The sequence below is a fragment of the Methylobacterium phyllosphaerae genome (genome assembly GCF_001936175.1).
GTDB lineage: Bacteria > Pseudomonadota > Alphaproteobacteria > Rhizobiales > Beijerinckiaceae > Methylobacterium > Methylobacterium fujisawaense.
The window spans coordinates 4,434,361-4,549,703 of record NZ_CP015367.1; the positions used below are offsets into that span (position 1 = coordinate 4,434,361).

The 115,343-nt window shown below is 65.9% G+C and carries 93 protein-coding genes, 1 tRNA gene and 10 pseudogenes (1 of these 104 running past the window's edge); 58 read left to right on the forward strand and 46 right to left on the reverse strand.

Annotation, left to right across the window (positions count from 1 at the left end):
- Window positions 1-514: 514 nt before the first annotated feature.
- Window positions 515-985, reverse strand: coding sequence for a tRNA (cytidine(34)-2'-O)-methyltransferase (locus MCBMB27_RS20160; RefSeq protein WP_043355337.1), 471 nt, complete (start codon window positions 983-985; stop codon window positions 515-517).
- Between the two features lie 178 nt (window positions 986-1,163).
- Here MCBMB27_RS20160 and MCBMB27_RS20165 point away from each other — a divergent pair, with 178 nt between their 5' ends.
- Window positions 1,164-1,667, forward strand: a complete 504-nt coding sequence (locus MCBMB27_RS20165) for a PRC-barrel domain-containing protein (RefSeq protein ID WP_043355339.1) — start codon at window positions 1,164-1,166, stop codon at window positions 1,665-1,667.
- Window positions 1,668-1,772: 105 nt separating this feature from the next.
- Window positions 1,773-2,354 carry an SCO family protein gene (locus tag MCBMB27_RS20170; RefSeq protein WP_043355341.1) on the forward strand — a complete coding sequence of 194 codons (582 nt, stop codon included), beginning with the start codon at window positions 1,773-1,775 and terminating at the stop codon, window positions 2,352-2,354.
- Window positions 2,355-2,381: 27 nt separating this feature from the next.
- On the opposite strand, the gene MCBMB27_RS20175 is transcribed toward MCBMB27_RS20170, so the two are convergent.
- The gene (locus tag MCBMB27_RS20175) at window positions 2,382-3,023 is read right to left on the reverse strand and encodes a PilZ domain-containing protein (RefSeq protein WP_043355343.1); all 642 of its coding nucleotides are present in this window, start codon (window positions 3,021-3,023) and stop codon (window positions 2,382-2,384) included.
- Between the two features lie 230 nt (window positions 3,024-3,253).
- Complete coding sequence (locus MCBMB27_RS20180; protein WP_043379090.1) at window positions 3,254-3,853, reverse strand: PAS domain-containing protein; 600 nt, start codon at window positions 3,851-3,853, stop codon at window positions 3,254-3,256.
- A 350-nt stretch (window positions 3,854-4,203) separates the two neighbouring features.
- Here MCBMB27_RS20180 and MCBMB27_RS20185 point away from each other — a divergent pair, with 350 nt between their 5' ends.
- Window positions 4,204-5,025 (forward strand): rhomboid family intramembrane serine protease, encoded by an 822-nt coding sequence (locus MCBMB27_RS20185; RefSeq protein WP_043355351.1) that lies wholly within the window; start codon window positions 4,204-4,206, stop codon window positions 5,023-5,025.
- A gap of 131 nt (window positions 5,026-5,156) precedes the next feature.
- Window positions 5,157-5,588 carry a CBS domain-containing protein gene (locus tag MCBMB27_RS20190; protein WP_043355353.1) on the forward strand — a complete coding sequence of 144 codons (432 nt, stop codon included), beginning with the start codon at window positions 5,157-5,159 and terminating at the stop codon, window positions 5,586-5,588.
- Between the two features lie 179 nt (window positions 5,589-5,767).
- Here the strand turns inward: MCBMB27_RS20190 and MCBMB27_RS20195 are convergent, their stop codons facing one another.
- The 4 genes from MCBMB27_RS20195 to folE all read right to left on the reverse strand — a co-directional run bounded on the left by MCBMB27_RS20195 (window position 5,768) and on the right by folE (window position 9,678).
- Window positions 5,768-7,339 (reverse strand): alkaline phosphatase D family protein, encoded by a 1,572-nt coding sequence (locus MCBMB27_RS20195; protein WP_075381139.1) that lies wholly within the window; start codon window positions 7,337-7,339, stop codon window positions 5,768-5,770.
- Window positions 7,340-7,436: 97 nt separating this feature from the next.
- Window positions 7,437-8,420, reverse strand: coding sequence for a patatin-like phospholipase family protein (locus MCBMB27_RS20200; protein ID WP_043379096.1), 984 nt, complete (start codon window positions 8,418-8,420; stop codon window positions 7,437-7,439).
- Window positions 8,417-8,839 carry a phosphoribosyl-AMP cyclohydrolase gene (hisI, locus tag MCBMB27_RS20205; protein ID WP_075381140.1) on the reverse strand — a complete coding sequence of 141 codons (423 nt, stop codon included), beginning with the start codon at window positions 8,837-8,839 and terminating at the stop codon, window positions 8,417-8,419. Before hisI ends, MCBMB27_RS20200 begins: the two co-directional genes overlap by 4 nt.
- A 20-nt stretch (window positions 8,840-8,859) precedes the next feature.
- The gene (folE, locus tag MCBMB27_RS20210; protein ID WP_043379097.1) at window positions 8,860-9,678 is read right to left on the reverse strand and encodes a GTP cyclohydrolase I FolE; all 819 of its coding nucleotides are present in this window, start codon (window positions 9,676-9,678) and stop codon (window positions 8,860-8,862) included.
- A 239-nt stretch (window positions 9,679-9,917) separates the two neighbouring features.
- Here folE and MCBMB27_RS20215 point away from each other — a divergent pair, with 239 nt between their 5' ends.
- From MCBMB27_RS20215 to uraD, 5 genes are all read left to right on the forward strand, one after another.
- Window positions 9,918-10,361 carry an iron-sulfur cluster assembly scaffold protein gene (locus MCBMB27_RS20215; protein WP_043355362.1) on the forward strand — a complete coding sequence of 148 codons (444 nt, stop codon included), beginning with the start codon at window positions 9,918-9,920 and terminating at the stop codon, window positions 10,359-10,361.
- 4 nt (window positions 10,362-10,365) lie between these two features.
- Window positions 10,366-10,704 carry a membrane protein insertion efficiency factor YidD gene (yidD, locus tag MCBMB27_RS20220; protein ID WP_075381141.1) on the forward strand — a complete coding sequence of 113 codons (339 nt, stop codon included), beginning with the start codon at window positions 10,366-10,368 and terminating at the stop codon, window positions 10,702-10,704.
- A gap of 253 nt (window positions 10,705-10,957) precedes the next feature.
- On the forward strand, window positions 10,958-11,128 hold the full coding sequence (locus MCBMB27_RS20225) for a DUF3606 domain-containing protein (RefSeq protein ID WP_075381142.1): 171 nt from the start codon (window positions 10,958-10,960) through the stop codon (window positions 11,126-11,128).
- Between the two features lie 13 nt (window positions 11,129-11,141).
- Window positions 11,142-11,447 (forward strand): DUF2934 domain-containing protein, encoded by a 306-nt coding sequence (locus tag MCBMB27_RS30930; protein WP_043379099.1) that lies wholly within the window; start codon window positions 11,142-11,144, stop codon window positions 11,445-11,447.
- A gap of 352 nt (window positions 11,448-11,799) precedes the next feature.
- Window positions 11,800-12,309 (forward strand): 2-oxo-4-hydroxy-4-carboxy-5-ureidoimidazoline decarboxylase, encoded by a 510-nt coding sequence (gene uraD / locus MCBMB27_RS20235; RefSeq protein ID WP_210187508.1) that lies wholly within the window; start codon window positions 11,800-11,802, stop codon window positions 12,307-12,309.
- Window positions 12,310-12,349: 40 nt separating this feature from the next.
- On the opposite strand, the gene MCBMB27_RS20240 is transcribed toward uraD, so the two are convergent.
- From MCBMB27_RS20240 to MCBMB27_RS20270, 7 genes are all read right to left on the reverse strand, one after another.
- The gene (locus MCBMB27_RS20240; RefSeq protein WP_236952758.1) at window positions 12,350-13,498 is read right to left on the reverse strand and encodes a methyl-accepting chemotaxis protein; all 1,149 of its coding nucleotides are present in this window, start codon (window positions 13,496-13,498) and stop codon (window positions 12,350-12,352) included.
- A 267-nt stretch (window positions 13,499-13,765) separates the two neighbouring features.
- Complete coding sequence (locus MCBMB27_RS20245; RefSeq protein ID WP_075381143.1) at window positions 13,766-16,828, reverse strand: Rne/Rng family ribonuclease; 3,063 nt, start codon at window positions 16,826-16,828, stop codon at window positions 13,766-13,768.
- A 670-nt stretch (window positions 16,829-17,498) separates the two neighbouring features.
- Window positions 17,499-18,827 carry a glycolate oxidase subunit GlcF gene (glcF, locus tag MCBMB27_RS20250; protein ID WP_043379110.1) on the reverse strand — a complete coding sequence of 443 codons (1,329 nt, stop codon included), beginning with the start codon at window positions 18,825-18,827 and terminating at the stop codon, window positions 17,499-17,501.
- Window positions 18,828-18,973: 146 nt separating this feature from the next.
- Window positions 18,974-20,161 (reverse strand): FAD-binding protein, encoded by a 1,188-nt coding sequence (locus MCBMB27_RS20255; protein WP_053609306.1) that lies wholly within the window; start codon window positions 20,159-20,161, stop codon window positions 18,974-18,976.
- Between the two features lie 90 nt (window positions 20,162-20,251).
- Entirely contained in the window at window positions 20,252-21,754 is a 1,503-nt protein-coding gene (locus MCBMB27_RS20260) for a lipopolysaccharide biosynthesis protein (protein WP_051045044.1), read from the reverse strand.
- 124 nt (window positions 21,755-21,878) lie between these two features.
- Window positions 21,879-23,978: a methyl-accepting chemotaxis protein gene (locus tag MCBMB27_RS20265; RefSeq protein WP_075381144.1), complete on the reverse strand. Its 2,100-nt coding sequence runs from the start codon at window positions 23,976-23,978 to the stop codon at window positions 21,879-21,881.
- Between the two features lie 516 nt (window positions 23,979-24,494).
- Window positions 24,495-25,001: a GNAT family N-acetyltransferase gene (locus MCBMB27_RS20270; protein ID WP_043355384.1), complete on the reverse strand. Its 507-nt coding sequence runs from the start codon at window positions 24,999-25,001 to the stop codon at window positions 24,495-24,497.
- A gap of 719 nt (window positions 25,002-25,720) precedes the next feature.
- Here MCBMB27_RS20270 and MCBMB27_RS20275 point away from each other — a divergent pair.
- The 5 genes from MCBMB27_RS20275 to MCBMB27_RS20295 all read left to right on the forward strand — a co-directional run bounded on the left by MCBMB27_RS20275 (window position 25,721) and on the right by MCBMB27_RS20295 (window position 31,119).
- Window positions 25,721-26,887, forward strand: coding sequence for a type III PLP-dependent enzyme (locus MCBMB27_RS20275; protein ID WP_043355385.1), 1,167 nt, complete (start codon window positions 25,721-25,723; stop codon window positions 26,885-26,887).
- Between the two features lie 131 nt (window positions 26,888-27,018).
- Complete coding sequence (locus MCBMB27_RS20280) at window positions 27,019-27,570, forward strand: GNAT family N-acetyltransferase (protein WP_075381145.1); 552 nt, start codon at window positions 27,019-27,021, stop codon at window positions 27,568-27,570.
- Between the two features lie 318 nt (window positions 27,571-27,888).
- On the forward strand, window positions 27,889-28,902 hold the full coding sequence (gene dgcN / locus MCBMB27_RS20285) for an N-acetyltransferase DgcN (RefSeq protein ID WP_043355388.1): 1,014 nt from the start codon (window positions 27,889-27,891) through the stop codon (window positions 28,900-28,902).
- 1 nt (window position 28,903) lies between these two features.
- Complete coding sequence (dgcA, locus tag MCBMB27_RS20290; RefSeq protein ID WP_075381146.1) at window positions 28,904-29,887, forward strand: N-acetyl-D-Glu racemase DgcA; 984 nt, start codon at window positions 28,904-28,906, stop codon at window positions 29,885-29,887.
- 182 nt (window positions 29,888-30,069) lie between these two features.
- Window positions 30,070-31,119: a ketopantoate reductase family protein gene (locus tag MCBMB27_RS20295; protein WP_043355391.1), complete on the forward strand. Its 1,050-nt coding sequence runs from the start codon at window positions 30,070-30,072 to the stop codon at window positions 31,117-31,119.
- Window positions 31,120-31,482: 363 nt separating this feature from the next.
- Here the strand turns inward: MCBMB27_RS20295 and MCBMB27_RS20300 are convergent, their stop codons facing one another.
- Window positions 31,483-31,821 (reverse strand): DUF1491 family protein, encoded by a 339-nt coding sequence (locus tag MCBMB27_RS20300; protein ID WP_043355392.1) that lies wholly within the window; start codon window positions 31,819-31,821, stop codon window positions 31,483-31,485.
- Window positions 31,822-32,139: 318 nt separating this feature from the next.
- On the opposite strand from MCBMB27_RS20300, the gene MCBMB27_RS20305 reads away from it, so the two are divergent.
- Window positions 32,140-32,430: a hypothetical protein gene (locus MCBMB27_RS20305; RefSeq protein WP_075381147.1), complete on the forward strand. Its 291-nt coding sequence runs from the start codon at window positions 32,140-32,142 to the stop codon at window positions 32,428-32,430.
- Between the two features lie 72 nt (window positions 32,431-32,502).
- On the opposite strand, the gene MCBMB27_RS20310 is transcribed toward MCBMB27_RS20305, so the two are convergent.
- Window positions 32,503-33,219 carry a peptidoglycan-binding domain-containing protein gene (locus tag MCBMB27_RS20310; protein ID WP_043355396.1) on the reverse strand — a complete coding sequence of 239 codons (717 nt, stop codon included), beginning with the start codon at window positions 33,217-33,219 and terminating at the stop codon, window positions 32,503-32,505.
- Between the two features lie 27 nt (window positions 33,220-33,246).
- Entirely contained in the window at window positions 33,247-35,139 is a 1,893-nt protein-coding gene (locus tag MCBMB27_RS20315; RefSeq protein ID WP_043379122.1) for a sensor histidine kinase, read from the reverse strand.
- Between the two features lie 253 nt (window positions 35,140-35,392).
- On the opposite strand from MCBMB27_RS20315, the gene MCBMB27_RS20320 reads away from it, so the two are divergent.
- A complete protein-coding gene (locus tag MCBMB27_RS20320; protein ID WP_075382045.1) occupies window positions 35,393-35,722 on the forward strand; it encodes a hypothetical protein in 330 nt (109 codons plus the stop codon).
- 11 nt (window positions 35,723-35,733) lie between these two features.
- Here MCBMB27_RS20320 and MCBMB27_RS20325 read toward each other — a convergent pair whose 3' ends face one another.
- The 3 genes from MCBMB27_RS20325 to MCBMB27_RS20335 all read right to left on the reverse strand — a co-directional run bounded on the left by MCBMB27_RS20325 (window position 35,734) and on the right by MCBMB27_RS20335 (window position 38,063).
- The gene (locus MCBMB27_RS20325; RefSeq protein ID WP_075381148.1) at window positions 35,734-36,864 is read right to left on the reverse strand and encodes a DUF2336 domain-containing protein; all 1,131 of its coding nucleotides are present in this window, start codon (window positions 36,862-36,864) and stop codon (window positions 35,734-35,736) included.
- A 130-nt stretch (window positions 36,865-36,994) separates the two neighbouring features.
- Window positions 36,995-37,351, reverse strand: a complete 357-nt coding sequence (locus tag MCBMB27_RS20330) for a hypothetical protein (RefSeq protein ID WP_043355404.1) — start codon at window positions 37,349-37,351, stop codon at window positions 36,995-36,997.
- Between the two features lie 70 nt (window positions 37,352-37,421).
- Window positions 37,422-38,063, reverse strand: a complete 642-nt coding sequence (locus MCBMB27_RS20335; protein WP_418287717.1) for a GNAT family N-acetyltransferase — start codon at window positions 38,061-38,063, stop codon at window positions 37,422-37,424.
- Between the two features lie 88 nt (window positions 38,064-38,151).
- Here MCBMB27_RS20335 and MCBMB27_RS20340 point away from each other — a divergent pair, with 88 nt between their 5' ends.
- Entirely contained in the window at window positions 38,152-38,331 is a 180-nt protein-coding gene (locus MCBMB27_RS20340; protein WP_075381149.1) for a hypothetical protein, read from the forward strand.
- 61 nt (window positions 38,332-38,392) lie between these two features.
- Here the strand turns inward: MCBMB27_RS20340 and MCBMB27_RS20345 are convergent, their stop codons facing one another.
- Window positions 38,393-38,914: a Ros/MucR family transcriptional regulator gene (locus MCBMB27_RS20345; protein ID WP_075381150.1), complete on the reverse strand. Its 522-nt coding sequence runs from the start codon at window positions 38,912-38,914 to the stop codon at window positions 38,393-38,395.
- A 437-nt stretch (window positions 38,915-39,351) separates the two neighbouring features.
- Here MCBMB27_RS20345 and MCBMB27_RS20350 point away from each other — a divergent pair, with 437 nt between their 5' ends.
- The 5 genes from MCBMB27_RS20350 (at window position 39,352) to MCBMB27_RS20370 (ending at window position 43,446) form a co-directional block, all read left to right on the forward strand.
- Window positions 39,352-39,765 (forward strand): PaaI family thioesterase, encoded by a 414-nt coding sequence (locus MCBMB27_RS20350; RefSeq protein WP_043379135.1) that lies wholly within the window; start codon window positions 39,352-39,354, stop codon window positions 39,763-39,765.
- Window positions 39,766-39,868: 103 nt separating this feature from the next.
- A complete protein-coding gene (hemF, locus tag MCBMB27_RS20355; protein WP_075381151.1) occupies window positions 39,869-40,801 on the forward strand; it encodes an oxygen-dependent coproporphyrinogen oxidase in 933 nt (310 codons plus the stop codon).
- Window positions 40,798-41,916 (forward strand): ATP-dependent DNA helicase, encoded by a 1,119-nt coding sequence (locus MCBMB27_RS20360; protein ID WP_043379141.1) that lies wholly within the window; start codon window positions 40,798-40,800, stop codon window positions 41,914-41,916. Before hemF ends, MCBMB27_RS20360 begins: the two co-directional genes overlap by 4 nt.
- A gap of 81 nt (window positions 41,917-41,997) precedes the next feature.
- A tRNA-Ser gene (locus MCBMB27_RS20365) sits at window positions 41,998-42,087 on the forward strand.
- A gap of 279 nt (window positions 42,088-42,366) precedes the next feature.
- A complete protein-coding gene (locus tag MCBMB27_RS20370; RefSeq protein ID WP_075381152.1) occupies window positions 42,367-43,446 on the forward strand; it encodes an alpha/beta fold hydrolase in 1,080 nt (359 codons plus the stop codon).
- Between the two features lie 445 nt (window positions 43,447-43,891).
- Here MCBMB27_RS20370 and MCBMB27_RS29715 read toward each other — a convergent pair whose 3' ends face one another.
- A complete protein-coding gene (locus MCBMB27_RS29715) occupies window positions 43,892-45,250 on the reverse strand; it encodes a hypothetical protein (RefSeq protein ID WP_139231563.1) in 1,359 nt (452 codons plus the stop codon).
- Complete coding sequence (locus MCBMB27_RS29720) at window positions 45,247-46,035, reverse strand: hypothetical protein (protein WP_139231564.1); 789 nt, start codon at window positions 46,033-46,035, stop codon at window positions 45,247-45,249. Before MCBMB27_RS29720 ends, MCBMB27_RS29715 begins: the two co-directional genes overlap by 4 nt.
- A gap of 379 nt (window positions 46,036-46,414) precedes the next feature.
- On the opposite strand from MCBMB27_RS29720, the gene MCBMB27_RS20375 reads away from it, so the two are divergent.
- Window positions 46,415-47,284, forward strand: a complete 870-nt coding sequence (locus MCBMB27_RS20375; RefSeq protein ID WP_139231565.1) for a hypothetical protein — start codon at window positions 46,415-46,417, stop codon at window positions 47,282-47,284.
- A gap of 264 nt (window positions 47,285-47,548) precedes the next feature.
- Here MCBMB27_RS20375 and MCBMB27_RS29725 read toward each other — a convergent pair whose 3' ends face one another.
- Together MCBMB27_RS29725 and MCBMB27_RS29730 are read right to left on the reverse strand one after the other, a co-directional pair.
- Window positions 47,549-48,235, reverse strand: coding sequence for a hypothetical protein (locus MCBMB27_RS29725; protein WP_139231566.1), 687 nt, complete (start codon window positions 48,233-48,235; stop codon window positions 47,549-47,551).
- Window positions 48,236-48,352: 117 nt separating this feature from the next.
- Window positions 48,353-48,547 carry a hypothetical protein gene (locus MCBMB27_RS29730; RefSeq protein WP_139231567.1) on the reverse strand — a complete coding sequence of 65 codons (195 nt, stop codon included), beginning with the start codon at window positions 48,545-48,547 and terminating at the stop codon, window positions 48,353-48,355.
- A gap of 456 nt (window positions 48,548-49,003) precedes the next feature.
- Here MCBMB27_RS29730 and MCBMB27_RS29735 point away from each other — a divergent pair, with 456 nt between their 5' ends.
- On the forward strand, window positions 49,004-50,995 hold the full coding sequence (locus MCBMB27_RS29735) for a hypothetical protein (protein ID WP_139231568.1): 1,992 nt from the start codon (window positions 49,004-49,006) through the stop codon (window positions 50,993-50,995).
- Between the two features lie 721 nt (window positions 50,996-51,716).
- On the opposite strand, the pseudogene MCBMB27_RS20390 reads toward MCBMB27_RS29735, so the two are convergent.
- A pseudogene (locus MCBMB27_RS20390) lies at window positions 51,717-52,076 on the reverse strand (transposase); the annotation flags it as partial.
- On the opposite strand from MCBMB27_RS20390, the pseudogene MCBMB27_RS29240 reads away from it, so the two are divergent.
- The 4 genes and pseudogenes from MCBMB27_RS29240 to MCBMB27_RS20405 form a co-directional block, all read left to right on the forward strand.
- Window positions 52,070-52,345 (forward strand): annotated as a pseudogene (locus MCBMB27_RS29240) (IS66 family transposase); the annotation flags it as partial. The pseudogenes MCBMB27_RS20390 and MCBMB27_RS29240 overlap by 7 nt on opposite strands.
- 241 nt (window positions 52,346-52,586) lie before the next feature.
- Entirely contained in the window at window positions 52,587-54,392 is a 1,806-nt protein-coding gene (locus tag MCBMB27_RS20395) for an AIPR family protein (RefSeq protein WP_075382047.1), read from the forward strand.
- Complete coding sequence (locus MCBMB27_RS20400; protein WP_075381155.1) at window positions 54,389-56,014, forward strand: site-specific DNA-methyltransferase; 1,626 nt, start codon at window positions 54,389-54,391, stop codon at window positions 56,012-56,014. The genes MCBMB27_RS20395 and MCBMB27_RS20400 overlap by 4 nt, the downstream gene beginning before the upstream one ends.
- Window positions 56,011-58,680 carry a DEAD/DEAH box helicase gene (locus MCBMB27_RS20405; RefSeq protein ID WP_075381156.1) on the forward strand — a complete coding sequence of 890 codons (2,670 nt, stop codon included), beginning with the start codon at window positions 56,011-56,013 and terminating at the stop codon, window positions 58,678-58,680. Before MCBMB27_RS20400 ends, MCBMB27_RS20405 begins: the two co-directional genes overlap by 4 nt.
- Window positions 58,681-58,855: 175 nt before the next feature.
- On the opposite strand, the gene MCBMB27_RS20410 is transcribed toward MCBMB27_RS20405, so the two are convergent.
- The 5 genes and pseudogenes from MCBMB27_RS20410 to MCBMB27_RS30620 form a co-directional block, all read right to left on the reverse strand.
- The gene (locus MCBMB27_RS20410; RefSeq protein ID WP_075381157.1) at window positions 58,856-59,917 is read right to left on the reverse strand and encodes a DUF4268 domain-containing protein; all 1,062 of its coding nucleotides are present in this window, start codon (window positions 59,915-59,917) and stop codon (window positions 58,856-58,858) included.
- A 215-nt stretch (window positions 59,918-60,132) separates the two neighbouring features.
- Window positions 60,133-61,134, reverse strand: coding sequence for a metallophosphoesterase family protein (locus MCBMB27_RS20415; protein ID WP_075381158.1), 1,002 nt, complete (start codon window positions 61,132-61,134; stop codon window positions 60,133-60,135).
- A gap of 274 nt (window positions 61,135-61,408) precedes the next feature.
- On the reverse strand, window positions 61,409-62,068 hold the full coding sequence (locus MCBMB27_RS20420; protein ID WP_139231569.1) for an 8-oxoguanine DNA glycosylase OGG fold protein: 660 nt from the start codon (window positions 62,066-62,068) through the stop codon (window positions 61,409-61,411).
- A gap of 185 nt (window positions 62,069-62,253) precedes the next feature.
- Complete coding sequence (locus MCBMB27_RS20425) at window positions 62,254-63,243, reverse strand: IS3 family transposase (RefSeq protein ID WP_335633094.1); 990 nt, start codon at window positions 63,241-63,243, stop codon at window positions 62,254-62,256.
- Window positions 63,201-63,353 (reverse strand): annotated as a pseudogene (locus MCBMB27_RS30620) (transposase); the annotation flags it as partial. The pseudogene MCBMB27_RS30620 and the gene MCBMB27_RS20425, both read right to left, overlap by 43 nt.
- 109 nt (window positions 63,354-63,462) lie before the next feature.
- On the opposite strand from MCBMB27_RS30620, the gene MCBMB27_RS20440 reads away from it, so the two are divergent.
- From MCBMB27_RS20440 to MCBMB27_RS28910, 3 genes are all read left to right on the forward strand, one after another.
- Window positions 63,463-64,565 (forward strand): IS3 family transposase gene (locus MCBMB27_RS20440; protein WP_091955416.1). Its coding sequence is split into 2 segments (ribosomal slippage): window positions 63,463-63,718 and window positions 63,718-64,565, totalling 1,104 coding nucleotides; the frame shifts between segments, so codons are not numbered across the junction.
- Window positions 64,566-64,840: 275 nt separating this feature from the next.
- Window positions 64,841-65,656, forward strand: coding sequence for a S1 family peptidase (locus tag MCBMB27_RS28905; protein WP_159020358.1), 816 nt, complete (start codon window positions 64,841-64,843; stop codon window positions 65,654-65,656).
- Window positions 65,628-67,814 (forward strand): S8 family peptidase, encoded by a 2,187-nt coding sequence (locus MCBMB27_RS28910; RefSeq protein WP_159020360.1) that lies wholly within the window; start codon window positions 65,628-65,630, stop codon window positions 67,812-67,814. Before MCBMB27_RS28905 ends, MCBMB27_RS28910 begins: the two co-directional genes overlap by 29 nt.
- 152 nt (window positions 67,815-67,966) lie before the next feature.
- Here the strand turns inward: MCBMB27_RS28910 and MCBMB27_RS20455 are convergent.
- Together MCBMB27_RS20455 and MCBMB27_RS20460 are read right to left on the reverse strand one after the other, a co-directional pair.
- A pseudogene (locus MCBMB27_RS20455) lies at window positions 67,967-68,251 on the reverse strand (helix-turn-helix domain-containing protein); the annotation flags it as partial.
- A gap of 1,787 nt (window positions 68,252-70,038) precedes the next feature.
- Window positions 70,039-70,790: pseudogene (locus MCBMB27_RS20460) on the reverse strand (IS5 family transposase).
- Window positions 70,791-71,683: 893 nt separating this feature from the next.
- On the opposite strand from MCBMB27_RS20460, the gene MCBMB27_RS20470 reads away from it, so the two are divergent.
- Genes MCBMB27_RS20470 through MCBMB27_RS20475 form a run of 3 tightly spaced genes read left to right on the forward strand, consistent with a single transcriptional unit; the run spans window position 71,684 to window position 74,849 of the window.
- Window positions 71,684-72,538 (forward strand): leishmanolysin-related zinc metalloendopeptidase, encoded by an 855-nt coding sequence (locus MCBMB27_RS20470; protein ID WP_075381162.1) that lies wholly within the window; start codon window positions 71,684-71,686, stop codon window positions 72,536-72,538.
- Between the two features lie 32 nt (window positions 72,539-72,570).
- Entirely contained in the window at window positions 72,571-72,858 is a 288-nt protein-coding gene (locus tag MCBMB27_RS29740; RefSeq protein WP_139231671.1) for a hypothetical protein, read from the forward strand.
- 17 nt (window positions 72,859-72,875) lie between these two features.
- Window positions 72,876-74,849: a S41 family peptidase gene (locus MCBMB27_RS20475; RefSeq protein WP_083683637.1), complete on the forward strand. Its 1,974-nt coding sequence runs from the start codon at window positions 72,876-72,878 to the stop codon at window positions 74,847-74,849.
- A 189-nt stretch (window positions 74,850-75,038) separates the two neighbouring features.
- On the opposite strand, the gene MCBMB27_RS20480 is transcribed toward MCBMB27_RS20475, so the two are convergent.
- Window positions 75,039-75,638, reverse strand: coding sequence for a hypothetical protein (locus MCBMB27_RS20480; protein WP_236952759.1), 600 nt, complete (start codon window positions 75,636-75,638; stop codon window positions 75,039-75,041).
- A 630-nt stretch (window positions 75,639-76,268) separates the two neighbouring features.
- On the reverse strand, window positions 76,269-76,913 hold the full coding sequence (locus MCBMB27_RS20485) for a hypothetical protein (RefSeq protein WP_083683641.1): 645 nt from the start codon (window positions 76,911-76,913) through the stop codon (window positions 76,269-76,271).
- A 772-nt stretch (window positions 76,914-77,685) separates the two neighbouring features.
- Here MCBMB27_RS20485 and MCBMB27_RS20490 point away from each other — a divergent pair.
- Window positions 77,686-78,261, forward strand: a complete 576-nt coding sequence (locus MCBMB27_RS20490) for a hypothetical protein (RefSeq protein ID WP_075381163.1) — start codon at window positions 77,686-77,688, stop codon at window positions 78,259-78,261.
- A 245-nt stretch (window positions 78,262-78,506) separates the two neighbouring features.
- On the opposite strand, the gene MCBMB27_RS29745 is transcribed toward MCBMB27_RS20490, so the two are convergent.
- The 5 genes and pseudogenes from MCBMB27_RS29745 to MCBMB27_RS20520 form a co-directional block, all read right to left on the reverse strand.
- Entirely contained in the window at window positions 78,507-79,358 is an 852-nt protein-coding gene (locus MCBMB27_RS29745) for a hypothetical protein (protein ID WP_139231672.1), read from the reverse strand.
- A gap of 357 nt (window positions 79,359-79,715) precedes the next feature.
- The gene (locus tag MCBMB27_RS29250; RefSeq protein WP_159020362.1) at window positions 79,716-80,627 is read right to left on the reverse strand and encodes a hypothetical protein; all 912 of its coding nucleotides are present in this window, start codon (window positions 80,625-80,627) and stop codon (window positions 79,716-79,718) included.
- Between the two features lie 140 nt (window positions 80,628-80,767).
- Complete coding sequence (locus MCBMB27_RS20505) at window positions 80,768-81,913, reverse strand: tyrosine-type recombinase/integrase (RefSeq protein WP_236952760.1); 1,146 nt, start codon at window positions 81,911-81,913, stop codon at window positions 80,768-80,770.
- Between the two features lie 526 nt (window positions 81,914-82,439).
- Window positions 82,440-83,354: pseudogene (locus tag MCBMB27_RS28915) on the reverse strand (IS630 family transposase); the annotation flags it as partial.
- 196 nt (window positions 83,355-83,550) lie between these two features.
- The gene (locus tag MCBMB27_RS20520) at window positions 83,551-84,207 is read right to left on the reverse strand and encodes a TetR/AcrR family transcriptional regulator (protein ID WP_051976314.1); all 657 of its coding nucleotides are present in this window, start codon (window positions 84,205-84,207) and stop codon (window positions 83,551-83,553) included.
- A 575-nt stretch (window positions 84,208-84,782) separates the two neighbouring features.
- On the opposite strand from MCBMB27_RS20520, the gene MCBMB27_RS20525 reads away from it, so the two are divergent.
- From MCBMB27_RS20525 to MCBMB27_RS20550, 6 genes and pseudogenes are all read left to right on the forward strand, one after another.
- On the forward strand, window positions 84,783-85,802 hold the full coding sequence (locus MCBMB27_RS20525) for an HlyD family secretion protein (RefSeq protein WP_236952761.1): 1,020 nt from the start codon (window positions 84,783-84,785) through the stop codon (window positions 85,800-85,802).
- Window positions 85,799-87,373 carry a DHA2 family efflux MFS transporter permease subunit gene (locus MCBMB27_RS20530; protein WP_043388087.1) on the forward strand — a complete coding sequence of 525 codons (1,575 nt, stop codon included), beginning with the start codon at window positions 85,799-85,801 and terminating at the stop codon, window positions 87,371-87,373. Before MCBMB27_RS20525 ends, MCBMB27_RS20530 begins: the two co-directional genes overlap by 4 nt.
- A gap of 1 nt (window position 87,374) precedes the next feature.
- On the forward strand, window positions 87,375-89,012 hold the full coding sequence (locus tag MCBMB27_RS20535; protein WP_075381167.1) for an efflux transporter outer membrane subunit: 1,638 nt from the start codon (window positions 87,375-87,377) through the stop codon (window positions 89,010-89,012).
- Between the two features lie 46 nt (window positions 89,013-89,058).
- Window positions 89,059-89,258: pseudogene (locus MCBMB27_RS20540) on the forward strand (IS3 family transposase); the annotation flags it as partial.
- 482 nt (window positions 89,259-89,740) lie between these two features.
- Window positions 89,741-91,397: pseudogene (locus tag MCBMB27_RS20545) on the forward strand (porin).
- A 417-nt stretch (window positions 91,398-91,814) separates the two neighbouring features.
- On the forward strand, window positions 91,815-92,093 hold the full coding sequence (locus MCBMB27_RS20550; RefSeq protein ID WP_075381168.1) for a hypothetical protein: 279 nt from the start codon (window positions 91,815-91,817) through the stop codon (window positions 92,091-92,093).
- Window positions 92,094-92,114: 21 nt separating this feature from the next.
- Here MCBMB27_RS20550 and MCBMB27_RS31020 read toward each other — a convergent pair.
- Together MCBMB27_RS31020 and MCBMB27_RS20555 are read right to left on the reverse strand one after the other, a co-directional pair.
- Window positions 92,115-92,216 (reverse strand): annotated as a pseudogene (locus MCBMB27_RS31020) (IS5/IS1182 family transposase); the annotation flags it as partial.
- Window positions 92,200-92,512: pseudogene (locus tag MCBMB27_RS20555) on the reverse strand (transposase); the annotation flags it as partial. The pseudogenes MCBMB27_RS20555 and MCBMB27_RS31020, both read right to left, overlap by 17 nt.
- Window positions 92,513-92,696: 184 nt before the next feature.
- Here MCBMB27_RS20555 and MCBMB27_RS30860 point away from each other — a divergent pair.
- Window positions 92,697-92,831, forward strand: a complete 135-nt coding sequence (locus tag MCBMB27_RS30860; RefSeq protein WP_257787389.1) for a hypothetical protein — start codon at window positions 92,697-92,699, stop codon at window positions 92,829-92,831.
- Window positions 92,832-92,883: 52 nt separating this feature from the next.
- Here the strand turns inward: MCBMB27_RS30860 and MCBMB27_RS20560 are convergent, their stop codons facing one another.
- Window positions 92,884-94,290: an aminotransferase-like domain-containing protein gene (locus tag MCBMB27_RS20560; protein WP_075381169.1), complete on the reverse strand. Its 1,407-nt coding sequence runs from the start codon at window positions 94,288-94,290 to the stop codon at window positions 92,884-92,886.
- A 213-nt stretch (window positions 94,291-94,503) separates the two neighbouring features.
- On the opposite strand from MCBMB27_RS20560, the gene MCBMB27_RS20565 reads away from it, so the two are divergent.
- From MCBMB27_RS20565 to MCBMB27_RS20585, 5 genes are read left to right on the forward strand one after another with little or no spacing between them, the layout of a single operon-like run.
- Window positions 94,504-94,923 (forward strand): RidA family protein, encoded by a 420-nt coding sequence (locus tag MCBMB27_RS20565; RefSeq protein WP_051044636.1) that lies wholly within the window; start codon window positions 94,504-94,506, stop codon window positions 94,921-94,923.
- Between the two features lie 3 nt (window positions 94,924-94,926).
- The gene (locus tag MCBMB27_RS20570) at window positions 94,927-95,757 is read left to right on the forward strand and encodes a transporter substrate-binding domain-containing protein (RefSeq protein ID WP_075381170.1); all 831 of its coding nucleotides are present in this window, start codon (window positions 94,927-94,929) and stop codon (window positions 95,755-95,757) included.
- Window positions 95,758-95,802: 45 nt separating this feature from the next.
- Window positions 95,803-96,456: an amino acid ABC transporter permease gene (locus MCBMB27_RS20575; protein ID WP_043346416.1), complete on the forward strand. Its 654-nt coding sequence runs from the start codon at window positions 95,803-95,805 to the stop codon at window positions 96,454-96,456.
- Window positions 96,453-97,109, forward strand: coding sequence for an amino acid ABC transporter permease (locus MCBMB27_RS20580; protein WP_075381171.1), 657 nt, complete (start codon window positions 96,453-96,455; stop codon window positions 97,107-97,109). The genes MCBMB27_RS20575 and MCBMB27_RS20580 overlap by 4 nt, the downstream gene beginning before the upstream one ends.
- The gene (locus MCBMB27_RS20585; RefSeq protein ID WP_075381172.1) at window positions 97,102-97,869 is read left to right on the forward strand and encodes an amino acid ABC transporter ATP-binding protein; all 768 of its coding nucleotides are present in this window, start codon (window positions 97,102-97,104) and stop codon (window positions 97,867-97,869) included. The genes MCBMB27_RS20580 and MCBMB27_RS20585 overlap by 8 nt, the downstream gene beginning before the upstream one ends.
- 596 nt (window positions 97,870-98,465) lie before the next feature.
- Here the strand turns inward: MCBMB27_RS20585 and MCBMB27_RS20590 are convergent.
- Window positions 98,466-99,917 carry a carbohydrate porin gene (locus MCBMB27_RS20590; protein ID WP_083683643.1) on the reverse strand — a complete coding sequence of 484 codons (1,452 nt, stop codon included), beginning with the start codon at window positions 99,915-99,917 and terminating at the stop codon, window positions 98,466-98,468.
- Between the two features lie 684 nt (window positions 99,918-100,601).
- Between MCBMB27_RS20590 and MCBMB27_RS20595 the strand changes: the two genes are divergently transcribed.
- The 11 genes from MCBMB27_RS20595 (at window position 100,602) to eutC (ending at window position 113,043) form a co-directional block, all read left to right on the forward strand.
- A complete protein-coding gene (locus MCBMB27_RS20595) occupies window positions 100,602-102,161 on the forward strand; it encodes an ABC transporter substrate-binding protein (RefSeq protein ID WP_075382053.1) in 1,560 nt (519 codons plus the stop codon).
- A gap of 56 nt (window positions 102,162-102,217) precedes the next feature.
- On the forward strand, window positions 102,218-103,198 hold the full coding sequence (locus tag MCBMB27_RS20600) for an ABC transporter permease (protein WP_075381173.1): 981 nt from the start codon (window positions 102,218-102,220) through the stop codon (window positions 103,196-103,198).
- Window positions 103,198-104,118 (forward strand): ABC transporter permease, encoded by a 921-nt coding sequence (locus tag MCBMB27_RS20605; protein WP_075381174.1) that lies wholly within the window; start codon window positions 103,198-103,200, stop codon window positions 104,116-104,118. The genes MCBMB27_RS20600 and MCBMB27_RS20605 overlap by 1 nt, the downstream gene beginning before the upstream one ends.
- A 5-nt stretch (window positions 104,119-104,123) precedes the next feature.
- Window positions 104,124-105,968, forward strand: coding sequence for an ABC transporter ATP-binding protein (locus MCBMB27_RS20610; protein WP_075382054.1), 1,845 nt, complete (start codon window positions 104,124-104,126; stop codon window positions 105,966-105,968).
- Window positions 105,969-106,073: 105 nt separating this feature from the next.
- Window positions 106,074-106,832 carry a DeoR/GlpR family DNA-binding transcription regulator gene (locus MCBMB27_RS20615; RefSeq protein WP_043347193.1) on the forward strand — a complete coding sequence of 253 codons (759 nt, stop codon included), beginning with the start codon at window positions 106,074-106,076 and terminating at the stop codon, window positions 106,830-106,832.
- The gene (locus MCBMB27_RS20620) at window positions 106,825-108,117 is read left to right on the forward strand and encodes a Zn-dependent hydrolase (RefSeq protein WP_075381175.1); all 1,293 of its coding nucleotides are present in this window, start codon (window positions 106,825-106,827) and stop codon (window positions 108,115-108,117) included. The genes MCBMB27_RS20615 and MCBMB27_RS20620 overlap by 8 nt, the downstream gene beginning before the upstream one ends.
- Complete coding sequence (locus MCBMB27_RS20625; RefSeq protein WP_075381176.1) at window positions 108,114-109,094, forward strand: phosphotransferase; 981 nt, start codon at window positions 108,114-108,116, stop codon at window positions 109,092-109,094. Before MCBMB27_RS20620 ends, MCBMB27_RS20625 begins: the two co-directional genes overlap by 4 nt.
- Before the next feature lie 10 nt (window positions 109,095-109,104).
- A complete protein-coding gene (locus tag MCBMB27_RS20630) occupies window positions 109,105-110,040 on the forward strand; it encodes a phosphotransferase (protein ID WP_043387991.1) in 936 nt (311 codons plus the stop codon).
- A gap of 2 nt (window positions 110,041-110,042) precedes the next feature.
- Window positions 110,043-110,831: a histidinol-phosphatase gene (gene hisN, locus MCBMB27_RS20635; protein ID WP_043387993.1), complete on the forward strand. Its 789-nt coding sequence runs from the start codon at window positions 110,043-110,045 to the stop codon at window positions 110,829-110,831.
- Between the two features lie 29 nt (window positions 110,832-110,860).
- Window positions 110,861-112,264, forward strand: a complete 1,404-nt coding sequence (locus tag MCBMB27_RS20640; RefSeq protein WP_075381177.1) for an ethanolamine ammonia-lyase subunit EutB — start codon at window positions 110,861-110,863, stop codon at window positions 112,262-112,264.
- On the forward strand, window positions 112,261-113,043 hold the full coding sequence (eutC, locus tag MCBMB27_RS20645) for an ethanolamine ammonia-lyase subunit EutC (RefSeq protein ID WP_043759976.1): 783 nt from the start codon (window positions 112,261-112,263) through the stop codon (window positions 113,041-113,043). The genes MCBMB27_RS20640 and eutC overlap by 4 nt, the downstream gene beginning before the upstream one ends.
- A gap of 33 nt (window positions 113,044-113,076) precedes the next feature.
- On the opposite strand, the gene MCBMB27_RS20650 is transcribed toward eutC, so the two are convergent.
- Window positions 113,077-114,633, reverse strand: a complete 1,557-nt coding sequence (locus MCBMB27_RS20650) for an amidase (RefSeq protein ID WP_075381178.1) — start codon at window positions 114,631-114,633, stop codon at window positions 113,077-113,079.
- A 43-nt stretch (window positions 114,634-114,676) separates the two neighbouring features.
- Window positions 114,677-115,343 carry the 3' portion of an ABC transporter ATP-binding protein gene (locus MCBMB27_RS20655; protein WP_075381179.1) on the reverse strand. It continues 59 nt past the right edge of the window, so only the last 667 of its 726 coding nucleotides appear in the window; its start codon lies off the right edge, out of view; its stop codon occupies window positions 114,677-114,679.

A 115,343-nucleotide genomic window follows, 5' to 3' on the forward strand; every position in this document is an offset into this window, starting at 1 on the left:
TCACCTATCCTGCCAGTTCCGAAATTCTGATTTCGCTCGAACTCCAGAGGCCAGATCTGGGCCGCGGCCGCCGGTCGGGCGCGCGGCCGAGGCCCGCCCGACTTCGCCGCCCCGTTTCGCAGCATCGACCGGCGCACGGCGAACCGCCGCGCCGCCGAGGGGGCCATCTCTACATCCGCAAGTCATGTCGGCGAGACGGCCGGCTCCTGGTGGCCTGCAAGCGGCGGAACCTGGCGCAGGCGCCCCCTCGTCCGACCGATGCCTGCGGGACGGGCCTGATCGGCAACGGCACAGCGATCCGGTGGGATGTCGGTGAGGGCCGCTCAAGGCGATCCCCCGGAGCGCGGCAAGCTGCAGCGCCAAAAGGACTGCCCCTTCACGGGGGGCGGATCACTCTGCCGACGGCCCCGCGCAGCCCGCACGGTCCGCCTATGGGATGGCGTCACAGTCCGCTGAGTGACGGTATCGGGTCGAACGCAGCCGTTCGCGCGGCCAATCCGGCCGTGTTCAGATTCTAGACGCCCGCCCGCGATGGCCCGCCCACCTGCCGCAGGGCCTCGCCGGCGATCATCGCGGCCGCAACCGCGACGTTGAGCGAGCGCAGGCCGGGCCGGATCGGCACCACGATCCGGGCATCGGCCGCCGCGTGCACCGCCTCCGGTACGCCGGCGGATTCGCGTCCCATCATCACGCAATCGTCCGGGCGGAAGGCGAAGTCCGTGTAGGGCAGGGCGCCCGCCGTGGTTGCGAGGACGAGCCGGATCCCGGCCTCGGCCCGCCACGCCGCGAAGGCCGCGAAGGAGCGGTGCCGCGTGATCGCCACGTGGTCGAGGTAGTCGAGCCCGGAGCGGCGCAGGTGCCGGTCGGAGACATCGAAGCCCGCGGGTTCCACGATCTCCACCGCGAGCCCCAGGCAGGCGGCCATGCGCAGCATCGTGCCGGTGTTCTGGGGAATGTCGGGCTGGTAGAGGGCGAGACGGAGCATGACACCCGCCTTGTGCGGGGTGGGGCCCGCGCCGTCAAAGACCCGCGCCGACGACGCACAGCCGGCAAACCGCTGCGGCGGCCCCCGCCGATGCCGAGACCGGGCGGAACTTAAGCCCCGCCAGAACCTTGAGGCGGCGCCACCCCATGTTCGGCCTCCGTCTGAAAGACCTGCTCCGATGCGCACCCCGCTCCTCGCCTCGGCCCTCCTGCTGGCCGGCCTCGCCACCGCCTCGGCGCAGACCGACGGCACCAAGCCGGACGGCGGCAGCGCCGCGACCCCGGTTCCCGGCGCACCCGCCACCATGGCCGACAACCTGCGCCCGACCTTCGTGGCTCAGACCCCCGACGACATGGTCGCCAGCAAGCTGATCGGCTCCAGCGTCGTCAACGGCGCCAACGAGACGATCGGGCAGATCGCCGATTTCGTCCTCGACCAGAAGGGCGCCGTGAAGGCCTGGATCATCGGGGTCGGCGGCTTCCTGGGGATCGGCTCGAAATACGTCGCGGTCGACCCGTCCGTGCTCAAGCTCGACCGCACCGACGGCAAGACCCTTCAGGCACGGATCGACACGACCAAGGACCAGCTCCGGGCGGCGCCGGAATACGTCTATCTCGGCAAGGAGCCGCCGAAGGGCGCCGCTCCGGCGAGCCCCGCGGGGGAGCCGGCGCAGAAGCCCTGACCGCGCCGACGGCGCGGGGCCGGGCGGCCGGCGGCACCGCGCCGGCTTGCCTCCGTGCGCCGTTGTGTGCTGTGCCGGCCTCCCCCGGAGGTCGGAACCCGTCCCATGCGCCGCGCCCTCGTCCCGCTTCTCGCCTTCTGCCTCGGCCTCGTGGGCCTCACCGGGGCGGCGGTGTTTGCGTTCCTGCCCGACAAGGCGCCGGTGGGCGTACCCGGCGTCGGCGGCCCGTTCACCCTCGTGAACCAGGACGGACGCACCGTGACCGAGCGCGATTTCGCCGGGGCCACCCATCTCGTGTTCTTCGGCTTCACCCACTGCCCGGATGTCTGCCCGACCACCCTGCAGCAGATCTCCGCCGTGCTGGCCGCCCTCGGGCCGAAGGGCCAGGCGATGCGGGTCGCCTTCATCACGGTGGATCCCGAGCGGGACGATCCGGCGAGCCTGAAGACCTACCTGTCGAGTTTCGATCCGCGCATCACCGGCCTCACCGGGACCCCCGAGCAGGTCACCGCCACCGAGAAGGCGTACCGGGCCTATGCCCGCAAGGTGCCGGCCAAGGACGGCGACTACACGATGGAGCATACCGCCCTGGTGTACATCATGGACGCGCAGAACCACTTCCTCGGCGCCCTCGACCTGACCCGGCCGGCCGACGAGGTCGCTGCGCAGCTCGCCAGGAAGATCTGAGCGCGGGGTGGTCCGGCCGGGGACGCGCTACAGCGTCATCCCGGCATGGAAGCGGTCGGGGGAGAGGGGCAGCAGGAACTGCACGCCGAAGCCGCCCTCGAAATAGCGGACCAGCCGCCCCGGCGTGCTGCCCACCGTGACGGCGGCGCCAAGGGGCAGCGGCACCGGGCAGGAGATCGCCACGCCCGACATCGAGATGTCGATGAGGCGTGCCCTGATCTCGCGGCCGCTCTCGACGCGCAGGATCACGGCCGTGTTGGTCGGGACGAGACGCTCGTGCGAGCGCCCCTCCGGCAGCCCCAGCATCTCCCGGTTGGCCAGCCAGGTGAGCTGAGAGGCGAGCTTGTCCCGCTTGCGCGGCGTGGCGTTGAGCTGGACCGCAAAGCCGTCCGCGCAGGGGCGGGCGATCACGCCTTCGATCCGGCCGATATGCTCCAGGTAGAGCACCACGCGTTCGCCGACTTCGCCCTGCACCGCGCAGGTCAGCCGCACGCCGCCCGGCGACATGTCCACCGTCTGGCAGGGGTACTCCCGACGATCGGCCAGCATGTAGCGGCCGAGCACGGCGACCCGCACGCGCTGGTGCCGGCGCTGGTCGGCCGCACCGCGCGCCGGCTCGGGGGGCGCCCCGCGTCGATCTGTTCCGGCGGTGGCCGCGACCGCGATCATTCCGAGATAGGTCCTACGCCGAGATAAAGGCCGGTACAGACTAAGCTCGGACTGTTACGAAACCCTTTTTTCCTGCTTCTGCGTGTTTCGGCCCTGTAGAAGCATTCACTATCGGACGTTGCCTCGACGGGCGCGATCGACTTTCGCCGTGACGGTGTTCTCGGATTCCCGCGCGGATCCGCTCGTGGCAGCGAGCGTCATCCCAGTGAATCTTCGAATGAATACAATCCTCAGGCACGCCCGCCGGCGTGGACGAGGAGGTGACCGTGGCGCACCGGTCCGGGATAGGTGGCGCTCGTGCGCACGGCGGTGCGGGCGGGCGGCCCCGCCTCGGGACGGCGGCTGGGCAGGATGCGCAGGGAGGTTGTCTCGGCTTCCATCAGCGGGCGCAGGCCGAGCCAGTGCGGCGCACCGTCGAGGCTCAGGGTGCCGAGGGCGCGGACCTGGGTCCGGCCGCGGTGGCGCAGGGGCAGGAGCAGGAGTTCGAGGTCCGCCGCCTCGCCGGCCGCATTCGTGCCGCGCAGGCCCGCCACGACGCCGAGCGTGTCGCTGGCGACGATCTCGACGATCCGCCAGGGATCCGGCGCCCGGGAACCCCAGAGCCGGGCGAAGGGCTCACCCTTCAGCTCACGGCCATACAGGGCGCAGACCCGCGTCCCTGCGAGCCGGATCGTCGCGGAACGGGCGAGCATGTCGAGTTCCAAGATCAGGCTGTCGGCGAGAAGGTGCCGGATCTCGCCCGGCTCGATCTCGGCGCGCTCCGGAGCAGCCCGCTCTCCGCGCAGGCGCTCCCAGTAGGCGTGGAGCATGCGGCTGGTGGGATGTTTCATCGGTGTCCCGATTCTCAACGCCTGTGGTTCATCCCCGGATCACTCTGGCACATCCGCGCGGGTGTGACGGGCCGATCCGGGCGCTCACCGCGTCTGGGCGCATGGGCCGTGCCGGCCCGGTGCGTCCGCGCATCGCTGGACCGACCGGCGACGCGCGGCCCGGGGGTTAGCGCGTCAGGGCCGGCGACACAATCGTCGCACCCCGCGCGGCGCTCAGCCGTCATCCGGGGCGGAACCGGTGCGAAGACAGATGGGCGCCGTGTGATGGACTGGTATCCTCTGCGTCTTTGCGAGCTTCAATACGTCGCCGGGGCTTGCCCAGTCGCGCCGCGCCCCGACATGGTGCCGCGATGGATGCCTCCCCCGACTTTCCGCGGCAGAGCCGCGTGCCCGTGTTCAACATGCCGGGGGTTGTCACCCTCGCGATCGGGCTTCTTCTGGCGATCCAGGCGGTGCGCGAGTTCCTGCTGCCGGACACCTGGGACATCCGCCTCGTCCTCGACCTGGCGCTGATCCCGGCGCGCTGGACCCTCTGGTTCGATCCCGGCCAGGCCACCGAGGTGATCCGCGCGGCCGCCGATACGGGCGATCCCAGCCTGGAGGCGGCCCGCGAGGCCTTCGCCCGCTACATCGTGGGCGAGCACGCCCTCCAGCCCTGGACGCTCGTCACCTACGCGCTGCTGCACGGCTCGTGGATGCACGTGATCTTCAACAGCGTCTGGCTCGCGGCCTTCGGCGCCCCGGTGGCGCGCCGCTGCGGCGCCCTGCGCTGGTGCGTCCTCGCCCTTGCCGGCACCGCGGCCGGGGGCCTGTTCCACATCCTGATCGATCCCCTGGGCGCCGGGCCGCTGGTCGGCGCCTCGGCGGGGATCTCGGCCCTGATGGCGGCCGCCGCCCGCTTCGTGTTCCAGCCGCCGGTCTCCGGCTACGGCGCGCCGGCCTGGCAGGTGCCGCCGGCCCGGCCCGCCGAGACGATCCCCGAATTGCTGCGCAACCGGACGGCCGTGTCGTTCCTGGTGATCTGGCTCCTGACCAACCTGCTCTTCGGCCTCGTCAGCATGCCGCTGGTCGGCGAGAACGCCGCCATCGCCTGGGACGCGCATCTCGGCGGCTTCATCGCGGGCTTCTTCCTGTTCCCTCTCGTCGATCCTCGGGAGCCGCGGCGGCACTGAGCACCTTGCCATCCGGCCGGATCGGTCACACACTCGCCACAATGTGAACGCGCCGGGCCCAACCCGGCCGAGAACGCAATCAGGGCGCCGCGGGCTGACGGCGTACCGGACGCGTCACAAGGGAGAGAGCCATGACCGTCGCACGCATCCTCGCCGAGAAGGGAAGCTCCGTCGTCACCGTGAGCCCCGACAAGACACTGGAGGACGTGATCCAGATCCTCGCCGACAAGCGGATCGGTGCCCTGGTGGCCGCCCATGCCGACGGGACGGTGGCGGGCATCATCTCCGAGCGGGACATCATGCGTGCGCTGGCCCGGCACGGAGGCTCGGCCTTCGACGCGCCGGTCTCGGCCCATATGACCACCGCGGTCACGACTTGCGGTCGGAGCACCACGATCGAGGAGGTCATGGCGCTGATGACCGACGGGCGCTTCCGCCACGTGCCGGTCTGCGAGGACGGGCGGCTGATCGGCCTCGTCTCGATCGGCGACGTGGTGGCGCGCAAGATCGCCTCCGTCGAGGCCGAGCAGCAGGCCCTGCGCGACTACATCACGATGGCGTAGGGGCGCGAAGCCTCACGTCTCTCGCGCCCTCCGCCCCCGGGCTTCACCGGTTCAGAGCAGGCCGGCGGTGCCGGAGCGCGACGCGCGCCCTCTCCCGCACGGGAGAGGGGACCTGCGCGCCTCCGCGTCGACGGACGAGCGGGCCGACAGCTCAAGCCCATGATCGCCCGCGGTCCGTTTCACGCCTTCATGGGATCGAGGGTGACGTGCCAGAGGTCGGTGTCGGCCGCGTCCTTGAGGGTCACAGTCATCTGCTCGGTCCGACCGTCCACCGCCACGTGGCCGAAGAACTGGTAGCCGGCGGCCGGCGACAGGTTCACCTGACCCTTGTCGGGCGCCTTCACGAAGCGCAGCTGCGGCCCGAACGTGTTGTCCAGGGCGTTCGGCCCGAAGGTGCCCGCGTGCAGCGGGCCGGAGACGAACTCCCAGAACGGGTCGAAATCCTGGAACTGCGCCTTGTTGGGGTCGTAGTAGTGGGCGGCCGTGTAGTGCACGTCGGCCGTGAGCCAGACCGTGTTGCGGATCCCCGCGCTCTTGATGAAGCGCAGGAGGTCGGCGATCTCCAGTTCGCGCCCCAGGGGCGGCCCGTCGCCCTGCGCCACCGCCTCCGAGCCGAAATTCCGGTCGACGTCGTAGGTCACCACGAGGCCGAGGGGCATGTCGGCGGCGATCACCTTCCAGGTCGCGCGGGAGTCGAGCAGCGCCTGCTTCAGCCACGCGAGTTGCTGCGGCCCGAGGAAGTGGGATTCGGGGCCGTACTCCGTCTGCTTGTTCTCGCCGTTCGGCCCCCGGTAGGAGCGCATGTCGAGCATGAACACGTCGACCAGCGGACCGTAGGCGATCTTGCGGTAGACCCGGCCGGGTTCCGCCGGCTCGAAGCGCATCGGCATGTACTCGTGAAACGCCTTGGCCGCCCGCAGCTGCAGGGCCAGGACGTTCGGGTCGGAGTATTTCTTCTTGAGGTGCTCGGCCCGGGTGAGGGGTTCGCCCGGCCACCAGTTGTTGGTGACCTCGTGGTCGTCCCACTGCGCCAGGATCGGCACGGCGGCGTTCATCGACAGCACGTTCCGGTCGGTGAGGTTGTACTTGTGCCGGCCCCGGAACTCCGCGAGCGTCTCGGCGGGCTTGGCCACCTCCTCGGTGACCCGGTTGCGCCACAGGCTGCCGTCGGGGAGCTTCACCTCGGACTGGATCGGCCCGTCGGCGTAGATCGTGTCGCCGGAATGGATGAAGAAGTCCGGCCGGTTCTTCAGGATGGCCGAGTAGATCGTCATGCCGCCGCGGGCCTCGTCGATGCCCCAGCCCTGGCCCGCCGTGTCGCCCGACCAGCAGAACGACACCGTGCGCCTGTCCGCCGGCGCGGTACGGAACCGGCCGATCTGAGCCGGTCCGACGATCGTCGGAGAGGCGATGTCCTGGAGGCGGACCCGGTAGAACACGTCCTGGCCGGCCGGCAGCCCGGTCAGGGCCACCTTCACGGTGCCATCGGTCTCGGGCAGCGCGTCGGCGAAGACGCCGCCGCGGATGTCGGAAAAGCTCTCGGTGGTCGCCCATTCGACGATCGCCCGGGCGGGCCGGTCGGAGCGCGCCCAGACGACCGCCGAGTCGGTGCCGACATCGCCCGATTGCAGGCCGTGTGTGAGGACCGGCCGGTCGGCGGCACGGCTCAGGCTGGGGCGCCCGAGGCCGGAGGCCAGCCCGACGAGGCTCGCGCCCCCGGACAGCAGGATCTGACGGCGACTCGTATACATTGGAAGCCCTCCAGTATGCAGGGCGCCCATCGCAGGCGGTCGCGACAGCCGGATGACGGGCGGGCACGCAGGCGGGCTGGATCGGGTCCCGACAGCCTCACGCCCGAGCCGCGGCACCTTCAAGCATAGTGCGGATCCGGGGCAGGGCGGCCCGGGCGGCGCGGTGCCCCAGAGCAATGCCCTCCGCGGCGCGGTGGAAATCGAACAGCCCGAAGGCGCCGAGATCCGGGCCGATGGCGACGTCCGGCGGGTCGCGTTCCAGCCGCGCCCGCGAGATCCGATCCTGGGTGGTGTTGAAGGCGTCGAGCACCACCCGGGCGATGCCCGGTACGGCGAGCTCGGGCTCGGGACGGTCGAAACCCGGCAGGCGTCCGCGCACCACCTGCAGAAGGCCCCGGCGCGGGGGCGGATGCGGCGCCTCGCGCACCACCGGACCGCCGGTATCGCCGTTGAGGTTCACGCAGATGACCAGGTCGGCACCCAGCGCCCGGGCCAACGCCACCGGCACCGGGTTGACCAGAGTCCCGTCCATCAGCACGCGGCCCGCGTGGGCCACCGGTGGGAACAGGCCGGGAATCGCGTAGGAGGCGCGCACCGCATCCACCGCCGGGCCCTCGGTGAGGCTGATCTCGTCGCCGGTGCCGTACTCGGTGGCGACGCAGCCGAAGCGGATGGGCAGCGTCTCGATGCGGCGCGCGCCGAGATCCGCCGCGAGGCGCTGACGCAGGCGGTTGCCGGCGATCAGGCCGGAGCCCGGCAGACGGGGATCGATGAGCCCGACGACGCGGCGCCGGGTCAGCGCCCGGGCGAAGGCTTCGAGCCGGTCGAGGCGCCCGGCCGCGTAGCAGGCGCCGACCACCGCGCCGATGGAGCAGCCCGCCACAACGGTCGGATGGATGCCGGCTTCCTCGAGGGCACGGATCACCCCGATATGCGCCCAGCCCCGGGCCGAGCCCCCGCCGAGCGCGAGCCCGACCCGCGGTCCGGCACTCGGCGACGGCCGGACCGGCTCGACGGTTCCGGGAAGGAAATGGGGATCGGCGGATTCGTCTTGCCACCGTGTGGCAAGAGGGTGGTTCATCGCCCGGCGGCCTTCAGGACGATCCGGCCGTCCGCCTCACGGACGACGCTGCGGTAGAAGCAGTCCCGCCGGCCGGTGTGGCAGCAGCCGCCGTCGCCCCCGACCTCGACGCGGATCAGCAGGGCGTCCTGATCGCAATCGACCCGCATCTCGACCACGCGCTGGATCTGACCGCTGGTCGCCCCCTTGTGCCAGAGTTCGCCCCGCGAGCGCGACCAGTACCAAGCCTCGCCGGTCTCGAGCGTGCGCGCCAGCGATTCGGCGTTCATGTGGGCGAGCATCAGCACCCGCCCGTCTTGCGCGTCCACCGCGATGCAGGCGACGAGCCCGTCGCGGTCGAATCGGGGCGTGAGGGCCGTACCTTCCTCGACCTCGGCGCGGGTGCCGGGGGGAGCGAAAGCGATGTCGCGGGCAGTCATGGGCAGGTCGTCGCCTGAGGCTACTTGGCGCCGCCGCGCACCAGGGTCAGGAAGCGGACCTGCTCGTTGGCATTGTCCTTGAAGACGCCGCGGAACTGGCTGGTGATGGTCGAGACGCCGGCCTTCTGGACGCCGCGCATCGCCATGCAGAGATGCTCGGCCTCCACCATCACGGCGACGCCGCGGGGCTTGAGGATGCTCTCGATCACGTCGGCGATCTGGGCGGTCATCGTCTCCTGGGTCTGCAGGCGGCGGGCGAAGGTGTCGACCACGCGGGCGAGCTTCGACAGGCCGACCACGCCCCGGGTCGGGTAGTAGGCGATGTGGGCGAGGCCCATGAACGGCACCATGTGGTGCTCGCAATGGGAGTGGAACGGGATGTCGCGCACCAGCACGATGTCCGAGTAGCCCTCGACCTCCTCGAAGACGCGTTCGAGGAGCTTCTCGGCATCGACCCCATAGCCGCCGAACAGCTGCTCGTAGGCCTTGGTGACCCGGGCCGGCGTGTCGAGCAGGCCCTCGCGGGTCGGATCGTCGCCGGCCCAGCGCAGGAGCGTGCGCACGGCGGCCTCGGCCTCGGCGCGGCTCGGGCGGCCGGTCTCGATCCCGTCCGGGACGCGGGTGGCGGAAGCCGGCTCGGGCGCGACCTCGATGGGACGCCCGTCATCCACCGGCCGATTGTCATTGCGCATGCCGTTCAGCCCTTGCCCATCACTCCCGTTCCGGCCGAAACCCTGGCCATCGCCCTGGTAGGACAAGGATTTGAGCGCGGCATCCATGGCATCTCCGGCCCGCGCGATGCGGGACTTCATCGGGGTGCTGTCGGGCTTTGCGTACATCGTCGGATCGGGTCGGGCGTTCGAGGGAAGTTCCCGGGCTCGAAAAGGTTTCAAGCCGGCGCCCCGGGATGGTCTAAAGCCGTGAGCACCACCGTGGCCGTGGGCGCGACCCTGGTCGACGGCCCGCCTCCTCGCGAAGCGACCGTACGGCGCCTATATCATCGTTCGCGGGGCAACGCGCAATGCGCGATGCACGCGGCAGAGTCCCGATGGGATTGACGCCTCCGGTTGAGGACCCGATGCTCGACGATATCTACAACCGCCGTATCCTGGAACTCGCCGCCGATATCCCCCGGCTCGGTCGGCTGGAGAACCCGGATGCCAGCGCCACCGCCCATTCCCGCCTGTGCGGCTCGACCGTGACGGTCGACCTCGTCCTCGGCGAGGACGGCCGGGTGACGGATTTCGCCCACGAGGTGAGGGCCTGCGCCCTGGGGCAGGCCTCCTCGTCGCTGATGGGCCGGCACGTGGTCGGCACCACGGCGGAGGAGCTGCGCGGCGTCCGCGAGACCATGCGGGCGATGCTCAAGGAGAACGGGCCTGCGCCCGACGGCGCCTGGGCGGACCTCGCGGTGCTGGAGCCGGTGCGGGCGTTCAAGGCGCGCCATGCCTCGACGCTCCTGACCTTCGACGCGGTGGTGGACGCCCTCGATCAGATCGCCGCCAAGCGACGGGCCGCCTGAGGGCATGGTCCGGCGCGCCGCCCATTGGGCGATCCGCCTGTATCAGCTCACACTGTCGGGTCTGATCGGCCGCCAATGCCGTCATTGGCCGAGCTGCTCCGAATACACCGACACGGCCATCGCCCGGCACGGGGTCTGGCCCGGCGGCTGGATGGGCGTCGCCCGGATCTGCCGCTGCGGCCCGTTCGGAACCCACGGGATCGATCTCGTGCCGGAGCAGCTGCCCGCGAGGGCAGCGTGGTACCGCCCCTGGACCTATGGCCGCTGGCGCGGCGTCGAGGCGCCGCCGTCACCCTTCGCCTGTGAGTCGGTGGCGGAGGGGCGTGGAGCGGACGCGCGGTGAAGGTCGCGATCCCGGCCTGTTTCAGCTGAAGCAGCAGGCGACGGGGTCGATGCCCAGGCGCCGAACAGCCCGCCCGCTCCGGCGTCTGGCCGCTCCGGCCCGTCACAGGGCCTTGTCCACCCGGTACGGGATACGGTCCGCGAGCCGGCGGCGCTCGCCGTGCGACCGGCCGCAACCGAAGGCTTCGACCCCGGTTGTCCTTGCGGAGAGCCCGGCATGTCCGCGGCTCACGGCGAACCGGAGCGGGCACAGAATGTCCACCGAATTCAGAGGCAAGACGCATATCGACATCTATGACCGCGCCATCCGCGAGGAGTGGGCACAGCGCTTCGGCGTCAGCGAGGAGCGGCTGCGCAAGGCTGTGACCATGGTTGGAAGCCGGATCACGAGCGTGGCCGCCTATCTCGACAAGCCGGCCTCCTGAGCGCGGTGGCATCGTGGACGTGCCCCCCGATTTCCGACCGCCTCCGGAGCTTCCGGCGGCGGTGACGCCGTCGGTCGAGCCCGGGCCCTCGTCCGGATCCGACGACGCTGTAACCCAGCCTCCGGCCAGGTCGCCCGATGCCCTCACGTTCGAGCAGATCCGCGAGCGGGCCTACGAACTCTGGGAGCGCAACCACCGGCCGGAGGGTTTCGAGATCGAGTTCTGGCTGCTGGCCGAGCGGGAATTGCGCAAGGAGCGGGAGCGCCGGAAGAGCGCGGATCGGCCGAACCATCCGGCATCCGGTTCGCCGCCGGCCTGAGCGGCGGTCTAGCGAGACCGGGGCATCATCCGCCATCGACCAGGCGGCGCGGGATGACAGCCCCCGGGATGAGGCCGCCCGGGCCGCGGCATCTGGTCGGCGGGGACGGCCTGTGCGAGATTGGTGGAGGGCCACCACAAGGTCGCGGGGGATCGCCCGCATGGCCGCGCAACGCGCAGGGCGCGATCTGCGCTGGGCCTTGCGCGGTCGCGCGCCATGAGAAACTTTCGGCCCCGAAGGCCCGGTCTCCACCGCAACGGGCCGTCCGCTCACCCGTGCGACAGGAGCCCCCGTTGAAGCCCTCCGTCCCCGCTGCCCGAGCCCGGCCCGGTGCGAAGACGGGACTGGTCGCGTGACCGGTCTCGCCGCCCTGAACGACATGGATGCGCCGGCCTTCGAGGCGCTCCTCGGCAGCGTCTTCGAGCATGCGCCCTGGGTGGCTCGGGCCGCCTGGGCCCGGCGGCCCTTCGCCGACATCGCGGATCTGCACGCGGCGATGATGGCGGCGGTGCGTGCCGCCCCCGCCGAAACCCGCCGCGCCTTCCTGAACGGCCATCCGGAACTCGCCGGGCCCGAGGCCCGCGCCCGCAGCCTCACCGCGGATTCCGCGAGCGAGCAGGGGAGTGCGGGCCTCGACCGCATGGGCGAGGCCGACGCGCAAGTCTTCGACCGCCTGAATGCCGCCTACCGGGCGCGCTTCGGCTTCCCGTTCATCATCGCCGTGCGAGGCCGGGGACGGGCCGAGATCCGGTCCATCTTCGAGGCTCGGCTCGGCCGGGATCCGGCGGTCGAGGAAGCGACCGCGCTGGAGGAGGTCGCCCAGATTACCCGGATGCGCCTGGACCGCCTGATCACGCCGTAAGACGACCCGCGACGCGGCGGTCCCGGAACCGGCCCGGGTCTCAGGCCTCGATCGCCGACCGGGCCTCCTTCACGGCCGCCTCGAAGGCGACGAAGGCCGTGGTCGCCTGATCCCAGGCCTGGCTGCGCACGTGGCGGATCAGGGCGGCTGCCTGTTCGCGGGCCTGCGCCAGCGGCCGCTCGATGGCGGCGGCGCGCGTCGAATCGGCGGGGATCCCCTCCGGCGGCGTGTCGGTCGAGCGCATCCCGACCAGGGTCGCCGCGATCGCGCGGCGCCAGGCCGCGCAATCCGCCGAAAGGCGGATCACTTGCTGATCCGCGCTGGTCCCGATCTGGCGATCGAGCAGGGTGCGCCCCAGATCCTCGATCCGACTCAACTGCGCCAGGGCGTCACCGATCTCCCGGCGCGCCTTGTCGGTGCCTTCCGCGATGCGGCCGACATTCTGGGCGATGTCGCCGGTGGCCTGCATCTGCTGGCCGAGGATCTCCGAGGCCTCGCGCATCTGCGCCGCCACATTCGCCACGGCGCCACTCTCGGCCTCGACGCGGGCATTGGCCCGCATCATCGCGGAGGCGCCGGCCTCGACGGCGTTGCGGCTGCGGGTCACCGCGGCCTGCATCGCCGCCATCTCCTCGCGCAGGCCGCTGACCCGCGCCCGGATCTCGTCGGTCGCCTTGGCGGTCTGCGCCGACAGCGTCTTGACCTCCGCGGCGACCACCGCGAAGCCGCGGCCGGCCTCGCCGGCCCGTGCCGCCTCGATGGTGGCGTTGAGCGCCAGCAGATTGGTCTGGGCCGAGATCGCCGCGATGGTGCCGGCCATCTCCTCGATCCGCAGGGCGGCGGTCGAGAAGCTGTCGAGCCGGCTGCCGATCTCTTCAGTCCCCTCTTCGATCCCGCGCATGCCTTCGGTGGCGCGGTGAAGGTCGCCCACGCAGGTGACGATACCGGCCCGGGCCGTCTCGGCAGTCTCGGCCGCCGAGGAGGAGCGGGCGGCGATCTCCCCCGTCGTCGCGGCGAGTTCCTCGCTCGCTGCCGCGATCAGACGGGCCTGCTCGGCGGTGCCGGAGGCGTCGTGGGTCATCCAGCCGATGGAGGTCCCGGCGTCGGAGGCGGAGGCAGACAGGCGCGCCAGGAGCGACAGCCACTCGCGATCGACGGTCGATTCGGGTTCGGGACGCAGAGGTTCCACGATCAGCGCCGCCGCCGGAATTGTGGACGGCGCAGGCGTTATGACCGGGGTTGCGACCGCGTCAGAAACGTGACGCTGCCGACGCAAACTGAACATGCGGGACACTCCGATATCCGAATCGAAGCGGACCCTCGCACAGAACCTTCAATCAATGGTGAAGGATAACCGGATCTGCCCGCCGCCGATATAGCACTCTGCGGAAGTGCAATCGGCGGCGCTGCCAGAGGTTGCGCCTCCAGATATGGATCTATCTGGAGGCGCAATGCTTCATTCGCCCGTCAGAGCGGCCTTGGTGCGCGACCACCAGCCCGCGCGCTTGGGACGGTCCGGATCGGCGGGCGGCGTCAGAACCACCGCCACGGGCTCCGCGGGGACCTCCGCCGGGCCAGCGGTCGCGGCGTCCGGCGCAGCGGCGGGCTCCCGGTCGGCCGGCGCAGGGGCTTCGGCTTCCGCCACCGGCAGATCCACGGCGGTCTCGGTGCGGCCGGCCGCCGGGGCGGCCTCGACCGCCTCCGCCACCGCCTGAGCGCTCACCGGCTCTTCCGCCGACAGGGCCACCGTCTCGCCCACCGCCTCGGGAACATCCTCCGTCTCGGCGGCGTCCCGCGTGCGGCCCTCGCTCCGTCCGCGACCGCCGCGGCGTCCGCGGCGGCGGCGGCGTCCGCCCTCGTCCTCGGCGCGGGCCGCCTCGTCGGGGCCGGCCACGGCCTCGTCGGTCTCCCCGGCCTCGGCTGCGACGGCCTCGGCCGGCGCCTCGGCTGCGGCCGGCTCCTCGCCGTCCCAGTCCTCGTCCCGACCGTCCTCGTCCGAGCGCTCGCCCTCCTGGCGATCATCGTCGCCGCGATCCTCCTCGGCGCGACCGTCCTGACGCCCGCCCCGGCGGCGGCGGCGGCGGCGCCGGCGGCGGCCTTCACCCTCCTCGCGCGTCGACTCCTCGCGCGTCTCGGCGTGGCCCTCCTCGGCCTCGCCCTCGGCATCCGCCTCGACCTCGGCCTCGACCTCGTCGGCCTCCTCGTCCTCGTCCTCGAACTCCGTGGTGGGCGAGATCGCCTGGGCGCGCACGCCCGTCACCGGACCCTCGGCGCGCTGAGCCGGCTCGCCGCGGTCGAGCTGGAAGGCCGCGGTGGCGGCCAGCCGCTCGTCGGCCGCGATCGTGATGGTCACGCCGAAGCGCATCTCCAGCTCGCGCAGGTGCCCGCGCTTCTGGTTGAGGATGTAGAGGGCGACCTCGGTGCGGGTCCGCAGCACGAGGTTGTGGCTCGCCGACTTGAGCAGCGCCTCCTCGATGGAGCGCAGGATGTGCAGGGCCACCGAGGCGGTGGCGCGCACGAAGCCCGAGCCGCCGCAATGGGCGCAGGGGATCGAGGAGGATTCGAGCACGCCCGTGCGGATGCGCTGGCGGCTCATCTCCATGAGGCCGAAGGGCGAGATCCGGCCGACCTGGATGCGGGCGCGGTCGTTCTTCAGGCACTCGTTCAGCTTCTTCTCGACGGCGCGGTTGTTGCGCTTCTCCTCCATGTCGATGAAGTCGATGACGATCAGGCCCGCGAGATCGCGCAGGCGCAGCTGGCGGGCAACCTCCTCGGCGGCCTCCAGGTTCGTCTTGAGGGCGGTGTCCTCGATATCGTGCTCGCGGGTGGCGCGGCCCGAGTTCACGTCGATCGAGACCAGGGCCTCGGTCGGGTTGATCACCAGATAGCCGCCGGACTTCAGCGAGACGTGGCTGGAGAACATCGCGTCGAGCTGCTGCTCGACGCCGAAGCGGGCGAAGATCGGCGTCGGGTCGCGGTAGGGCTTCACGACCTTGGACTGGCCGGGCATCAGCATCCGCATGAAGTCCTTGGCCTCGCGGTAGGCGTCCTCGCCGGCGACCAGAACCTCGTCCAGATCCTTGTTGTACAGGTCGCGGATGGCGCGCTTGATCAGCGAGCCTTCCTCGTAGACCAGCGCGGGCGCCATCGAGGTCAGCGTCAGCTCGCGGACCGACTCCCACAGCCGCATCAGGTACTCGAAGTCGCGGGCGATCTCGGGCTTGGAGCGCGAGGCGCCGGCGGTGCGCAGGATGACGCCCATCCCTTCGGGCACCTCCAGATCCTGCACGACCTCCTTAAGGCGCTTGCGGTCGGCCGCCGAGGTGATCTTCCGGGAGATGCCGCCGCCGCGACCGGTATTGGGCATCAGCACCGAGTAGCGGCCGGCGAGCGACAGGTAGGTGGTGAGCGCCGCGCCCTTCGTGCCGCGCTCCTCCTTGACCACCTGAACCAGGATGATCTGGCGGCGCTTGATCACCTCCTGGATCTTGTACTGGCGGCGGTAGTGGCGGGGCCGCTCGGGGATCTCGGCCAGGGCGTCGCCGTTGCCGCCGACCTGGGCGATCTTGGGCTCGGCGTCGGGATCGTCGGAATCCTCGTCCGACTCGTCCTCATCCTCGTCGGACTCGTCCTCGTCGTCCTCCGACTCGTCCTCGTCCTCATCCTCGTCGTCGGATTCCTCGTCGTCCTCGTCGGACGCGTCATCCGCCTCATCGGCGTCCGCCGGCTCGGCGGTCTCCTCCGCGAGGGACTCGGCCGGCGCTTCGGCGACGGTCAGCGCCCCCGCCACGGCGATGCGGGCCTCGGCCTCGACCGGGGCGTCCTGCTCGGCGGCGGCGTCGTCAGCGACCGGCCCGGCCATGTCGTGCGCCGCCTGCGCCTCGGCAGGGGCGGCCTCGGCGGGGGCAGCGTCGAACGGCGCCTCGGCAGGGGCGGCCTCGGCGGCCTGCGCCGGCTCGTCCTGCGCCACGGGGATGTCGCCGGCGGCGGTCTCGGAGGCGAGGGCCTCCCGCACGGCCTCGGGATGCTCGGCGAGCGTATCGGGCTCGGCGGCCGGATCGAAACCGGCTTCCGTCCGGATCTCGGCCTGATCCTCGGTCTGGGACGCCTCGTGCCCGTCCTCGGCGCTCACGGTCTCGTCGGCGCCGCGGGCGCGGGCCTCGGCGCGGCGGCCGCGGGAGCGGCGCGGCGACCGGCGGCGGCGCTCCTCGCGCTCGCGGTGCTCCTCGGCGTCGCGGGCGTCCTCCTCGAGGAGCGCCTGCCGGTCGGCGAGCGGGATCTGGTAGTAGTCGGGGTGGATCTCGTTGAAGGCCAGGAAGCCGTGGCGGTTGCCGCCATACTCCACGAACGCCGCCTGGAGCGACGGCTCCACCCGGGTCACCTTGGCGAGATAGATGTTGCCGCGCAGCTGACGCCGGTTGGCGGCTTCGAAATCGAACTCCTCGACCCTAGACCCGTGGACCGTGACGACCCGGGTCTCCTCCGGGTGCATCGCGTCGATCAGCATTTTGTTGGCCATGTCGGACTCTCGGCATGGCGGCCGACGTCGTTCTCCGTGCCCGTGGTCCCGGCGGCGCCTCGCCCGACGTCAAACCTGTCGGGTGGGGTGCCGGCCTCGTCGCCGAGGCGGATGGGTTCGAGGGGAAATTGCCGTCAACCGCCGTTCGGCGCCCTGGGCGCCTGGGGTTGAAACAGGCCGGGAGGAGGGACGGACCGGTGCGACGCGCCTCTTGCGCCTCCGGGGCACGCGCAGCTCTATGCTGGGCCGTGCGTCCGTCCATCGTGGTCCCGACCTCGCGAAACAATCTCGGCCGATGGGGATCGGCCGTGAATTCTGGGGTGCGGCGGAGAAGCTCCGCCGCGTCGTGTGACACCTGCCCGATCACGGGCGACACCCGTCGCCGTCAGACGGACCGAAACGGCCCGCCGCGACACCGCGACCGTTTTCGCAAGGAATTCGGTCACGTCCGCGGGCCGTTGCGGCGACCGGCGGGACCGGAGAGGGGTCCTCATCATTACAGACCGCTGTGCGGATTTGGCAAGGGTCAAGCGTGAATAGATGTCACGGGGCTGTCATGGCGCGCGAGGGCGCCGCCGCCGTCCCTGCGTGCGCGGTCCTGCGTCGTGGCGCATCCCCGGGGCCCGGTGCGTGCGCGCGATGCCGGGGCGGCGATCCGGCCGGGAGGATCCTATTCCGCCGCCGCGATCCGCGGTGCCACCCCGGCGAGCGCGGCGGGCTTCGGGCCGCCGGTCGCCCAGTCGAGCAGCTCGACCGTGTGGACGATCGGGATGCCGGTGCCCTTCCCGATCTGCGTGGCGCAGCCGATGTTGCCGGTGGCGATCACGTCGGGGCGCACGCGCTCGATGTTGGCGACCTTGCGGGCGCGCAGCTTCGCAGCCAGCTCCGGCTGCAGGATGTTGTAGGTCCCCGCCGAGCCGCAGCAGATATGGCCCTCGGGCACGTCCTTCACGGTGAAGCCCGCCCGCTTGAGCAGCGTCTTCGGCTCCAGCCGGATGCCCTGGCCGTGCTGCATCGAGCAGGCGGAGTGGTAGGCCACCACGAGGTCGTTCTCGGCCACCGGAGCGAGGTCGAGCAACGCCAGATACTCGGTGACGTCCTTGGCCAAGGACGACACGCGCCGCGCCTTCTCGGCATAGGCGGGGTCGTCGCGGAACATGAAGCCGTAATCCTTGATGGTCGTGCCGCATCCGGACGCGGTGACCAAGATCGCGTCGAGGCCCTTGGCGATCTCGGCGTCCCAGGCGTCGATCGTCTGCTTGGCATGGGCGTGGGCGGAATCCTCCTTGCCCATGTGGTGGGTCAGCGCCCCGCAGCAGCCCTCGTTGGCGTGCACCACCTCGATCCCGTGCCGGTTGAGCAGCCGGATCGCCGCCGCGTTGAAGTCCGGCCGCAACACGCTCTGGGCGCAGCCGCGCAGCAGGGCGACGCGCTTGGTCGCCGGGCCGCCCGTCGGCGGGAACCGGCCCGGCCGGTTGGTCGGCTCGCGGGGCGGCATCCCGGCGGGCGCCAGGTCGAGCATGGCGGCGAGGCGGTTGCCGACCCGCGGCAGCCGCGCCACCAGCCCGCGGACCGGGCTTCCGAGCTTGGCGGCGGCGAGGGCGAGGCGGAACCGGTTCGGGTACGGCAGGACCTGGGCGAGCAGCGTCCGCAGGAACCGGTCGCCGGCCGGCCGCGCGTAGGTCTTCTCGATATGGGCCCGGGCATGGTCGACGAGGTGCATGTAGTGCACCCCGGACGGGCAAGTGGTCATGCACGACAGGCAGGAGAGGCAGCGGTCGATATGCTTGACCACCTCCTGCGAGGCCGGTTTGCCGCCCTCCAGCATGTCCTTGATCAGGTAGATGCGGCCGCGCGGCGAATCGAGCTCGTCGCCGAGCAGCAGGTAAGTCGGGCAGGTCGCCGTGCAGAAGCCGCAATGCACGCAGGTCCGCAGGATCTTCTCCGAGGCCGCCATGGCGGGATCGGCGAGCTGGGCGGGGGCAAAATTGGTCTGCACGGTCTCTTCCTGCCTGCTCTCCGCCCCCCTTGCGGGGCGGAGTTCCGGGATCGCGGATCCCGCATGGGGGGCGCAGGAGGCACCGTTGCGCCCGGTCCTCAGCCACCCCGTTCCTGGCCCCTCCCCGCGGGGGGAGGGGATGAACCTCAAACCTGCGCGTACATCCGGCCGGGGTTGAGCACCCCGGCGGGATCGTGCGCCGCCTTGATGCCGGCGGTGAGCCGCATCAGCGGCTCGGCCAGCGGCTGGAACACCGGCACGGCGGCGCGCACGGCGTCGGGGGCGCGGACCAGCGTGGCGTGGCCGCCCTGGGTCTTCACGGCCCGGCGCACCGCATCGGCGCCGGCATCGCCCTCGGCACCGGTGGCGAGCCAGATCAGGCCGCCGCCCCAGTCGAAGAACCAACGCGCGGCGCGCTCCGCCGCCACCGCCGCCGCCAGGGCCGGCCCGTGGGTCGGCGCGGTGGAGATCCGCCAGAGGGCGGCCTCCCGCGGCTCGGCGAGCGGCGCGGCGTCCCGCACGGACCGCCAGAGGGCGGCGCCGGCCTCGCCGTCCACGATCTCGGGCTGGCCGTAGCGCTTGAGCAGGCGGCGCAGCTCGCCCGTGCGGTAGTCGATGGAGTCGGAAAAGCCTTCGAGGCGCATCAGGGTCCGCGCCTCCGGGGCTCCGATCCCCGCCGGCAGATGCGCGGCGCCGGTGAGTTCGAAGGGCGAGCCGAGGGCCTCCGAAAGGGCCGTCACCGCCCGGGCATCGTCCAGCCCGGAGAAGACGAGGGTCGCCACGCGCTCGCAGGCCGGCAGCACCTTGAAGGTGACCTCGGTGAGCAGGCCCAGCGTGCCGTGGGCGCCGGCCATCAGCTTCACGAGGTCGAGCCCGGTGACGTTCTTCATCACCCGCCCGCCCGACTTGATCGCCTCGCCCCGCCCGTTGACGAAGCGCACGCCGATCAGGCTGTCCCGGGCCGCCCCGGCATTGATGCGGCGCGGGCCGGCATTGTTGATCGCCGCCACCGCGCCGAGGGTCGGCGCGCCGGAGCTGCCGTAGAGGCCGCGCAGGTCCATCGGCTCGAAGGGCAGCATCTGGCCCCGGGAGGCGAGCAGCGCCTCGACCTCGGCCAGCGGCGTGCCCGCCCGGGCCGCCACCACCATCTCGGCGGGTTCGTAGAGCGTGACGCCGGTCAGCGCCTTCGCGGAAAGCGTCGCGCTGTCCTGCGCGGGCCGACCGAGCCCCGCGGCGGTGCCGCCGCCCGCGAGCCGCAGGCGCTCGCCGCGCCCGGCGGCCGCCCGCACGATCTCCCCGGCCTCCGCCTCGGTGCCGGGCTCGTACACGCCCATCGTTTCCGTCCCGGTCCTGTTTGTATCCATTCCAGGACGGGTGTCGCCGGATCCGGCGGCGGATTCAAGCGGAGGTGGAGTCGCGGGGTTTCAGCGGGCGGGTTTCCTGTGCGGGGCTGCCGCGAAGGCGCCTGCCTGGGGCCTGGAACCCTGCTCCGCCGCCAGGGTCCGCGCGGGACGCAGACGCGCCAGGACCTGACGGCGCAGGCCGGCGATGTCGAAGATCCAGACCAGCGCCCCGTAGAGGGCCGTCCCGGCCGGGACCAGGACCGCCAGCGCGGTGGCGGGCGGCAGGTGCCGGAAGGGGGCGAGCGCGAGGCCCATCGCCGCGCAGGCGAGGGCCGCGACGCCGATCTCCCCCCAGGGCAGCACGATCCGCTCGGCGCCGGTGAGGGCGCGCCAGCCGAGCCACAATCCCGCGGCGGCGAGCCCGGCGGTCTGCGCCAGGGCGACGCCGATCCCGCCCATCCGGTCCGGCAGGATCAGAAGGCCGGCGCCGTTCACCGCGAGGCCGACCAGGGCGGCGGCGACCACCGGCAGGGTCCGGCGGCGGATCTGGAAGACCGGGTTGAGGGCGTAGAACATCATCGACAGGCAGAAGAGGCCCGGCATCAGCACGGTGCTGTAGGTCTCGAACGGCCCGCGATAGGCGTCCGGCACGACCAGTCCCTGGAGGGCCGGCAGCACCGCCCAGAAACCGACCGCGCAGGGTGCCAGCAGGGCGAACACCGTGCCGGCATTGGCGGCGACCTGCGCCTCGGCGGCGGCGCGGCCGCTCTGCTCCTCCGCCTGCACGGCGAGCTGGAACAGGAGCAGGTCGAGGGCGGTGCCGAGCGTCGTCATCGCGCGCGCGGTGACGTCGGCGGCCAGTGCGAAGTAGCCGGCCTCGGCGAAGCCGGCATGGCTGGCGATGGCGCCCCGGTTCACGAAGGCGAGGCACTGATAGGCGGTGTTGGCGGCGATGAGCGGCAGGCCGTAGCGGGCGAAGACCCTCCAGGTCGCCGACAGGCGCGGCCGTTCGAAGGGCGTGTGCGGGTCGCGCAGCGGGTGGCGCAGCAGGAGCACCGCGAGGAGCTGGCTGAGCCCCGCCGCCGCCAGCACCCAGGCCGGCTGGGGCAGCCACCACGCCGCCGCCGCCATCAGGGCGAAGGACAGGACGTTCTTCACCGCGACGAGGCCGAGATAGAGCTTGCCGTCGAACCGGGCCCGGGCGAGGGCCGCGTGGTAGTCGAACACGCCGATGCCGAGCGCCGCGAGGCCGGTTCCGCACAGGACCGCCTCGCGTCCGTCGGCGCCGCCGGCGAAGCCGAAGGCCCCGCACAGGGCGGCGGCGGCCAGAAGCAGCAGGCCGATGCGCAGATAGGCTCGGTCGAGCCCGTGGCGGATCCACGGCTCGTCGACCCGCACCCGTCCCGAGTAGAACCGCGTCGCCGAGAGGCGCAGCCACTCGAACAGCACCGTGTTCAGCACGATGGCGCCGGTGGTCGCGAGGGCGAACCGGCCGAAATCGGCCGGCCCCAGCAGCTTGGCGATCAGCAGGCCGAGGACGAAGTTGAGCCCCGCATTGATGACGAAGGCGGCGATCACGGCCATGGACGGCGTCTCATGCGCGGCGGGGTCGCCCCGCCCGTTCCCGCGCTGTAGCGCGCGAGCCGTAAGACTCCCCTAACCGGGCGAGATCGGGGCGGAGACCCGCGGGGCCTCCGACACCGTCCGGTCAGGCGGCCCGGACGGTGTCGAGGAAGCGCGTGACTTCGGCCGTGAGCGTCGCGGATTGGCGCGACAGCGCGGACGCCGCCGCCAGCACCGCGTCGGCGGCCCGGCCGGTCTCCTCGGCGGCCCCGGCGACGCCCAGGATGGTGCTGGTCACCGCACCGGTGCCGACGGCCGCCTGCCCGACATTCCGGACGATCTCCCGGGTGGCCGATCCCTGCTCCTCCACCGCCGCGGCGATCGCGTTCGCCACGCCGCTGATCTCCTCGATCCGCCCCGTGATCGCGCCGATCGCCGTGACGGCCCGGCCGGTCACGCCCTGGATGCCGGCGATCTGGCCGGCGATCTCCTCGGTCGCCCGCGCGGTCTGCGCCGCCAGCGCCTTCACCTCGCTGGCGACGACCGCGAAGCCCCGGCCGGCCTCGCTGGCGCGGGCGGCCTCGATCGTCGCGTTGAGCGCCAGCAGATTGGTCTGGCCGGCGATCGCCGCGATCAGCCCGATCACGTCGCCGATCCGCGCGACCGCGCCGCTCAGGTCCCGGACCAGCGTGCCCGTCTGTCCCGCCTCCGAGACGGCCCCTTGGGCGAGCTTGGTCGATCCCTCGACCTGCCGGCCGATCTCCTCCACGGAGGCCCCGAGTTCCTCGGCCGCCGCCGCCACCGTGTTGACGTTGGCGGCAGCCTCCTCGGCGGCGGCCGCCACGGTGCTGGACTGGCTCGCGGTCTGGGTCGCGGTGGCCGTCATGGTCTGGGCCGTACCCTGCAGGGCGGTGGCCGAGTCCGAGACCTGAGCGATGATGCCGCCGACCGTCTGCTCGAAGCGCTCGGCCATCGCCCGCAGGTCGGACCGGCGCCGCGCCTCCGCCGCCAGCCGCGCCTCGGCGGCCTCGGCTTCGAGCTGGCGGCTGCGGATCAGGTTGTCCTTGAACACCTGGACGGCCCGCGCCATCGCGCCGATCTCGTTGCGGTAGGCGCGCGCCGGGACCGTGGCGGAGGCGTCCCCGTCCGCCAGCGCCTGCATCGTCGCCGTCAGCGCCCGGAGCGGGCGCAGCACGCCGCCGAACAGGGTCCACAGGCCGAGGGCCACCAGCAGGATCACCGCCAGCAGCGCCGCGACGCTGTGCACGACGTCGGTCCGGGCCGCGTCGGCGAGAGTCTCGGCGCGCGCCACCATCGCGTCGAGGGCCGCGTCGCAGAGGGCCACGAGGGAGCGCTGGTTCTCGGTGTTGCGGTCGCGCAGCTCCGCGAAGGTGTGGCGCGGGGGCGTGTGCGTGCTGAGCGCGTCGAAGACCGCCTGCGCGATGGCCTTGGTGTCGCCCTCGAAATTGTCGGCCTTCGCCCGCACGAACGCGGCCCGCACCGTCTCCGAGACGTCGGTCGCGGCCTCGGTCGTGCGCCGCCACGCGGACAGAAGTTCGGTCCGCTCCTCAGCCGCCGCGACGGTCTCGGGCAGGGACCACGACGTTCCGGCGATCAGGGAGGTCTGCACCCGCACCGCGACGTTGCCGCTGGCGACGCGCGTGTCCCAGGCCGCCTGTTTGAGGGCGAGATAGCGCTCCAGGACGGGATCGGACCGGGGAATGGCCGCGTCGACCGCCTTCAGCGTGGCCGTCAGGGCCTCGAGCAGGTCCTGGAAGGCGGCCATCGCGGCGTCCCGCAGCGCCGGCTCACGACGGGCCTTCGGCAGCCTGAGGGCCGCGTCGATGCGGGGGCGCAGGGCCGCCATCGCCTCCTGGGCCGCGTTCAGGCGATCGAGCGTCGCGCTGACCGTCGGCTCGGCCAGATCGCTCAGGCTGCGCTGAGCCTGGCGGTAATTCTCGATCAGCGCCTGCCGGCTGCCCGCGATGGTCGACAGGGTCTTCGCGTCCGCGGGCGCCTCACCCCCGAGGGCGAGGGTCGATCCGCGCTCCAGCCGCAGCGGCAGGATGGTCCGGAGGAGTCCCTGGCTCGCCTGCGTTAAGGTCACCGCCCTGACCGCACCCATCGCCTGCGCCCGCTCGTCGACGAGGGTCCTGACGGCATTGACCAGCGCCATGCAGGCCATGATGACGATCACCAGGGACAACAACGTCCGGATCGAGAAGCGCCCCAGCCAGCGAGTCATGGGTAAAGTCTCAAGGTCTGCGATGCTTTGTCTTAAAACGTTAGGTTTCTTCAGGCAATCGTCTGATGATGTGTTGTATACTTGCGATTTTATAATGATATTTTCATTCAGATTTTATAATAGAACGCGAATTTGATTGAGAGGCGAGTCAATTTACGGGGGTTGTGCCGAATTTATGAGCGCTGAAATCAGCGTGGCCTGGGCGGCGCGGCGGGGCTGCTCCCCGCGGTGGAACGGCGCGAGGCGGATCTGGCGCCCTGCGGTCGCATCCGCGAACGGCCCGAGGCCGAGCGCGGCCGGCCTGCCGGCGCCCTGCAGGAGCGTGCGGCGAAGCAGTCTCGGGCGGCGCTCGCCTGCTCGGCGTCCTGCTCGGTGTCCTGCCCGTCGGGCCGCCGCGTCCCCTCGTGATGACGAACAGGGCCGCGGGAGGGGACGGCTTCGATCGCATCCGGATGTCAACGTGATGGCTGCCGGCCCGCAGGCGGCCCGCGTATCGGCGGCAGCCCTGCGCGACGCCTACAGCCCGCGCTCGTAGCGCCAGGCTTCCATCCCGTCCTCGTAATAGTCCGGCCGCACGGCGAAGCGGGTATAGCCCCGGCGCTCGTAGAGGCGGATGCCGGCGCCGTTGTCGGCGCGCACCTCCAGCCGGAGCCGGTCGCAGCCCTGGCTGCGGGCCTGCGCCTCCGCCGCGTCGAGGAGTCGGCCGCCGAGGCCGAGGCCGCCGCGATTCGGCGCCACCGCGATCGACGCCAGCCGGGCGATCCGGCTGCTGCGCCGCCGCTCCAGCACCGCGGCGCCGACGAGGACCGGCGTCGGGTCCGCATCCGGCGCGTCGATCAGCGCCGCCAGCACGTCCATGGTGGGCGACAGGATCGCGTGGCGGATCGCCCGGCGCTCCGCCCGGTCTGTGGCGAAGGCGGCGTGCTCCAGGGCGACCAGGGCGTCGAGATCGGCGAGCGTGGCGGTCCGGATCGTCGGCTCGGGGAGCCCGTCGCCGACCGGGTTGCGCAGGGGGGCGCTCACGCCCGCGCCGTCGCGGTGGATCTGGTCGGCCCGGCCATCGCTTGCTTACCTGCGTGTTCTGCCCGCTCCGGTCAGATGCCCGCTTCCGCCCCGCTTGGGAAGCCCGCACGGCGCCTTCGGCCCGGTCGGGCTGCGTCGTTTTTGCAACGGGCCGCACGGGGTGTGGATTCCGGGCGGAAAAGCGGGCGGTCCGGGGCATCTTCCCCTTGCCGGGCCGGGCCTGTCTCCGTATATGCGCCGTGCCCAATTTCGCACGTGCCTGTGGCCGCGTGTCGGTTGGTGGGCATCCGGTCAACTGCCGGACAGCCGCCAGGGGTCTTAAAGGATCGATGGTCGCAAGGGTGGATCCCTACGGCCGGCATCCAGGTGGCAACACCGGACCCCGACAACAACCGGCAGCCGGAGGCGAAACCGGCGAACCCCGCTCTCCACGGGGGACGCAGCTTAAAGCAACGACGAACGGGCTTTTTTGGTCTCGTCGGCCCTCCACAGGCCGGCACCGAAGAGGCTTGTTTCTCTTTGCCCGGCGTGCGGTGGGGGTCATCCCTTCCAATCCACGGCAGCTTCCGGGTGCTCTGCGCCCGCACTGACGCACGCGTCTCCAAAGCGCGTGGGTCCGCGCGACGCATCGCCCCCTGACGCCGACGGCCAGTCCTGGCCGTCATCTTCGACAGCGCGCCCCGCGTAGGGCGCTCGCGAACCCGTGCCGGGAGACGACTATGACCGACCGCATCCGTGACTTCCTGCGCGTGCGCCGCGACCTCGGTCAGGACGAGGGCCCCGTGATGGTCCTCGATCTCGACGTCGTGCGTGACAACTACACCGCCTTCGCGCGCTCCCTGCCGGACACCCGCGTGTTCTACGCCGTGAAGGCGAACCCGGCCCCCGAGGTGCTGCGCCTGCTCGCCGAGATGGGCTCGTGCTTCGACACCGCCTCCGTCGCCGAGATGGAGATGGTGCTGGCCGCCGGCGCCACCGCCGACCGGATCTCCTTCGGCAACACGATCAAGAAGGAGCGCTGCATCGGCCGCGCCCTGAAGCTCGGCATCCGCCTGTTCGCGGTCGACTGCCAGGCCGAGGTCGAGAAGATCGCCCGGGCCGCCGTGGCCACGGACGTGCCGACCGGCGAGATCCGGGTGTTCTGCCGCATCCTGTGCGACGGCGCGGGCGCCGACTGGCCGCTCTCGCGCAAGTTCGGCTGCGTGCCCGAGATGGCCGCGGACGTGCTGGAGCACGCCCATCGCCAGGGGCTGGAGGCCTACGGCATCTCGTTCCATGTCGGCTCGCAGCAGGGCAACACCGAGGCCTGGGATGGGGCGCTCGGTTCCGCGGCGGCGATCTTCCGCGAGTGCGCAGAGCGCGGGATCGGCCTGTCGATGGTCAATCTCGGCGGCGGCTTCCCGACCAAGTACCTCAAGGCGGTGCCGGGCGTGGAGAGCTACGGCGAGGCGATCTTCCGGGGCCTGACCAAGCATTTCGGCAACCAGATCCCCGAGACGATCATCGAGCCGGGCCGCGGCATGGTCGGCAATGCCGGCCTGATCGAGGCCGAGGTCGTGCTCGTGTCGAAGAAATCCGCGGACGCCGACGAGGTCCGGTGGGTCTACCTCGACATCGGCAAGTTCGGCGGGCTGGCCGAGACCATGGACGAGGCGATCCGCTACCCGATCCGCACCGCCCGGGACGGCGACGCGACCGAGCCCTGCGTCATCGCCGGGCCGACCTGCGACTCGGTGGACGTGCTCTACGAGCGGCAGCTCTATCCGCTGCCGGTCTCGCTCTCGATCGGCGACAAGGTGCTGATCGAGGGTGCGGGCGCCTACACCACCACCTACGCGGCGGTGGCCTTCAACGGCTTCCCGCCCCTTCAGCAGATCGTCATCTGACCTGCTGCAGAACCTCCCGGCAGCCTGTCGCTGCCGGGAGCGATCTCCCGCTGTCGCATCGACGGATCGCCTTCGGCCGTCCGTCGGAACCCACCGCTTCTCCCGCTTGCCGGCCCGGGGAGGGCACAGCCATGATCGAGATCCGCGCGGAGCATGTCCACGACGTCCCGGCGCGCGAGCGCCTGCTCGACGCGTGCTTTCCCGGCAACCGCCATGCCAAGACCTCGGAGCGCCTGCGCGAAGGCCGTCGGCCGGCCCGCGGACTCGCCTTCGCGGCGATTCGGGGCGGCCGCCTCGTCGGCACCCTGCGGCTGTGGCACGTCGAGGCCGGGCTCGCCCGCCCGGCGCTGCTGCTCGGCCCGCTCGCCGTCGATCCGGCGATCCAGGGGCAGGGGCTCGGCTCGGTGATGATGCAGGCGGCCCTCGGCCGGGCGGAGGCCCTCGGCCACGGCGCCGTGCTGCTGGTCGGCGATGCGCCCTACTATGCCCGCTTCGGCTTCGACCGGGCGCTCGCGGAGGGCCTGACCCTGCCGGGGCCGTTCGAGCGCGAGCGCTTCCTCGGTCTCGAGCTGCGCGCGGGCGCTCTGGCGGGCGTCGAGGGGATGGTCCGGGCGACCGGCGTGCTGTCGCCGGTGGGCGCGGTGGCCAACGAGGCGGGGGTGGCGCGACGACGCGCCGCCTGAACGGGGACACCAGACGCCGCAGGGGTGAGATCGGCTTTCCCCAACGCGATTTCATCCCAGGGTGCCCACGTGAGCGGGCCTCGAAGGAGCCCTCGAGCCAGCCGCGCGAGCCCTGGAGGCCTCCTTCGCGGCCTCCCTGCGCTGCGGCACCTCGGGTTGCGGAGAGGGTCGGAGGAGCGTCCCTTCAGGATGACGCAACCCGGTCATGCCCGCGACGGCGGCCGCGTCCACCCGCTTGGCCGGTCTCGTGCATTGCGCCCGGCGCCCGCGATCCCGCATAGACGGTCCGCCGGCCTCCCGGAGAAGGTTGCTCGACCGATGCAGATCGCCACGCCCTACCTGATGTTCCTGGGCGACGTGCCCGACACGCTGGCGGCCAAGACCGCCTACGGCATCAAGGACTGGCGCCCCGAATGGTGCGTCGGCCAGATGCGCCTGCCGGGCTGCGCCGCCGATCTCGGCATCCCCGACATGACCCTGCCGGAGGCCCTGGCGAAGGGCTGCCGGACCCTTGTGATCGGCGTCGTCAATGCCGGCGGCGTGCTGCCGGATCACTGGGTCAAGGAGATCGTCGCGGCGATCGAGGCCGGGCTCGACGTGGCGAGCGGCCTGCACGTCAAGCTCGGTACGATTCCGGCCATCGCGGAGGCCGCCGCGCGGCGTAACCGCCAGCTCCACGACGTCCGCCACACCGACGAGCGCTTCCCCACCGGCAAGGGCACCAAGCGGTCGGGCCGGCGCCTGCTCACCGTCGGCACCGACTGCTCCGTCGGCAAGAAGTATACCGTGCTCGCCCTGGAGCGCGGCATGCGCGAGCGCGGCCTCGACGCCGATTTCTGCGCCACCGGCCAGACCGGCGTGTTCATCTCCGGCCGGGGCGTCGCCATCGACGCCGTGGTGGCCGACTTCATCTCCGGCGCCGTCGAGACGATCTCGCCGGAGGCGGCCTCCAACCATTGGGACCTGATCGAGGGCCAGGGCTCGCTCTACCACCCGTCCTTCGCGGGGGTGAGCCTCGGCCTGCTGCACGGCGCCCAGGCCGACGCCTTCGTGGTCTGCCACGAGCCGACCCGCACCACGATGCGCGGCGTGAAGCACCCGCTCCCCACCATCCGCCAGGTGATCGACCTGACCGTCCAGCTCGGCAGCCTGACCAACCCGGCAATCAGGCCGGTGGGCATCGCGGTCAACACCCAGGCGCTTGCCGAGGGCGAGGCGCGGGCGCTCCTCGAGACGCTCGCGTCCGAGCACGACCTGCCCGCCACCGACCCGGTGCGCTTCGGCGTCGACGGGCTGGTCGACCGGATCGTCGCCGAGTTCCCGGAGATCTGACATGGTCCGTCGCCTGAGCCTCGCCGTCGAGCGCTTCCCGATCGCCGGCGCCTTCACGATCTCCCGCGGCAGCCGCACCGAGATCGCCGTCGTGGTGGCGACGCTCACGGACGGCGACACGGTCGGGCGCGGCGAGTGCGTGCCCTATCCGCGCTATGGCGAGAGCGTCGAGAGCGTCAGCGCGCTGATCGAAGGGCAGGCGGAGGCGATCGCGGCCGGGATCGGGCGCGATGCGCTGATGACCCGCATGGAAGCGGGGGCGGCGCGCAACGCCCTGGACTGCGCGCTGTTCGACCTCGAGGCGAAGCTCCAGGGCCGCCCCGCCTGGGCGATCGCCGGTCTGCCGGCGCCGCAGCCGGTCATCACCGCCTACACGCTGAGCCTCGGCACGCCGGAGAGCATGGAAGAGGCCGCCCGCAAGGCGGCCCACCGGCCTTTGCTCAAGGTCAAGCTCGGCGGGGTAGGGGATCCGGAGCGCATCGCCGCCGTCCGGGCCGGCGCGCCCGATTCCCGGCTGATCGTCGACGCCAACGAGGCGTGGCGGCCCGAGACCATCGAGGCTAACCTCGCCGCCTGCCTGAAGGCCGGCGTCGCGCTGATCGAGCAGCCGCTGCCGGCCGACGCCGATGCCCTGCTCGCCGAGATCGCGCATCCGGTGCCGGTCTGCGCCGACGAGAGCCTGCACGACCGCGCCGGCCTCGACGCGCTCGCCGGGCGCTACGACGCGATCAACATCAAGCTCGACAAGACCGGCGGCCTGACCGAGGCGGTGCTGCTCGCCCGCGAGGCGAAGGGGAGGGGGCTCGCGATCATGGTCGGCTGCATGCTCGGCACCTCGCTGGGCATGGCGCCGGCGGCGCTCCTCGCCGAGGGGGCCGACTTCGTCGATCTCGACGGGCCGCTGCTGCTCGCCCGCGACCGCGACCCGCCGCTCCGCTACGACGGCAGCCTGATGCACCCGCCCACGCCGGAGCTGTGGGGATAGGATTCGCCTCGCCTGTCACCGGCGGGGCGTCACAATGGGTTTGGGATTAGGTATACCAGAAGGCTTGCGTTCCGCCCGCCCGGCTGCCATCCATCGGCGGTGCGATGGGGCCGTGGCGTGGACGCGCTGTTCCCCGCAGCCAGACAACACAACAGCAGTCTTCAATGCTGGGGAGGAACGACGTGGCCAGAAACATCCTGATCCTGGGGGCCTCCTACGGCTCGCTCCTGGGGACCAAGCTCCTGATGGCCGGTCACAACGTGACCCTGGTCTGCCGCAGGAAGACCGCCGACCTGATCAACCGCGAGGGCACCGAGGTCCGCATCAAGCTCCGCGACGAGAAGGAGCACCGCGCGATCCACTCGCGCGACCTGCCCGGCAAGGTCGACGCCATGCCGCCGGAAGACGTCGACGTGTCGCGCTACGACCTCGTCGGCCTCGCCATGCAGGAGCCGCAGTACAACAACCACACGATCCGCGTCCTGATGATCAAGATCGCGGCGGCGAAGCTGCCGTGCCTGTCGATCATGAACATGCCGCCGCTGCCCTACCTCAAGCGGATCCCGGCGCTCGCCGCCATGGATCTTGAGGATGCCTACACCAATGCCGGCGTCTGGGACCGGTTCGAGCCGGGGCTGGTGTCGCTCTGCTCCCCCGACCCGCAGGCCTTCCGGCCGCCGGAGGAGGAGGCCAACGTCCTCCATGTCGGCCTGCCGACCAACTTCAAGGCCGCGACCTTCGCCGACGAGGCGCACAACACGCTTCTCCGCGAGCTGGAGGCCGACATCGACGCCGTGCGCCTCGACGGGCACGACGTGCCGGTGAAGCTGAAGGTGTTCGACTCGCTGTTCGTGCCGCTGGCCAAGTGGTCGATGCTGCTCACCGGCAATTACCGGTGCATCACCCCGGGCGCGCCGCAATCGATCCACGACGCCGTCCACGGCGACCTCGCGCGCTCGCGGGCGATCTACGACCATGTCGACGGGATCGCCCGGAAGCTCGGCGCCGATCCGGCCGATCAGGTGCCGTTCGAGAAATACGCCAAGGCGGCCGAGAGCCTGCTGAAGCCGTCCTCGGCGGCGCGCGCGGTGGCCAACGGTGCGCCCTACATCGAGCGCGTCGACCTGCTGGTGAAGCTGATCTCGCACCAGCTCGGTGATCCGAACGCCGAGATCGACCGCACCGTCGAGACCGTCGACCGCAAGCTCGACGAGCGCATCATCGAGGGCTGACGGGCGCCGTCGCTTCGCTCCGCCCCGGTATCACGGGCGCAGCGAAGCGATTCAGGTCGCGCGACATCGGCGGCCGTGGCGTCGCTGGATTGCTTCGCTGCGCTCGCAACGACGGCGAGCGGCCGCTGGAGCCGCTCCCCCGGAGCGCGTCGCGTCACGGGACACGGCGTTCTGGCCTTCGGTCCTTCCGGCCCTCCCCTCATCCTGAGGGGCCGGAGCGCAGCGGAGGCCTCGAAGGAGGGTTACAGCCAGCCGCGCGATCCCCGGAGGGCTCCTTCGAGGCCGCTGCGCAGCACCTCAGGACGCTGGCGATGTGTGGGACGGCCCTCCGTCAGGCGCAGCCCGGCCGGTCGCGGCCCTCCATCACTCCGCCAAGTCCAGGAAATGCCGCCCCTGGCGGTCGTCGATCTCGATGATCCAGAGATCGGAATCGAACCGGATCTCCTTTGTCAGGCGCTCCTCCACGTCGAGCGGGCTCCCGCCGGTGACGATCCCGGCGAAACGGCGGTCGCCGCTCTCCTCGGCCTCGAACAGGGCCTGCGGCGCCGGTCCGTAGAGGTCGGCGCTGCCGTCGAGCCGGTCGACCTTCACGAAGATCGCACCCGCCTCCGCGGACCCGCGCCGCCGCAGCACGGCCGGGATGCCGGCGACATCCAGCCGCCGCAGATGGGCCGAAACCCAGAAATCGGAGCGCAGGCGCATGCGTCTGTAGCCCTGTGAGGATCCGTTCGCCGCAGGGCCTGTGTCCCGGCGGATCAGCCGGATCCGGAACCCTGCGAGCGCCGGGTGGCGCGTCCTCCGCCATGCGCGAAAGCGCCGGTCCGGGCAACCGCCGGTGCACGGCCCGGCATCTCCATAACGGTTCAGGCGGCGGAATATTCCTTCAGAAAATCGAGTATTTATCGGGATTAAAATAGAATTGATCGATGTGCGACAACGCACATCTATAGTATTGTTTGCTGATTATCTGAGCAAAGGGCGCCCGAATTTGCATCTCACGATGATTTAAGGAGCACTCCGATGTGTAGAATGACCTCGCTTGCGGCGCTGATCGTCGCCGGCCTGTGCGGTGTTGTGCCGTCGGCCCACGCCCGTCCGGAGACGCTCATGGATTTACTGGGCAACCGCGATTCCGCATCCTGCCCGCGCTACCAGCGGACGCCGCAGGATCGCTGCAACATCGTCGTGCATCGACCCGGGGGTAATCCCACGCAGGACATGACCGGATCGATCGGACACGCGAAGTCCTGGCAGGCCAATGGCGGTCCACGCTGCAAGACGATCTGCCGGTTCACCGGCACGCAATACTGAGGGCCCGCCTCCGCGCTCTCACGCCGATCGGCACCCGCGCCGCAAGCGCGGCGGGGGTGCCGCCCTGTCTCGCTAACCGTGGCCGGCCCGGGCCATCAGCTCGCGCAGGGTCCGGCCCGTCGCCTCGCCGGTGACCGGCAGCTTGGCGCTGCGCTCGAACTTCTCGATCGCCGCCCGCGTGCCCGGTCCCATCGCGCCGTCGGGCTTCACCGCGTAGCCGAGCTTCGACAGCGCCTTCTGGGCCCGCATCACCGGATCACCGTCCTTCTCGGGCTTGGCGGTCTTGGCGGCGTCCTTCGTCTCCTTCGGAGCCGGCTTCGCGGCCGGGCGGACCGGCGACGCCTTCGGGGTAACCGAGGCGGTGGTCTCATCGGATCGGATCAGCTCGCCGATCGCGTCCCGGGCCGCCGGCTTGGCGGGCGCCGGCGCGGCGACGCGTTCGGGATCGATGACGCGCACCGGATCCCGGGCCGCCTCCCGGACGGGCTCCTTGGCGGCCGGGGCCGCCTCGCGCGCGGCAGGCGCCTTCTGGGCGAGCTTGGGCAGGATCGGCGCCGGATGGCGCCCGGTCTGGTAGCCGAGGGCGTTGACGCAGACGAAGCCCGCCGCGCAGAGGGCCGCGAGGCTGCCGAGAACGGTGCCGGGGCTGGTCCGGCAGGTGGCGCCCGTCGCCTTCAGCGCGCCGACGAGGACGGCACGCCAGTCGCCCTGGACGGCGGCGCGGCGCGGCGCGGGACGGCGTGCACGGCTGGGTTCGCCCGGTACGGTGATCTCGCGGTAGCCTGACATCATGTCTCCTTCCGGGGGATCTGCCGATCAGGCGGTGCGGCGCAGGACCGGGTCGGCCGGGACCGAGGCGGCGCTCGGCTCCGCGTCGAACAGGCCGAGCGGCAGGCGCACCACGCGGCGCGACACCGGGGCGCCCCGCACGGCGGTGCGGATCGGGGCCGGCCCATGGTCGGCCGCCGGAGCCGGGCAGACGAGGGGCAGGGTTACGGTCACGACGGTCCCGGCCTGCGGGGCGCTCTCGATCAGCAGGGCGCCGCCGTGCAAGCCGACCAGGCCCTGCACCACCGAGAGTCCGAGGCCGGTCCCCTCGTGCTGGCGCTTGTAGCCGCCGCTGCCCGCCTGGAAGAACGGGGTCCCGAGCTTGGGCAGGTCGTCCGTACCGATGCCGACGCCGGTATCGGCCACGACGATGTCCAGGCTGCCCGCGCCGCGGCGCAGGGACAGGTCGACCCGGCCGCCGCGCGGGGTGAACTTCACCGCGTTCGAGATGAGATTGATCAGGACCTGCCGGCAGGCGGCGGGATCGGCGGTGATTTCCACCGGGCCCGACGGGGCGACGGTGAGGACGATGCCGGCGGCGTCGGCCTTCAGGCGCATCAGGTCGCAGCAGGCCCGAAGCAGGCCCGCGATGTCGAAGCATTCGGGGGCGCAGTCGAAGTTGCCGCTCTGGATCCGGCTCATGTCGAGGAGCGTGTTGACCACGCCGAGCAGATGGTGGCCGGAGGCGCCGATAATGCCGGCATATTCCCGCGCCTGGTCCGGGCCGAGGCTGACGGCGCCTTGGCCCGCCAGGACCTCGGAGAAGCCGATGATCGCATTGAGCGGCGTGCGCAGCTCGTGGGTCACGTTGGCCAGGAACCGGCCCTTGATCGCGTCGGCGCGTTCGGCCTCGGCGCGGGCGCGCTCCAGCTCCACGGCATGCCGGTGGTGCTCGGTCATGTCGCGGGTGACCGCCACCACCGCCATGGCGGCCTCGTGCGGCCCGTGCTCGATCCGGTGGGCGCGCATCTCGGCGTGGATCAGGCTCGCGCCGTCGGGCCGGCCGGCCTCGGCCTCGACGTGCAGGCGCAGGGGCAGGGTCGCGGGCCGCCCGGTCGCCGCCACGTCGCTCACCGCCTTGAGGAAGGCCGGCCGGTCGGCGACATGGACCCGCTCCAGCAGCCCATGGCCGCGCAGCCGGGCCGGGTCGCTGCCGAGCAGCCGCGTGGCCGAGACCGAGGCTTCCAGCACGCGGCCGTTGCGGTCGTGCCAGGTCACGAGATCGTCGATCGCCGAGAGGAGCAGCCGGTCGCGGGCCTCGTTGTCGCGCAGCCGCTCGCGCCAGACGCCTTCGTTGCGCATGTGCTCCAGAGCCTGGGCGGCGACATGGCCGATCGCGGTGATCGCGAAGGCCGGGAGCGCGATCCCTGCCGAGATGTCCATGACCGGCAGGGCGCCGGCCCAGGCGCCGAGGGCCACCACGGTCAGCACGCCGAGAACCGCCATGACGGAGGCCGCGATCGTCGCGCGGAGCGAGCCTGAGACCAGCGCCTCGAGGGGGATCGCCACCAGCCAGACCGCGGCGGGCGAGGTGGCGCCGCCGGTGACGCCCGCCAGGGCGACGACGAGGCCGGTCAGGCCCGCCGAGGAAACCGCGTGGGCGATCCAGAGGGACCCGGTGCGGGCGAGCAGGACGGCGGCGAAGACCGGCAGCAGCAGGCTCGCGATCGCCAGGACCTCGAAGCCGGACGGCACCCCGCGCCAGAGCAGATAGGGCGGCAGACCGACCATCATGACGGCGCCGGTCGCCAGCCGCGACACCAGGAAGCGCTGGTGGCGCGCACGGGCCGGCGCATTGTCGGCCACGGATTCGTGGACGAGACCCGCGAGCCGGTCGTCGATCAACGACGTCAGGACAGTCTTAATGGTCAAGGTTGGCACGCGCCGCGCAGAATGCGTTCCCGCATCCGTCGCGCCTCCGGTTCGACTTCCAACGACTTCCGGACGGTCGCAGAGCCGGCTTAAACGAGTGTTGCGGGACTTGTCCGATTGATCGGGATGCTTTCCGCGAGGTAACCAGCCGATTGCGGACAAGCTTCATTCACCATCGCGCGGAAAAGCTCGGGTCGGTTGAGGCCCGGTTGAGGAAATCGGTCGAATGCTTCCGCTTGATCTCGAGCGGAGGAATCGTCTCATGACCGTCCTGCTGCGCGCCGCGCTGGTGATCGGCGTGCTCTCCTACTTTGCCCTGCTGCGAGCCGGGACGGATCCGGCCGCCGAGGCGAGACGGCTCGCCGACGCGGTGCCCAGCGCCCAGGCGGCGCTGCCGGCGGCCCTCGACGCGGTGCCAGCCGAGACCCGCGAGCGGGCGGTGCGCGCCGTCCTGGCCCGCGGCCTGATGGCGGAACTGAGCCGCCGCGCCGCGGAGCCGACGGCCTCAACCGACACCCTCGAGGAGACCGATCGGCAGCCCGCTTGGCGGGGCGCCGATCCGCAGCGCGATCCGCCCGTGGATCCCCGCTGACGTCCGGCCCGTCAGGCCGGCTCCCCGCCGCCCGCCGCCCGAGCGCGCACCGGCAGGGAGGGGCGCTGCGCGGCGACGCGCTCTGCGCCCTGGCGCAGCTTCGCCTCCGGGCCGTGCAGCGGCTGATGGGCCTCGCCGCGCCCGCGTTCGGCGAGGGGCCGGTCGAGGATCGCGGCGATCAGGTCCCGGGAGGCCGGCCGGCTCACGGTGCGGAACAGCCGGACGAGGTCGGCCACCCGCTCGGCCGAGCGCGCGACACCTTGGTTGAGGGTCAGGAAGATGTAGACCGCCTCCTCCTCGTGCAGGCCGGCAGCCCGCAGACCCAGGGTCAGGAGGTCGTAGCGGGCGCTGGCGTCGGCGACCACGGTCAGGAAATCGCGCGGCAGGCCGAGGCCGTCGGCCAGGGCCGCCATGAAGGCCGGCACGTCGCGGGCGGCGGACAGGCCGGTCAGGGTCTCGCCGAGGCCGCGGGGCGCCGGCGGGCAGGGGCGCAGGGCGGCGGTCGCCTCGACGGCCCGGCCGATCACCGTGCGGCGGATCGGATCGGCGTGCAGGTACAGGGGCACGAGGTCGGCGGTCGAGACGTCGGGCCGGACCAGGAGAAGCCGGGCGAGGTCGGGGGCGCCGCGGCCGCGGTTCACGAGCCGCGCCAGGGCTGCCCCCCGCAGGGTGTGGCCGAGATTGGCGGCCAGCGCGCGGTCGATCTCGGGGCGGCCCTCGCGGGAGAGCTCGTCCACCGCCTCGCGGCTCAACCCGGCCCGGGCGGCGATGCGGGCGGCGATATCCGATCCCTCGGCCAGGGCCGCCTCGATCAGGCGATGGCTCAGGGTCGGGGCCAGTTCCACCACCGCGTCGCGGGCCTCGCCGCCGCGCAGCGCGAGCGCCTCCAGCACCGCCGGCGGCGTCTCGGGGCAGGGGGCCAGCTTGCGGGCCACCACCCGGGCGGTCTCCTCATCCACCGTGGGGATCAGGCCGCAGGCGAGCGATTCGAAGATCTCGATCTCGGTCCTGTCCCGGGCCGCCGCCCGGACGAACAGGTCGGTCTGAACCCGGAGGATCACCGGCTTGAGATCGAGATTCTCGATGCGTGAGAGTTCGAGGAGCCCGGACAGGTCCGGCGGAGCATCGACGGATGGGGGCATGGAGGATCGGTTACGCAAGACTGCAGTAAGGTCACGCTAACCGCATCGACGTGAATCGACCTTTAAACCGCCTCCGCCGCGACCGTGCCGTCCTGCATCATGGTGGCCCGCGCCCGGCCCCGCTTCGGCCTCAGCGCGTCAGCCAGAGAACGAGGCCGAGCCCCACGGCCGCCGCGACGATGATGCCGACATAGAGCGGCAGGACCCAGGGCTGCCGCTGGTGCACGTAGCCCTTCGCCGCCCGCTCCGAGGGGGCCCGCTCGTTCTGCCGGGCGATCCGGACCTCCTGGGGCGTCGGCGGCGTCCCGCCGGCCTCCTCGCAGGTCCCGAGCGGGGCCGCGCCGATATCCATGTGCGGGGTCTTGTCGGCGGTGCGGCCGCTGTCGATGTCACCCTTGAGCTGCGCGGCGGTCGGCGCGTCGGAATCCGGTGGCGGATCGCAGGGCAGGTTCGCAGGGGGCGGCGGGGTCTCGGATCGCAGCGTCATCGGGGGGACTCCAGTCTCCGGTCACAACGCCCGATGGGCCCGGTCGGCTGCGGCCAGGATGTCGCGGCTTTCAGGCCTCTCCGGCGCCGCGCTTCAGCAGCGGCCGCGCGAGCATTTGCCCCGCATCGGTGAAGCCGGCCGCCCTGCAGAAGGCGCGCAGGGCCTCCTGGTCCGGCGCCGCGGCCAGGAGCAGCCGGTCGCAGCCCGCCTGTCGCGCCGCCCGGCCGGCCGCCTTCAGCAGCACCCGGCCGATGCCCCGGCGGCGGGATTCGATCGCGACCGCGAGGCTGGTGATCAGGCCGAAGGGCCGCGGCGCCTCGAGGGTCCGGACGGGGGACACGGTGATGAGGCCGCTCGGCGGTCCCCATTCCACGGCGACGAGGGCGGTGCCGCCGTCCTGTTGCAGGGCGTCGAGCCGGGTCGCGAGGTCCGCGGCGCCGACCGCGATCCCCGCATCACCCAACAGGGCCGCGAGCCCGGCGGCGTCGGAACTCGCGGCAGCGCGGATCTCCAGCCCGTAGCGAGTGCCCAAATTCCGCTCCTGATCGGCCGGCCCGGACGTGCAACGCGGCGCATCGCGATCCGTCCCGCAGCCCGCACGGGCCGCGTCGAGGCCGGTGCCGTCGCGGCCCTCGGCCTCGTCCTTCGACGGGATCTGGGAAGCGTCTTCAGGAAGGCGAACGAGCGCCGGACCGGGCTTCGGCGGGGTCACCCGCAGTGTTCGCGGGAGTGTTCGCGGGGCGGAACACGCACGGGCTTTGGCGCTTTGCTTACCCGTTCAAGTTCGGGGAGCGCGCAGCATGGCGGGTCGGGTGACGGATCAATCCCCCGATGAGACGGCCGGCAAGGCGCATCCGGAGACCGAGCGGCCGGTGCCGCGACCCGGGACGGCCGAAGAGGCCGAGGCGGTCGAGCGGCACAAGGCCGAGACGGACGTCGCCGCGGGCGACGTGGCCGACGATCTCGCCGACTTCGCGTGATCCGGCCGGCACGCGGGCTGCGGGCCGGCCGGGATCCAGGGGCCCGGCCGAGGGGCCGGACTCAGGCCGTTTCTTTGGCCTTGCGGGGGCGGCTCGCGCGCTTGGGCTTCTCGGCCACCTCCGCGACGGGCTCCGGCGCCGGCGCCGGCGCCGGCGCCGGCGCAGCGGACTTGCGGCGCTGCTGGCCGAGGCCGAGGCTGCGGGCGAGTTCCGAACGCTGGGCCGAGTAGCTCGCGGCCGTCGACGGGTAGTCGCGCGGCAGGCCGAAGCGCTCGCGATACTGCTCGATCGTCAGGCCGTTGCGCGACAGATGGCGCTTCAGCGTCTTGTACGGCTTGCCGTCGATGAACGAGATCAGCGCGTCCGGCGTCACCGACTTGCGGATCTGGGCCGGCGTCGGCTTGTCGGCCGTCTCGGTCACGGTCGCCGCGGGGGCCGAAAGCTTCGTCAGCGCGGCGTGAACGCCGGCGAGCAGACCGGGCAACTCGCTGATGGGCACCGAATTGTTCGAGACATACGCCGAGACGATGTCCGACGCCTGCTCGATAAAGGTCTGCTGCTGCTCAGTGGCGGTGTCGTCCATCGATGATTCCCTCTATCCGACCGTGGTGAGACGGTTCTAACGTCTGTGCAGCAAAATCAAGTCGTCGTCGAGCATTTCCCTACACAATGCCCCGGTCATGAACACGCATATTGTTGAAGCCGTGGGTCGAGCTGAAATCGTTGGTCGAGCAAACCGACATGCCGGAGGCGAGGTTGGATGTGGCCGCGGCCTGCGGACGGGCGCCGATTATGCCTTCTGTCGCGATCTAGCGGCGGGCTTCCTCTGCGAAGATCCGTTTCGGGTCTGATGAGACGCCCGGAACTTCACGCGGCGGCCCGCCGCGATGTCCCGTCAGCGCGTCGACGCGGGATGAACGTTTCGGCCGGACTGTCACGTGATCTGCGCGGGGCCGGTCCTGGCCTCGGGCGCATCTGGGCCATAAACGTCCGGGTGAGACGGGATCCGGGGCGATCGACGTGGACCAGCAATCGGAACCGGGCACCGTCTTCGGCGCCACCATCCCGTTCGTGGATCATTGCGGCATCGAGGCCCTCGACGTGCGCGCCGGCCGGACGCGCCTGCGCCTAGCCCTGCAGCCGGAGCACGCCAACAATCTCGGCATCGCCCATGGCGGCGCGCTCTGCACGTTGCTCGACGTCGCCCTCGGGACGGCGGCCCGGCTGCAGGCGGGGCGCCCCGTGGTGACCCTCGACATGCAGACCCGCTTCCTCGCCCCCGGGCGCGGTGTCCTGATCGCCGAGGGGCGGGTGACCCGGGCGGGGCGGTCGGTGATCTTCTGCGAGGCCGAGATCCGGGATGCGGCGGGGGATCTGGTGGCGACGGCCACGGGGCTGCTCAAGCCCGTCGGCGAGCGGCCGGGCCCGGCGTAGGCCGCCCGCGCCGCCGCGGCGGGTTCGGCTCCGGACGCCTGCGCGGTCACGGCAGGCCGCGCCCGCATTGACGTGCGCCCGGCACGGTGGAAAAGCCTGTGTCATGACGATGCCGGATGACGCGCGCGCAGCCCTGGCTGCGCCTCCCTCAGAGGCCGACGTGGCGGCCATGAAGTCCGAGGCCGCGGCGTGGTTCGAGACGCTGCGCGATCGCATCCTCGCGGCCTTGGAGGCCATCGAGGCGGAGGCGACGGGCCCGTTCCATCCCGATGCGCCCGAGGGCCCCGGAACCTTCGAGAAGACCCCGTGGAACCGGACCGACCATACCGGCCGGCCCGGCGGCGGCGGCGTCATGGCGATGCTGCGCGGCCGCGTCTTCGAGAAGGCGGGGGTGCACATCTCGACGGTGCATGGCGAGTTCGCGCCGGAATTCCGGGCCCAGATGCCCGGCGCCGCCGAGGATCCGCGCTTCTTCGCCACCGGCATCTCGCTGATCGCCCATCCGTGGAATCCGCACGTGCCGACGGTTCACATGAACACCCGGTTCGTCGCGACGACGCGGGCGTGGTTCGGCGGCGGGGCCGATCTGACGCCGGTGCTCGACCGGCGCCGCAATCAAGACGATCCGGACAGCCGCCATTTCCACGCCTGCCTGGCGCGGGCCTGCACGGCGCACGGCATCGATCACGCCCGCTACAAGGCGTGGTGCGACGAGTATTTCCACCTCAAGCATCGGAACGAGCCGCGCGGCATCGGCGGGATCTTCTACGATTATCTCTGGAGCGGCGATCCGCAGGCCGACCTCTCCTATACCCGCGACGTCGGACAGGCCTTCCTGGAGGCCTATCCGAAGATCGTGCGCGACAACGTCACCACGCCCTGGACCGAGGCGGACCGCCACGAGCAGCAGGTGCGGCGCGGCCGCTACGTCGAGTTCAACCTGCTCTACGACCGGGGCACGATCTTCGGCCTGAAGACCGGCGGCAACGTCGCCTCGATCCTCTCCTCGATGCCGCCGACCGTGCGCTGGCCGTGAGTGCGGGGCTGCCGGCCGCCTACGCCCCGCAGCAGGACGCGGCGCTGAAGGCGATCGCCGCGTGGCGGCGGGACGGGGGATCCCAGGTGTTCCGGCTCTTCGGCTATGCCGGCACCGGCAAGACCACGCTCGCCCGCCGGATCGCCGAGGATGTCGACGGCACGGTGGTCTACGGGGCCTTCACCGGCAAGGCGGCCTCGGTGATGCGCCAGAAGGGCTGCTACGACGCCGCTACGATCCACTCGCTGATCTACCGCACCAAGGAGGCGGAGGAGGGCGGGCCGACCTTCACGCTGAACCGCTCGGGGCCGGCCGCCAAGGCGGATCTGATCATCATCGACGAGTGCTCGATGGTGGATTCCGATCTCGGCAACGATCTTCTGTCCTTCGAGCGGCCGGTGCTGGTCCTGGGCGATCCGGCGCAGCTGCCGCCGGTGCGCGGCGGCGGCTTCTTCACCGAGGCGGAGCCCGACGTGATGCTCACCGAGGTGCATCGGCAGGCCAAGGATGACCCGATCGTCCGGATGGCGATGACGATCCGCGAGGGCGGCCGGCTGGAACTCGGCAGCTATGGGCAGAGCCGGGTCGTATCGCGCCGCACCCTGGATCCGGCCGAGGTGCTCGAATGCGACCAGGTGCTGGTCGGCCTCAACAAGACGCGCCGCCTCTACAATGCCCGGCTCCGGGAACTCGCCGGCCACACGGATCCGATGCCGGCGATCGGCGAGAAGCTGGTCTGCCTGCGCAACGATCGGGTGAAGGGCCTGCTCAACGGCTCGACCTGGACGGTCCAGGCGCTGCGCGCACCGCCGCGGCCGGATCTGATCCGGCTCGACGTGGTGCCGGAGGACGACCCGGCCCTGCGCCGGAAGCCCACCGACATCAAGGTGCTGCGGGCGATGATCACCGGCTCGGACGAGGAGATCCCGCTGTTCCTGCGGCGCGAGACGGACGAATTCACCTACGGCTACGCGCTGACGGTGCACAAGGCCCAGGGATCGCAATGGGACCGGGTGACGTTGTTCGACGAATCCTACGCGTTCCGCGAGCACCGGGCGCGCTGGCTCTACACCGGCCTGACCCGCGCCGCGCAGGCGATCACGGTGGTGGTCTGATCCGGCGCAGGCGGGCGACGTCTCGCTTGTGAAGCTGCGCCGCGCGTGCTAGGCACCCCCGGTCTCATCGAGGCACCTTGCGGAGAGGTGGCAGAGCGGTTGAATGCACCGCACTCGAAATGCGGCATGCCTGCAAGGGCATCGGGGGTTCGAATCCCCCCCTCTCCGCCACTTAAATGCTATAAACCATTGTTTTGATTAAAAAAATCGACCTTACCAAGGCCGCGACCCCACTTTACAACCCACATTTTGAATCGGCTTGTGCTGGCTTATTTCGGCCGTTGACGGACAATGGCCTCGCGCGCGCAAGGGCTGACGTCCCGCCTCGATAGGGGCAGACGGCGTGCAGTAGGGTTGGAAATGAACGCACCGAACCTGCCGCCGCTCGACTCTGCCGTTCTCCCCGTGGGCATCCGCGCGCGCTTCGTCGAGGGCGTTAACGGCCTGTGAATGCATCTGCTGGAGGCCGGGCACGAGGATCCGAGCCGACCCTGCCTCCTGCTGCTGCATGGCTTCCCGGAGCTGGCCTATTCCTGGCGCAAGGTGATGCCCGCCCTCGCCAGGGCCGGCTACCACGTCGTCGCCCCGGATCTGCGCGGCTATGGGCGCACTGCGGCGGGGCCAGTCGCCTACGAAGCCGACCTCGCGCCTTTCCGCATGCACAACCTGCTCCTCGACTTGCTCTGCTTGCTCGCCGCGCTGGGACGCGAGCGGGTTGCGGCGGTAATCGGGCACGACTTCGGTTCGTGGGTGGCGGGCTACTGCACCCTGGCCCGGCCCGACGTGTTCGGGTCGATCGTCCTGATGAGCGCACCGTTCGCGGGGGCGCCCAACCTCGACACCCTAGCGGACAGCCTGCGGCTGCCCGCGCAGGATTCGATCCACGCCGCACTGGCCGATCTGCCGCGCCCGCGCGAGCACTACCACCACTACTTCGCCTCCCCGGCTGCGGCGCCCGACATGGACGGCAGCCCGACGCAGGTTGCCGCGTTCCTGCGCGCCTACTTCCATCACAAGAGCGCCGACTGGCCGGGCAACACGCCGCATTCGCTGGCCGGCTGGACGGCCGAGGCGCTCGCCGAGATGCCAACCTACTACATTTTGAACCTCGGCCGAAGCATGCCCGCGACGGTGGCGCCCGAAGCGCAGGAGGGCGGTGCCGGCTGCGCGTGGCTCACCGACCGGGAACTCGCCGTCTACGCGACTGAGTACGCGCGGACTGGCTTCCAGGGGCCGCTGCAGAGCTATCGCTGCCGCATGGATGGAAGTCTCGCTCGCGACCTTGGTCGCTTTGCGGGACGACAAATCGAAGTGCCAGCGATTTTCGTAGCTGGACGCAGCGACTGGGGTCCGCTTCAGTCACCCGGTGCGCTGGAGCAGAGGGGCGCGCGGACTTGCGCCCAGTTTCACGGCTGCCATTTCGTGGAGAGTGCTGGCCATTGGGCGCAACAGGAGCAGGCGCAGGCTGCCACCGACCTGATCCTCGATTTCCTACACCGCTCGATAGATGACGCGGGCCACCGGATTTAATCGAAAGCAAAGCCTCCGCCCTGTCGCCTCCAGGTAGGTCACACGACTGAGCCGCTGCCTCATCGGCCACTCTCAGCGAGGGCCTGAGATACAAGATAAATCGGGGTGTTACTGCGGTTCCCCGCATCTTTTGCGCGGTTCAATCAGGTGCGTCGCGAGGTTCCTCCCAGACCGCAGGGCACCAACCTAACAGGATCCCCCATGGCCGGCCTCAAGTACAAGCGTTGCTTCATCAACAAGGACCGGCTCGCTCGGTCGGAACGAAAGGCGGTCGAGTTCTGAATGACCAAGCACATCGCCGTCGAGTTGGGCAAGCCGGCCTGTGCGTGACTTCTGCGTCGGTAGCAGCGCGGCGATCTACTCCCATTGCGCATCGATCAGTCTTATGCATCGCATCAAGCCTACATGCGAGACTACTTAACCTGTGATCCTTCTGCCAGACGCTTCAGTAATAGATGCCTTTATTTCGCTCAAGTAGTTGCAAAGCTAGCGCCGACTTCTCTATTTTATGATCATAATCGCAGAAGTTTATCCAAGAAGATCGAGCTTTCCAGTCGATCATCCATGGTTTGAAGTGGCCCGATCTAGAGAACTCAAAATTTTCTAATGCCTCATCATTGGACATAGCGCCTGATTTTACAAGGAACAACACCATTGACATAGGAAGGACGGGCCGCCCTGATCTGACATACTTAATATTAAAAAAATCACTTCCCCTTTCGGACATCAAAAAATTTTGCCAAAACTCACTTTTCGGTCTCCAGCAGCAGATATGAATCTTAAAACTATCGGATGACAATGCTGACTTCGTGTTGGCGAACAACCAAAGCCGAAAAAGTATTGCGCTTATTACAGATACGGGGGTGCATTCGACAATCTTCCGCGCAGTCGTTTCTGAAACAAAATTCTTCGGAAGATTATGCGAAACTAGAGCATTCGCGCTAGCAGTCTTGCTCAGTGGCGTATTGTAATAAGTTATAGCTGCTTGTGGCACGATGGCGACAGACTCTCGGAAATTAATCTTTTTTGCGCAGCCTGACATGTCAAAAATATCAGTATTGTACCTAAACCTTCCAGATCTAATATTAATTGCATCAAGATTCAAGCGCTCAAGTTCGAAAGTTGGCTCCTCAAAACTTAGATCAACTGAATTGCTTTTCGTAAAATCGCGGAAAATGGTTGCAACTTGTTGTCCGAGTTCCCGTTTGTCGCTCTCCGCAGCAGAAAGCGGAAGCGTCACGTTGATTTTATTTCCTATAATACTAATTGAAGTACGACTCACGATGTGATGTCGATCCACTGGGATGCGCTTATATAACGCCTCCCTTACGACATCATTTTCCAAGAAATATTTTTTTGACTTGACAGTATTGTCCGGAAGCTCATCGAAAATTCGATGTAGCAATCTTTCACCTTGAAATGTATCCTTCAATATCTTTGCAACACTAAGCCCAAAGGCAGGAACGCTTTCGAATGCGCCGCTTCCAAGAAGCTGCTGAAGCAAAGTCTCGAAAGCCGCCCTTTCACTTACAATTTTTTCACCATCAGTTGTAATGAAGCCATATAATGCCTCGTCCCCAATTTTTCTAAGAGCTCTGGTCGAGCCATCAAATTTCTTAAAGCTGCAATTAATCGGTAACTGTTCAAATGACTCAATCCTGAAATCCGTGCTCGGGATCTGCAATAACACAGCGTCATCGTCTAAGTCGCGGAACACAGGAACTATAAATGTAGGCGGATCCATGTCAGCATCGAGATAGCCGATGAGGCGGGCAAGAATGGCTTTGTCTCCAACATCGCTCATGGCTGCTTCTCATTGCGGCTCGATAAAACAAAATTTCGTACCTTTTCATAGATAGTGTTCATTAATTCGATAGGCTTGTAAGTTGCTGGCATATCATAGAGGATAGCAGTTGCACCAAACTCTCCCTCGATCTCAGCAACCAATTCTTTAGAGAAGAAGCGCGATGGTAATATCACGGCTCGCAGATTGCCGTTAATATCAACATCCTTATTAAATTGAATTTCGATGGCATTGACGCGTTCGTCCTGGGCCGAATTTGATCTATGATGAACTAGATGGTAGTACGCCTCGACGTAATGTTTTTGCTCGTTTTGTATTTGATCAATCTTTGGCGATGAAGGTTGGGGTGTATTTTCAAGATAAGACATCTCGTCGCCATAGAAGCACCTGATCAATTTCATTGGGGAGTCTGGGTGTACCTCAAGCTCAAAGTTTTTTCTTTCCATTCTTCTGTGTATCGTTTCCTGAAGCAATCCCGAGGCGTGCGCGCCAGAATCGAATGGCATTATTCTGTATGCATCGGATAGCAAATCGCGGTCAAAGATCAGACAAACTGGCGCAAAAAACGATGCGGACGTATGCTTAACATCTGCGTTGGGGCGGAAAGATGGACGACCATAAAAAAGATATAACAGTTTTTCGCCTTCATAGACCTTGTCATCGTCAGTTTTCAGTTGCCGTGACTGTTTGATGAGTTGCAACGTGAATTTATCGGTTGTATGCACCAAGGGTAGCGACCCTCCCTCGCCGGTAAATTCCTTAACGAAATCCATTAATTCCGACATTGCTCATCCGTGATTTATGGCGCAAAAGGTCGAAGACTATCTACATCATCTCAAATTTAGTTAAAACTAGGAGCATTCGGGTTATGCCTCTTGTTCACAAATTTCGAGTGCATGACAGCATGGTCCACCTTGTCACTTCGTGGCATACCCTGACGTGACGCAACATTTTGTCTTAAGCCCTCAGTCACATTCAGGTCAAATCGGGTCAATGTGACGAGCATCTCAGCACGTATTGACCTTGATGTGACCACAGGACCGCATTCGAATACGAAATTTTACCAAGCAAGTTCGTGAGTCGGTTCGGCGCGCTGCCAATTTATATCGACGAAGTGTCGCGCTGATTCAAAGCGCGGCCGTTTGCTCGGGATGGATTCAGGCCATGTTCAACGACACGGTTCCGACATTTCGGTTTAACCGACCACAACCCCACTCTCGTTTAAACCAGCCGCCGCGTCGCAACGAGCCGACGAAAGCGCCTGATGAGCAAAATGCGGCTAATCTCGCAACCAAGATCGTCGAAGCAGGTCGAACTGGCGCGGAGGTGGGTAACCGGGACGCCTTGGCTGCCGACGCCGAACGCTTCCTGAATCAGGTCAAGGGTGCCGGGTCTCAGCCGCTCGACAGCGCAGGTTGGCTGCAGCGTACCGGCCTGAACATCCGTAAGGCGTCGGACGCGCAGCACCTTGAGGCCATAGCTCTGGCCTATGCGACCTACATCCGAATCGGCACCAGCCCGCTGCGCTTGGCGATCATGGCCGAGCTTGAAACGCTGAGCGGGCGCAAACGCTCGCGCGCCACCCACGACCTGCACATCATCGTCGAGCGGTTCGTCTCTTACGGCGGCGAGACGCCCGCTGAGCGCTTAGCGGCGCGCAAGCTCATCAGCCGGGACGTGCGAGCGATTCAGCACCTCGAAGCCGCCAAGGTGCTGCCGAGTCGGGTTCAGGTGTTGGCGGCTACGCTGGGCGAAGGGCTGCATACCTGGGCGCGGCAGAACGCAGTGGCGAGACGGGCATCCGTCCCCCGGGCGACAACCGCCATCGCTGCTGCTCGTCGAGAGGAGGCCGAAGCACGGCAACGGACGCTGATCCACGAGGTGACGATTACGACGCGGCGGCCGGACGGATCTCGAAAGGCACAGCGCCGCTATGCCATCACTGGCCTGCTAGGGGCTGAGATCGCGGGACTGCGACGGCGCTTGAAGGGCCTGGAGAGGCTTGCTTCAAGCAAAGCTTCGCCTCCTCGCTGACCGGGCCGACGACCGAGCGGTATTGGTCTGCACGGCGGCTGGAATGTGACATGAGCGGACATCAGCTGACCGCCCCGTAGCAGACATTCAGTTTCCGGTGACAGTCCGTGCGGTGTCGACCCCAAGCGGACCCTTTCGATGTCTGCCGTGTGACACGCCGGGAAGCTACCCGCCGATCAAGGCTCATGCCGCGCACTGAGTGAGAGCTGCCCCTCAGCCGATTCACCAAAGCCCTGCTACAATACCAGTCAGGTGCAAAATTATTCATTTCTTCATCAGAAAATAAAGACAACGCCCGGCAAGGCACCAACTCAATAACGCCGACAGTACAATAATCCAAGGTTCATAGAATTCACAATACGCCAGACTATTCTGGCCGTCATATTTGTAATCACGACATGCCGATGAGAGCGAAATATATTTTAGCAAATGCTCTTTCCATCCGCTAGCGTGTTGACCGCCCGTCATAACCTCGGACGTACCAGCAAGAAATTTATCAGCAAAATGCAATTGCCCCGCTAAAGGAAATACGATCGCTACAATAAGCCCTGCGGCCTGAAGCAGAGGTATCAACTGCCCTTGCCTAGCTGCGATAAAGCTAATTTGTGGAACCTTGTCGGTCCATTTGCTAGAACAACGCCCCCATTGTTGAATGTGATAATTTAATGTGAGAAGCAGCAGACATAGGAGTATCGCTCCACCGATGCTCCCAATTGACGCTACAGCGTACGCAGTAGAGGATTTTTCAAAATCAGGCGCCAGCGGAAGAGCGAAGCCCCATTGCTGCGTTCTGGACCACACGTTAAAAACGGCGCATGCGTTCCAAAGAGCGAACAACCACCAAACACTGGAATAGGCAGAGCGGGATATTCCGAGACGGGCATCTGCTTCCTGCAAACAGCGCTGGTATGCCTCGACATCGTTCGACGGTGAAGGGGGTTCAGCGGCCACGTTCAGACCCTAATTTAACAACCACGATCATCACTTGCAACAAATGTTATTAAATAAACAGCGATAGATGGTCAAATGCTCGACGCACGTTTTGTCTCGATTTTTTTTGCCGCGGCTTTAGGCTTGTTCCAAATCTTTTTTTTCGTCAGCATTATAGATCGCAGAATTTTTCGTACCCAATTTCAGCGCTAACCAATCGGCCTCGGGCGTATCCGTAACCATTCCCGGAAAATGCATTTTGGCGCAGACAGGAGTAACACAATTGCTCCAGTCCTCCGCGTCCACGCGGTCGCCGAACTGGGTGATTTGCAACGCAAAGTTCCTACCATTGTCGCGACGATCAAACTACCGAGCGGCAATTGCGCATCAAAAGGCATCGACAATCCCGTTGTCATTTTGTCGAATACGACTCTCACTTTTGCAAATGGTGAAGAATTATTTCATACTGATAGCTCTGCCGTTATCTGGGGGTGCGCACCAAATCCCGCTCTCAGCAGTCGAGTTGATTTGGAAATTAGGAATATAGGATTTGATGTCAAAATGAAAGTCTCAGTCCCGCATACTTGGCCCGGAAATCGCATAAAAACTACCCTTGGCACGCAGCCGTTTTCTCTGGACGCAACCTTCAGCCTTAAAGTCCCTAGCGCGGGCGCGATCCAGGTCGTTAATTTGTACGGCCCGTTTAGAAGATGGTACTGTAACCAAGGACTGGTGCGCGACCTCACGGTCGTAACAACGTACACCGCGTCATCGTGAAGGGAGGATGGCATGCGCCTGCGTCCTTTGGCTAGCCTGTTGGCGTTTCTGCTTATCTTGTCATGTGTAGCGATCGCTTCATGGCGTTCGTCCTTGCGCAGCGTCGCGGAGTACGCGGCTCTGGACGAGGAGGCGAAAGCGATCGGTTACACACAGGACATTCTTCAGGCAGGGGCGCAGCCCGCGGCGTGGGATACGCGGCTGTTCTTGCCGGCGGGCTCGCTTCGAGATGCAGCCGGCCTCCTTGTGGGAACGGAATTTAGCTCTCAAATGGCGGACAGGGACGGCGCGCTTCCAGCAGGCACCTTCGTCGCACGCCTTGATAGCCTCAACGTCGAAACCGAAGCATCGCGCCTTCGTCCACACTTGGAAATAACCGTGAGGTTCCGACCCGCTGGAGGTTCAACGTGGTGGAGTGACGCGGCGGTGCGGTTTGCGGTCGACGCCGAGTTTCTTCCGACGATCGGCACCGATGACACGTCGGCTGTGCTGAAAATTGTCCCAGCGCGCCTTGCCCCGGTTACCGGTCTGCATCTTTTCGACGTTACGGCGGGCAAGCTTGCCTCGGAGGTCCTCTCGCATACCGTTATCGAGCGCTTCGCCCAACAGCTTGCGATTCCGCTGCCGCCGCTGAAAACAGACTTCAAGCTGCCGGTACACTTGGCGGTCGACCAGCACCTCGCCTTTCCCGTTCAGGGCGGATATCAACTCCACGCTAAATTGGGTGGCCCCGACGTTAACGGTTCGTTCGAGGCGCCCTATCCACTCGTGACGGCGTCAGGCGTTTGGTTGCTCGGAGGCGCCAAGGTAACCTTCAGGAATCCAGACCCACTGCCGGTCGACCGGGCGGCCGCACGCAGCGCGATAGACCTGAAGCGCGATCAACTGGAGGCTAGTCTCGACGCGTTCAACGCCGCGGGAGATGACGTCGAGGTACGGTTGCCGGTCCGTCCTTTGCTGGATGCCGCGAGGACGATTTCGGGTCGTCAGTTCGATATCCCAATCAGCACAACGGGCGCCAACGGCGTGATCGCCGAGGGAAATGTTCTAAAGGATGACTTCCTCGGCAACGTTGGCGTCAAGGTCACGCCACAGCACGCCGAGTTTGTCTCAGGCACGCTCAGCGCGAATTTCGCCCAACCGAGCTGGTCTCCAGATAAGGGTCTGACCGTGAGTGTCGGCCTTCAGGCTGCAGTGCGAGCGGCAGTCCATTATCACCTCTCGACCGGAAAAATCGGAGGCGGGGTAGGAGGAGATACGACGATTGAAGGATCAACCAGCGGTACTCTCTCGTCGCAGATCGCTGTCAGCAGACAGGAAACGCCGAAGGGAGCGGCCATCATCATGCAACCGAAGTTGTCATGCGTGCGAATTGCGGCGGACATTTACAGTCAGGCCGCGCTGTTGAATGTCGGCTGGGTCAAGGTCGGCAGGATCGGCGTGCGCATGAAAAGGAACGTCGGCGGCGGTCGTCAAGCACCTGTTCCACTAATCGACGGCCTGTCGCGGGTTTACGCGTTAGGTGCGCCGCAGCCAAATGCGACAGGAAAGCGGGAGGATCTGCGTTTGCCGCAGCCGGCAGTCGAGATCCGGTGGTCGCCCACATCAGTGGTCATGGAAAATGACGGACTCAGGATCCGGGCTCGTTTGTCGATTAGCGGCTCCGATGCGCAGCCAGGCGGGCCCCTCGATAGCGATCGGAGCGCCCTTGCAGACGCGCTGCATGAGCAATCGAAAGAGTCGCCGTGCGCGCCGGAGCAGGAACTCGCTCTTTTGGTCGATAATGCGGAGATCGGTCCGCACAATGATATCGTGAAATTCCTCGACGACTCGGTGAAGGCGGGCATCCGGGTCGGACAACAGACAGTCGACCAGATCAACAAGCTGCGGGAGAAGCCGATCGACACCATCAAGGAGGCTCCCGGCAACATAGCCCGCGAAGCCGAAAAGGCCGGCCGGTGGCTCGGCGATCGGACCGGCATCCACATCCGCTCGCCCTGGTAGTTGCGCAGCCGCTCGCTGCCGCGCCTTTCGCACCTGCCGACAGCTACTGCCCATTAGGCGTCCTCGGCGAACGCTTGCGGCTTCGACGCCGTGGAACTGGCAGGCGGCTAGAGTGAGGCTGACATACCACTGAGATCTTTCTATACTCGGACTTAGAGTCCGGCCTTTCGAAAGAGACAGTGCCGGCTTGGCGAACATCGGAAGGAAAGGTCGCAAAAAACACTCCTGCTACGCATCGTTGAGAGGCGTGGCGGCCTGCATGTCATCTAGCCGCGCGTATAAGGCGTCGAGACGATCGGTGAGGGTCAGGAGCCGGTCGCCTCAGCCTTCCTGCGTCGCATCTACAAGGACACCATCATTGCTGCTGGCAGCTTCGACCGCGCCGGCGCCGAGTCGATCCTTCAACGTGGCGACGCTGACCTCGTCGCCTTCGGTCGCTGAGCGATTGATCCATCCGCATGTCCTGTGTGGATGGCTCCCGCATTGCAAGTGGCGAATTGAGCTTCTGACGCGTTGGTCGGGTGCAGTCTTGTGTCCGGCCTGACGATGCGGTCGTTCATGTTGACCGCTGGCCCTGATGGTATCCGCGAGCGGGGTCCCACTCTGCTTTGCGGGCTGTGACGCCCTGGACATCGGGCGGGGTGTCCCGGCTCCCGGTCTGACCGGTTCGCCATCAACTCTTATCGTCCTCGCAACTTGGAAAGTCGTCTTCTCCGTGCTGTCAGGCAGCCCTGGCCGCCGGTGCGCGGTAGCTGCCGCCGTGAGTCATGATCGCCCAGGCGCCCCGCGCCGTGCGATTAGCTGCCGCAACGGTCACCACGCGCACCGGCTTGCGCTGCAGCAGCGCCGGCAGCCGCGGGTCGACCGAGGTCGGCGTCGCCTTCGCACGCCGGATCAGAGAGGTCATGCCGACCACGAGCAGCCGGCGCAGGTAGCGGTCGCCCATGCGTGAGATCCGGCCCAGGCGCTCCTTGCCGCCGCTGCAGTTCTGCAGCGGTGTCAGTCCCAAAGAGGCCGCAAACTGCCGACCGGAGCGGAAGCGCTCGGGCTCGCTCACCGAGGCGGCGAGTGCCGTCGCCGAGCCGCTGTGACCTGACCGGCGACCTGCAGGCCAAAATCAGACTCGCCCGCGATCAGCTCCTGGTCTTCCACGCCTATCCAGGCTAGGTCGAGCCGACCAACAACGGCTTCGAGCGGCTCCTGCGTCCGGCTATCGTGCAGCGGAAGGTCACCAACGGCTACCGCGCCATGTGGGCCGCCGAAGGAGAAGCCGCCATCCGCACCGTCCTCGACACTGCACGCCTGACCGGCGCCGGACGCTTCGTAACAATCCTCAACACCGTCCCCGCCCAAACGCCGCTGGCACGGGCGTGGGTAGTTACCCCACAGCGCTGGCGGACCGCTGATGCTCACAGACCGGGTCACCAGGCTCGAAGTCCCGTCGGTGGCGCAGTTGAACGCCTTCGCGGCACCCACTGTGTGTTGAGGCTTCCCGCGCGTTGCGGTTCTCATGCAGTCCAGGCTAGGGAGGGAGGGGAGGGCCAACCCGAAGTGGTGGCGCTTCAGCGTGGATTCTGGGTCGGAGAGTGAGTTGAGCCTGTCCTCACAGCAGACTGCCTTGCTGAACGCCAAGCTTGACGCAACCTTCGTTCCGCATCTGGCCCCGCTTTTGCAGCCGAAGGGCGGCGCGGACGACACGGTCAAGAACCGATCCAGGGCTCTCGCCGCTCTCGTGATCAGCGCACTATGCGAGGTAAGCCCGGATGAGGCATCTGCATCCGTTGTTGACGACTACGATGACTATGGAATCGACGCGATGCATTATCATGCATCGACAACAACACTTTATCTCGTGCAGGCTAAATTAAAGTCGGGTTCACAGTTTACGCAGACGGAGGCCAACGCGTTTTGCCAGGGCGTGCGGAAGTTGATCCGCCAGGATTTTGCCGGATTCAATGAGCATGTCCTGAGGCGACAAACAGCCATAGAAGATGCCGTTGAAAACTGCTCGCGAATCGAGCTGGTCATCGTCCATGTCGGTGCAGGCATGAGTGCACATGCCGACGGCGCCCTTAAACAACTTATTGCTGAGGAAAAGAACGACGAAGAGCGCCTGTGCTCGGACTACTCCGAGCTTGGTGCGGACAGGGTTGCGATATATCTGCACGACAGCGGCGCCGATGCCCGCGTGGACGGAACGGTCCACCTGAAAGCGAGCAGTTACCGCGACGAGGGCCGCAAGACGTACATCGGCTTCGTCGCACTCGATCGGCTAGTGACACTGCACAAGCAGTTTGGAAAAGCTTTATATACAAAAAACATTCGCCAGCATCTTGGACACAAGACTGATGTTAATGCCGCGATCCGGCAGACGTTGGCAGACCGCCCGAGAGAGTTTGAGCACCTTAATAATGGTGTGACTATCCTGGCAGAGAGGATCGATCCTAAAAATAACAATGCGCACCGAGGCAAGCGATTGGACCTGACCGGTCTATCGATCATCAACGGGGCACAGACTGTCGCGTCTGCCGCAGGCTTTGTAGAGGATCAACCTAACGCGTCAATTGCGGATGCGTACGTTCCGATCACAGTAATTCAGGCCGATCTGGATCATGACTTCAGCAAACGAGTGACGCGCGCACGGAATCATCAGAATCCCGTCTACAGCCAGAATTTTGCTGCATTGGATGATGAGCAGGAGCGGCTACGACGTGAGCTGGCCCTTTTAGGCGTCCACTACGCATATAAGCCGGAGGCGCTCGGCGATGCGGCCGATTATAACCGCGTTCGAATTGAGGAGGCGGCGCAGGCTTTAGCCGTCGTCACCCGTGATCCGCGTTTCGTGGTCTATTTGAAGAAAGAACCGGGACAGCTGCTGCTCGTCGAGGGTCCGAGTTATAAGTCGCTCTTCACGCCGTCATTGACAGCCTTTCGTTTGCTGAATGCCGTACGCTTCTTTCGGTACGTGCAGGCGCAAATGCGCATCCAGGAAAAAGCCGCAGCTGGGACGGGCTACGAACGTCTGACCTATAAGCACGGCGACTATGCGATTGGATTCGTTCTCGGCAAGCGGATCGAATCCACCCTCGCGGGTGCAACAGCCGTTGACCCTGCGAGACTGTCTGGGGCTTTGTCTCAGCCATTCGATGAAGCACGCCAGGCGCTCTGGAATGCGGTATCCGCTCGACTTCAGCAGGCGGACAAGGGGCCGCTCGCCATTGTCCGTAATGTCGGAGAAGCTCTCCCGGTACTTCGTGAGGCGATGATTAATCATTACAACTTGCACAGCGACCCCGCGCTCCCACACGTCTCCATCGCCGTTCCGGGAGAGCTCTATCCGGTGAAGCTGTACGATTACCTCGCCAGCAAGGCTCCACAAATCGGGGGCCTGACGTGACGAAGAAGCAGAAGTTAGAGCTGACCTGGGTCGGGAAGGAGAAGCGGCCACGGCTGGAGCCTCGCATCCTTTTAGAAGAACCGGAGTTGTCCCACCACGCGGACCACCGAGGCGAGCGGGAGGTATTCGACAACCGGCTAATTCAGGGTGACAACCTCCTGGCGCTGAAGGCGCTGGAGGCGGAGTTCGCCGGTCAGGTGAAGTGCGTCTTCATCGACCCTCCTTACAATACGGGCTCGGCCTTCGCACACTACGACGATGGAATGGAGCACTCTCTCTGGCTCTCCATGATGCGTGATCGCCTAGAGCTTATCCGCCGTCTCCTTTCCCCGGACGGCTCACTCTGGGTGACACTTGACGACAACGAGGCGCATTACTTCAAGGTCATGGCTGATGAGGTGTTTGGGCGCGATTGCTTCGTCACAAATGTGGTCTGGGAGAAATCAGACTCGCCTCGGAACTCTGCTCGCCAATTCTCGACCGACCATGACCACGTGCTCGTTTACGCAAAGGGACCAGAATGGGTTCCGCGGAGGCTTGCACGTACCGAAGAGGCCAATGCAATTTATGCAAATCCCGACGACGATCCGCGTGGACCGTGGCTGCCCGGCGACCCGTACGCGAACAAGCCTTACTCGAAAGGTTTGTACAAAATGGTTGGACCTACAGGGCGTACCTTCTCTCCACCTCCGGGGAGATATTGGCGTGTTTCCGAAGAAAGGTTGAGAGAGCTAGATCAGGATGGCCGTGTCTGGTGGGGACCGAACCGAAGCGCACGTCCAAGCATCAAACGCTACCTCAACGAGGTAGGTGACCTAGTACCGCGGACGCTCTGGTCAAAAAATGACGTTGGCAGCAATCGAACATCAAAGAATGAGCTGCGGGCACTATTCCCCGGTGACGTGTCTTTCGACACACCAAAACCAGAAGCGCTTCTGAAACGAGTGCTCGACCTTGCCACTAACCCCGGGGACCTCGTCCTCGACTCTTTCGCCGGCTCCGGCACGACGGGGGCCGTGGCACACAAGATGGGGCGGCGGTGGATTATGGTGGAGCTGGGCGAGCATGCCCAGACTCACATCGTTCCGCGGTTGTGCAAGGTGGTCGATGGGACTGATCCGGGCGGGGTCACGGAAGTGGCCCAATGGAAGGGTGGCGGCGGCTTCCGCTTCTTCCGCTTGGCGCCGTCGCTTCTGGAACGCGACAAGTGGGGTCGGGAGGTGATCTCCAAGTGCTACAACGCGGCCATGCTGGCAGAGGCGCTCTGTAAGATCGAGGGTTTCACCTACGCGCCAGCTGAGACAGAGTACTGGATGCAGGGTCGCTCGACGGAGCGCGACTTCCTGTACGTCACCACCCAAACGCTGACTCACGAGCAGCTCCGCGACCTCTCGGAGGAGGTCGGGCCCGACCGCACCCTTCTCGTGCTCTGCGCGGCTTACCGGGGCGATGCCCGGGGCCTGCCGAACCTCACGGTTAGAAAGATTCCCGACCACGTCCGCGACCGCTGCGAATGGGGCCGGGACGATTACAGCCTTGCCGTCGCGGCGCTGCCTGAGGCTGAGCCCAAAGGACAAGACGCGCCCGCGCAGGCGACGCTGTTCGCGGAGCCTACGAAGTGAACCGCCACGTCGGCGTGATCGCCGGGCGGCTGAGCCTACGGGCGCCCCAGCGACAGTCACTGGAGATCCTCGACCGGGTCTGCGAACTCGTCCCGCCGCGGCGCGGCGCCGATCGGGCGGCGGGGCTGGCTGCGATCCGGGCCGAGTACCCGAGCGTGACTGATTTCGAGCGCGAGTTCCTAAGTATCTGCTTCGCGCTCGCGACCGGTGTGGGCAAAACAAGGTTGATTGGCGCCTTCATTGCCTACCTACACCTGGCGCACGGGATCCAGAACTTCTTCGTGCTGGCGCCGAACCTCACGATCTATCAGAAGCTTATCACGGATTTTACCCCGAACACGCCGAAGTACGTTTTCAGGGGCATCAGCGAGTTCGTGACGGACGAGCCCGAGATCGTGACAGGCGAGAATTTCGAGAGCCGGGGCGCGCTGCTCGACTCCCTCCGTCGCTGCAAGATCAACATATTCAATATCTCAAAGCTGAATTCGGAGGTGCGCGGCGGGCGCCAGCTCCGGATGCGCTCCTTTCGGGAGACGCTGGGCGAGAGCTACTTTGACTATCTGGCCGGCCAGCCCGACCTCGTGCTCATCATGGACGAGAGCCACCGCTACCGCGCCTCGGCCGGCTGGCGCGCGCTGAACGAGCTGAAGCCGGTGGTTGGCTTAGAGCTAACCGCCACGCCTTTCGTCGAGACCCCGAAGGGGCCAGTCCCGTTCAAAAACGTGATCCTCGATTACCCGCTCGGGCGTGCGATGGCCGACGGCTTCGTCAAGGAGCCGGTCGTCGTGACACGACGCGATTTCAACCCGGCCGGCATGAGTGCAGAGGCGATCCAGCGTCTTAAGCTCGAGGACGGTATCCGGCTGCACGAAAGTGTGAAAGTCGAACTTGAGACCTACGCGAGGCAATCGGGGCTGGCGCGGGTCAAGCCCTTCCTGCTCGTGATCGCGCGCGACATAACCCACGCGGCCGAGCTCAAGGCAAACATCGAAGGCGAACTGTTCAGTGGACGCTACGCGGGGCGGGTCATCCAGGTCGATTCTTCCGTAAAAGAGGACGCGACGGTCCAGGCGCTGCTCAACGTAGAGCGGGCGGAGGAGCCGACGGAGATCGTGATCCACGTCAACATGCTGAAAGAGGGTTGGGACGTCACGAATCTCTACACGATAGTGCCGCTCCGCGCCGCTAACGCTCGGACGCTGATTGAGCAGTCGATTGGGCGCGGCCTGCGCCTGCCCTACGGGGCGCGGACGGGCGTCGCAGCGGTGGACCGGTTGAACATCGTCGCTCACGACCGCTTCCAGGAGATCGTGGACTCGGCAAGCCGGCCGGATTCACCCATCCGTATGCGCTCGTTGGTGCTGGACGATGTCATTCTTTCCGGTCGCACGACCACTATCGTGTCCCGGCCCAGGCTCGCCGACCAGCTCGGGCTGGCCACTGACGTCATACCTTCGTCACTTGGTGGCGACGGCTTCGGCGAGCGCGGCCAAGCCGTGTTCAACGCTGAGGAGGGGCGCGTAGCCCGGATCGCTTGGGCAGAGTTCAGACGACTTGAAGCGCAGCCAGACCGAGCTCCCACCTCGGCCTCTCTCCTTAGGCCGGACATCCAGGCAGTCGTCGTCGTCGAGGTCGAGCGCCAATACCGCCCCGCTCAGGTTGAGCTCGGGGGCATCCGCGAACACCCGGACGTGGCCTCGGTCGTCGCACGCACGGCCGAGCTCGTCGTGCAGGGCACGATCAACATTCCACGCATTTTGGTGACCCCGCGCGGCGAGGTCAGATCCGGCTACCGGCCGTTCACGCTAGACCTTGCCAACATCCGCCCGCAGCCCGGTGGGACGACCCTGTGGCTCCAAGAACTACGAACCGGACGGGCGGAGACGCTCCTGCCCGGCAGCGAGTCGCGGGTGCACGAGAAGCAGCTCGAAGATTACCTCGTGCGCCGGCTGATCGACAAGCCGGACATCGCCTACGACCAGCATGCCGACCTGCTCTACGACCTCGCTGGGCAGTTCGTCGCGCACCTGCGGACCTATCTGCCGGAGGAGGAGGTTGCTGAAGTGCTGAGTGCTAACGACGAACTCCTGGCGAACCTAATCCACGGGCAGATGCAGGGCCATTACGAGGAGGCCGTCGACGAGGGATACGAAGTCGTCGTCAAGCGGGGTTGGACGATGCTTCGCGACAGCGCATTTACCGCCGCCGCAGACGAAGAGCCACTCGACTTCCGCGCACCTCCGCCGGACCTGAATAACATCGCTCGGTACGTGTTCGGGGGTTTCCGACGATGCCTCTATCCGGCGTTGAAGTTCCAGTCGAACGCCGAACGCAAGCTCGCAATCGTACTCGACCGCGACAGCGAGAAATGGTTCAAACCGGCGAAGGGTCAGTTCCAGATCTATTATCGCCGGGGCGCTGATCATCCCGAGTACGTTCCCGACTTCGTGGTCGAGGTGGCAGACCGGATCTTTATGCTGGAGTCGAAGGCTTCCAATCAGCTTGCCGATCCTGAAGTAATGACAAAGCGCGACGTCGCGCAGACCTGGTGCGCACACGCGAGCGCGTACGCTGTTCGTCACGGCGGCAAGCCTTGGAGCTACGTCCTCGTTCCTGATGACTCGATAGCCGAGAACATGACGCTGGAGCGTCTAGCCTTCTTGTGACGAATGCTGCCCCCAGACGTTTCGGCTTGGGCTTGTGACGTTTGCCGAATGCCATCTGGGGAGGCGGCGCCCGATGGTCTCAGCCAGCAGTACAGTCTCGTCGCTGGTTATCTCGGGTAGCGGATAAGCACGAAGCCCGGAAGCAGACATACTGAGTGTCGGCAATGGGTCAGCTTCACCCATTCTCCGTTACGCCAATGGGGAAGTCGGGCGAGCGAACTGCATCATTTGGACTGGCTCCGTCCTCCCCCGCTAAGCTTGAGGAGGTACCCAGGTTCAGCGACCTAATGCGGCCCGCGAACACGTGCCGAAACAGCTTAAGCTGATCAATGATCCAGCGGTGCTGACGCTTCCAGTCTGCACGGTCAGACACGTCCGCTTCCTTGAGGTATACGGCGAGACGCGAGGCACGACTCTCTGGCAATTCTTGCCATTCCAGCGGGCGGCCATAGGCCGCCTCAATCTCAGCACTCGCCCCTTCCAACTGACGATAGGCCAGCTTCGGCGGCATATCGTTTTGGTGCATGTAAAGCTCAAAGCGGATCTGCCGTTCGGCGCGGAATAAGCCTGCCGAGAGCTGGAATCCCGATCGCCCGATCGCGAACGGCAGCCAATGTCTCGGCCAAGCCTTCGGGAACCGTCCTGTCCCACCAGATTGTTCGAACTCCTGCCGCAGCCCGAGCCAGTACTCCTGGTAGAGCAAGCCAACCTCGCTCGGCGCGTCGGATGTCGCTCGACGGACGGCTTGCCGAGCCTGTTTGGTCCAATCATTCGGCATAGCCACCACGTTGAAACGCGGCGCTGGTAGGCTGTCGACAATGCGGATTGCCTCGATCTCTACGCCAAAAAAATCGAAGCCGTCACCAGTTTGACGATTAAGCCAATCGATAGCCGCTCGGTGCTCCTCCCGAAAACGCGTTGTGATCCAGACAACGGTTGCTCCATCACTACCCAGGCCAGCAAGGTAAGTGAGCACTTGGCCCAAATGGCGGTGGTCGGAAGGTTCGAGCTGGTTCTCGATCAGCACCTCTACGCCACCCTCGTCAACCGCAACGATGTCGGCCGAGAAATCCCCGACGCTGCGCTCGGTCGTTTGAAGGGTGAGCTCTCCCAGGTGAAGGGCCTCACCGAGCAGGTTTAGGTTTTCGGCGTCGGCGAGCCAGGGAGTGAAATGGCTGGCCTCGTTCGTCCAGATTGTTCGAACGTCGACGGGGATGATACGGCCGAGCTTGATCATCGACGAACCCGCAAAGGCGTAGACTTTCTGAGGTCGAGCACTGTCGCCGCGATCTTGGATGATCTCGGGACTGTTACTACAATAGTCATCGAAAACTTGGTCAAACTACGTCTGCCGATCCTCTACTCATGTCGAGCAGCCGCCGAAACTCGATGTCCGGCGAATCACTCTCCCGTCAGTTTACGAATATATATGCGAGACTCGCGGCCCCTGTATCATCTTTTTGGGCTCAACAGCGCTTCGCCCTGGTTGAGCGGTTTAAAGCCTAATCCAATGGTCGAACCCGAAACTCGCTCCCAACCCAGTGGCATCGAGCGCAGCGGGTACGATACCACCACGATCTGATCGTCGATCTCGATGATCGTGTAGGCGCCGATATCGGCCGCACGAGTCTCATTCCAGATCCGCTTGGTGGCGTGCTTTGGCATCACCGGGACGACATGGTCCAACGCGCTCACGTTGATGAAGCGAGACCTACCCGTTCGGGTGTCCGTGAATCCGTGGCTGTGCCCGAACAGGAAGAGCGGAACGACCGGCATATCCTGGGCCGTCTTGGTAAGCCGACCATGGGTCACCACGATGGTGCGCTCCGGTGGATGACCGACCATCCGGGCTACGAGTTCCCGACGGTTGGCCCGCGCAATCTCTCTGTAGCCTTCCTGGTACTTCGCCCTCATCGCGGGTTCGAGCTGCTTTCGCTTCTCCCGCAGATTGCTCAACCACCGACGCAACGGCCACACCGGTCTCAGGTGCGCCTTGTTCGGCAACGGCGGTAGCGCCACACACGCGGCCAGCATCTCGCGTTCTTCACGCTCCAGCGCCTCTATGCGCCCGTCAATCTCCGCGAACCCAGCATCGTAGTGAGCATCGAGGTCCGCGGTGATCGAAGCCGCCACAGGGTTGTGACCCCAGTTCGCATCGACACCGCTGAATCCCGTGAATGACCAGCCATCCAGCGTGAACGGAGCGTTGTGGAGATGGTGGGCGCGCAAACCGAAATCGTGATCGTAGGTAAGACTATGATCCCAGTTGCCGTAAACGTACAGGATCGGGCAGTCGAAGCTGGTTAGGATGTCGAACACCTGTGTAGTCGTGTCGAGATCCTTGCCGATGTCACCTGCCAGGATTATGGCGTCGAAACTGTTGTCGGTGAGCTCCCGGAGCCGCATGACGGACCCGACTTTGCCGTGAATGTCTGAGATGGCCAGGAGCTTCATGAATGGCGTAAGCTTGGCTAAGCCACCGAAATTTAAAGTGATTAAAGAGATTCGGCGGCACCATAGATTTCGGATGCTTAACTTTCGGTCGCGAAATTTAGCGCGTGTATTGGAGCGCGTGATCTAAAGACGGATTCTAAACTGGCTGGAAGGTGATCCTCTTGATCTTGTTTAGCGGCCTGCTGGGCCCCGCTAAGGCGAATTTTGGGGTCGCCAGCCATCCCAGGCTGCGTGAGAAGGGCTCACTGCGGTTATGGCGGCTTCGAATTTCTTGTCAAGCCGCCCAGTTTGTCCGCACGTATTGCCGCCACGCGTGCTTCAACTTGCCACCGCGTGAGAACATCATCTCCTCAGCAACTTCGCCGGTGACCCCGACCTCCGCCGCGAGATGCTCGACCGCTTCGCAATACCGCTGGTAGACGAGTGCGTCGTTCGCCCGCCTGACCCACCCTGCGGCGGTGATGGTGACGATCGGCGCGGTGAATAGCAGCGACACCGACTTGCCGGTCCACTGGTCGAGGATGAACCCGTCAAGCTCCGGGCGCGTGAAGAAGATCAGCTTCGTGTAATATGCCGGGCCGAGGCCCATCACGGCAGCATTGTGAAATCGCCGGTACGCCTCGGCCCGGCATAATCCGCCTGCCCGCATCCGCTCGACGATCGGCACCCACTTCGCGCGCTCGCTCCACGCGTCGCGACCGTGAGACCGGTTCATACCGCCCCAAGCCATGCAGGCGACAAAGCAAGCTTCCGCGCTGTTCGCCGTGTCGCTGCAGAAAGCACGCAACTCCTGGCGGGTGAGCCGACCGACGGGTAATGGGCCGCCGTCATAACTAGGCAGCGCTAAGGCCCATCGCGCCGAAATGGCTCCCGTCCAGCCCGAGTTCGGTTGCGCAATCCGGGTGAACTCGGCGAAGTGCGTGTCGTGGACCATCGTCGTCATCCACTGCGGGCTGAGGCCTCTGCTACGCTTTCGATAGCACCGATTTTCTGGCCCGTCTCATGAACATATCCCGACCTGAGCCTGACCCAGCAACTTGGTCCGCGTCGAGCGCAAGTTTTTCGGGCATCTGAGGGTCCCCCGGATTTTGGTCCGGCCGCAAGGTGAGCTTCCGGATCTCATTCGGCGGCCTGCAGGGCCGCCGCCAGGGCGAATTCCTGGGGCGTTCGCCACCCCAGGGCGGTGTGAGGACGGCTCTCGTTGTAGTGCCGCCGCCACGTCTCGATCTTGCTCCTCGCGTCGGCCAACGACAAGAACCAGTTCGCGTTCAGGCACTCGTCGCGCAGCCGGCCGTTGAACGACTCGACCAGCGCGTTGTCGGTCGGCTTGCCGGGGCGCGAGAAGTCCAACGTGACGCCGTTCTCGTAGGCCCAGCGGTCGAGGGCTTTCGAGACGAACTCAGGCCCGTTATCGACCTGAATCGCGCCCGGTGCTCCGCGCAGCAGCGCCAAGCGGCCGAGGACAGCCACGACCTGCTCGCCTTTGATGCCCTGGTCGACCTCGATCGCCAGAGCCTCGCGCGTGAACGCATCGACGACCGTCAGGGCCCGCAGCCGGCGGCCGTCGAACAGCGCGTCGGAGACGAAGTCCATCGACCAGCGTTCGTTCGGCCGGAGCGCAGCAGGCTGACGCTCACGGTGTGCCGCGCTGACGTTCCGGCGCGGCCGCTTGAGCCGCAGGCTCAGCCCCTCGTCCCGGTAGAGGCGGTGGACCCTCTTGTGATTCACCCGCCAACCTTCCCGGCGCAGCAGGATGTAGATCCGGAAGTACCCGTAGCGCACCCGGCTCTTGGCCAGATCGCAGATGCGCATCCGTAGCGGTGCCTGATCGGGTTTGGTCGAGCGGTAGCGGACGCCCGACCGACCGACGCCGAGCGCGACACAGCCGCGCCGCTCGCTCACCCCGTGCGCCTCCTGAACCTGGTGCACGAGCTCGCGTCGCCGAGCAGGCGTCAGAGCTTTTTTGCGAGCACGTCCTGCAGGATGTGCTTGTCGAGGCTCAGATCGGCCACGAGCTGCTTGAGCTTGCGGTTCTCGTCCTCGAGCTGCTTCAGCCGCCGCAACTCGCCCGTCCCCAAGCCGCCGTAGAGCTTCTTCCAGCGGTAGAATGTCTGCTCGGAGATGCCCATCCGGCGCAGCACCTCCGAGACCGGTGTCCCGGTCTCGGCCTGCTTCAGCGCGAAGGCGATCTGCTCTTCGGTGTACCTGCTCTTCTTCACGGCTCTGCTCCTCCCCTCAGGGGCTCACGAAACCGGAAAACTCGCACTCACGCCGGACCAAAGCGATGGGGGGACGTCACATCCTGAACCCTGAAGGAGGGTGGATGCCATGCCACGCAAGCGCTTCACGAACGAACAGATCGCCTTTGCTCTGCGGCAGGCGGAGAACGGCGCCTCGGTGGATGAGGTCTGCCGGAAGATGGGCGTGTCCGAGCCGACGTTCTACTGCTGGAAGAAGCAGTTCGTCGGCATGGGCGTGCCGGAGATCCGGCGGCTGAAGCAGCTGGAGGACGAGAACAGCAAGCTCAAGTGGCTGGTCGCCGACCTGACGCTGGACCGCTCCATGCTGCCGGATGTACTCAAGCGAAGGTGGTGAGGCCCGCCGCTCGCCGCGAGGTCGCCGGTCACCTGCAGGTGACCTACGGCATCAGCGAGCGTCGGGCCTGTCAGGACACCGGTTTCGGCCGCTCGTCTCAGCGTTACCGCAAGCGCGCCGACCCTCAGGTGGCACTCCGCATGCGGCTGAAGGAGCTCGCTGCCGCACGGGTGCGCTACGGCTACCGGCGGCTGCACATCCTGTTGCGACGGGGGGGCTGGGAGGTGAACCACAAGCGCACCTACCGGATCTACCGGGACGAAGGGCTGTCGATCCGGCCCAAGCTGCCCAAACGCAAACGGGCCTGGCGCTACCGACAAGGGCGGCCCGCGATCGGCGGTGCAAACGAGGTCTGGGCCATGGACTTCATGTCCGATCGCGTGTTCGACGCGAGTCCATTCCGGATCCTGACGGTCGTCGATTGCCATACGCGAGAGGCGCTCTCGCTCACACCGCGAGCCAATTTCCGCGCCTTCCAGGTGACCGAGGCCCTGGACGGACTGGTGAAGCTCCGCGGTCGTCCAAAGAGCCTACGGGTTGACAATGGGCCGGAATTCGCCGGGCGCATGCTCGACCAATGGGCTTATCTGAACGGGGTTGAGATCGACTTCTCCCGACCGGGTAAGCCGACCGACAACGCCTACATCGAGTCGTTCAACGGCCGCCTACGGGCAGAGTGCCCGAACGCTTCGTGGTTCCTATCGCTAGCCGATGCCCGTGAACGCATCGAGGACTGGAGGTACCACTACAACGAGGATCGACCCCATACGGCCCTGGGCGGCTTGACGCCCCGAGACTTCGCCAACAAAGCTGTCACAGCCCGAAAAATCGCATAGGTCGTGGACTACAAACCGGGTCAACTGCACTGGCCCGAAAGCCATACATCAGAGCGGGCCACTTCACTAGGGGCGAATCACCCGTCTGAGGACGGACACTAACATCTTTCGAACCCCGTTCCAAACTTCCGTTCGCCAGATTGTTCATTTCGAGCTGAATCCGCGGCGAAAACCTAAATTTTGCGAAGGATCTCGAAAAATGCAGATGCTTTGTCGCGGCGTGGTGCTATCTTTATAATCTAGCTCCGATTCGATCTGACATGGAGGTGGTGGGAATGAAACTCCGACTGTTAGCAGCCTTCTCCTCCGCTTTGTTCGTTCATCCAAAGATCGCTATGGCAGACGAGCCATCATTCAACATTCCTCCAGTAACTATTCCTGAAAGTATTCCGAAAGTTCTGAATGGCTATCCAGTTCCTGGATCGTTATGGCCAGCTACCCGTATATCAAGAACAACTACATCAAAAGGTACATTCCAATGCACGGCCACAATAATTGGCCCTCGCGTTGTCCTCACGGCGGCGCATTGTGTTGATAACGACGCCTCAATGGTGGTAAAATCAGATTTCGGGAATGTAACAGTCAGATGCGAGCATCACAATTCTTACAGCGGGGCGCCCTATCATGATAATGACATAGCTCTTTGTATATCTCCGACCGATATTTCGCTTGGAGGTGCCCGATACGAGAAAATAAATACAAAATCCTCGATACCTCAGAAAGGAGCTGTGGTTAGGCTGCTTGGATATGGGTGCACCGAGCCAAGCGGAGAAACAGCGCCTTATTTGTATAGCGGCACAACTCAAGTCGTGAACAGAGGCTCCAATAAAATTCATCTTTCGGGCGGCGGTGGTGCGGTCGTTTGCGAGGGAGATAGTGGAGGTGCCGCTTATGCAGAAGGACCACAATCCCCCTCACCTCTGACCCGCGTCGTCATTGGCGTTAATTCTACAAGGGAAATAGATTTCTCCGGATCAAATGTCACAGATATTGCTGATACTGAAATTTCTAAATTTATTCAATCTTGGAAGTCAAAGCACGCGGTTTCTGTGTGCGGATACGATGAAATTCCCGGCGCCTGTCACCCTTAAAATCGCTATGAAAATTCGGCACAGCCATATCAAATGCGGTATGTTTTTCGGCGTGTTGTTTCTAGCATGCGCGGCGGCTGCATTGGCGTCGGATAGAGAATTTATACAGATAACGCTTCCGGCTGACGCTACTCCAAATACTGTTTTGGCCATAGCTAGTATTGGTGAGTCCGAAAAAGTGATCACCGGCCCTGAGGATACTATCAGTAAGATTGTGGGCGTAAAATGCGGGCCCGTTGATCCTGTTTATTTCCGACTCGTTAAAGACAATAATCCGAAGTTAGATTATAGTAATATCAGCGAATTATTACCGGCTGGCAAGAACGTGATCTTGCCTGCCTGTGCAACTCGCCCCGCGGCCGAGCTGAAAAATTTCCAGAGAGGCGATACGCTTGGCAAATATCTTCCTCCCGCGGTCCTGCCTTCGAGTCCGATTGATGCGAAACTCAGCGCGTCTCGTCGACAGCATATCAATAATAGCGTGACTTTATCGATTTTTGGGTCTAAAATTTCTATTCCGGTAGCGAAAGAAATAAAGGTTCTTTCTCAGATAAGCGCGAAAACCGCCAACGAAATAGTCCTATCGTCATCAGAAGGGAGCGTTCCGATTGTTGACCCAAACAAAATTCTTGCCGGGCAGTCGGTAAAGATTCCGACACAAATCCCACTTTCAAAAACAATTCAGCTTCGGCCGGGTCTCGCCCTTGACGCCGCCCTCTCGCAATTAAAAGCCGCAACTGCCTATGATGAAGTTGATGTCTCATCAGTGGCGAGGCGAGGATTTGAGGCAAAACTTCCACTTCCATTGACTGGGGATAAAGCAGACTGCCTATCTACGACGGATCTCGAACAGTGGCCTTTGCCATATTCGATGTTGGCAGCGAGCTTAAATGATAACGAGGCGTTTCGGACCGGCCTAGATTTGTCGGTGGATAAAAGTACGGTCTTGGTTCTTGATACTGGATTTGATTTTAGGGGAATTAACCCCGGATACCCGGCGACCTCGTTTCCGGTTGTGCAATCAATGCGTGCGAAATTGACGCAATTTGGCGGTAAAGACGAGCCAGATTTTACTAGTGAAGGCGTAAATTTGGCAACTCTGAGGACGGGCGGCGGCACCTCGGGTCCCTACTATGTTGGGGGTCGAGACATGCGGTGGCACGGTGCGGCTGTCGTATCTGCTGCACTTGGATCCCGAGCGACTGGTATTAGCCATATTCAAAAGATTGGCTCTGTAGCTACCGCGTCCACTATGAGGAATGGAGTACCGGCAACTTTTAGCGCTCCTGAAGCGCTGGGGAATGCATTTAAATATGCTTACGACATTGGTGCTAAGGTCGTAAATTATAGCTTCGAAATTGGAAGCAATCCGCAGATCGACACACAATTATCTAAATACGGGTCGGGCTTTGTAGTTGTGGCTGCCGCTGGAAATAGCGGAGGCTGGGAGGAAAGCTGGCCTGCAAAGTATGGAGGCGACCGGGGGAATGCTAATGGTGCGTATGTCATAACTGTTGGTGGCCATGAGCCCTCTGGTGAGTTGTGGAAGTCTAGTAACAGGCATTCATCGCGTGTCGATCTGCTCGCCCCATCTTGTGGCGTCCCCGTTTATGAGGGTAAAGACAATGGAACGACAAAGTGGCCGGTAGCTGCTGTTCTGGCAGGGACATCCCTTGCCGCACCTCTTGTCAGCTTTGTTGCTTCATTGCTGGCAGCTGAACGACTGAGTCCAGCAGAGATTAAAACGCGCCTGATGACATCGGCGAAAATTGATGGCCGAGTAATAGATGCCAGTTATTCGGGCGGGATACTTGATGCCCCAACGGCGTTAACCCTTTATCGCGACGTTGTTCGCGTGCGTGACGAGACGGGAACGAGCATTTTCCATGGCCGTATTGGCGACGACGCGGCTGTCATATCTTTGTGTGGAATGTCATCTTACGCGGGGAAAATTCAGAAATTGGTTGTCTACTCGGTTGAGGGGAAGGCCAAAGTTTTGTCTTGGATTAAGGAAGGCGACGATACCGTGCTTTGGAAGCGTGACTGTAATTCAAGTAAATCAGATTTCAATCTGAATTTTGAGTCTGACGATGGTCATAAATTTTATCTAAGTCCAAATAAAGATTTTGACCTCACAAGAGCGCACTTTCATCCATAAGCAAATTGGATTTGGCCTTCGAAGACTGCGCTGTCGAGATGGGTCGGCGCGGCAAACAAGGTCGTTATACTGCGATGGGTATAGTCGTCGACCTTGGTTTTTTATGATGTTTGCTCAAGGCTAGGTCGGGACGGGCGCACTGTGGGGTGTGAATCGGCTACCGTCTCGGTCGAATGGGGCGGCGTGCCGGGCCGACTTGTCTTGTCGCGCAGCAGACCTTCGACACCCGCCTCGGCGTAGCGCCGCTGCCAGCGCCATACGGCCGGGCGGCTAACGCCCGCCCGCCGGGCGACGTCCTGGGCACTCATACGCTCGGCCGAAAGCAGGACGATGCGGGCGCGCTGGATGTGCTTCAGCCGACGGGAGCGGTCTCTGGCGATCGCAACCAGCCGTGCCGCGTCGGTCGCATCATGAGGCGCGCATAACGTCTGAGCCATCGCCCAGACTCACACGTCTCGCCGTCAGCATGAATCCTCTGTCCGCGTCACTGCACTAGGACGCCGTTGTGTCCGACGTCCAGGTCATCAAGCCCGACGTCGGAGCTGGCGAGCTTGATGACATCCTTCTCCGCCGCGATCCTGTATGTAGCCCGGCGACAATGAAGGCCGTGGTCTTCGCGGTCCCAGGATCGCTATAGAGGTGCAGACCCTGCGACAGCTGCCTCATGATCGGCACAATAGGCGCTGCAAACGCCGTACTGATCACCAGCTTGGGGCAGACGGAAGTCGAAGTATCGCTGATCTGGCCACCCACAGGCAAGAACGCGGCCTCGCGCAGGGTGATATCGAAGCTGGCAAACAAAACCTCGATGGCCGGCTTGCCCTCGATCTGAGCTCGCGTGAGATGCTCGAATTGAACATGCCCCTATTACCTGCCTGCAAGCCGCTGTTCGTTGTAGATCCAAAGCACGGCAGCGGCTCCTAGCGAGATCATTCCGAGTAACAACAACGTACGTACCTGTTGAGGGTAACTCCCAGTCGAGCTGTCATGCAGGCAGATAGGAGGACGTTTGTTCGCAGCCGCCTCCGTCTCAATTGAGAATGGTTGCGCTCTGCCTGCGGCCTGAGCGGAGGCGAGCGCTGGCCTTGGGTTGATCAGCCTTGCATAGACTTGAGAATCCGTCTCGTAAAATGAGTCATGGATGTCGAATGGGCGTCCGATGGCGTTATATAGCCGTCTCTCACGTTCGTAGAAGGCTAGCGGGTGAGTCCCGATAGCTCGTCCTGCAGCAATCCCAGGCTCAAGTACGTGCACCAGTTCATGAAGGAAGCGATCCTCAAGCGGGCGATCCCCGGCGAAAAGAGGGTTAAGGTAGACATGCCGACTAGCTGAGGTAAAGCCTGAGAGATCTGGGTTCTTTCTGAGAGCAAGCGGCAGGGCATTTGGTTCGTCAAACGTAAGATCAACAATGCGACTTTTCGAGCCGTATAGTTCAGAACTGTTTACCAGATTAATAATACTATTCAATCTTTGCTGTTCGCTGTTTGGGACGGATGGATGGGATTTTAATATAATCGCCATTGGATCACCTCGTTTGCACGTTGGTTGAGGCTGACAGGCATCCGAATCCCTTGACTAATTCATACGATTGCTTTCCCCCTACCAAAAATCCTTTTCTGTTCGCTAACTCGCCCTGATGCTCCTCCGTGCCGCAGTCGTCGGGATGGTCCGGATTGCCTAGAAAGATTGTCACTACGCCACTGAAGTTTTCTGTTCTGGCACGAAGCACGACAGTACTATTACCTTGTTCGTCATATATTACGGGCGACGATCTGATGAATTTGGTGGTAATAAGATATATATCATTGAAAAAAAGATCGAAAAAGCAAACTGCATCATTGCACTTCTGGTCTCGACGTATTGTGATACTCAGAACTCCCTTTTTAGTGTTTAATAAAGTCGGATTCTCGTTTAGCTCGATGGTGCGCTGCCCAGCATAGACGCTGCTAGGGCTACATGCAATCATCACAGCAGCGAATCTTAGAGCAGCACAAATACGATCTGAACGAGTTGCGGCTGACATTTATCGGTCCCTTACAGCCACTCTGGCAAAAATCTTTCTTGGCATAAAATGGCCTCTGAAGCGAAATATTGTCCATCGCCAAAGACAGCCTTAAGTTGTCGAAACGACACCGCTCAATCGTACTCCTCCTAGAAAGTTAGCATGCCGCGAACGCTCCGGCGAGACTGCCAGATTAGTGCTAGGGTCTGGACTCGATCAGCACTAGAACGCGAGGACGGCGACCAGAGCGATGGCTGAGGCGTAGTTGCGGGCGAGCTTGTCGTAGCGCGTGGCAATGCGACGGAAGTCTTTGAGGCGGTTAAACATCGCCTCAATGCGCCTGCGCTCCCGATAGCGAGACCTGTTATGGCGGATCCGGCGTTTGCGGCCGCGTTTGCCCGGGATGACGGGCGTGATGCCGTTCCGGCGCAGGTCGGTGCGCAGCCAATCGGCGTCGTAGCCCTTGTCGGCACTCAGGCGGTGGATCCGGCGGGCACCTCGGCCAGCACCGCTGGGGCGGCCGTTACGTCGCTGGCGTTGCCCGGCGTCAGCAGGAGGACGCCGGACCGGCGGAGGATATCGGTGAGTGCGTGGATCTTGGTCGTTTGACCACCGCGCGATGGGCCGATGGCCTGCGCCCTTGCCCGCCTTTCCCGCCATGGGCAGACCGGTGAGCCCGGACGTAGCTGCTGTCGAGAGCCGCCGCATCGCCAGCCCATTCAGCCGTGGCCAGCGCGGTCAGCCTCACCTTCCAGAAGCCGCGCCGCGACCAGCGATTGAAGCGGTTGTAGACCGTGGTGCGCGGGCCGTACGCGGCCGGGCAATCGCGCCAGCGCACGGACCGACGTCAGGACATGCAGGATGCCCGAGATAATCTGCCGGTCGTCCTTCTGCTCGGGTCTGGGTTGGTCCCTGCGCATGAACGGCTCGATCACTGCCCACTGCTCGTCTGAGAGCCAGAACAGGTTCGCCATCGTCACCTCCAGGCCGCAAGCGGCCGCCTGGAATCATAAACTGCCAAACAGTGCAATGGCTTGGTTCGGTTCACACCCTAGAGCAATTCCCGATCGGATCGGGTCGGGGGTGATCGCCGAGCCCGTACCGAACGAGGCGCGGGTCCACTCCCCCGTGTGGCAGAAATCTGCTCTCGCAGAGTGCTGGGTGAGGGATCGGGCCCCGAGGGCGCGCCTTAACCTGGTCCTTCCCGTCCCTCACCCCAGCCCTCTCCCGCACGGGAGCGGGGGCTTGGCGCGGCTGCCGAGACCGAGGGCGCCGTCCTTCCCAGCCGTTGCAACATGATCGGGAGCGAATCAAGATGTCTGGATGCGAGACCTTCTTAGCGCGTGCGGCTACTTCAAAGGCTTTCGGTCGCGCACCCGGGTCCGGCGGTTTGGTGGCCGGCTTGGCGAGCTCAGGCTTCGCCTTCAGCTGCTCGCTCAGGCCCCTGTCGGGTGAGTGGCCTTTCAGGACGCGCTGACGGCGGCTGTTGTAGGCGATGTTGAAGCAAGTCAGCGCCGTTCCAAGATATTAGTCGGCCTTCACGCATGGGACGATTCCATATCAACGATTTATGTTGGCGTAGTGGCGCGTCAAAATAGGATGCGACGCCTTGGCTTTCTTTGGTTGGGATGTCATAAAATTTTATATGAAAAAATATAGACCTATTTTTACGGGTGAAAAACGCTAGGAGATATAAATTCTTTTGGATCGGAGGCCGAGCCTCAGCGCATGCGACGATCAATTCAGTTAAGAAAGCTGCCATAACTGTGAGCAGAACTTGATTTTTGCTATGAAACGTGCTGAGCTGAGGTTCCTCGTGCGATTAAGACCGCAGCCGGTGACCCGCACGGGAGAGTGGGAGGGAGGCATGGCAGAGGTCGAGACCTACGTCGCTAGGGGTGGCACCGAGGCGGCCATCGCCACTGGAGCCGGGCCCGCACCCAGCGCCTACACTATCGTGGTTCGGTTCCTAGGTGGCCTGACTGACCGTCAGAAGAGCGCGTTCAAGGGTGCTGCGGACCGGTGGACACGGGCGATAACCGGCGACCTTCCGAGTGTCGTCGTCGATGGGGAGACTATCGATGACCTACTCATCCTCGCCCAGGGCGCTCCCATTGACGGTCCGGGACGGGTCCTCGGGCAAGCAGGACCCACGCGCTTACGTCCTGCTGGCGCTGGCGCGGCGGCCTTCCTCCCCGCGAAGGGCGAGATGACCTTCGATACCGCCGACCTAGCCGAGATGGAGACGAAGGGAACGCTGGATGACGTGATCGCTCACGAGATGGGCCACGTCATTGGGATCGGCACGATATGGGCGCGGAAGGATGTCATACAGGGCATTGGCACGCCGAATCCTGTGTTCCTTGGTCAGAACGCCATGCGCGCCTACGGCCAGCTTCGCGGGGCTGCAAATCCGTTGCCGGTCCCAGTCGAGAACACAGGCGGGCCAGGAACTGCAGGGGGCCATTGGCGGGAAACTGTATTCGGCACCGAACTCATGACGGGCTTCGTAAGCCAGGCTGGCAATCCCCTCAGCCTCATGACCCTCGAGAGCCTGAGCGACCTCGGGTACACCATCGACCGCTCCACGGCGGACCCCTATGTGCTCCCAGGCCATCTCGAACTTGCCGAGGCAGGCGTGCTGACGGACGAGCCCGACGAGAGCCGAGGCATCGTCATCACGAATATCCCGCAGCTCCTGCCGGACGACAGCCTGGTGTAGCGGCACATTCTGCCGCGGTAGGACTGCGAAGGATGGATGAGGACGTTGAGAGATCCGAAGCGCAGGTACTCCCCGGAACGTCCTTGATATCTGCCAAGAACGTTATCGCGACTCCACACAATCAATTCACGCATGAGCTGATCAGGTCTCTGCAGTTTAATTATGGCGACGAGATCGGATCAGCTAAGCCATTCGGCGGCGTGCTCGAAACAGCCACAAAGTTCGTGTTGATCGTGGACGACGGCGAGCGCCATTGTTGGGTTGCAGGCGATCGAGGGTTCTACGTACAAGTCGAATACGAGATCTTGAGGAAGCTGTAGCTGGCGGGAGAACAAATATGCCACAGGTGCCACGGGAGCCGAAGTATGATGGCGGTGGCCGACTTCAGGACCTGGTGGCGGCCGCCGATGACAGCGTCAAGGCTGCCCTTTCCACTGGAAAGGGCATCAGTGAATTCCTGTCGACGATCGACAAGCTCTCCAAAAGCGATATGGAGGCAATCGTCGACGAAGCGATCACCCTTCTCGAGAGCTTCTACGTTCATCTTCCTTTGAAGAGGGCGATGCACGCAGTGGATCCGCTTCAGCGACTGAGATTGCTGCGGCGGCATCTTTCCCAAGTCGCCAGCGAGCTGGCATTTCATCACGAAATGACCGACATTTTTACGTCGCTTCGGGATCTCCACACCAATTACATACTTCCTTCGCACTTTGCGAGGATAGTTGCGTTCCTACCCTTCAGGGTGGAAGCCTGCATCGAGAATGGCCGCCGTACTTACATCGTCTCGAAGACCACAAGTGGCTTCAGCCATCCGAACTTCGTATCGGGCGTCGAGATCGAACATTGGAATGGTATCCCCATTGAACGTGCCGTCGACATCGCTGCATCTTACCATGCGGGCAGCAATCCCGAGGCTCGGCATGCGCGTGGCGTAGCGGGATTGACGAAGCGAGCCATGAACATAGCCCCCCCACCTGACGAGGAGTGGGTGACGGTGGGGTACAAAAGCCTCGGCGGGCAAAGTCTCGAAACACGGATCGATTGGACGATCAGCGACTTGCCCGCTGAGATACAGGCCGGGACGCCGGAGATGTCCGTCGAGGCCGCGGCGGCATTCGGCCTGGATCTTGAAGGCGACACCTTCCAGCGTGTTAACAAGATGCTCTTTGCCCAAGAGATCGTAGCCGCCAAGAGGAACATCAACTCGGCCCAGGCCGTGATCGCCGCGTCAGGCGGAACTCTCCAAAGCGCGGCGGCACTGACGGGCACCGAGTCGACCATGCCCGACGTCTTTTCGGCGCGGGTCGTCGAGGTGGACGGTCGGAAGTACAGCTACGTTCGCATCTTCACGTTCAACGTCGGCGCCGATGAGCCGTTTGTGAACGAGTTTCGTCGACTCATCGAACTGCCGGAGATGCCCGACGACGGTCTGATCATAGACGTAAGGGGAAATGGAGGCGGCCTGATTTGGGCTGGCGAAAGGCTCCTCCAGCTGCTTACGCCAAAGACAGTCGAGCCGTCACGCTTCCAGTTCATCTACACACCCTCTTGCCTCGAGCTTTGCAAATCCGTCAAAGCATTCAAGGATTGGGCGCCGTCGCTTCAGCGCGCTCTGGAAACGGGAGCGGCCTTCTCCACGGCTTTTCCCATCACTGCGCCGGAGCGATGCAACGACATCGGCCAGGGATACTACGGGCCCACCGTCCTTATAACCGACGCGCGCTGCTACAGCACAACCGACATATTCACGGCCGGCTTCCGCGACCATCAGGTGGGCACGATACTGGGTGTGGACGGCAACACCGGAGCTGGCGGTGCCAACGTTTGGACAGTAGACATCATCAACCAGTTCTTCGTGAATGCAGGACTTCCTTCGCCTCTCGGCGTCCTTCCGAAGGGGGCCAATTTCCGGGTGGCCGTTCGCCGGACTCTCCGGGTCGGTCCGGAGGCTGGCACCGAGCTCGAGGACCTTGGCGTGCCTCCGGATGAACGTCACGACGTCACTCGGACCGACGTGCTGAACGATAACGTCGACCTCATTGCGCACGCCGCTCGCCTCTTGGCAGGGAAGCGTGCCTACCGGTTCCGTGTCACCCAAAGCCGGGTAGATGGCAAAATCCAGCTCGACCTGGTCACGATGGGCGTGGAGTACGTAGACGTATTCGTCAACGGCCGTCCGCAGGCGTCCCTAGACGTCGTCGGCGACTCTGTTCGAAGCACCACTTCCGCGCCTCCAGGGGCGAAGATCGAGTTGCGTGGCTACGCGGTGGGTCAGCTCGTCTGCTCCCGACGCTTGACGGCCCAGCCGTAAAGTTCAAGCACGCATACTAAGCTCGACTCATGCGGCGTGGCAGAGGGCATAGGCCCAGGGCGCTGGCAAACGGAAGCGGGGTTTTGTTCGGGCGCCTCGGCGCGATGATGTTACCAAAGTCCGCTCGCGCCAGATCGCATAGCACACGGCGGCCAGAGCATCGGCGAAGGTCGGGCGAGGTTTGGGGTACTACGCGGCGGCCGCGATCCGTTGCCGTTGGCGGGCTGGGAGCCGTGCAGCCCGCAGCGTGACGATCGAGAACAGGGCGAGCAGGCAAGGCGTGGCGCGGACGATTGCCGTGTCGGACCACTTCCGCCGCGTCTCGACCCCGTGACGGGCACGCGCTTCCTGCAAAGTGACCTCGATGGTCCAGCGCCGCACGAACCACCCTACGATCTGCGCGGGCTCGCGCGTCGGATCCGTGCAGAGCAGGGCCTGGGGCGGGAAGCGCGCCTCGGGATCGCGGATGAGCACCCAACGGATCGGTACGACGGGCAAGCCACCGTGCCGCCACACCGCGGTGTCCGAGGTGATCTCGATCGTGCGCTCGCCTGCCCCGTACCAGCCGGGCACCACGACCGCGTGCCAGCGCGTGTCCTCGGCCGCGAGGATCGCGGCGAGTATTGGCAGTCGCGCGCCTTTGGTCCGCGGGCGCCCGATCGTGCCGGGCGGCCGCGGTAGGGCGGGATCGTAGAGCGCTGCGTCGAGCCGCAGGCAGGTGATCACCGTGATGCGAGCGCGGCGCATTGCGTCGAGGAACAGCAAGGCCGAGAAGCTGCTGTCGCCCACCACTATGAGGTCGCGTGCGCGCAGCCAGCGGCGCGCTTAGAAAGCGAGTTGGCGTCCGACGTCGAGCAGAGGCTGGTGCCGCCGACCCCGTTCGCGACAGGCGCGCTCTAACGGCACCAGCGCGTGAGGAACGGCAGCGCCCAGACGCGCCCCGCCCTCCGATGCGGGTGACGTGCTTCTGTAAGCATCCGCCGATCGGAACATCGCTATCAGGATGCATTGACTGGTCCACGGTCGCCGAGAAGGCGCGTCCCGCCCAGGCTTCCAGCGCGATCAAGACCCGAGTCGTCTTCTGCCGGAGCGAAAGTTTCCGGGATGGCGTCGAGTTCAGCTGAACGGTGGTAATGGATGAGTTTTGTTGAGAAACTCGGGATCCGGTCAAATCAGCTCAGCGCAGAACGCCGGATAGAGAAAATTTCACTACTGCATTGCCCTGAACGCACCGCGGGTGCGGGTCGAGACGTTGCGAGAGACCAACCTTTTCTCGCGCGCTACCTTGGAAAACGCTTCAGGTGCCGCCTCCAAGTTTTTCAACAAAATCAGCGCATTTCGGACATGGTGTATCGCTGCGCTTACGAGCTCATCGGCCAGCGAATCGTACGCCAAATCGCCGGCCGGCCTTGTCCACGGTTAGGCTGCAGCTGCCGCGGCAGCGTTCGGGTGTAGGAGTGCCATCTCATCGCGTCGGCGAACCAACAGCGGCAGGTCGGGCCAGTCACGCCATTGCAGCGTGAACTCGCCGCCCGGCTTCGAGGCGACGACCACGGCCTCGTACCAGCCATCGTCCTCACCCTCGGTGATCAGCACGAGGCTGCCGTTCGCGATGCCTGCCCAGCTGCGTGGGTAGCGGGGATCCACGGGACCAGAGCCGCCAGGGCAGCCCGCGTCGTCATCAGCGGGCTCTGCCGGGCCTTGGGCGACCACTCTGATGCTGGATGAGGTCAAACACTTCGGCTCGTCGGCGAGTGCCTGCAGGCGCTCGTACACCTCCCGAGCGACGAACGGCACGAAAGCGCGCCCCGACCCGAACACCCGGCCCTGGGGTAGATCGGCGGTGGCTGCACGCTGAGCTTCATCGCACAGAACGAAGGTGCGAAACCCGATGGTATCGGCGGCCTTCGTCGCGAGTCTCACGTCGGTGACTCCGAACCAAGCGGCGTGAGGCTTTCCGCTCTTGTCGACGCCGAACACGACGAGGGCCGGCATCGGCTTAGCGAGCGGGCTCTCGGCGGGGATGATGGCACCTTTGGTTTTCCTTGCGGTGTCTGCGATCATAACAGGCTCCAGAAAAGCGAAGGGGGCCTCGGAATGAGACCCCCTTGGGATGGTTGCGGATCGCTGATGCTGGTGCAGAAGGCCGAACGGTCGCGCTCGGTGGTTCGGTACCAGCGTGGGTGGTGGGTGCCTCATGGCGGCCCTCGATGAAGGCCACAAAACGGCAGCCCAATAGCTTATTATCAGACTATATTCCTATTCGTCAAATCGGCATCGAATTGGGTCAGCTGCGCTATGATGCCGAGCGGCGCCGCGGCAGGGATGCTCCGTGAACCTGGACCGACATCCCTCCTGGCCGGCGTGGCCGCACAACTCTTGCCTGCCGATCGATAGCAGGTATCCGCTCGCCGAGGCGCCAGCCACGCTCGCGTGCATGAAGCAGGACAAGCACTTCGGAGAGATCGTCCTGACGATCTAAGGAATGCGCTGGGCGAAGCCTTCCTGCCTGAACTCACGAACCGCCGTTCGCCAGCTGCCCGAAAGTGGGTGGGATGAGGGCTGCTGTTGTCGATCGCCGGCACCGTCGGACTGCTGCGACCGGGCGAGTTGCAGCTTTGACCTGCCAGCGCGGCTTCGCCGAAATCTCTGGCGCCACACTCGTGAGGCGAAGAGCGTCCGGCTCAAAACTCGTAAAAGCCAATTGATAATGTAGGCCAAAGCAACGCGTGGAAGCGCCCGCCGCGCCGCCCCTACTTCATCAGACCAGCCAATGCACTGCAGACATGCTGTGTATATGGGACCTATTGCCTGATTGCAACAAGGAACAGCCGCAATGCCGATGCCTGATACGAACAGCTACACCACCCGCAAATCATATATTGAAGCCTGGGGAAGATACTTTGAGGAGAAGATGGATGCGGGATGGGAGGGCCACCTCATCACCCTGATGTTCAAGCATATCCCTGGATCTGAAGCAGCCAAACTGCGGGTCATGGAGTGGGAACTGGAGCGGGTGTACGCCACGCTACTCACCCGCCTTTTTCGCCGGCCAAACGCCCCCCGGAACTATGGCAAGCTGCCGATCATCGTCGCCGCACCGGACTACCCCGTCGCTAAGCGCGAGAAACACCTCCTCAGCGAGGTGCGGGTCAACGACGGCCTTCACTTCCACGGGGTCGCCCTCTTCCACCCGGAACGGCGCCTAGTAGGAAGCATCCACGATCACTTCGACGAGAACCTCCACCTCTACATCCACGGCGAGCACCCGCTGCTTCAGCTTCACCTCACCCGCATCGAAAACCGGACCTCCTACGTCGCTGACTACGGCTACAAGACCGTTCAGCGCCGCGCCGCAATCGGCCTCGATGGCTTCGTCATTCTCCCGCGGACTTCGGGCGAGATGCGATAGGGCATCGGGATCGACTCAGAGCTCGATGCGTGCTGATCAGCGAGGAGGCTCAGTCGCCCCACAGGGGGCCTTTCCGGGCCTCGTCGAAGGCGCAAGCGATTAGTTGAGTCGCGTCTACGTTTTTCGCACGGTGCGAAAAGGGTCGGATGGGAAACTTCAACTGCGGGTATTCTTTCCCGGCCGCCCGGCCTTTTCTCAGATTATTACGCTTTGAACAGGGTAGGGGGCGCTCAAGCGCCCCCCGGTCACTCGAAAAGGGTGTAGGCAAAAAATTCGAGGATTGGTCGACCGTCGACCACACCGAGGACGCGACCACAAACGCCAAACCAGTTGCCAGTTTCGAGCCTTGTCATGTCTCGGCCACTTCCGTCGAACTTACAGTGAAGTACCTCTGTCCCTTTCAGTGTTTTGACGACCGGATATTTTTGCTGGTCATCCCTTGTTATGTGTTCGGTCTCATCTTCATCTTTCGACTGATCTTCGCCATTATCATCGCTTGATGCGTCGCTCGCATCGGATGCGGCCTGGTTATTGGGCTGCTTCCGCCTGCGAGGAGACTTCACGTGCTGAGCTGCGAGCGCTCTGTATCCTCCCGCATCGGTGACGGTTTTCGACAGCTCGGGCAACGTAACTCCTTCCGAGAATAGGGGCTCAGTTGCCCGGTAGTACAAGCTCCCTTCTTTCGCATCTGTACGTACCTTGGATAGAACGAAGCGTAACGCTTCACTCTTGCTCGGACGACGCTTAATCCGGCGCATAAATTCGCCGTCTAGAAGGTCGGCACAGTTTTTTCTTATGCTCCAGAGAAGATTTGCTAGTTCGAAGCAATCGATGATTTGCTTGTCGATTCGGTCTCGATAGCTGCCTTCTGCTTCATCGAAGAGTGATTTGATACGCTCGATTTTTCGTTCGACTCCACCCTTTCTGAGCAAGGTCGCTCGGTCGGTACACTTCGTGGAAATGTCCCGCTGATTTGGAAGGGAAATATTCCTGAGGCCATCGAGACCGGAGGCCAATGGTGGGGTTGTCGAACCTGCTTTGCGGGAAGCGATTTCCGAGCTACCCCGCACCTTTGCCCTTCTGCTGCCGGCATTCATCACGCAACCTCCGCCTGAATGAGGCTGCGAATGTCCTCGTACCTCCACGCGGTGATACGAGGCCCAAGTTTCACGGGCTGTGGGTAACGGCCCGATCGAACCCCAGCCCACCAAGAGGATTTGCTGATTGGCAAAGGGCCATGTGGGTGAATGATCTGACTGAGACGCAAGCAAGTCGCCTCAAGTACCATATTCGGAGTGTTGGTCTGATTATTACTCGAGCTTGACATTCACTATCTCCACCGAACGAATGCCAACACCGCTTGTGCTGACCGGTGTATGATGATCGCCCGCTCGGCGGCTGACGTTAGAAATTACCTCTCACGAGAAAAATAATTAGCCTTAGCAACGAGTTAGTCACAAAATGAACCCGTTTATTTTCGCTCGTAGGCTATCGGGTAGTTTGGGAGCCACCGTGGGAATTGCCACCGCTTGTCCCGGCAATTTGGGAAACCCGATCAGTCGCGTTGCCCGCGGGTCAAGCACCCTATGCAACTGCTGCATCACCCAACTCACTCGACCCAGATAGACTGGAAAGAAGGTGAGGTTTGAAACGATCTCGTCGATACTTTCAGCAAAATCATCATCTTGCGGGTTCAGAGACCAGTCAAACGGGGAGTGGTACTGCTCGACATAGAGGAAGGGGAAAGTGCAAGCTCTGCTGCGCCATTGATGCTCGAAGGTGCGGCGCGACATCGACCAGTCTGGCCCAAACGCTCCTTCCTCGACGAGGATTTTCAGACTCTCGAGCGTGCGTCGGCGGCGCTTGTCTGTTTTAGACGGCTCGTCGTAGATCAAATAATTAATAATTTGTGCGTAAAACTGACGATCATCATAGCGCGATTTCGTATTGGTCACAATCTCAAAATCTGGGTTGAATGCAGCTTGTGGGGAACTTAGACGCCTGACAAGATCTATAGTTAGGTATTTATTGAGTATGCCTTTATGTCCTGGATCAAGATCGTCTATCCGTTTACTACCGAATTTTTGGACAGCATATGATGTTATGCAGTTGACCATTGCGGGGACATGAAACCCGGGCTCCGACGGCCACCGAATCCAGGAGAGAAACTGAAACAGCGCCTCGTGGGTCGCTGCCGGCTCCCTTTCTTTATCGCTGCATAGTTGCAGCAAAATGTCGGCGATCCGAATTTGGCTGTTGGGCGCGGCAGAGTTCATCGCTTGTTGGATGTCGTCACTTTGCCTTTGCCACCGGTAGACCGATGCGGTTGATATGCCGTATTTTCTGGCTATCTCAGTCGCCGTCATTTCGGCGAGAAAGTCTTCTGAAATTAGGTGAAGGTACCGCGCTTTCTCCTCAGGCGTCAGACGACCGCTCGTTCGCTTACGTCGGTCTATTGGACGCTTCCGGGCTTTGCGCGGCCTATGCATTCTACTGTGGTCCAAATTCAAAGCGGCTGCGTGCTAGCGGTGAAACGCGCCCACTCTTCCATGAGATCGCGCCGCTTTTCCAGTAGGTCGCCCCGCCGGTAGGCGGCCTCAACACGGTTCTCGACCGTGTGGGCCAGTGCCATCTCGGCCACCTCCCGCGGTAGGCTCGTCGCCTCGGCCGCCCAGTCCCGAAACGACGACCGGAACCCGTGGGCCGTGATTGACGACCCCATCCGTCGCAACGCCATCAAGAACACCATGTTCGACAATGGCTGATCGCTCCTGCGTCCTGGGAACACCAGCGCGGTGCCGCTCCCCAATGCCCGAGCCCGAGCCAGCACGTCGCAGGCCCGTCCACTCAGCGGGACGCGATGCTCCCGCCCGGCCTTCATCCGCGCCGCAGGCACGATCCACAGCGCTCTCGCCTCATCGATCTCAGCCCACCGCGCCCCCAGAACCTCGCCTGTGCGCGCCGCTGTCAAGATTAGGAACTCGAAGGCCAATCGCCCGATCTCACCCTGACCGCTTATCCCCCGCAGCCGCGCGACGAAGGCTGGCACGTCGGCGTAAGGCAGGGCGGCATGGTGTTCCGCGCGTTCGCTTTGCTTCGGCAAGCCCTTTGCAACACCGCCGACCGGGTTGTCACCGCTGCGGTGACCGGCCGCCTTCGCCCAATCGAGTACTGTTCCGATCCGCTGACGTACGCGCCGTGCGGTTTCCCCCTTCGTCAGCCAGATCGGCGAAAGCGCACGCAGCACATCGGGAGTCTCGATTTGGTCGATGCGCTTGGTGCCGAAATGCGGATTGGCATAAGTGTGCAAAGTCGTGATCCACTGCGCCGCGTGTTTCGAATTGCGCCATGTCGCCTCGTGTTCCGCGTGGACCAGTTCTGCGGCCTCGGCGAAGGTCGGAATCGTCGCTCGCGCCTTCTTCCGCTCGGCCATGGGGTCACCGCCGTCGCGGGCAGTCTTGCGGTAGGTCAGAGCCTTCTCGCGAGCCTCAGCGAGGCTGACGAGGCCGGCCCCCCCGAGGCCGATATCGCGTCGCCGGCCCTGCACCACGATGCGCAGGAGCCAGCGCTTGGCGCCTGAGGGGTCGACGATGAGGTAGAGGCCGTGACCATCGGCGTAACGGCCGGGGGCCTTCAGCGCGCGAACCTGCACGCTAGTCAAAGCCTTCTCAGGATGTCGTCCAGTTCCGCCCATCGCAGGGTCCGCCTAACTTACCTACCCCACATTTTGACCCACATCGTCTGTTGGCTGCAAGTGGATCTTGCGGGATTGTGTCGGACCAGCGCACCGGCGGCGAACCCCCCTATCCACTTGGTAGGCTATAGCAAATCAGTCGATGTTGATCCTTCTTGGACCGTCCTGGATAATTGAGTAGGGCGGTCCCCCTCTCCGCCAGTCGTCCCGTGACGCACGCCATAGATTTTCGTTTTTGGGCGCGTTTCCGGCTACGATCTCATCATAATTTATCGCTGACGCGCGTGCGTCATCGATAAATAAGGACTGTTCGCCCTGGCAATTCGATGCCTCGCGATCCGATCGTGGCAGGCCTGGAACCCGCCGCGCTCCTGTACAGGCTGAGCCGCATCGACTGCTGGGACATGAGGCAGGAGGATGCCCTCTCGCATCCAATGCGTGTGTTCCGGTGGGCGATGGATTTCGCTAGAGCGTTTTCGATTTGATCTGGCTCATATCCTGCGGCGGCGCAGAAGGTGGCACACTCATCGGGCGTGATCGTATCGATGAGCCGACCGATGGCTGCCCACAATCCCTCGACAGTGCGCTCGGCGGCCTTGCGCAGCAGCGCCTTGAGCTTTGAGAAGGCCATCTCGATCGGGTTGAAGTCGGGCGAGCCGGGCGGGAGGAAGAGCAGCCGCGCGCCGGCCGGCCCTGTGTGGCTGCCGAGGTTGTCCATCACGACGGTGTCGCCGGGAGCGAGTTCGGGCACGAGCACGCGCTCGACGGAAGTCTGGAAGGCGTCGCGGTTGATCGAACCGTCCAGCACGAACGGCGCCGCGAGGCCCGACAGGCGCAGGCCCGCCACGAAGGTCGTGGTCTTCCAGTGACCGTGCGGCACGCTCGAGCGAAGCCGTTTGCCGCGGGGGGGGGGCCGCAGGTGCGGGCCATGTCGGTCGAGGGCCAAGTCTCGTCGAGGAACACGAGGCGGGCGAAGTCGAGATCGGGCTGGCCCTCGAACCACGCCTCGCGGGCGGCCTTCACGTCCGGACGGTCGTGCTCCGTGGCGTGGGCTGTCTTTTTGTGTACGTCAGGCCGCGCGCGTCAGGAAACTCCACGGCGTGCGCAGCCCAACCGTTCGGTCGTGCTCATCCTTCAAGCGGGCCTGCATCTCCTTTAGGGTGACGTCATCCCGCTCGGCGATCAGGGCCCGCAGGAACGCCTCGTGCGGATCGAGCTTGCAGCGGCGTGCCCGACCTTGCGGACGGGCCGCCACCGTCCGGGTCGTGGCCAGTGCCGTCATAAAGCGGATCGCGGTCGCAGCACCCGCCCCGAAGTGCTTGGCCGCTTGCCGGCGCGAGGTCGCGCCTGCCGCGTCAACCACCCGCTCACGCAGATCCTGGCTGTCGGGTCGGCCCATGCCGTGCTCCTCACAGGGAGCGCGCAATGAATCAGCCCAAATGCCCGGTGTGAACCCCAGCCGTCCGACTCAGCGCATTCCGAAAAATCTCTAGTCGGTCTGGAAAATACTTGAATATAATGTTAGATGAAATGTTTTATAGTTTTGTTGATTTCAAATAATCTTGGATTTTTTGGTTCAAAAAACAATCTCTCCGCTAGCGATCCTTTGCGACATAAGTTTTCGCGAACACAGAGACCGCCTCGGCGACATGGTCCTTGATCTGATCGGGATCGATGGCGAAGGTGTGCGGGGTGAACAGCATCAGCGGAACGAATTTGCCCATGATGCTGCCGGTGAAGATCTCCGCCGCCCGCGCCGGATCGTCGCCGGTGAATTCCCCGCGGGTCCGGGCCTCGGCCAAGTAGCCCGTGAGCTTCTGCAGGGTACGGCCCGGCGCCATCGCGTAGAAGGCCTCCCCGAGCGCCGGATGCCTGTGAGTCTCGTTCACGATCATGCGAGCCAGCGCGACCACCATGGGGCTGCACATGCATTCCAAAAGTGCGATGCCGACCGATTGCAAGACGATTGGAATGGGCCCATCGCTCTCCAGAGTTGAGTCGAGAACTTGTCGGACTTCGTTGTTCCGGTTGTCCACCACTTCGATGAACAGATCTTCCTTGCTGCCGAAATGCCGATAGAGCGTTTCTTTGGACGACCCAGCCGCGAGAGCGACCATCTGCATCGTCGTCTCAGCGAAACCGTGCTCGAGGAATACCTTCTCGGCAGCCTGGGCAATCTCCGCGCGGCGCCGCGCCCCGCGCGGGATTGGCCCACGCGCGGCCTTCTGATCGACCTCTGCGGCGCTTGACATCGCTCCGTCCACCCTCGCACATCCGAACCGCCGGGTTCGGTTATGTTGACCGCGTCTAAGGCAAGTGGGCCGCGTGATCGAGTGTTCCTTCGGCTGCGCGGTCGATAGGGTTGCGAATCCGATTCATGGCCGACGATGATACTGACCGTCGATCGCGCTCCGGTGGCCGCCCGCGCGACCGCCGCGACTATATCGATCTCGGCTCCGAAGCCGATGATCGCGGGCGCCGCGCGGCACGCGCATCCGACCGCGAGGAACGGTGGGACGGTGCAAGGTCCATGGCGTTCGAGACGAGCCGCCGCCGCAGCTCCGACCGCGCCCGGGACGAAGCGCAGGACAATTATCCCGATGACGATCAGAACGATGACGGAGGCGAATCCGTAGGAGATCGCGGGCGTCGGGACGCGGATCGATCGGCCGATGACGATCGCCGCGGGCGTCAGCAGAATGAAGAGCACCCCCGCGGCAAAGGATCGGACGGGCAGGACGGATCGGGCCGCGATGGGCGGACCGGCAATGCGGAACAGGGCGGCCGGGATCAGGATGCTGAACGGCGCAGCAAGCGCCGACCGCTCGTGATCGGCATCGGCGCGGTCGTGGTCCTTCTGATGGTGGTTGGCGGCCTCTATTTCTGGCTGTCGACCCGCGGCAAGGCCTCGACCGACGATGCCTATACCGACGGCAACATCGTCAGCATCGCGCCCCAGGTCGCCGGGCAGGTGATCTCCCTCGATGTCACCGACAACCAGTTCGTCCACAAGGGCGACCCGCTGTTCCGCATCGATGCCCGGCAATACGTCTACCGACAGGAGCAGGCCCAGGGTCAGCTCGACGCGAGCAAAGCGCAGATCGCCAATCAGAAACTCGGCGTCGAGATCGCCAAGAAGAACTTCCCGGCCGCGCTGGCGCTGGCGCAGGCGAACCTCGCCTCGGCCAAGGCCAACCTCGCCCTGCAGCAGGCGAATTACGACCGGCAGAAGAGCCTGCCGAAGCTGGCCACCACCCAGCAGGATGTGGATACGACCGCCGCGAACTACCAGCAGGCGAAGGCGCAGGTCGAGCAGGCCGAGGCCCGGGTCATCCAGGCGATGCCGGTCCAGCAGAATATCGGCCAGTCCGAGCAGCAGGTCGACCAGCTCCAGGGTCAGGCCGAGCAGGCCAAGGGCCAGCTGGACCAAGCCGTCCTCAACGTCGAGTGGACTGTCGTGCGCGCGCCCCAGGACGGCTGGGTCACCCGGCGCAACGTCAATGCCGGCGACTACCTGACGGCGGGCCAGCAGGTGATGTCGCTCGTCACCACCGACGTCTGGATCACGGCCAACTTCAAGGAGACCGAGCTGGACGGCATGCGGCCCGGCCAGCAGGTCACCATCACGGTGGACGCCTATCCCGACCTCGACTTGCATGGCCATGTGGACTCGGTCCAGCGCGGCTCGGGCTCGAAGTTCTCAGCCTTCCCGGCCGAGAACGCCACCGGCAACTTCATCAAGATCGTCCAGCGCGTGCCGGTGAAGATCGTGATCGATTCCGGGCTGAAGAAGGACGAGCCCCTGCCCCTCGGCGTCAGCGTCGAGCCGACGGTGCTGCTGAAATGAGCGGCGATCCGAATCAAGGCTGGAAACCCGCCTACAACCCCTGGCTGATCGCCATCACGGTGACGCTCGCCGCCTTCATGGAGATCCTCGACACCACGATCGTCAACGTGGCGCTGCCCTACATCGCTGGGTCGCTCGCCGCCTCGAGCGACGAGGCGACCTACACGCTCACCGCCTATCTCGTCGCCAACGGCATCGTCCTGACCATCGCCGGCTGGCTCTCCGACACGATCGGGCGCAAGCGCTACTTCCTGATCTGCATCGCGATGTTCACGGTGTCGTCCTTCCTGTGCGGCATCTCGCAGAGCCTGGGCCAGATCATCGTGTTCCGCTTGATGCAGGGCTTCTTCGGCGGCGGCCTGCAGCCGAGCCAGCAGGCGATCATTCTCGACACGTTCCCGCCCGCCAAGCGCGGGGCGGCCTTCGGGGTGACCGCCGTGGCGACCGTGGTGGCGCCCGTGCTCGGGCCGACGCTCGGCGGCTACCTGATCGAGCACCTGGACTGGCGCTGGATCTTCTTCGTCAACGTCCCCGTCGGGATCCTGGCGGTGATCGCCAACAGCATCCTGGTGCAGGACCCGCCCTCCGAGCAGGAGAAGCGCAAGACCAAGCGCGGCATCGACTATATCGGCCTGTCCCTCATCGTGATCGGCATCGGCTGCCTGCAAATCGTGTTCGACCGCGGCGAGGACGACGGCTGGCTCGGCTCGCCGTTCATACGGATCATGGCGACGATCGGCTTCCTCGGCGTGTTCGGGGCGATCTGCTGGCTGCTGACGGCGAAGAAGCCGATCATCGACCTCGACGTGTTCAAGGACAAGAACTTCGCCATGGGCTGCGTGCTCATCGGCGCCATGGGCTTCGCCCTCTACGCCAGCGCCGTGGTGATCCCGCAATTCGCCCAGAACGTGCTGGGTTACACCGCGCTGAAATCCGGCCTGATCCTGTCGCCAGGCGGGATCGTGGTGATCATCCTGATCCCCATCGTCGGGCAGCTCATGAAGGTCGTCCAGACGCGCTTCATCGTCATGTTCGGCTTCGCCTTCATGGGCGCAGCCCTGTTCTATTCCAGCCGGCTCGCCCCCGACATCGACTTCAGGACCCTGGTGCTGATGCGCTCCCTCCAAACCGCGGCGCTCGGCTTCCTGTTCGTGCCGATCTCGACCATCGCCTACCTGACCCTGCCGCAGAAATACCGCAGCGACGGCGCGGCCCTGTTCTCGATGTTCCGGAACGTGTTCGGGTCGCTGGGGATCTCGCTCTCGACCGCAGCCATCACCGAGCGCACGCAGGCCGACCAAGCGCACCTGTCGGGGTTCATGACGCCGCTGCGCTCCGGCTACAACACGCTGATCCAGGAGAGTGAGCACACCCTCCGCTCACTCGGCCGCGCAGCCTCCGTCGTGCATCAGCAGGCGGTCGCCCACACCTACCAGACCTACATGAAGCAGGCGCAGGTCTTGGCCTACAGCAACATCTTCCAGTACACGGCCGTCATCGCCCTGATGGTCGTGCCGCTCTGCTTCCTGATCTCGGCCAAGACCGCGCAGGGCGGCGGGGGAGGACACTGACATGACCTCCCGCATCTCCTCCCGCATCTCCTCCCGGCCCCGCCCGTGGCTGCGCGGCGGCGCGGCCCTCGCCCTATCCGGGCTGACGGCCTGCACAGTCGGACCGAACTTCCTGCCCCCCGCGGCGCCGCTCGCGGAATCGAGCGACTACCTCGACACCGGCCAGCCGGCCCGGACCCCGCTGCCGCTTCTCGCCCACACCAGCGCGGTGGAGCCGGCGGTGACGTGGTGGCTCGCCTTCCGCGATCCGATCCTGGCGCAGCTCGAGGACCGCGTCGCGGCGCAGAACCTCGACGTGCAGACCGCCACAGCGCGCCTGTTCCAGAGCCGGGCCCAGCTCGGCACCGCGGCCGCCGCCGGCCTGCCAACCCTCAACGGCCAGGGCAGTGTCTACCGGCAGCAATTCAGCAAGAACGGCACGATCGGCCTCCTGTCCAACTCCCTCGGCGGCGTCACGGGTGGCAGCGGCTCCAGCGCCTCCAGCAGCGACCTGACGGCGCCGCTGACCAACGGCTTCGAGAGCTACACGCTGGGCTTCGACGCCTCCTGGGAACTCGACCTGTGGGGCAAGGTCCGCCGGTCGGTGGAATCCGCCCAGGCGCAGGCGGACGCGGCCGCCGAGCAGCGGCGCGACGCGCTGGTCTCGAGCCAGGCGGAACTCGCACGCGACTACGTGCAGCTGCGCGGGACGCAGGAACAGATCCGGATCGACCTCGCCAACATCAAGGTCAACGAGCAGATCCTCGAAGTGGTGCGCATCCGCCAGCAGCGGGGTCTCGTCACGGGCCTCGACACGGCGAACGCCGCCCAGCAGGTCGAAGCGATCAAGGCGCAGCTGCCGCAGCTCCAGCAGCAGGAGATCCAGCAGATCAATGCCATCGCGCTGCTGCTCGGCGAGCCGCCGCTCTCCCTGTCGCAGGAGCTGGTGACCGGCCGCGCGATCCCGCCGGTGCCGCCGCGAATCCCCGTGGGGGTACCGTCGAGTCTCGTGCTGCGCCGCCCCGACATCCGGCGGGCCGAGGCCAACCTGCACGCGGCGGTCGCCGAGATCGGCGTCGCCGAGGCGCAGTTCTTCCCCTCCGTGACGCTGTCGGCGAGCCCGGTCGTCAACGCGGTCGATCCGGGCAAGATCTTCCGGGGCTCGTCCCTGCAATACATGAATGTGGGGCCGTCGATCTCCATCCCGCTCTTCGAGGGCGGTCGGCTCAAGTCGAACCTCGTCCTCCAGCGGGCCCGCCAGCAGGAGGCGGCGATCGCCTACCAGAAGGCGGTGCTCCAGGGCTGGCACGACGTCGTCAACGCGTTGGCTGCGCTCAGGGGCGACGAGGGCCGCCGGGCGCGGCTGGCGCGGCAGGTGGCCGATGCGCGGCAGGCGCTGGCGCTGTCCCGGGCGCGGTACACGCAGGGCGTCGAGATCTTCACCACCGTCCTCCAGGCCTCTCAGACCGTGCTGCAGGCCGAGACCAACCTCGTCCAGGCGACGGCGGCGATGTCGACTGACTTTGTGGCTCTGTCGAAGGCGCTGGGGGGCGGCTGGGAAAGCACCTTCCCGGCGGGTCCGACACCGGCGCTAGACCTGTCCCGGGTCTCTGTCCCGGCTGCCGATCTCACCCATGCGGGCGCCGGGCCGATTCTGTGAGATCAGGCCCGAGCGGCCTGGTGTCGGCGTCGCCTTGAATGCTTGCCCGAACGGCTTCTTCGCCTGGAAGAGCCGCCCGGCTGCGAGGCGGCAGCGCGAGGATCTCGTGCTGCTCACCCCTGTTCGCTCCACCTTCGCGCTCTCGCACGAGACCTATGGCAGCCCCGTGTGACGCACGAGCTGCACGAACAGGGCATGGCGGCAGGCCGGCGACGCGTGGCCTGGCTGATGCGGGACGACGGGCTCAGCGACGATGTGTTCCCCGGTCACGGAGAGCCTGCGATCCCTTGCCTAACGAGAATGTGTAGCAGTTGAAATTTATCGCCAGCATCGAAACAAAAATGGCAGTTCATGGCATAAATTCACGTCTATTTGATCCTGAATGCGAGTTAAATTGCCACCGATGGTCATTTTTGGAATCATTTATGGGGCAGTGCAGAGATACGGAAACAAATAGAAACGCGATTTGCATCCAAATTGCTCGATTGTTTCTGATAAACAGGGGTATTTTGTTGTAAAATGACCACATTTTCTTCGCGCTGTTCTTGAGCTGGATTAAGCCTCATTGCTCAACCGTGCCGACCCGCGCATGCTGATCCTGCATCGGGGCATCGCAGTCCAACGCCCCGTACAAGCCTGCCTTCAGATGCAGGCGGCGATGCACTTCGCGGCGAGATCCGGAAAACGGGCGCTGCCGCACCACGGGTCTCGAAGCTTTGAGGATATCGATGAGTGTCTTGAAAAGCGCGCTGCTTGCGTCTGCTGCAGCATTCATAGCGGCGGGGGGCAGCCCATGCCGCAGACCTGCCGGTCAATAAGGCTGTCCCCGTCGAGTACGTCCGCGTCTGTGGCGCCTATGGCGCCGGCTTCTTTTACATTCCTGGGACTGACACTTGCCTCCGTATCGGAGGCCGTGCGCGGTTCGAAGGTGGCTACCAGCCCAGCTACACCCGCCAAAGCGGCACCAACAGTGGTGACACCTCGGGATACCAGGGGCGCCTGCGCATCAATCTCGATGCCCGCACGCAAACCGCTTATGGGACCCTGCGAGCCTTCGTGCGCCTCGATGCCGGCGCCCGGACGGGCTACTCCGGTGTCGGCACTTCAGGGACCCAGCAGCGCATCGGTCAAGCCTTTCCCGGTCTCGGCATCGATCAGTTCGGCCGCGATCAGCAGTATGTGAATGTCGACAAGGCATTCATTCAGTTCGCGGGGCTCACCGCTGGTCGCGCCTCCTCATTCTTCGATTTCTACGCCCACGATTTCGAGTTCGCCGGCGCCACTCTCGGATCCGACGTGTTCTCTACAAATCTGCTGGCCTACACGGCGACCTTCGGCAATGGTTTGTCGGCGACCCTGTCCATAGAAGACCCTGTGTTCCGTCGAACCCCGATCTTCTCGCCGACGAACAACCCAGCTGGTGTCACGGTCAACGCCAGCGTTGCGAATTTCGCACAAAGCAATTCGCCAGCTCCGGTGTTCATCGGCTATACTAACGGTATTCCAACCCGCTATAGTCAGGTCGATGTGATCCAGCGCGAGCGGATGCCCGACTTCGTCGGCGTCCTGCGCGTCGATCAAGCCTGGGGCACGGCCCAGCTCTCAGCTGCGGCGCACGAGTTGAACGTCGGCGACGTGGCCAACGGCGCCGGTACGGGCACGGGCTCAAACGTGAGCATCCCACACACCAACAGTGTGTACGGATGGGCCGTACAGGGCGGCTTGAAGATCAACACGCCCTTCATCGCGCCGGGCGACTCCCTCTACTTGCAGGGCGCCTATGGAAATGGCGCGCAGATGTACACCGGGTACTGCGCCTATACCGGCTGCTACACGCAGAGCACGCAGACCATTCAGGGCCAGAAATTCAATCAGTATTTTGCCGACGCTACACTCAATCCATTCACCGGTCAGCTTGAGACGTCAACGAGTTTCACGACCACGATCTCGTATCTGCACTACTGGACGCCGGAATGGCGCTCGGCCTTCTTCGGCTCGTATGGCGAGCAGAGCTTCTCGAATGGGGCCCGCCTTGCGCAAGGTGCCATCTTCAGCCTAGAAAACCCCAACGGTACGAATGCCTTCGGCTCCAACGCCGTCGGTGTGCCAGGCACTCGGTTCTACCAGCTGAGCCAAGCGCTGCGCGACACCTACCAGTTCGTCGCTGGTGGCAGCATCATCTGGTCGCCGGTCAAAGACCTCGATATCGGCGTCGAGGCGTTCTACACGCAAATCGGACTGAAGAGCGGCCGCGCTATCGATTTGGACAAGAGCCCGACGGCCTACTCCAACATCTCCGGCATCAACAACGGAACCTTCGCTGTTGCCACCGCGACGAAAGACTCGATCTCTCAGGTTCGTTTCCGCGTCCAACGCGATTTCTAATTCCAGATCGAGACCGGTTATCTCCAAAGCTTCCCGGTCTTGATGTCCCCGTGCAAAGGGACCTTACTCACCCGGCCTTTGTGCCGGGTTTTTTGTGTCCGACGATGCGACAATGCGGCAATGCGGCAGAGCCGACATCCATCGCCGCCCGATGCCCTCCGAAAGGGCCTGGGCAAGGTGCAAATACTCTTTGGAAGAGGCATGGATATATGAGAGATTTAACGCGCGGATCTGACGAATTTTATGCGGAAATGAATCGGCAACATCGATCGCGATATTGTGTTCAATGTACGGTCATGCCGTGTGCATTGGCACACTGCGTTCAAGGTGCGACCGATCAGGCCGGATCGATAGTGGCCAATCCGTGTTTGACACCACCCAGGGGATAATGCCCCACGTTTCTCTACGGTGCATTCTGTGAAAAAGATCGTTCTGTGTGCAGTCTTCGCTGCAATCCTCGCGACCCCTGCCGTCGCACAGGCGGTGATCGAGACGCCGACCAGCACAACCGTCGTCGTCCCGCCTGGCGCGCCAGGCGTGATCACGCGTCAGCCGGGCTCCACCGGCGATGAGGATGCGTTCACCTACTCGCCGTCCGGCCGAGCGGAAGATGGCATCGCAACGGACTCGGCCGCCGCCGGCAATGAAGCACAGCCCTCACGCGTCGGTTCGACCGGGAGCGGCGGAGGCAAGTGACGCTCTAGGGTGTGGACTTGATCAGCACCGGAAGGCGATGACGGCGGCCAGAGCGAGGGCCGAGGCGTAGTTGCGGGCGAGTTTGTCGTAGCGGGTGGCAATGCGGCGCAAGTCTTTGAGGCGGTTGGAGGCTGCTGTCGAGGGCGGCTGCATCGCCTGACCATTCGGCCTTGGCCAGCGCGGCGAGCGTGGATTTCCAGAAGCCGCGCCGCGATCGGCGGTTGAAGCGGGCGTAGACCGTGGTACGCGGGCCGTAGGCGACCGGGCAATCGCGCCAGCGAGAGCCCGATGTCAGCACGTGCAGGATGCCCGAAATGATCTGCCGGTCGTCCTTCCGCTCGGGTCCGGGCTGATCTTTGGGCATGAACGGTTCGATCGCCGCCCACTGCTCGTCGGACGAGCCAGAACAGGTCCGCCATCGCCACCTCCAGGCCGCAAAACGGCCGCCCGGAATCACAAAACGACAAACTCTGCAACGCCTTGGTTCGGTCCACACCCAGCTGAAAGACCTGAGATTTGCGTGTTCCGGCCCCTCGGCTTCAATGGCGAGGGGCTTCGAAACCAGCCCGGGAGCAATGCGCCCAACCCGGACGGTCAAAACCGATGGACAACGCCCCCGAAGCAGACGTCGAGCCAGACAGATTCACAGGTCAGGGCGGGCCGGAGCACCGCGTCGGCGGCGTGCTGGTTGGCGGAGATTCGCAGGAATTCGAAGGGCGCGCGATCGCTCCGGCGTGATGTCGACGCCCCGTGACGCGTCGTCAGGGGACCAAAGCGGTGGAGCCCCGTCTCACACCGCGCCCCTGAATCGAACCGTAGGCGGTGCACCCGCCTCAAGCAGGCCCGCCAATTTCTCCAGTGCCTCTCGAAGCGTTTCGCGATCGGGCGCTGCGTTGACGCAGACCCGGACGGTATCGCTTTGGTACAACGACGACACCTCGAACAGGCTGATCGGCGTAACCCCGACCCCGGCTTCCTCCGCGGCCTGCGTATAGGCTTCCGCCGACCAGCCGTTCCCCAACTTCAGACAGAAATAGTACGCGTTCGGTTGGGTGAGGATGGCTTGCCGAGGCAGGAGACCAGCCACGAGTGCCTGCCGCGCTTGCGTTTCCGCACGCATCGCGGCGACGACTTGATCGATCCGCCGCGACTCCAGAAGGCGCGTCGCCCATTCCGCGTTGAACGGCGATGCCATCAGCGTGGTCGCACGCAGCGCGATACCGAAAGCAGAGACCAGCTGCCGGGGCACCCGCAGGAAGCCGATGCGCAATCCCGGGCCCGCAAGCTTCGACAAGCTTGAGATGTGCACGACCCGGTCCGGCGCTGATGCAGCCAGCGGTCTCAGGATTGGGTCGGGCAGGAAGCCGTAGACATCATCCTCGACGATCAGGACGTCGTGGCGCGCACAGATTTCGGCTACCTCCCGCCGCCGTTCGTCCGACATCGTGGCGGTGGTCGGGTTGTGCAGCGTCGGCGTGCAGACGAGGACTTTCGCTCGGGTCCGGCGGCAGACCACGTCGAGGTATTCGGGCACGATGCCTTCGCGATCCATGCGGACCCCAACCAGCGAGCGACCCAGCATGCCGGCCGCGGATTTCAGGCCGTAGAAGCTCAGCTCCTCGGCCAGGACGGCATCGCCCGGATGCGTCAGCGCCATCAGGGAGAGCAGCAGGCCGTGCTGGCCGCCGCAGGTGACCAGCACCTCGTCGGCCCGGGCTTCAATCCCGAAGCGACCGAGCCATCGTGCTGCAATGGTCCGATGCCTGAGAAGACCGACGTCGACTTGGCTCGCGAGCAGGCCCCCGAGATCGACGGCGCCGTCGAGTTCGGGGCGGATCAGCGCCAGCGCAGGGTGATGCATCGCATGCGCCGGGAAGTTGTGGGACAGGTCGACGAAGGTCTGGCGTGGGACCGGCTCCCGAAGGGATGGCGGTCCGTCCGGATCCTGCACTGGGTTGAGGAAGGTGCCGCGGCCGACCTCGCCTCTGACAAGGCCCAGCCGCTGCATCTCGGCATAGGCCCGGCTGACCGTCCCGATGTTGAGCGACAGCCATGCGGCCAAGTCGCGCTGCGGCGGCAGCCGATCGCCCGGTCGCAAGACGCCGGCCCGCAGCGCGATCTCGACCGCGCCGACGATGGCCGAATAGCGAGCCCCGGCCGTCCGCTCGACGGCATCGATCCATCCGGGTCGACTCATACCTGCACCGATTGTCCCACACATTGTCTCGGTCGGACCGCAGCCACGACCGAAATTCAAGCGCGATGCCGCTCATATCCGCGCGCCAGGTCCGACAATGTCGCCTAACTTGATCATGACAATACGGTCCCGACCCTGGGTCTGGGACATCACGCGGGGCAAGCCTGCGGAACGGAGATCGCGGTGCCGAAGCCAGAATCAGACCCGTCGGCCATGCTCTTCCACATGGTCTCCGACGGGCCGCAGCCGGTCGCTCCCTTCAGTCACGCGGTCGAGGTCGACGGCTTCGTCTTCGTCACGGGGCAGATGCCAGACACGCCGTCCAACCCCGGCCTCCTGCCGGACGGCATCGAGGCGCAGACCCGCAACGTCATGGCCAACCTCACAACGATCCTGGCCGGGCTCGGCCTGGGATTGGAGCACGTGGTCGTCGCGCGGGCCTTCCTGACGGAGTTCAAGCGCGACTACGCGGCGTTCAACGCGACGTACAAATCCTTCTTCCCGCACGACCGCCTGCCGGCGCGAACCTGCGTAGGCACGACGGGGCTCGCCTACGATGCCTTGGTCGAGATCGACCTGATCGCCCGTCGGGGCGCCGCGCCATCCCTTTCGTCGAGCGAGCAAAAGGACTGAGCCATGGCTTCCGTTCGGGACAAGATCCTCGCCATCGCCGCCGCGGCGGCGCTGAGCTTGAGCTTCGGGGCATCCCAATCCTCTGCCGCGAGCCTCGACGACATCAAGGCCAAGGGGTCCATGGTCGTCGCGACCGAGGACAGCTACAAACCGTTCGAGTACGTCGAGAACGGCAAGCCGATGGGCCTCGACCAAGACCTCCTCGCGCTGCTGCGCAAGGAGGCGCCTTTCAAGATCGACCAGCAGATCATACCCTGGACGGGGCTTCTGGCCGGGGTCGCGACCGGGAAATACGACGTGGCCCTGACGGCGGCCGTCATCACCCCCGATCGGATCCAGAGCCTGAGCTTCACGATGCCGATCGCCGAAGCGACGCAATACTACGTCGTCCGCGCGGACGAGACCCGGATCAAGGGTGTCCCCGACTTGGCCGGCAAGACGGTCGGCGTGCAATCCGGCGGCGCGTCCTACGCGGCCCTGGCCGATCTCGAACCCACGCTGGCGAAGACAGGCGGAAAGCTCGGCAAGGTGGTGCAGTACACTTCGCTGCCGGAGGCATATCAGGACCTCGCCAATGGCCGGCTCGACTACGTGATCAATGGCGTCGTCAACCTCGTCAGCCTGACGAAGGACCAGCCGAAACGCTTCAGGATGGGCGAGGCGGTCGGCGCGCCAACCTATGCGGCCTGGGCCGTCGCCAAGGGGAACGACGGCCTCCTGGCCTACCTCGACCAGTTCATGGCGAAGGTGCGCGCAAGCGGAGAGCTCTACGCTCTGCAGGAGAAGTGGCTCGGCCGGGCCTTCAAGGACATGCCGTCCGCACCGACCAAGTAGCCTGGGAGCGCGGGGCGACAGACCCGGACGCGGAGAGTGACGGCCATGACGTGGCCAGCGATACGCACCATCCTCGACGGCGCGGTGGTTACCGCCGCGCTGGCAGCGGTCAGCATACTGCTGAGCCTGCCTCTGGGCCTCCTCCTCGCGCTCCTGCGTGAAGGCCGCATTCCCGGGGTCCCGGCTCTTCTCGCCGCTTTCGTCAGCCTCGTCCGGGCGACGCCGTTCGTAACGCTCGTCCTATTCGTCTACTTCGTCCTGCCGGCGGCCGGATTGGAGCTCGAACCGGTTCCGGCCGCCATCGTCGCGCTCACGCTGAATACGGCGGCGTTCAGCAGCGAGATCTGGCGCTCGGCACTCGTGACGTTTCCCCGGGATCAACGTGAGGCGGCTGCCGCCTTCGGCATGTCGGAGCGAGCCACCTTCATCCGCATCGTCTTCCCGCAAATCTGGCGGGCCAATCTCGGGCCCCTGGTCAGCGAGGTCACGATCCTCCTGAAGTGCACCCCAGCCGTGGCCGTTATCGGGGTGGTCGAGATCACCCGCGCAGCCGGCCGGATCGGCGCAGAGACCTACGAGCCGCTGCCTCCCTTCCTCGTCGCGACGCTCATCTACACCGCGCTGATCGCGACGCTCGTGCGCGGCCAGCGCGTCGTCGAGCGCAGGATCGCCCGGCGCTTCGGATTGGCGCGCCCGTGAACGGACTTCTGGTCGTCTGGGAGAGCCGGGACGTCTTCCTCTGGGGGGCGGCCAACACCCTGTCGCTCGTACTGGGGTGCCTCCTGCTCAGTATCCCGATCGGCATCCTCGGCGCCGTCGTGCTCACGGAGGCGCCGGATCCGCTGCGCCGCCTGTTCGCCGAGGCCGTCGATCTCCTGCGGTGCGTGCCGTTCCTGCTGCTCGCCTACGTCGTCTATTACGGCCTCCCCGAACTCGGCCTCAGACTCGATCCCTGGTGGGCCGGACTGATGTCGCTCACGGTCTACACGACGGCCTACCTCGCGGAGATCTTTCGGGCGGCCTTCCGCGCCGTCGCTCCGGACAACATCGAGGCGGCGCACGCCTTCGGCCTGTCCCGCAGCCTGATCTACCGACGCATCATCCTGCCCCAGGTCGCCATCACCGCTGCCCCGGTGATCGGGAACCAAGTGATCACGACCATCCGGGACAGCGCGCTCCTCATGATCATCACGGTGCAGGAACTGACCTTCGCGGCGAATTTCGTCAGTGCGAACCATTTCACGCCCTTCGCGCCGTTCGCCGCCGCGGTCGGTCTCTACCTGCTCATGTCGTTCGTGGTCGAGGCGGGCGTGCGCCGCATGGAGCGGGTGAGGAAGGGACGCTATGGCTGAGACTGACGCCGCGATCTCGGTCCGGGGTTTGTGCAAGGATTTCGATGGGTTCGAAGTCCTGCGTGACATCGACCTCGACCTCGCGCCCGGCACGACGACCTGCATCCTGGGGCCGAGCGGCTCGGGCAAGTCGACCTTTCTGCGCTGCCTCAACTGGCTTGAGGAGCCGAGCGCGGGCTCCGTTCACATCGACGGCAAGCCCATCGGGCGGAGCGGGGATGGCAGGGCCACGAGGCCGATGGCACGGCGCGAGCTGGCGTCCACGCGAACCAGCATCGCCATGGTGTTCCAGCACTTCGCCCTCTGGCCGCATCTGACCGTGCTCGGCAACGTGACCGAGGCGCCGGTCCACGTCCTCGGCCGTCCCAAGCGAGAGGCCGAGGAGGAGGGCCGCGCGATCCTGGCCCGTGTCGGCCTCACCGAGAAGGCCGACGTCTACCCGCACACGCTGTCCGGCGGTCAAAAGCAGCGCGTCGCGATCAGTCGCGCGCTCGCCATGAGGCCCAAGGTCATCCTCTTCGATGAGCCCACCAGCGCCCTCGACCCCGAGATGGTCGGAGAGGTGCTGAGCGTCATCCGCGAGCTTGCGCGGGAGGGGCTGACCATGGTGATCGTAACCCATGAGATGAGCTTCGCGCGCGAAATCGCCGACACAATCGTCTTCATGGACGGGGGCCGCATCCGAGAGATTGCGGCGCCAACGGATTTCTTCACCAATCCTCAGTCCGACCGGGCCCGACGGTTCATCTTCCGACCTTGATGGACCCTATAATCTCTCGCAGTACGACGTCTTTCTGAGCAAACGCACCGATGTGAGTGTTTGCTGCGATGGGATGGCCGCATCCGCCAAAGGCAGATTCCGGCTTGCGCCTTGTTTCCGTTGAAAGTTTTCAGAAGACGATTTTGCTGGAGCGGGTGAGCAGACACGTTGCTGAAGAAGCCCGTGCAGAACAGGTGTTCTTTGTCGGGTGCCCAGATTGAACCGAGGTGCGCGCGAGGCCTCGCAGTCATCCAAGTATGAGGACGTTCTTGGATGAGAAGTCTCGACTGATCGTTGTGAAACATCTGACGAATCCGTGATCAAGCAGCACATCCTTGCCAACGCGCCGGCTCATCAGCCTCAGCGACGGGGCTAATTCCTCGATTCGATGCTGCTTGCCTCGACCAACTGCCCCTCCATCGTCCTTTCCCTGATGCGGCGGCAGATGACATTCCGTCTGCGCTTGGCGCTGTGTGACGGCCGCCTTAGCAATGTTCGCCTGCGGCCGGACTCGGTGCGGCGCGGCAGGCAAGGCTGTCACGCCGTCTCCAAAGAGGGGCTGGCCGAGCCCGTCGCTCGGCCAGAATTGGCAAGCCTCAGCCTGGAGCCAAGCCGAGCAGCGTGCCGAGTGGGACCGACAGGGTGAAGCCGCCGTAGAAGCCGTCCTTGGGGCGGCGCGCCGTGTAGGGATTGAAATAGGAATTGCCGTTCACGAGGTACTGGACCACCGGCTCAAGGATCACGCCGCCCGGCATGGCGAAATGGGCATTGAGCTCGAATACGAACTTGTCTCGGGAGAAGGGAGCGCCCGACCCGCCCGAGATGAAATTCGCGTCGGCGAGGAAGCGCGTGTAGTTCTCGTTGAGGCGCTGCCAGTTGATCTTGATGCCGTAGGTGTCGAGGGGACGGCCCTGGTCCGGCGCCTGCAGGAGCAATCCGACGAAGCTGTTGAAGCGGATCGGGATCGTCGGATCGAAGGCATATCCGGTCCCGGTATAGACCGAGATCGCGGTCGGGTGGGGATTGACCTCGCGTCCGCCATCGGCCCGCCAGAGGGTCTGCGTGCCGGTCAGCACAATCCCTGACGTCCCGGATTTCTGGAGGACCGGCGTGCCGGGATTGAGGCCTTTGGACGTGCCGAAGACGGTCTTGAAGTTGTCGTCATGATCGGCCGAGTTGTAGAAACCCGTCAACGAGGCGCGTCCGGGATAGGCTTCCTGCGTGTAATCGGTCACGCGGCCGATCTCGAACATGGCGAGGGCGCCCGACAGGCGCTCATAGCCCCAATCGTAGCCCGAGAGCACGTTGGTTCCGGGATTCACGCTGAAGGCGCCGGCCTGGATGTACGTGGTCGGCGATGTCTTGTAGGCGAAGTTCGCCCCCCAGACCGAGTAGAGCGGCGAGGTCCAGCCTGCATTGAAATACAGGATGTCCTGGAAGCAGGAGTTGATCGAGTTGCAGGGCGGCAGGGCGTAATAGCGGCCCGGATGGGTGCGGCCGACCTCGATGACGAGGCGGTCGTCCAACAGCTTCTGCTGATAGGTCAGGAGCGACAGGCGGTTGTCGTTCGGATTGTAGGGCGGCTGATACCCGATCGTGGTATCGCCGATGTCGCCGGCCATGTTGAGGTTGCGCACCAGCCCGAAGAGCGTCTCGGTGAAATTGATGCTGCCGCCCGCGATGCCGGCAAGCTTCTGCATGTCCGCCGTCATCGACAGGACGAAATAGGCGGAGTTCGATTGCTGCCCCGTGCGCAGACCCGCGGACGGGTTGGCTTGGTAGAAGTCGTACATGTTGATGTCGAAGGTGAAGCCGGCCGCCGCCATCTCGGTCGCCCAAGGCGCGAGCGGACCGACGCGGATTGGCGACGTCGCCTTTGCTGCGATATCCGGGTTCGTCCGCGCCTGCGTCTGGTCGCTCAATGTCTCCACCGGCGTCGCGGTCTGAGCCGCGGCCGGAAGTGCGGTCAGGCTCGATCCGAGCACGAGCAGACCCAGGACCGCGCCGGTCCCGGATGGTGAGGCGAAGCGCGAAATGTCCCCGATCATCGTGATCTCCGTTCGGGGGTCCGGCCGGCGCATGCCCGGGCGCGGACCGGCCGCGGGGCGGCAGGCCGAGCGGCCGGGAGCCGTCGGGACCCATTCGGTGCCGGTGGTGTGACTGGTTCGGCGTTCTGCGCGCCTTCTCGATGACGGGCCGATCACGGTTCGGTCGTCAGCCGAATCCGGTCTCGCCGAAGGACACCGCTACTCTTGCGGGTCCGAGCTCATCGCTGCCTCAACGTGTCATGAGAGATTCTGCATCGTCAATGGGGCGTGCATGGTTTTTGTGTAGTCTGACCGAGTCGAGATTTTTCGGCCACAGTTGAGCGTGGGAGGGCGGATCGACCCGTCGTGGTGGAACTGCGATTTAATCCCGCTACTTTTGCTAAAGACGCCGGAAGACCGTCTACTTTGCGTTGTATCTTCGCGAGTTTGCGTCTCGGATCGGCTCGATACATGAAGTCGAGGGCGCTTTTGCTCATCGCATGGGCATTTTCGGTGCCAACGGACCGATAATCGGCAGCGTGTTTACTCTGTGAGCGCGGTGCTCACACGTCACGCACCGTCGCGTCTACGCGCGGCGACGATCGCGAGTCCGCCGTACTCCGGCAATGCACGACACTGGCACATGGCTTGCTGTGTGGTTTTTGACCGATGTGTGTCGTCGGTTCGAAGGTGGAGGGCGACGGGATGGATCGCAGGCGGTTCCTTCAGCGGCTCGGTACGATCGCCGCGTGCGCGCAGATCAACCCCGACTTCCTGATCGCCTCGGCCTTCGCCCAGAGCGCACGGCCTCTGGTCTTCCTGTCGGCGGAGAACATCACCGGGAACTGGGACCCGACGGCCCACACGACGCTCTCGCAGAAGAACATCGAGGGTTTCGTGATGGGATTCCTCACCCGCACACCGATGACGCTCGATGATCCGGGCAAGGTGGTCTACGAACTGGCGACCGACATCAAGCTTCTCGACCCGCACCGCCTGCAGATCACCCTGCGCGACGGGGTCACATTCCACGACGGGAAGCCCTTCAAGGCCGAGGACGTGAAGGCGACCTTCGAGTACGGCGCGCAGCCCGATCGACCGGCGCAATGGTATCCCGGACCGACCGACACGCTCACGATCACGACGCCCGACGACCGTACGGTGATCGTCGACACGACGAAGGGCGGCTACCCGGCGCACCTCTTCGTCTTCCTGGCCTCGTTCCTGCCGATCATGTCGGCGAAGGACGTGGCCGAGGGCCCCGGCGGCGTCCTCGCCAAGCGCCTCAACGGCACAGGCCCGTTCCGCTTCGTCGAGCAGCGCGGCAACACCACGGTGCTCAAGGCCCACGAGGGCTACTTCAAGGGGAAGCCGGCGATTCCCGGCATCGACTTCACCTTCACGGCGGATTCGACCACCCGGATGCTCTCCCTGATGAACGGGCAAGCTTCCATCGTCGAGCGCCTGGAGCCCGAGCAGGTCGAGACCGTCAAGGGCAACCCGAAGATCGCCGTCAGCCGGATCGTCTCGGTCGAGAACAAGTATCTGTGGTTCCGTTGCTCCAAGCCGCCGTTCAACGACGTCCGCCTGCGCCTCGCCGCCTGCCACGCGATCGACCGGAGCGTGATCCTCGATGTCCTCGGCTCCGCGGGCCACGCCTCGTCGAACTTCGTCTCGCCGGTGAAGTTCGGCTATGTCGACCTGAAGAACTATCCCGCCTACGACCCCGACAAGGCGCAGGCGCTGCTGGCGCAGGCCGGCTTCCCGAAAGGGAAGGGCTTGCCGCCGCTGGAATACATCACCTCGGTCGGTTTCTACCCGAAGACCAAGGAATACGGTGAGATCATCACCGCGATGCTGAACGAACAGGGCTTTCCGGTCACCCTCACCGTGCTGGAACCCGCGGCCTGGAACGAGCGCCTCTATCATCGCCCCGGCGGCGGGCCGGGCCACATGATCGATTGCGGCTGGTCGACCGGATCGCCCGAGCCCGACTTGGTGCTGCGCACGCATTTCCACGCGTCGTCGCACCGCATCACGGGTCTGGAGGATCCGGAGGTCGACGCGAGCCTCGACAAGGAGCGGAACGCGCCGACCCTGGAGGCGCGCAAGACGATCCTGCAGACCGAGACCATGCCGCTCCTGGCCGCCAAGGCGCCGGCCCTCTCGCTTTTCACCTCGGCGATGATCCACGCGATGCAGGCCGACCTGAAGGGCCTCTTCATCTATCCCGACGGCTCGATCGACGCCGCACGCACGGCCTGATCTGCACCCCATCCCCGCCGCCTCCGGCGGCGCGTCACCCGTAGCCCCATCGCCCGATGTTCGTGCTCAGCTTCCTCGCCCGGCGCCTCGCGCAGGGGGCGATCATCATCACCCTGGTCTCGCTCCTGATCTTCACGCTCCTGCGCGTCGTTCCGGGTGACCCGGTGCGCCTGATGGTCGGCGGGATGGCGCCGGATTCCCTCGTGGAGCAGATCGCCAACCGGATGGGCCTGCGCGATCCGATCCTGGTCCAGTTCGGCCGCTACGCCGGGCAGGTGGTGCGCGGCGACCTCGGCCACAGCTTCGTGCGGCCTGCCAACGGCGCGGCCACGGGCGGCGCGAATTTCGACGACGCGACCCGGGCCGAGCGCGCGCCTGTTGCCGCCCTCATCGGCGAGGCCCTGCCGATGACCCTGCAGCTCGCTGCCCTGGCCCTGGCTTTCGCCCTGGCCTTCTCGTCGCTCGTCGGCATCGCCGCGGGGCTGAGACCGGGCGGCCTCGCGGACAGGTTCGCGTTCGCGGTCTCGTCGATCTTCATCTCGCTGCCGAACTTCTGGCTCGCGATCGTGCTCGCGCTGCTGTTCTCGGTGAAGCTCGGCTGGCTCCCGGCGGTCGGCTACGGGGGCTTCTCCTACACGATCCTCCCGGCCATCGTGCTGGCGGTGGAACTGTCGCCGGTGCTGATCCGCACCCTCTCGGGCGCCGTGGCCGCCCAGATGGGCGAGGCCTATATCGCGGTCGGCCGCATCCGCGGTCTCACGGAGACGCGGATCGTCGGGGCGCATGTCCTGCGCAACGCCGCCGTACCGCTGCTCAATCTCCTCGGCGTCCAGTTCTCCAGCCTGCTCGGCGGCGTGATTATCGTCGAATACATCCTCGACTATCCCGGACTCGGCCTGCTCACCATCAACGCCGTGCTCCAGCGCGACTTCCCGCTGATCCAGGGCATCGCCATCGTCACCAGCGCGATCTTCGTCGTGATCAACATCCTCGTCGATCTGGCCGCCACGATCATCGATCCGAGGCTCGCCTACTGATGGGCGTCGAGTCGAGCCTCACCCTCGGGTCCGTCCCGGTCGATACAGGACGCTCCCGCTCGATCGGGCGCCGCATCCTCGGACGGGCGGCCCGGGCGACCGGGTTCCGCATCGGCCTCGGTCTGCTCGGTGTCCTGGTCCTGGCCACCGTCCTCTATCCCGAGCTCAGCGGCCTCGATCCCGGCAAGATGGATGTCCGCGCCCGCCTGCTGCCGCCGCTCTTCGCCGGTCCGCACTGGAGCTGGATACATCCGCTCGGCACGGACCAGATCGGCCGCGACATGCTCGTCCGCTGCCTGATCGGCTTGCGCTACTCCTTCCTGATCGGCGTCGCCTCGACCGCGCTGACCCTCGTCATCGGCTGTGCGCTCGGGATGGTCTCGGGCTATTTCGGCGGCCGGACCGACGCGGTGCTCATGCGCATCACCGACGCGCAGCTCTCGATCCCCATGATCATCCTGGCGATCGCCGTGCTCGGCGTGTCCCGGCCGACGATCCCCGCCATCATCCTCGTGCTCGGGCTGTCGAACTGGCCCGTCTACGCCCGCGTGATGCGCTCCGTCGCCATGGCCGAGCGCGGTCGCGAGTACGTCCGGGCCGCGCAGGTCTCGGGGGCCACCCATGCCCGGATCGTGCTGACGCTGCTGACGCCGCTCCTCGTGCCGCCGATCCTGTTCACGTCGGTGCTCGACATCGCCCGGATGATGATCTTCGAATCGACGCTGGGCTTCCTCGGTCTGGGCGTGCAGCCGCCGACGCCGACCTTCGGGAACATCATCGCGGATGGCCGGAAGTATCTGCTGAACGCGTGGTGGATCGCCACCATGCCGGGCGTGTTCCTCGGCCTGACGCTCATCGGCCTCAACCTGATCGGCGCGGCGTGCGAGCGCGCGCGCAACGCGATCCACGGAGGCGCCTGATGGACATGCCGCCGGTCCTGTCCGTCCGCGACCTGAGCGTCGACCTCGCCGGGCCCATCGGCGGGCGGCGGATCCTCGACGCCATCGCGTTCGACGTCGCGCCGCGGGAAATCGTCGGCGTCGTCGGCGCCACCGGCGCGGGGAAGACGGTCCTGGCGAAGGCCCTGGTCAACGGCCTCGAGCCGCCGCTCACCGCGCGCGGAACGGTGCGCTTCCGCGGGCAGGACATTCTCGGTCTCGCCCCGCGCGCGATGCGGCCCCTGCGCCGGGAGATCGCCTATGTCGGCGCCAACCCGATGGGCGCTCTCGACCCCACGCTGCCCGTCGGCCACCAGATCGCCGAGAAGATGCGGGCCGTGAATCCCGCCGTCGCGGCGGCGGAGGCGCGCCGCCGGGTCGTCGCGCTGCTCGACGCGGTCCGGATACCCTCCGCCGCCCGGCGCTTCCACGACTACCCGTCGCAGTTCTCCGGCGGCATGATGCAGCGCGCGCTGCTGGTGGACGCGATGATCTCGGATCCGGCGCTCCTCGTCGCCGACAACGTCACCCAGCCCCTCGACGTGACCGTGGCCGCGCAGGTCATCCGCCTGATGCGCGAGCTCACGGAGCGCTTCCACACGGCGATCCTGTTCGTCTCCTCGTCGCTCCCGGTTGCCCGGGAAGCCGCGTCGCGCACGCTCGTCATCGATTCCGGCCGCCTCGTCGAGGAGCAGCCGACCGAGGCCCTGATCGCCCGGCCGCGGCACGCCTACACCCGCGACCTGGTCGCCCAGATCCCGACCATCTGGACCCGCTCCCCCGCGTTGCCACGCACCGGCGAGCCTGCGTGCGACCGGTCCGAATCGAGCCCGGTCATCCGCCTGGAGGACGTGTCGCAGACCTACCGGGTGCGGGAGCGGGGGACCTTCGCGGGGACGAGCGCGCTCCGCGCCGTGCGCAACGTGACCTTCGACATCCACAAGGGCGACAGCTTCGCGGTGGTCGGTGAGAGCGGCTGCGGCAAGTCGACGTTGATGCGCCTGCTCAGCCGCCTGGAGCGCCCCAGCGGCGGCCGGATCCTGTGCGACGGGCAGGACATCGCGCCGCTCGCGGGACCGGCACTCCTCGGGTTCCGCCGCAAGCTCCAGCTCGTGCTGCAGGACCCGTTCAACTCGCTGCCACCCCGCACCGGCATCGGCGCGATGCTTGAGGCGCCCCTGCGCACCCACGGATGGCGGGATGCCGGCCGTATCCGCGAGCGCGTCCGCGCGGTCATGAACGATGTCGGCCTCAGCCCCGCGCTCTACGACGCGCTGCCCGTGGGCCTGTCCGCGGGCCAGCGCCAGCGCATCAACGTCGCCCGCGCGATGGTGCTCGAGCCCGAGATACTTCTGATGGACGAGACGCTCTCGTCGCTCGACCAGACCGAGCAGTTCCGGCTGCTCGCCCTGTTCGAGAAGCTCCAGCGGGCACACGGCCTCACCTACATCTTCATCAGCCACGACCTCGCGATGGTGCGCAAAGCCTGCAACCGCATCGCCGTCATGTACCTGGGGGAGGTCGTGGAACTCGCCGACAACGAGCGCCTGTTCTTCGATCCGGGGCACCCCTACACGAAGGCCCTGCTGTCGGCGATGCCGACCCTGGAGGAGCGCCGCTACCGCCCCGAGGAGTGCCTCCTCGACGGCGAGCCGCCGAGCCCGATCGACCTTCCGGCCGGCTGCGCCTTCCGCTCGCGCTGTCCCCGCGCCTTCGCGCCCTGCGCGGCCGAGGGGCCGCACCTCGTGACGCGCGGCGCGGGCGCGCTCGCCGCCTGCCACCGCGTCACGGCTCCCGGCGCGCGGCCGGTCCACGCCGACGCGGCAGGTTAACAGATGACGCAGTCCGATGAATTGCGGCCCGTCGAGGACCATGCCAACCCGTTCCTAGGTTGCGTCCCGTCACGAGGGATTACAACCCTGGGGAGACGGACGCCGATGAGTATAACCGAGCCGCGCCTGCAACTGATCCTGACGGAGTTGCAGCGCGACGGTCGCGTATCGGTCAACGAGTTGGCGAGCCGCCTCGGAATCAGCACCGAGACGGTCCGGCGCGACCTGCGGGACCTTGAGATGCGCGGGCATGCCCGCCGGGTCTACGGCGGCGCCGTCATCGACCAGAAGAAGGACGATCAGCCCTTCGACGAGCGGGCGCGCGTCGGCATGCGCGAGAAGGCGCGCATCGCGACAGCCGCCCTGGCGCTGGTGGAGGACGGCATGACCGTCTTCATCGATACCGGCACCACGACCCTGGCCTTCGCCCGGCAGTTGGTCGGCCGGCGGATCACCATCCATACCAATTCCATCGGCATCGCCACCCTGTTCGCCGACGATCCGCAATCGCAGGTGACCGTGCTCGGCGGCGAGATGAAGCCGCATTACCGCGGGCTGTTCGGCCACCGCACCGTCGCGGCCGTGCGCGAGCACGTCTACGACCTCGCCGTCATGGGCATCGTGACCGTGCATCGCGAGCACGGCTTCATGGATCTCGGCCAGGAGGAAGCGGTCCTGCGCCGCGCCGCCGTCGAGCAGACCCGGCGCTCGGTGATCCTGGCCGACAGCTCGAAATTCGGGCGGCTCGGCACGATCCGGACCCTCGGTCTCGGCGACGTCGACACGCTCGTCACCAACGCGCCCCTGGCGAGCGACTTCGCCGACGCCTTCCGACACCTGAACGTGGATGTGCTCCATGCCTGAGACACCGTCGCCGTCCTCCGTGCGGATCGATGCCGCTCGCCTCCACGGGATGATGGACGCCGTATCGCGCTTCGGTGGCGGCGGCGACGGGTCGATGACGCGCCTCGCGCTCTCGGCCCAGGACGGCGCCGCCCGCGACTGGCTCGGCGGCTGGTTCCGGGAGAACGGGTTCACGCCGCAGGTCGACCGGATCGGCAACCAGTTCGGCCGCGTCGACCTCGCCGGGGGCAACGCGCCGACGATCATGGTCGGCTCCCACCTCGACAGCCAGCCCAATGGCGGCCGCTTCGACGGTGCTCTCGGCGTCGTCGCGGCCTGCGAGGCGATCCGTGCCGTGCGTGCGTCCCTCGCGGAGCGCGGGCTGAGGTCGGCCTGCAACTTCGTCGTCGCCAACTGGACCAACGAGGAGGGCGCCCGCTTCCAGCCGAGCCTCCTCGGCAGCAGCGTGTTCGCCGGCCAGGCCGAGCTGGCCTGGGCCCTGGAGCGGCGCGACGGCGCCGGGATCGCGGTCGACGAGGCCCTGGCGGCGATCGGCTATGTGGGAACCGACACGGTCCCGGTGCCGGACGCGTTCATCGAGCTCCACATCGAGGGCGGCCCCGTGCTGGAGCGCGAGGGGAAGCGGTTCGGCGCCTTCACCCGCTACTGGGGGGCCACCAAGTACCGCCTCGCCTTCCTCGGTCGGCAGGCCCATACCGGCCCGACCCCGATGGCCGAGCGCCGGGACGCCCTGCTGGCGGCCGCCTACCTGATCGCCGACCTGAAGGACATGGTGGCCGATTACGGGCTCGACCTGCACACCTCGGTCGGGCGGCTGGAGGTCTTCCCGAACTCGCCCAACACCGTCCCGAGCGAGGCGGTGCTGTTCATCGAGCTGCGCTCCGGCGCGCCGGCGATCCTGGAGGAGGCAGAAGCACGGCTCAGGACGTTCATCGCCGCGGCGGCGGCGCGGGCCGGCGTCGAATCGGAGGTCCGCGCCATCGATCTGCGGCCCGCGGGCGCCATGCATCCCGGCCTCGTCCGGCTCGCGGAGCGGGCCGGCGCCCGCAATGACGCGCCGCCCCGGCCCCTCGACACGATCGGCGGCCACGACGCGATCAGCCTGGCGGCGGTCTGCCCGGCGATCGTGCTGGCGGTGCCCTGCCGGGACGGGGTGATGCACCATCCGACCGAGTTCGCCACCCCGGAGGATCAGGCCTTCGGCACCCAGGTCCTGGCCGACATGCTGTTGCTGCTGGCCACGGAGGGTCTCGCGGCCCTCGGCACTGGGGGAGAGGTCCGGTGAAGGCGCCGGGCGCGCCCGACGGCGCTCACGAGCGGCTGGCCGAGGAGGCCCTCGCGGCGATCCCTCTCCTGGCGAACCGGCCGGTCCGCTACGGCGTGGCGTGCCCGGGCGCGGCGTCGCCGTCGTACCACGGCGTCGAGTCGGCCACCTTCCTGGTGGCGCCGGCGCCGGATGCGGACCCGGACTACTTCCTCAAGGTCACCGAGCCGGCCGCGGCCGCTCTCATCGACCCCGCCGCCGCGTTCGAGGCCGCGACGCGGATCGCCGCGCTGGGGCTCGGCCCCGAGCCGCTGCATCTGGCGCAGGCACAGGGGGCGATCCTGTTCCGCCGCCTCGGCCCCGAATGGCGCCCGGCCTCCCTCGACCGCCTGCGCCAGCCCGATGCCATGACGGCGGTGATCGGGGCCTTCGACCGCATCGGCGCCGGCGCGCCGTTCGGCCGCCGGTGGAGCGTCTTCGACGGCATCCGGACCCTGCGCGCGGCCCTCGGCGCCGAGGGCGTGACCCTGCCGGCGGACCTGCCGCCGGATGCGTGGTTCCTGTTCGACTGGGGCGACGCCATCGAGGCGGCGCTCGCCGCCGCCGGGACCGGGTGCCGTCCGGCTCACGCCGACCCGCACGCCTCCAACCTGCTGTTCGCGCCGGACGGCGCGCTGCGCCTCGTCGACTTCGACATGGCCTGCGATACCGACCCGCATCATCAGCTCGGCGCCTTCCTCAACGAGGCCTGTCCGTTCGAGAGCGAGATGCGACTTGGCATCGAAATCGCTGAGGGGACCTGCCGGGCGGACGTGTTCAGCCGCTGCCGCGCCTACGCCGCCGCCGATGATCTGTACTGGGGTCTGCGGGCGCTCGCGATGGACCGTGTCTCGCCCCGGCGCAGCCTGGAGTTCCGGAAATATGCGAGCTGGCGACTTCTGCGCTGCCGCACGCGGGTCAGCCGCCCGGACTTCGAGGAAACCCTGAGGACGCTGTGAGGAGCGCGGCATGATCCCTTTCGGAGGCGGACGCACCGAGGCCGAGCGAGCCTTCGAGGCGACCCTTCACCGGGTTGCCCCGTGGCAGGGGCGGCCGATGCACTATCGGCCGGTCCTGGGCGGCATCAGCAACACGAACTGGCGCGTCGAGGTCGCGGGCGAGGCGCACCCCTATTTCGTGAAGATGCCCGGGCGGGGCACCGAGATGTTCATCGATCGGGCCGCCGCCCGCGCCGCGAGCCGGCAGGCGGAGGCGATCGGCCTCGGCCCGCGCACCTTCGACTATCTCGACGCGGAAGACGTGGAGATCGCGGAGTTCGTGGAGGGCCGCCGGCCCTCCACCAACCGCGACTTCGCCGACGCGGCCGTGCGCAGCGAGGCGATTGCCCTCTATCGTCGCTTCCACGACGCGCCTCTGCTGCCGCTCACCAAGACGGTGTTCGACATGATCGACGAGCACGACCGTCAGGCCGTCGACCTCGGCGCGCTGCTGCCGCCCGATCAGGCTTGGCTCACCCGTCAGACGCGCCTCGCACGGGCTGCCCTGGAGGCCTCCGGCATCGACCTCGTGCCCTGCTTCAACGATCCGATGCCCGGCAACTTCCTGATCGGCGAGGACGGTTCGATCCTGCTGATCGACTTCGAATACGCCTCCAACAACGATCGCCTCTACGACCTCGCGATCTGGAGCGGAGAAATGTTCTTCTCCGAGGACGTCGATCGCACGGTGATCGAGATGTATTTCGGTCGGTACAGCGACCAGCTCTTCGCTCGGCTGATGGTGCATAAAGCTCTGGCCGACGTGAAATGGTCGACCTGGGCGATGGTGCAGAACCGCATCTCGGACCTCGACTTCGATTTCTACAAGTACGGCATCTGGAAACACATGCGCGCCCGCTCGATCATGAACGACACGCGGTGGCCGGCTTTCCTGAAGGCGCTCTAACCATGCCGGAAGCGCTTCCCTCCGCAGGCGAGATTCTGGCCTTCGCGACCGGGCTCGCCGACGCGGCCCGCCCGGTGGCGATGCGCCACTTCCGCACGGAACTCGACATCGTCGCAAAGGCGGATGCGAGCCCCGTGACCCTGGCGGACCGGGCGATCGAGGCGCTCCTGCGCGAGCGCATCGCGGCGCGCTTCCCGGAGCACGGCATCGTCGGCGAGGAGATGGGTGTGACGCCGGGCCAGGGCCCGGTCTGGGTCATCGACCCGATCGACGGCACCAAGAGCTTCGTGACCGGACTGCCGCTGTTCGGAACCCTGATCGCCCTCCTCGACGGCGGCCGGCCGTTGGTCGGCGTCATCGACATGCCGGCCCTCGGCGAGCGCTGGGCGGGCATGCCGGGCGCGGCCACGTTCAACGGGGCGCCGACCCGGGCCAGCACCTGCCGGTCCCTCGCCGCGGCGCGGTTCTTCACGACCACGCCCGACGGCTTTTCCGGTTCGGACGCGGCGCGCTACCGGCGCCTCGTCGACCGCGTCGGCATCCGGCGGTTCTGCGGCGACTGCTACGCCTACGGTCTGCTGGCCTCCGGCCATTGCGATCTGGTCGCGGAGACCGGTCTCCAGCCCTACGATTACCTCGCCCTCGTCCCGGTGATCGAGGCGGCCGGCGGCGTGATCACCGACTGGGCGGGCTCCGCGCTGACCCTCGACTCGGACGGGCGGGTGCTCGCCGCCGCCACGCCCGACCTGCACGAGGCCGCCCTCGACATCCTGCAGGATCGGGTTCCCTGACGTCCGACAGCGCGCCGGGAGCGCCCGCCATGGCCTACGCGACGACGATCGAAGGCACACGCTTCACCTTCCCCGACCTGCGCCGCCTGCTCGCCAAGGCGACGCCGGAGCGGTCGGGCGACCAGCTCGCCGGCCTCTGCGCCGACGGGCCGGTCGAGCGCCTGGCCGCGCAGATCGCGCTGGCGGACCTGCCGCTGAAGACCTTCCTGGCCGAGGAGCTGATCCCCTCGGAGGAGGACGAGGTCTCCGACCTGATCGCCCGCCGGCACGACGCGGCGGCCTTCGCGCCGGTCTCGTGCCTCACGGTCGGCGCCTTCCGCGAGTGGCTGCTCTCCCCCGCCGCCGACGCGCGGGCGCTCGCCGCCCTCGCGCCCGGCCTCACCCCCGAGATGGTCGCGGCGGTCTCCAAGATCTGCCGGCTGCAGGACCTCGTCGCGGTGGCCGCCAAGCGGCCGGTCGTGACGCGCTTCCGCTCCACGATCGGCCTGCCCGGACGCCTCGCCACCCGCAACCAGCCGAACCATCCGACCGATTCGTCCGAGGGCATCCTGATCTCGGCCCTCGACGGCCTGCTGATGGGCTCGGGCGACGCGGTCATCGGGGTGAACCCGGCCACCGATTCCCTGCCGGACTACATCCGCATCGTCGAGCTTCTGGAGACCCTGCGGCTGCGCCTCGACGTGCCGACCCAGCATTGCTGCCTCGGCCACGTCACCGTGGCGATCGAGGCCATGGCGAAAGGCGCGCCCGTCGACCTCGTGTTCCAGTCGGTGGCCGGCTCGCAGAAGGCCAATGCCGGCTTCGGCGTCGACCTCGCCGTCCTGCGCGAGGCCTCGGAGGCGGCGCGGGCGCTGGGCCGCTGCCCGGCGGGCGGTCAGGTCATGTATTTCGAGACCGGCCAGGGCTCGGCCCTCTCGGCCGACGCCCATTGGGGCGTCGACCAGCAGACCATGGAGGCGCGCGCCTACGCGGTGGCGCGCGAGTTCGACCCGCTCCTCGTCAACACGGTCGTGGGCTTCATCGGCCCCGAATACCTGTACAACGGCAAGCAGATCATCCGGGCCGGGCTGGAGGACCACTTCTGCGGCAAGCTGCTCGGCCTGCCGATGGGCGTGGACGTCTGCTACACCAACCATGCCGATGCCGACGGCGAGGACATGGACGCGCTCCTGACCCTGCTCTGCGCGGCCGGCGTCAACTTCGTCATCACCGTGCCGGGGGCGGACGACGTGATGCTGAACTACCAGTCGCTGTCCCACCACGACGCGGTCTTCGCCCGCGAGACCCTGGGCCGTCCGCCGGCCCCGGAATTCGAGGCGTGGCTGCGCGACGTGCGCATCACGGACGCGCAGGGCCGGCTCACCAGCGCCACGGGTGAGTTGCCCCCGGCCCTCGCCGCGGCCACCCGGCTCCTGCCCGGGCGGGCCGCGTGAGCGAGCCGGCCAAGCCGGCCCACGCGGGCACCCCGACGCTGCGCGATCTGCGCGGGCTGACCCAGGCCCGCATCGCCCTGGGCGCGCACGGCGCCGGCCTTCCCACCGGCGCGGCGCTCGCCTTCGGCCTCGACCATGCCCGCGCCCGCGAGGCGGTCTGGACGCCCCTCGACGCGGCCGCGATCCGCGCAGCGCTGCGGGCCCAGGGCCTGGAATCGGTGGAGGTCCGCTCCGCCGTGTCCGACCGGACGGAGTACCTGCGCCGGCCGGACCGGGGCCGCAGCCTCGCTCCGGAATCCGCCACGGTGCTCGACGGTCACGGGCCGGGCTTCGACGTCGCCATCGTGATCGCGGACGGGCTCTCGGCGACGGCGGTCGCGCTGAACGCGGTCCCCGCCGCCGCGGCGCTCGCGGCGCGGGTGCGCCGGGCGGGCTGGAGCCTCGCCCCGGTGGTCGTCGCGAGCCAGGGGCGGGTGGCGATCGGCGATCCCATCGGGGCGCGGCTGGGGGCGCGCTGCGTCGTGGTGCTGATCGGGGAGCGGCCGGGCCTGTCGGCCTCGGACAGCCTCGGCTGCTACGTGACGTTCGGCCCGGAGCCGGGGCTGCCCGATTCCCGGCGCAACTGCATCTCGAACATCCGGGAGGGCGGCCTTTCGGTCGAGGCGGCCGCCGGGCAGATGGAGGCGCTGCTGCGGGCGATGCTGGCCCAGGGCACCAGCGGCGTCGCGCTGCGCCGGGGGGATCCCGCCGATCCGACGCCGGCTCTGCCGGCCGGGTAGCCCCCGCCGCCTTCGCGGCGGGGCGCTATCCCTTCAAGCCCGGAGGTCGGGGGCCGCGCGGTGGCGGGTCGCCTGCTCGTAATCGTAGGCGAGCCCGAGGAGGTCGGCCTCGCTCCAGAGCGGCCCGACGAAGATCAGGCAGAAGGGCGAGCCCGAGGCGTAGCGGCCGGCCGGCACGACCACGCCCGGCAGCCCGGCGATGTTGATCTCGCACACGGTGGTCTCGTGGATCGTCTCCGACCCGTGCAGGGCCGGCACCGCGTCGCGGGTTTGCGGGAAGACCAGGGCGTCGAGACCCTGCTCCGCCATGACCGCGGTGAAGATGTCGAGGTAGCGCTCGCGCGCCGCCAGGAAATCCGAGAGATCCGGCGGGGCGAGGGGATCCGCGCGACAGGCCGCGAAGGCCGGCACCTGATTCATCCAGTCGAGGACGCCGCCCGGGGCCAGGGGATCTTCCGCCTTCGTGGCGGCATCGAATTCGGCGAGGGTCCGGTAGGCGGCCTGCGGACCGAGCCGTTGCAGATAGTGGTGGAGGTCGTAGAGCACGCTCTCGATGCCCCGGGCGTCGTAGTGATCGAGGCCGGCGACGGGCTGGCCGAGGTCCGCGAAGCCGCTGCCCGCGAAGGGATCGGCCGCCAGGGTGGCGCCCCGTGCGGCAATCTCATCCTGGGCCCGGGCGTAGAGCTGGATCGTCTCCGCGGAGAGGGCCCGGTCGCGCCAGCCCGGCCCGTAGAGCCCGAGGCGTTTGCCCCGCAGGGCCGTCTCGGACAGCTTGGCAGCGTAGCCGCCCTTCGGACGGCGGCCGATCCCGGCCACGGTCTTCGGATCGGCCGCGGTGTAGCCGGCCAAGGCATCGAGGGTCAGCGCCGCGTCGCGCACGCAGCGGGCGATCGGCCCGACCACGTCGCGCGTGCTGCCGGCGAGCGGGACCACCCCGGTATTGGGCACCAGGGCGAAGGTCGGCTTGATGCCGACGAGACCCTGCGCCGAGGCCGGGTTCTGGATCGAGCCGCCGGTCTCCTCGGCGAGCCCCAACACCGCGAGGCTGGCGGCGACGGCGGTCGCAGTGCCGGCGCTCGATCCGCCGGGCAGGAGGTCGGGCGCCATGGCGTTGAGCGTCGGGCCGGCCCAGCTGTCGTTGGCGTGGCTGCCCGTGGCGCTCAGCACGGGCACGTTGGTCTTGCCGAGGATGACGCAGCCGGCCGCGCGCATCCGTGCCACCACGGGCGCGTCGGTGGCGGGCATCAGGTCGACGCCCCCGGCCTTGGCGCAGAGGAAGTGCCAGCCGGCCGTGGTTGGCAGGCCGGCGACGTCCATCGTGTCCTTGATCACGACCGGCACCCCGGCCAGCGGCCCGAGGGCCTCGCCGGCGGCCCGGCGGCGGTCGATCGCCCGCGCCTCCTCGACGGCGTGCGGGTTGAGGAAGATCACCGCGTTGTAGCGCGGGTTGTAGGTCTCGATCCGGGCCAGGAAGGCTTGGGTCAGGGCCTCGGCCGTCACGCCGCGCGCGAAGGCGGCCTGGGCGTCGGCGACGGTCATCTCGGACAGCATCCCGGCAAGATCGGGCGCGTCGGTCGGGGCGGCATCCATCGGAAACTCCGGGCTTGGGACGGACAGGCGGGGCGTCGGCGGCTCAGGCCATGCCGACGAACTCGTCGATCAGCGATCGGTCGCGTGCGACCTCGGGCGGGACCTCGCGGGTGATGACGCCCTTCTGAAGGATCAGGATGCGCTCCGAGAGGCCGGTGATGCAGGTCAGGTTCTGCTCGACGAGGAGCAGCGCGATCCCGCGCTCGCGCCCGATCCGCAGGAGGATCTCGATGATCTCCTCGATGATCGAGGGCTGGATGCCCTCCGTCGGCTCGTCCAGCAGCAGGATGGTCGGCCCGCCGCAGAGGCAGCGGGCGAGCGCCAGCAATTGCTGCTCGCCGCCCGACAGGGCGCCCCCGGGCCGGTCGAGATAGGCCTTCAGCCGGGGGAAGGTGGCGAGGATGTCGGCGATGGTCTCGTCCTCGCCGCGCTTCGACAAGAGGCAGCCCATGCGCAGATTCTCGCGCACGCTGAGCGCCGGAAAGATCTCCCGGCCCTGGGGGACGTAGCCGAGGCCCATCCGGGCCCGGGCTGTCGGGCTGCGCCGGGTGATGTCGGCCCCCTCGAACCGGACCTGCCCGGCGGTGGCCGGCAGGTAGCCCATCAGGGTGCGCAGCAGCGTGGTCTTGCCCATGCCGTTGTGGCCGAGGATGCCGACGAATTCCCCCGGGCGTACCGCGAGGGTGACGCCGCCGAGGATCGGGATGCGG

Coding starts and splice junctions, on each gene's coding strand:
- MCBMB27_RS20160 (WP_043355337.1), bottom strand. CDS start 985: ATGCTCCGTCTCGCCCTCTACCAGCCCGACATTCCCCAGAACACCGGC.
- MCBMB27_RS20165 (WP_043355339.1), top strand. CDS start 1,164: ATGCGCACCCCGCTCCTCGCCTCGGCCCTCCTGCTGGCCGGCCTCGCC.
- MCBMB27_RS20170 (WP_043355341.1), top strand. CDS start 1,773: ATGCGCCGCGCCCTCGTCCCGCTTCTCGCCTTCTGCCTCGGCCTCGTG.
- MCBMB27_RS20175 (WP_043355343.1), bottom strand. CDS start 3,023: ATGATCGCGGTCGCGGCCACCGCCGGAACAGATCGACGCGGGGCGCCC.
- MCBMB27_RS20180 (WP_043379090.1), bottom strand. CDS start 3,853: ATGAAACATCCCACCAGCCGCATGCTCCACGCCTACTGGGAGCGCCTG.
- MCBMB27_RS20185 (WP_043355351.1), top strand. CDS start 4,204: ATGGATGCCTCCCCCGACTTTCCGCGGCAGAGCCGCGTGCCCGTGTTC.
- MCBMB27_RS20190 (WP_043355353.1), top strand. CDS start 5,157: ATGACCGTCGCACGCATCCTCGCCGAGAAGGGAAGCTCCGTCGTCACC.
- MCBMB27_RS20195 (WP_075381139.1), bottom strand. CDS start 7,339: ATGTATACGAGTCGCCGTCAGATCCTGCTGTCCGGGGGCGCGAGCCTC.
- MCBMB27_RS20200 (WP_043379096.1), bottom strand. CDS start 8,420: ATGAACCACCCTCTTGCCACACGGTGGCAAGACGAATCCGCCGATCCC.
- hisI (WP_075381140.1), bottom strand. CDS start 8,839: ATGACTGCCCGCGACATCGCTTTCGCTCCCCCCGGCACCCGCGCCGAG.
- folE (WP_043379097.1), bottom strand. CDS start 9,678: ATGTACGCAAAGCCCGACAGCACCCCGATGAAGTCCCGCATCGCGCGG.
- MCBMB27_RS20215 (WP_043355362.1), top strand. CDS start 9,918: ATGCTCGACGATATCTACAACCGCCGTATCCTGGAACTCGCCGCCGAT.
- yidD (WP_075381141.1), top strand. CDS start 10,366: ATGGTCCGGCGCGCCGCCCATTGGGCGATCCGCCTGTATCAGCTCACA.
- MCBMB27_RS20225 (WP_075381142.1), top strand. CDS start 10,958: ATGTCCACCGAATTCAGAGGCAAGACGCATATCGACATCTATGACCGC.
- MCBMB27_RS20245 (WP_075381143.1), bottom strand. CDS start 16,828: ATGGCCAACAAAATGCTGATCGACGCGATGCACCCGGAGGAGACCCGG.
- MCBMB27_RS20255 (WP_053609306.1), bottom strand. CDS start 20,161: ATGGGCGTGTACGAGCCCGGCACCGAGGCGGAGGCCGGGGAGATCGTG.
- MCBMB27_RS20260 (WP_051045044.1), bottom strand. CDS start 21,754: ATGGCCGTGATCGCCGCCTTCGTCATCAATGCGGGGCTCAACTTCGTC.
- MCBMB27_RS20265 (WP_075381144.1), bottom strand. CDS start 23,978: ATGACTCGCTGGCTGGGGCGCTTCTCGATCCGGACGTTGTTGTCCCTG.
- MCBMB27_RS20275 (WP_043355385.1), top strand. CDS start 25,721: ATGACCGACCGCATCCGTGACTTCCTGCGCGTGCGCCGCGACCTCGGT.
- MCBMB27_RS20280 (WP_075381145.1), top strand. CDS start 27,019: ATGATCGAGATCCGCGCGGAGCATGTCCACGACGTCCCGGCGCGCGAG.
- dgcN (WP_043355388.1), top strand. CDS start 27,889: ATGCAGATCGCCACGCCCTACCTGATGTTCCTGGGCGACGTGCCCGAC.
- dgcA (WP_075381146.1), top strand. CDS start 28,904: ATGGTCCGTCGCCTGAGCCTCGCCGTCGAGCGCTTCCCGATCGCCGGC.
- MCBMB27_RS20300 (WP_043355392.1), bottom strand. CDS start 31,821: ATGCGCCTGCGCTCCGATTTCTGGGTTTCGGCCCATCTGCGGCGGCTG.
- MCBMB27_RS20305 (WP_075381147.1), top strand. CDS start 32,140: ATGTGTAGAATGACCTCGCTTGCGGCGCTGATCGTCGCCGGCCTGTGC.
- MCBMB27_RS20310 (WP_043355396.1), bottom strand. CDS start 33,219: ATGTCAGGCTACCGCGAGATCACCGTACCGGGCGAACCCAGCCGTGCA.
- MCBMB27_RS20320 (WP_075382045.1), top strand. CDS start 35,393: ATGACCGTCCTGCTGCGCGCCGCGCTGGTGATCGGCGTGCTCTCCTAC.
- MCBMB27_RS20325 (WP_075381148.1), bottom strand. CDS start 36,864: ATGCCCCCATCCGTCGATGCTCCGCCGGACCTGTCCGGGCTCCTCGAA.
- MCBMB27_RS20330 (WP_043355404.1), bottom strand. CDS start 37,351: ATGACGCTGCGATCCGAGACCCCGCCGCCCCCTGCGAACCTGCCCTGC.
- MCBMB27_RS20340 (WP_075381149.1), top strand. CDS start 38,152: ATGGCGGGTCGGGTGACGGATCAATCCCCCGATGAGACGGCCGGCAAG.
- MCBMB27_RS20345 (WP_075381150.1), bottom strand. CDS start 38,914: ATGGACGACACCGCCACTGAGCAGCAGCAGACCTTTATCGAGCAGGCG.
- hemF (WP_075381151.1), top strand. CDS start 39,869: ATGACGATGCCGGATGACGCGCGCGCAGCCCTGGCTGCGCCTCCCTCA.
- MCBMB27_RS20370 (WP_075381152.1), top strand. CDS start 42,367: ATGCATCTGCTGGAGGCCGGGCACGAGGATCCGAGCCGACCCTGCCTC.
- MCBMB27_RS29715 (WP_139231563.1), bottom strand. CDS start 45,250: ATGAGCGATGTTGGAGACAAAGCCATTCTTGCCCGCCTCATCGGCTAT.
- MCBMB27_RS29720 (WP_139231564.1), bottom strand. CDS start 46,035: ATGTCGGAATTAATGGATTTCGTTAAGGAATTTACCGGCGAGGGAGGG.
- MCBMB27_RS20375 (WP_139231565.1), top strand. CDS start 46,415: ATGTTCAACGACACGGTTCCGACATTTCGGTTTAACCGACCACAACCC.
- MCBMB27_RS29735 (WP_139231568.1), top strand. CDS start 49,004: ATGCGCCTGCGTCCTTTGGCTAGCCTGTTGGCGTTTCTGCTTATCTTG.
- MCBMB27_RS20410 (WP_075381157.1), bottom strand. CDS start 59,917: ATGATCAAGCTCGGCCGTATCATCCCCGTCGACGTTCGAACAATCTGG.
- MCBMB27_RS20415 (WP_075381158.1), bottom strand. CDS start 61,134: ATGAAGCTCCTGGCCATCTCAGACATTCACGGCAAAGTCGGGTCCGTC.
- MCBMB27_RS20420 (WP_139231569.1), bottom strand. CDS start 62,068: ATGGTCCACGACACGCACTTCGCCGAGTTCACCCGGATTGCGCAACCG.
- MCBMB27_RS28905 (WP_159020358.1), top strand. CDS start 64,841: ATGAAACTCCGACTGTTAGCAGCCTTCTCCTCCGCTTTGTTCGTTCAT.
- MCBMB27_RS28910 (WP_159020360.1), top strand. CDS start 65,628: ATGAAATTCCCGGCGCCTGTCACCCTTAAAATCGCTATGAAAATTCGG.
- MCBMB27_RS20470 (WP_075381162.1), top strand. CDS start 71,684: ATGGCAGAGGTCGAGACCTACGTCGCTAGGGGTGGCACCGAGGCGGCC.
- MCBMB27_RS29740 (WP_139231671.1), top strand. CDS start 72,571: ATGGATGAGGACGTTGAGAGATCCGAAGCGCAGGTACTCCCCGGAACG.
- MCBMB27_RS20475 (WP_083683637.1), top strand. CDS start 72,876: ATGCCACAGGTGCCACGGGAGCCGAAGTATGATGGCGGTGGCCGACTT.
- MCBMB27_RS20485 (WP_083683641.1), bottom strand. CDS start 76,913: ATGATCGCAGACACCGCAAGGAAAACCAAAGGTGCCATCATCCCCGCC.
- MCBMB27_RS20490 (WP_075381163.1), top strand. CDS start 77,686: ATGCCGATGCCTGATACGAACAGCTACACCACCCGCAAATCATATATT.
- MCBMB27_RS29745 (WP_139231672.1), bottom strand. CDS start 79,358: ATGAATGCCGGCAGCAGAAGGGCAAAGGTGCGGGGTAGCTCGGAAATC.
- MCBMB27_RS29250 (WP_159020362.1), bottom strand. CDS start 80,627: ATGACGGCGACTGAGATAGCCAGAAAATACGGCATATCAACCGCATCG.
- MCBMB27_RS20520 (WP_051976314.1), bottom strand. CDS start 84,207: ATGTCAAGCGCCGCAGAGGTCGATCAGAAGGCCGCGCGTGGGCCAATC.
- MCBMB27_RS20530 (WP_043388087.1), top strand. CDS start 85,799: ATGAGCGGCGATCCGAATCAAGGCTGGAAACCCGCCTACAACCCCTGG.
- MCBMB27_RS20535 (WP_075381167.1), top strand. CDS start 87,375: ATGACCTCCCGCATCTCCTCCCGCATCTCCTCCCGGCCCCGCCCGTGG.
- MCBMB27_RS30860 (WP_257787389.1), top strand. CDS start 92,697: ATGGACAACGCCCCCGAAGCAGACGTCGAGCCAGACAGATTCACAGGT.
- MCBMB27_RS20560 (WP_075381169.1), bottom strand. CDS start 94,290: ATGAGTCGACCCGGATGGATCGATGCCGTCGAGCGGACGGCCGGGGCT.
- MCBMB27_RS20565 (WP_051044636.1), top strand. CDS start 94,504: ATGCTCTTCCACATGGTCTCCGACGGGCCGCAGCCGGTCGCTCCCTTC.
- MCBMB27_RS20570 (WP_075381170.1), top strand. CDS start 94,927: ATGGCTTCCGTTCGGGACAAGATCCTCGCCATCGCCGCCGCGGCGGCG.
- MCBMB27_RS20575 (WP_043346416.1), top strand. CDS start 95,803: ATGACGTGGCCAGCGATACGCACCATCCTCGACGGCGCGGTGGTTACC.
- MCBMB27_RS20585 (WP_075381172.1), top strand. CDS start 97,102: ATGGCTGAGACTGACGCCGCGATCTCGGTCCGGGGTTTGTGCAAGGAT.
- MCBMB27_RS20590 (WP_083683643.1), bottom strand. CDS start 99,917: ATGATCGGGGACATTTCGCGCTTCGCCTCACCATCCGGGACCGGCGCG.
- MCBMB27_RS20595 (WP_075382053.1), top strand. CDS start 100,602: ATGGATCGCAGGCGGTTCCTTCAGCGGCTCGGTACGATCGCCGCGTGC.
- MCBMB27_RS20600 (WP_075381173.1), top strand. CDS start 102,218: ATGTTCGTGCTCAGCTTCCTCGCCCGGCGCCTCGCGCAGGGGGCGATC.
- MCBMB27_RS20605 (WP_075381174.1), top strand. CDS start 103,198: ATGGGCGTCGAGTCGAGCCTCACCCTCGGGTCCGTCCCGGTCGATACA.
- MCBMB27_RS20610 (WP_075382054.1), top strand. CDS start 104,124: ATGCCGCCGGTCCTGTCCGTCCGCGACCTGAGCGTCGACCTCGCCGGG.
- MCBMB27_RS20615 (WP_043347193.1), top strand. CDS start 106,074: ATGAGTATAACCGAGCCGCGCCTGCAACTGATCCTGACGGAGTTGCAG.
- MCBMB27_RS20620 (WP_075381175.1), top strand. CDS start 106,825: ATGCCTGAGACACCGTCGCCGTCCTCCGTGCGGATCGATGCCGCTCGC.
- MCBMB27_RS20630 (WP_043387991.1), top strand. CDS start 109,105: ATGATCCCTTTCGGAGGCGGACGCACCGAGGCCGAGCGAGCCTTCGAG.
- hisN (WP_043387993.1), top strand. CDS start 110,043: ATGCCGGAAGCGCTTCCCTCCGCAGGCGAGATTCTGGCCTTCGCGACC.
- MCBMB27_RS20640 (WP_075381177.1), top strand. CDS start 110,861: ATGGCCTACGCGACGACGATCGAAGGCACACGCTTCACCTTCCCCGAC.
- MCBMB27_RS20650 (WP_075381178.1), bottom strand. CDS start 114,633: ATGGATGCCGCCCCGACCGACGCGCCCGATCTTGCCGGGATGCTGTCC.